Here is an 86742-nt window from a genome sequence, read left to right as displayed (position 1 = left end):
CGACACCCAGACCCTGGCCGACGCCTCGATCATGGACCTGATCTCCGCCGGGCAGGCCACCTCCACCGAGGACTGACCTGATGAAACTAGGCTTGCAGCTGGGCTACTGGGGCGCACAGCCCCCGCAGGGCGTCGGTGAGCTCGTCGCCGCGGCGGAGGACGCCGGCTTCGACGCGATCTTCACCGCGGAGGCCTGGGGCAGCGACGCCTTCACGCCGCTCGCCTGGTGGGGCCGGGAGACCTCGCGGGTCCGGCTCGGCACCTCGATCGTCCAGATGTCCGGCCGTACGCCGACCTCGATCGCCATGCACGCGCTGACCCTCGACCACCTCACCGGTGGCCGGGTCATCCTCGGGATGGGCGTCAGCGGCCCGCAGGTCGTCGAGGGCTGGTACGGCCAGCCGTTCGAGAAGCCGCTCGCGCGCACCCGCGAGGTCGTCTCGATCATCCGCAAGGTGCTGGCCCGCGAGGCGCCGGTCACCAACGACGGACCGCACCACCCGCTGCCCTACCGCGGTCCCGGCTCGGTCGGGCTGGGCAAGCCGCTGAAGCCGATCGTGCACCCGCTGCGTGCCGACCTGCCGATCTGGCTCGGGGCCGAGGGGCCGAAGAATGTCGCCCAGACCGCGGAGATCGCCGACGGCTGGATCCCGATCTTCTACACGCCCAGGAGTGCCGGGATGTACCAGCCGTGGCTCGACGAGGGCTTCGCGCGACCCGGCGCCCGTCGTACCCGCGCCGACTTCGAGATCGCGGCCACGTGTCACCTGCACGTGGTGGCCGACGCGAAGGGGAGGGCCGAGGTGTTCGATCGCATTCGCCCCACCATCGCGCTCTACATGGGCGGCATGGGTGCCAAGGAGCAGAACTTCCATGTTCAGGTGTTCACGCGGATGGGCTACGGCGAGCTCGCCCGAGAGGTGCAGGACCGCTTCCTTGCGGGCAGGCAGGATGCCGCCATCGGCCTCATCCCGGACGAGCTCATCGACGACATGCACATCATCGGCACGCCCGACGAGGTGCGGGCCAAGGCTCTGGAATGGGAGGCCTCGGGTGTGACGACATTGATGCTCAGCCTCCGGGATCCCGCCGCGATCCACGAGGCAGGCCGCATCCTCGGGAATGAGGCCGACGACACCAGCGGTCAGACGTCCGTCACCCGGAGCCCGGCGTGAGCGCCGTAGCGCTTGTTGACGGCGATCAGGTTCGCCGTCATGGCCTCGACCTGATGAGCGTTGCGGAGGCGACCGCCGAAGATCCCACGCACGCCAGGAAGCAGCGAGCACAACTCGATGACCACGTCGACCGCATGGTCGTCGTCGCCCACGACGAGCACGTCCGTGTCCAGGCTCGTCACCTCCGGACTCTCCAGCAGAGTCGCGCTCAGGTGGTGAAAGGCGCCCACCACCTTGCTGTCCGGGAGGATCGCCTGAGCCTGTTCTGCGGCAGAGCCTTCCAGAACCGGCAGCGCGAGCGGCCCTCTCTTGTCGAAGCCAAGGGGGTTCACACAATCGATGACGATCTTCCGTGCCAGCTCCTGGCGGAGGTCGGACAGGAAGCGCGCATGGCCTTCCCACGGCACGGCCACGACGACCAGGTCGGCGGCTGCAGCCGCGGCACGGTTGTCGATACCGACGACTGCGAGTCGATCCGCACGCATTTCCTTGGCCATTGCCTCGGCGCGCGCTGCGTCCCGACTACCGAGCACGACCTTCGTGCCCGCCTCGGCGAAGCGCCGGGCCAGCCCGCGGCCTTGGGGCCCGGTCCCGCCGAGGATGGCGAGGGTGGCGGATGGCGGCGTCAATTCCATGGCAGCTCTCCTGTTCTCGGCGTCCGGCAGCGGACGCCCTCGATGCGCATCAATACGTCGTCGTGGCTGGAGCCATCGCGTGTGATGGAGCGGTACCGCGGAAGATGCACCGCCCCACGATCCCCGGCCGGGCGCAGCTCGAAGTCATGCCCGACGCGCCCGGCCGGTTCCATCACACCCAGATAGTGGGGATCGTCGTCAGATCCGGCGGAACAGTGCGGCGAGAGCCTGACCCCCACCGATGCACATGGTCACGATGCCCAGCTCGAGGTCGCGGCGGACGAGGTCGCGAGCAACGCGCAGCGACAGGATCGCGCCCGTCGCGCCGACGGGGTGGCCCAGCGCGATCGCGCCGCCGTACGGATTCACCTGCTCGGGCGAGAGGCCGGTGTCGCGGACCACCGCAACGGCCTGGGAGGCGAAGGCCTCGTTGAGCTCGACGATCCCGACGTCGCCCGGCGTCGTACCGGTCTTCTCGAAGAGGGACTGCAGAGCGAGTACCGGGGCATAGCCCATCAGCTCGGGCTCCATCGCGGCCGTCGCCACCGCCTCGAGCGCGACCAGGGGACGCAGCCCGCGCTCGACTGCCGCCGACTCCCGGGCGAGCACGACCGCTGCGGCACCGTCGTTGATGCCGGACGCATTGCCGGCCGTGACGGTGCCGTCCTTCTGGAACGCCGGCCGGAGCCCTGCGAGCATTTCCACCGTCGTCGCCGGCTTCGGGTGCTCGTCCTCGGTCACCGTGAACGGCTTCCTGCCGCCGACGTCAACCGGGACGATCTCCTCGGCGAAGACCGCCTTCGCCTCGGGCGTCGCGGCCCGGCGCTGCGACTCGGCAGCGAACTCGTCCTGTTCAGCGCGGGAGACGCCGTACTTCTCGGCGACCTTCTCCGCGGTCACGCCCATGTGGATGCCGTGGAAGGGATCGGTCAGCATCATCACGGTCCCGTCGACCAGCGACCGGTCGCCGAGCCTGTAGCCGCTGCGCGCCCCGAAGTCGTAGAACGGCATGCGGGTCATCGACTCGTCACCGCCGGCGAGGGTGATGTCGAGGCCGTTCCAGCGCATCTCCATCGCGGCCGACCAGATCGCCTGGAGGCCCGACCCGCACAGCCGGTTGACCGTGTACGCCGGCACGTTGGTCGGCAGCCCAGCGGTGATCGCGACTCGGCGGGCGTTGTAGGCGTCAGGCCCGACCTGGCCGATGCAGCCCATCACGACCTCCTGGACGTCGGCAGCGCCGACCCCTGAGCGCTCGAGCGCCGCGCGGGTCGCGACGGCACCCAGCTCGAAGCCGGGCACGTCCTTGAACACGCCTCCGAAGCTGCCGATCGGGGTTCGCGCTCCGTCGACCAGGACGATCCTGTCGTCTGCCATGTCCTTCTCCTTCTCGTCAGCGCATCCGCCACACGGGCGGGCGCTTCTCACGGAAGGCAGCGACGCCCTCCTTGATGTCCTCTGTCGTGAACGCCAGCGCGAGCTGCGACTGCAGGGCCGAGAGCGCGTCCGGCAGGGCCATGTCCCGTGTCGCGTCGATCGCGTCCTTGCCGAGCCGCATCAGCAGCGGAGACTTGTCCGCGAGCCGGCGGGCCCAGTCGCGCACGGTCGCGTCGAAATCGTCGGCAGGCACGACCACATTGACGATGTCGAGGCGCTCGGCCTCTCGCGCGTCGATCGACTCCCCGAGCATCATCAGCTGGTTGGCCCGCATCCGCGGAACGTTGCGGTAGATGAGCGCGGAGATCATGAAGGGGAAGACGCCGACATTGATCTCGGGGCAGCCGAAGCGGACGCCCTCCCGCGCAATCACCAGGTCGCACGCGAGCGCCAGCCCGAAGGACCCCGCGAGGACGTCGCCACCGGCGGCGCAGACGACCGGCTTGCCGAGGCTCCCGATCAGGGCGTAGAGCCGGGGGAACCGATCGAGACCGGCGTACTTCTCGATCGTGGGCGCATCGCTCGCGAACGCCTTGAGGTCGCCGCCCGCGGAGAAGATGCGGTCGTGCGAACTGCCGAGAACGACGACGCGGACGTCGTTCGCCCCGCCCGCTCGGACGAGTGCCTCCATGAGCTCGTCGAGCAGCGCGTCGCTCAGGGCATTGCGCGTCTCCGGCGAATCCAGGGTGACGAAGGCGATGCCGTCCTCGACGGCGTAGCGGACCAGGCTCACGGTTGACCTCTCAGATCTCGAGGACGACCTTGCCGAAACCGGCGCCCGACTCGAGGTACGAGTGGGCGTCGGCGGCGCGATCGAGGGGGAACGACCGGTCGATGACCGGCGGGGGTACGTCGTGCTGTGCCATCAGGCGCAGCAGACCGGCGAAGTCGGCCGGACTGCCCATGGTGGTGCCGAGGAGGTCGTACTGGCCGAAGTAGAAGGGACGGACGTCGAGCTGCGCCCGTTCTGACCGGTTCGCGCCGAGCACGACCAGCCGGCCGCCCGGGCGCAGCGCGCGAATCGCCTCCGGCCAGCTGCCGACTGCGTCGAGCACCACGTCGAAGCCCCGCCCGCCGGCCAGCTCGCGAGCAGCCTCGGGCCAGGAGCCGGCCGCATCGCCGTCGTACCGGACACCGTCGGCGGCACCGAGCGCCCGGGCCTGCGCGATCTTGGCGTCGGCCGAGGAGGTGACCACGACCCGCGCCCCGACGGCAGCGCCGAGCATGACCGCCGTGGTCGCGACGCCACCGCCGGCGCCCAGCACCAGCAGCGACTCTCCGGCCCGCAGTCGCGCACGCGTGAACAGGGCGCGGTATGTCGTCAGGCCGACCAACGGCAGGGCTGCGGCCTCGAGCCACGACAGCCCGCAAGGCTTGGGCGCGACACATTCGACGGGCACGGCGACCCGCTCGGCGTACGTGCCCGGGCGTCGGTCGCCGAGGATCTCCCAACGCTCGCCGGGAGCGGACTCGTCGTCACCCCAGAACAGCGACGGCAGGATGACCACCTCCTCGCCGGTGGCGAGGTCGATCCCGGCGCCGTCGGCGCCCGGGGTGTGCGGCAACGGCGAGGCGTACTTGCCCTGGCGGACGAGGACGTCGTGCCAGTTCAGGGCCGCGGCCCGCAGCTCGACGACCGTCCAGCCGGGCCGCGCCTCCGGATCGGGACGCTCGCCGAGCTGGAGTACCTGGGGAGCGCCGACGACGTCCTGGACGACGGCCTTCACGAGACCGGCGTCAGCGAGCGCAGGCGCGTGCGGACCTGACCTGACAGCTCGATCGCTTCCTCGGGCGAAGCCGCCACAGGGATGAGGGTGATCGTGCGGGCCCCCGCCTCGACGTACGACGCAACGAAGTCCGCGACGTCGTCCGGTGTGCCCGCGGCGCTGATGTGCTGGAACTTCTCGGGCGGCAGGTTGTAGAGCCCAGACATCTGCGCGCCCAGTGCGGCCCGGGCCTGCGCGCCATCGGCACCGAGCCCGACCCAGATGTTCAGGCCGGCGAAGGCCGGACCGGTGCGGCCGATCTCCGCGAACCCGTCGACGATCTGCTGGTGGGTCTGGCCGTACCGGCGCGCGGAGCACCACATGCCGAGCCAGCCGTCGCCGTGCTCCACTGTCCGCCGGATCGCGACGTCGCCACCACCGCCGATGACGATCGGGACCCGCGGCTCGAGCGCCGGCAGGATGCGGGTGCCCTGGAACTGGTAGAACTCGCCGTCGTGGTCGACGACCTCGCCAGAGGCGAGGCGGCGCAGCACCGCCAGGGTCTCGTCCACACGGCGGCCGCGGGTGGAGGGATCGACACCCATGTTGGCGACTTCGGTGCGATCCTCGCCCGCGACGCCGATCCCGAGGGTCAGCCGCCCGGGCGCGATCTGGCCGAGGGTGGCGAGCTGGCGTGCGGTGGCCAGCGGGTGGCGAAGGCCCACGAGGTACACGCCCATCAGCACCTTGAGGGTGTCGCTGGTCGCCAGCGCCGCGGTGGCCGCGACGAAGCCGTCGAAGCCCTTGCCCCCGTGGAAGCTGATGTGGTCGCCGACCGTCAGGTGGTCGAGCCCGGCCGCCTCCATCGCCCCCAGGAGGGCCCGCCGCTGTGTCGGGCCGGCATCGAGGAAGTCGTCGTTGAGCGCAATGCCCACCTGGATGTCAATGGTCACCTGACGATGCTGCGTCATCGGCCGACCCCCTGACAAACTATTGGACTGACCATTAGTGGAGAGTTCTCCAATGCCGCCGCGGGCGACATGACGGTCCCGCGTCGCAGGGTGGGGCGAACCCGGACTCACGGCCTTCCGGTCGTCGCGACCTTGGCCGCGATGTCGGCGCGGAGCAGGTGCTTCTGCACCTTGCCGGTCGCCGTCATCGGCAGCGCCGTCGTGATCTCGAGGCGCTCCGGCAGCTTCTGCGTCGCCACGTCGTGCTCGCGCAGGAACGCAGTCACGTCGTCGAGCGCCAGCGTCGCGTCGGCGTCAGCCGGTACGACGTACACACACACCTTCTCGCCGAGGCGCTCGTCGGGCATGCCGACCACGGCGACGTTGGCGATCGCAGGGTGGGCGAGCAGGTGCTCCTCGAGCTCACGGGCGCTGATGTTCATGCCGCCGCGGATCACGATGTCCTTGAGTCGGCCGGTCACGCGGACGAAGCCGTCGGCGTCCATCCGCCCGAGGTCGCCGGACCGCGAGAAGCCGTCCGGCGTGAACAGCGCCGCGGTCTCCTCGTCGTTGCGGAAGTACTCGAGCATGTGACTCGGGCCGCGGTAGGCGATGTCGCCCTCCTCGCCGCGCTCCACCTCGTTGCCGTCGGAGTCGACGACATGGACCTCCGCGCCGTCGAGCGCCGAGCCGTCGGAGCTGGCCGAGCGTGCCGGGTCGTCGGCGACCGTGCACATCGTGGTCAGGAAGTTCTCCGAGCGGCCGTAGAGCGACAAGGTCTGGCAGCCGGCGAAGAGCTCGCGCGACTTCTCGACGACCGAGCCCGGGATCGGCGATCCGGCACACACCCACAGCCGCAGGCTGGAGGCGTCATGCTTGGCCGGGTCGTAGGCGCCCATCAGCATCTGCAGGAACGGGGTGGCCGTGACCGCGGCCGTGCAGCCGTGCTCCTCGATGATCCGCAGGCCCTCAGCGGGGTCCCACGCCTCCATCAGGTAGGACTTCGCACCCGCGAGCAGCGGCAGCAGCACACTGGTCACGAGGCCCGTGCTGTGCGTGATCGGCGACGGGCCGAACTGCACGTCGGCCGACGTGTAGTCGAGGCTCTTGGCGATGGCCGCGGCGCTCGCCCGGATCGTGTTGAAGGTGTGGAAGCAGCCCTTGGGGCGCGAGGTGGTGCCCGAGGTGTAGACGATGAGGAAGCCATCGTCGGGCGAGGAGTCGGGGCCGATCTCGGCCTCGAGGCCCTCGATGTCGCCGTCGACGAACAGGGCCTCGAGCGCGGAGCCGGCACCGTCGGCGCGAGCCACGTAGACGTCGCGGAGAGCGGGCAGGTCGCCGCGGAGACCGGCGAACATCCTGGCGTGGTCGAAGCCACGGAACTCCCCGCACGTCACGGCGAGGACGGCACCCGAGTGCTCGATCACGTAACGGACCTCGTCCCCGCGGTAGATCGGCATGATCGGCACGAGGATCGCGCCGAGGCGCGACGCCGCTGCGGCAACGAGCGGAAACTCGACCCAGTTGGGCAGCTGGACCGCGATCCGCTCTCCTCGCCGGAGGCCGGCGCGGTGCAGTCCCGCAGCCAGCCGCAGCGTACGGTCGGCGAACTCCGCATAGGTGAGCTCGGTCGAGACGTCCACGAGGAACGGGGCATCCGGCGTCGCCGAGGCCTGGCGGGCCGCCAGGCTGTAGAAGCTCGCGTCCTGCCAATAGCCCTGACTGTAGAACGAGGCGACCTGTTCCTCGGAGTACCTGTCCCTGACTGTCTTCAGCTGCTGCTCCACCGTCTCGACCCCTTGTCCCTGGATGCGATCCACATCACACCAAGATTAGAATGGTCAGTCCTTTATAGCAAGCGGTCCAATAGGGAGACCTCCATCGCGGAGATCCCGCTCGCATTGCGTCGCCGCCGGGCGGGCACGACAGTGGGCGCGTGACCACACGAGGCATCACCGTTCTGGCCGGCGGACTCAACGAGACTGTCGAGATCACCAAGGCAGCCGACCGCGCCGGCTTCGACGGAGCATGGTCCGGCGAGTTCCTCAACCGCTCGGCCGTCGTCTCCGTCGCCGCCATGGCCGCGGCAACCGAGCGCATCGGCGTCGGTACCGCGATCGCCTACGCCGTGGGCCGCTCGCCCCTGGTGCTGGCGAACGACGCGCGCTTCCTGGACGAGTTGAGCAATGGCCGCCTCACGCTCGGCCTCGGCACCGGTACCCGCGGCATGATGGTCGGCTGGCACGGCGTCACCGACCCCGACGGCCCGGCGAGCCGGATGGAGGAGCTGATCCCGCTCCTGCGCCGCCTGTGGCACCTGCACGAGGAGCCGGTGAAGCACGAGGGTCGCTTCTACTCCTGCGACATCACGCCGACCGCGGACATCCAGCCGCCAGTGCGGGCGACGATCCCGATCTACACCGCGGGGGTGAACGCTCGCATGATCGAGGTGGCCGGCCGCGTCTCGGACGGCCTGATCTGCCACCCCACCCTCACCGACCGCTACCTCGAGGAGATCGCGCGCCCCGCCATCGAGCAGGGCGCTGCGAAGACCGGGCGCAACGCGTCCGACGTGCACCTCAAGGGCGTCATCATCACCTCGATCCACGACGACCCCGAGGTCGCGCGGCGCGAAGCAGCGGCACAGATCGCCTTCTACGTCGCACCGAAGGCCTACGGCCCCGTGATGGAGGCCTCCGGGTTCGGCGACGAGGCAGTCGCGATCCAGGCTGCATTCCGCGCGAAGGACCACGACGCGATGGTCGCGGCCGTGTCCGACCGGATGCTCGACGAGATGGCGGCGGCGGGGACCCTCGACGAGGTGCGCGACCGGATCGCGCTGCTCGAGAAGCGCTACGACCATGCCGCTCTCTACTCCCCCAGCTTCACCATGGCGGCCGAGCGGGTCACCGAAAACACCTTCGCGATCATCGAGGCATTCGCGCGCTGACCGCGCCCGCGAGCGAACCTCAGGAAGCTTCGGAAGCCGCGTAGGTCAGGTAGATCGACTCGCCCACCATCGCGGGGCGCTCCTGGCCGCGGACCTCCACCCGCAGCGCGACCCGGTACTGCACGCCGCCGTCCTCGCGTCGTACCCCTGCGGGGATGGAGGCGCTGAGTCGGATCTCGGCGTCGACCGGGACCGGCGAGGTGAAGCGGACCTTCTCCAGGCCGTAGTTGGTGCCGCGCCCGTGGTCGGTGATCACCATCAGCTTCTTCAGCATCGACGGCACCAGGGAGAGGGTCAGGTAGCCGTGCGCGATGGTCCGGCCGAAGGGGCCGTCCGCAGCACGGTCCGGGTCGACGTGGATCCACTGGTGGTCGTCGGTGGCATCGGCGAAGGTGTCGATGCGGCCCTGCTCGAGGCGCTGCCAGGGCGACGAGCCCAGGTCGAGGTCGGCTGCCTCGGCCAGCTCGGCAACGGTGATCTCCAGGGTCATCGACTCTCCTCGTCTGGGTGGGGCTCCACGGTCGCCGAACCGACGCGGAGGGTCAAAGCAGGTGCGGGCGCCGACTGTCGCAGCCCACAGTGATCCGGGCCACGTCGCTCCCGCAGGCCACGCGGACGTCCTAGGTTGCCCGGTATGAGTGGAACCGCACTGCCGTCGTACACACAGGTCCTCGAGCTCCCCACCCTGCTCGAGGGCGAGGTGGTGGCCGACTTCATCGACGTGAACGGTCACATGAACATCCGGCACTACCTCGACGCCGGGGCCCTCGGTGCGGACATGCTCTGCCGACGGATCGGCATCGACGACGAGTACCGTGCGATCCGCCGGCTCGGTGTCTTCACCGCCGAGCACCACATCCGCTACTTCTCCGAGATGCACCTCGGGGACAAGTTCTCGGTGCACACCGTCGTCGTCGCGCGCTCTGGCAAGGCCGGGCACCTGCTGTCCTTCATCGTCGACCGGAGCAGCGAGCGGCTGGCCTGCACCGTCGAGATCGTCCTCGTCGGCGTCGGCATGGACACGCGGCGGCCCGCAGAGTTCCCCGACGACGTCGCAGCCGGGCTGGACGAGTGGATCGCCTCAGCCCGCGACCTGCCGTGGCCGCTTCCGCTGTCCGGTTCGATGGGCATCCGGCGGGACTGAGGTCAGCCGCGGAGCTTCTCCCGAAGCTCGTGCTTGCGGACCTTGCCGCCCACCGTCTCGGGAAGCGCGCCGACCACGATGACGCGCTTCGGCGTCTCGAACCCGGCGAGTCGCTCACGCGCCCAGGCGACGAGGTCGGCCTCGTCGACCTCCTGCCCTGCCGCTGGTACGACGACGGCGGTCACCAGCTCGCCCCACGTGTCGTCCGGTACGCCGACGACCGCGACCTTCTCCACCGCCGGATGCGCCGCGAGCACCGCCTCGACCCGCACGCTGGACACGTTCTCCCCGCCGGTCTTCACCACGTCCTTGAGCCGGTCGAGCATGACCTGTGAACGGTCGGGGCCGCCGACATAGGCACAGCTGTCGCCCGAGTGGAACCAGCCGTCCCGGAAGGCTTCGGCCGTCGCCTCGGCGTTGCGGTAGTAGCCCTGCGTGATCACCGGACTGCGGTAGACCGCCTCGCCCGCCTCGCCCACGGTGCCGGCCAGGCTGGTCCCGTCCGGCGCGTGGATGTCGGCCGCGAGCAGGGGAACCGGCAGCCCGACGTGGTTCACCCCGCGGTACGACTCCTCGGCTCGCTCGGGATTCGCGTCCGGCCAGAAGCGGTAGCAGCACTGCGACTCGGTCTGCCCGAAGACCTCCACCGGCTGCACCCTGCCGCCGGTCACTGCGCGCAGGCGCGGGAAGAGATCCGGCGTCAGGGCACCCCAGGAGAACAGGGCGACCGTCACCGATGTCAGGTCGATGTCGTCGGGCCGGGCCTCCGCCACCTCGACCAGCTTGCGCACCCACAAGGGGGAGCCGGCCCACACCGTCGTGATCCGCTCGCGGGTGATCGCCTCGGCCAGCGCGACGTCGTCGGGGCGGCGACCGATCACACACGTCCCGCCGTTGAGCGCCGCCGGCATCACGGTCGCGTTGTGGCCGCAGTGGTAGATGATCGGCAGGAAGGTCCCGACCACCAGGTCGGTCTCATAGGGCAGCCCGCGAGTGAAGGACATCGCGTAGGTGTAGGCGCTGAGGTACGAGTACGAGTGGGCGGTCATCGACGCCTTCGGCATCGATGTCGTTCCTGACGTGAACAAGAGCGCCCAGATGTCGTCACCATGGACGCTCACGTCGACCTCGCCGGTCGGCATCGGGGCGATCCAGTCGGCGAACCCGACGGCGGTGCCGGTCGCCATGCCCCCGATCTCGATGACGACGTCGGGCTCGAGCCCGGCCGCCGCGAACACCTCGGCGCCGCGGGGCAGCAGCGCCGCGTCCGCGACCACGAAGGAGGCGCCGACGTGCTCGACGGCTCACGCCAGCACGTCCGGGGCCAGCAGCGAGTTGACCGGTACGACGACCATGCCCGCCTTCGCGATGCCGAACATCACGAGCACGGCCTCGACCGAGTTGTCGCAGTAGAGCAGGATCCGGTCACCCGGCTGCCGGCCCGCGGCCAGCAGGGCGTGGGCCACCTGGTTGGCGGCCCGGTCGGCGGCCAGATAGGACATCCGCTCGAACTGCGGTGCCGAGAAGGCACCCTCCCAGCCGACCAACGCCACCTTGTCGGGTGTCGACCAGGTGACGCGCTCCAGCACGTCCCCGACCGACATCCGGTTCCAGCGCTGGTCCGCCCGGCGGCCGCGCAGCGTCTCCACGTCGAACTCGTGCTCCATCACTCCACCGAGTGTGCTGACGGGCCGAACCGGCCCCCAGACACCGTCGACGGGGAGGTGTGGACTTCGACAGTCAGCCGGCCGTGACGGTCGCGACGGTGGCGACCTTCCCCCCGACACGGCCGACCACGTGGGCCACCCAGAGCGTCCGGCCCGGATGCCGGTGCTCGGCCTCGAAGACGACCTCGCCGCCGAGGGCGACACCGCGCGAGTGGACGATGTGGACCGACGTCGTGCGCAGCGTGGACCCGCGGTCCACCCGCTCCCGCGTCGCAATCACCTCGGACGCCGCGAGCGAGATGCCGCCGTGCAGCATCCCCGTCGGGTTGACCAGGTCCGGTCGGGTCTCCAGCACCCAGACACCGGCCTCAGCGCGCAGGCCGAGCACTCCCTCGATGCCGTCGGCGGACGTCGGGGCCACCGCGGCGTGCGTGTCCGCCGGGGCGCCGGAGGGCCGGGGCGCGTAGCGGCCGCGCTGCCTGCAGCTCACGAGCAGCCGCCCCTTGCCGTCCCGGATGTCGCCGACTGAGTAGGAACCGGCCTGGACCGGCGTCGCGTGGCCCACGAGGTCGGTGCCTGTCGGCGGCAGGTCGCCCACGACGTCGAGCCAGATCTCGGTGCTGATCGACCACGCGTCCTGGGGCAGCGAGGCCATCAGCGCATAGCCGAGCACCTCGTCGGCCAGCACGCCCAGGGCGCCGACGGCCGGACGGCCGTCGGCACCGGCGGCCCATCGGCCCAGGGTCATGCGTCCACCGACGCCGTCCGAGCACTGCTGCAGCGCGGAGACCTGGAAGAGGTCCTCGGGCCCGCTGCCCCTGAAGCGAAGCTGATGCACCGGTCCTCCGAAGGGGGTTGTGAACGATCGTTTACACGCCTATTGTTACAAATGGTCAGGCCAAACGTCACGCGCGTCGTACGTGGCCCCACGAACACCAGAGAAGGACAGCGACCATGGACAACTTCACCGACATCACGTACGAGGTCGAGGACGGCCTCGCCTGGATCACGATCAACCGCCCGGAGCGCTTCAACGCCTTCCGCGCGCAGACCGTCGACGAGCTGGTGCTGGCCTTCAAGCGCGCCTGGGCCAGCCCCGAGGTCGGGACGATCTGCCTGACCGGAGCCGGCGACAAGGCCTTCTGTGCCGGCGGCGACCAGAAGCAGCGCATGGAGACCGGCGACTACGGCCCGTCCCAGAGCGGCCTCTTCGAGGTCGAGGCCCTGCACCGCGTGATGCGCGACGTGCCGAAGCCCGTCATCGCCGCGGTCAACGGCCTCGCGATCGGCGGCGGCCACGTCCTGCACGTCCTCGCCGACCTCACCATCGCCGCCGACACTGCCAGCTTCGGCCAGAACGGCCCCCGCGTCGGCAGCTTCGACGCCGGCCTCGGCTCGGGCTACCTCGCACGCGTCGTGGGCGAGAAGCGCGCCCGCGAGATCTGGTTCATGCTGCGCCGCCTGAGCGCCGAGGAGGCGCTGGACTGGGGCCTGGTCAACAAGGTCGTCCCGGCCGCCGACCTGAAGGACGAGGTCCGCGCCTGGGCCGACAACATGAACTCGTTCTCCCCCACGGCACTCAAGGTGCTCAAGCAGTCCTTCAACCAGGACACCGAGCACTTCGTCGCCCTCGGCCAGTCTGCGGTGACCACGCTGAAGCTCTTCGGCGAGACGCCGGAGGCCAAGGAGGGCATCACCGCGTTCAACGAGAAGCGCAAGCCGGACTTCTCGCAGTACCGCGGGAACTGAGGTCCATCGATGCAGCTGGACGCCGAGCGCCGCGAGTTCGCGAGCGCGATCGAGGCCTTCTGCCAGCGTGAGTACGGCACGTCGGCCCAGTGGGACGCGCTGACCGAGAACGACACGGTCGCCACGAGCCAGGTGGTTCTCGACAAGATGGCCGACCTCGGCTGGCTCGGCGTCTCGCTGCCGGAGGAGTACGGCGGCGGCGGTGCCGGCTTCGTCGACGAGTGCGTGTTCATCGAGGAGGCGCACCGCGGCTTGACGCCCGGCCTCCTTGCCTACACGACCGGGCTCACCGCCGCCCAGACCTACCTGAAGTGGGGCAACGAGGAGCAGAAGAAGACCATCGTCTCCAACCTGGTGTCGGGACGGACCGAGGCGATCGCCCTGTCCGAGCCCGGCACCGGCTCCGACCTGGGCGCCGTACGGACGAAGGGTGTCCGCGACGGCGACGAGTACGTCATCGACGGCCAGAAGACCTGGATCTCGGTCGCCCACATCGCCCAGCACATGCTCGTGCTGGTGCGCGAGGACGCGTCGGGCTCGAAGCACGAAGGCCTCACCCTCCTGATGGTGCCGACCGACACCCCGGGCATCGAGATGCGCGAGGTCCGCACCATGGAGGCGCGGACCTGCAACGACGTCTTCTTCACGCAGGCGCGAGTCCCCGTGTCCGCCGTGGTGGGCGAGGCCCGCCAGGGCTGGAAGCACCTGATGCGCGGCCTCAGCGTCGAGCGGATGATCATTGCCGCCTTCAGCATCGGTGCCGCACGGCGCTCGCTCGAGGACGCCATCGCCTACATGCAGCAGCGCGACGCCTTCGGCCAGCCGACCAGCACGTTCCAGGCGCTGCGCCACCGGGTCGCCGACCTCGCGACCGACATCGCGGTGACCCGCTCCTTCATCTACGACGTCGCCCAGGCGATCGACGACGGCCGCGAGGACGACCTGGCCCGCGAATCCGCGATGGCCAAGATGCGTGCAACCGAGGTCGCGAAGAACACCGCCCTCGAGGCCATGCAGCTGATGGGCGGCGCCGGATACGCCCGGGAGTACGGCATGGAGTTCCAGGTGCGCCGAGCCTTGGCCCCGCCGATCTTCGGCGGCACCAACGAGATCCAGCGCGAGATCATCGCCAAGTCGATCTTCTGACTCGACACCATCGAGAACCGAACGCCTCCCCGCTCCTGCGGGGAGGCGTTCGGCCCTCTCAGACCGCGCCCGCCAGGGCACCGTCGAGCTGACGCGCGAGGTCCTTCAGGACGTCCGCCGCCTCGCGAGCCATCCGCGGGACGAACTCCGCCACGTCGACGAGCTCGTTGATCGCCGAGGCGACCTGCCCGGTCATCACCAGGCTGTCCGTGGTGTCGCCCGTGGTCTGGGCCCGCTGCATCGACTCGATCTTCCAGCGCACCATCTCGACCGGATCGGAGGGCAGGTCCGACGCGTCGTGGGCGAGCAGCTGCTCGGACGCCGCGTTGCGCAGGCCGCGGCAGGGCCCGTAGACCCCGTCGAAGGCGACGTCGTCGCCCTCGGTCGCGTCGAGCAGGGCCTGGACGTAGGCCGGGTGCCAGTCGCTGTTGTCGCGACTGGTGATGAAGCGCGTGCCCATCGCGACGCCGTCGGCGCCCATGGCCAGGGCGGCGGCGAGCCCGCGGCCGTCGCGAGCGCCGCCGGTCAGCAGCACCGGTACGTCGACCGCCTCGGTCACGCTCGGCACGAGTACGTAGGTGTGGACCTTGGCCGCCGGGGCGTGGCCGCCCATCTCGAAGCCCGCGGCGAGCACCACGTCGACACCGGCCTCGGCCGCCTTCACCGCCTGGCGAGTGGCACCGACCTTGTGCTGGTGGACCATGCCGGCGTCCTTGATCATGCCGACGTAGTCGCCGGGGAAGCCCGCGGAGGTCGTCATCACCGTCAGCCGGCGGGCGATCTCGCTGTCCGCGCGGCGCAGGTCCAGCACCATCCGGATGTAGACATCGGTGAACGGCAGGACCTTCCCTGCCGCGTCGACACCCACCGGGATGTTCACCGCGAACGGGCGGTCCGTGAGCGCGGCGCACTCCTCGATGTGCTCGCGGAAGGTTCGCGCGCCGCTGTCGATGTCCTCGGGCATGCCCGGCATCGAGACGGTCCCCAGGCCGCCGGCGTTGGAGACGGCGGCCGCCAGTCGCGGAGTCCGGAAGGGACCGAGGCCCTCCTGCACGATCGGGTGACGGACACCGACGAGACGGGTCCAGCGGTTGCTGATCGGAGCGGCGTCTGCGCGGGCTCCGGCACTTTCCAGGGCTTCACTGTTCATGCTCGATGTTATACAGTCTAGATGTCTGAATGACTAGATCCGTCAAACCTTAGAAGAGTGGAAGCCGCCATGAACCTGCCGGAGACCGCCCGCGGCGAGGAGTCGCTCGACGCCCTGCGCTCGATCGCCCGCGACCCGCGCTCCTACGTCCGGGGCTGGAGGGAGGCGCACCCGGGCCGCCAGGTCCTCGGGGTGCTGCCGATGAACTTCCCGCGAGAGCTCGCGCACGCGGCCGGCGTGCTGCCGGTGATCGTCGCCGACGACCAGCAGCCCGTCACCGAGGGCCGCGCCTTCCTGCCCGAGTTCTACTGCGGCTTCACCCGCAACCTCGCCGACCAGGCCGCGACGGGCCGCTTCGACCTGTACGACGGGCTGTTCGTGGCCGACCACTGCATCCAGCTCCTGGGTGCCTCGGACATCGTGCGGGAGCTGCAGCCGAGCACGACGGTCTTCCTCGGCCAGCTGATCAGCTCGCTCAGCGACATCGGGGCCGAGGCGAAGATCGCCGAGATGGTGACGACGCTGCGCCGCGAGGTGGAGACGTTCGCCGACGTGCGCATCACCGAGGAGCAGCTCACCGCGAGCATCGGCTCCTTCAACCGTGATCGAGCCCTGATCCGTGAGGTCTTCGACGGCCGGGCCGCGGGCAACGCCTCGTTCAGCCCGGTCGAGCTGCAGGACATCGTCGCCTCCGCCCAGGTGATGGACCCCGACGAGCACCACCGTCTGCTGTCCGCGGTCGTCGAGGACCGCGCGCCGCGCACTCGCGACGACCGCATCCGGATCCACCTCTCCGGCCACTTGTGCCATGCACCGCGGCGCGAGCTGCTCGAGGTGCTCGAGGAGGTGGGCGCCATCGTCGTCGACGACGACCTGTGGACCGGTCGTCGCTACCTGCAGACCGATATGGACGAGTCCCTGCCCCCGTTCGAGGCCGTCGCCCGGTGGTACGCCGGCCGCAACGTCACGCTGCCGTGCCCCACCCGCGTCCAGCACGACGTCGACTGGGACCAGTGGCTCCTGGACGCCGCCCGGCGCAGCGGCGCTGAGGCCGTCGTCCACCTGATGCCGAAGTTCTGCGAGCCGCACATGCTCTATTACCCCGAGCTGCGGCGCGCCCTCGATGCTGCCGGCATCCCCCAGCTGCTCATCGAGACCGAGCACGAGGGCATTCCGCTCGAGTCGTTCCGGACCCGGCTGGAGGCGCTCGTGGAGCGCACCCACCGCACCCGTCCGGCGTACGCCTGATCCGACCACGCGAGGAGACACCATGACCATCACCATCCCCACCGCCGCCCCCACCGACCGGACGAACCGGCTCACGGCGACCCGCCACGGCAACCGCATGGTCGCGGAGTACTGGGACGACCTGTTCACCGCGCGGGAGCGGGGCAAGCAGATCGTCTGGTACAACGGCGGCGCCTTGAACCCGATCTTCCAGGCCGCTGGCCTGGCTTGGTGCCACGGCGAGGCGTTCGCCGCCCGCCTCGCCGCCCAGCAGCTGGAGGGCCCCGCCCAGCTGGCGGGCGCGGAGTACGGCTACAACGCCGAGCTCTGCTCGTACTCCCGCACCCACCTCGGCTGCGCGGTCCTGACCGTCCAGGGTGACGAGGGCGCGAACACCGGCGTGGTGGGCGCGCACGACCAGGCCGAGCTGGCCGCGCGCCTGCCCGCGCCCGACTTCTTCGTCAACAACTACGCCGGCTGCAGCACCGGCCAGCAGTGGGACGAGATCTCCTACCGGGTGTTCGACAAGGAGGTGCCGATCTTCAACATCTCCCACCCCTTCCTGTGGGGCAACAAGCCCGACGCCGGCTACCTGAAGGGCGAGGAGTGGGAGTCCGCATCGCGCTACGTCCGCGACCAGCTGGTCGACCTCATCGCGTGGCTCGAGGAGAAGTCGGGCAACGCCTTCGACTGGGACCTCCTGCGTGAGTCGATGACCCATATCAAGCGCGCCGCCGAGCTGCGCCGCGAGGGCCTCGAGCTGTGCAAGGCCAAGCCCGCCCCGGCGACGTTCTGGGACTGGATCTCGGCCATCGCCCCGATCAACTTCCTGCCGGGCAACCAGGAGCTGGTCGACTACTTCCAGTCGGTCCGCGACGAGATCCAGCACCGGATCGACCACGGCATCACCGGCATCGAGAACGAGCGCTACCGCCTCTACTTCGACGGCATCATGAACTGGAACAAGCTGGGCTTCCTCTCGCGCAAGTTCGCCGAGCACGGAGTGGCCGTGATGGCAGGGCGCTACATCACCAATGCCTTCTGGCAGGAGCCGCAGCTGATCAACACCGACGACCCGCTGCTCGGCATGGCCCAGCACTACCTGCTGTGCCCGACCAACCACGGCACGAAGACGCTCGACTACCTCACGCTGCGCGACTGCGAGGAGTACGACGTGGACGGCATCGTCTTCCACTCGACCCGCACCTGCCGTGCCTTCACCGGCCCCCAGCGCCTCCTCGCGCGCTCCGCGCAGAACAACCTCGGCATCCCGTCGATCTTCTTCGAGGGCGACGTCGCCGACGCGTCCTTCTACAAGGAGGAGATCCTGGAGAGTCGGCTCGCCGCGATGCTGGAGGCCATCGACGTCAAGCGGGCGCAGGCATCGTGACCCACGACGGCCGCTACCTCGGCGTCGACCTCGGTTCGACGACGGCGAAGGCCGTCGTGGTCGGCGGCGACGGCGCGATCGTCTCGGCGAGCACCATCGCCATGGGCGCCGTCTCCCGTGCCGGCATGCAGCGCGCGGTCGACGCCGCGCTGGCCGAGGCGGGGATCACGACCGACGACCTGCGCGGCACGGTGTCGACCGGCTACGGCCGGCGCCTGGTCCCGGGCGCCCAGCGGACGTTCACCGAGATCACCTGTCACGCGCGGGGGACGTCGGCGATGGTGCCGGGTTGCCGCCTCGTCATCGACATCGGTGGCCAGGACTCCAAGGCGATCACCGTCGACGACGACGGCCTGGTCCAGGAGTTCGCGATGAACGACCGCTGCGCCAGCGGCACCGGCCGCTTCTACGAGGTGCTCGCGACCGCGGTCGACGTCCCCCTCGAGGAGCTCGGCGCCCTGGCACTCAGCGGCAGCAACGACCTCGAGATCTCCACGATGTGCGCGACCTTCGCCGAGACCGAGATCGTCTCCCTGCTGGCCCAGGACGCACCGGTCGCGGACATCGCCTCGTCCGTCCACCGCGCGATCGCCGCACGGACGCTGGCCCTGGTCGCCCAGGTGGGGCGCCACACGCCCGTCGTCCTCACCGGCGGTGTGGCGCAGAATCCTGCCGCCGTCGCGTTTCTCGCGCGTGCACTCGACACCGAGGTCCTCGTCCCGGAGCACCCGCAGATCACCGGGGCCTACGGCGCCGCCCTCCTCGCGCGGGACGCTGACCACCGCGGTCGCACGGTCGTGGACGACGTCGCCGGGGCCGACCAGCTGTTCCCCCGCCCGAGCGAGCCGCATTCCTGCGGCACCTGCGACGGCAGCCTCACCGGCACCCACGCGATCGACTTGGGCCTGCCGGTGCGCCTGGGCGGCTGACTCGGGCCCACAGCCGCCCGACGCACCGCAGGCGGACGCCCGTCCCTCGACCGAGGGGCGGGCGTCCGCCTGTAGGGGCGAAGGTCAGACCGTGGCCCCGCGCACCTCGTCGAAGGTGAGGTCACCGGCGTCGAGCCGGTCACGCAGCACGAACTTCTGGATCTTGCCCGTCGGCGTCATGGGCAACGCCTCGATGAACGACCAGTAGGTCGGTGCCTTGTGCGGTGCGATCTGCTCGCGGACGAAGGCGGTCAGCTCAGCGACCGTGGGCCGGTCGTGGCCGGCCCGCACGCACAGGACGGCGCCCACCTGCTCGCCCCACTTCTCGTCCGGAACACCGATGACGGCTGCGGTCTCGATGGCGGGATGGTCGAGAAGGACCGCCTCGATCTCCGCCGGGTAGAGGTTCATCCCACCCCGGACGATCATGTCCTTGGCCCGGCCGGTGACGCGCAGGAACCCGCGCTCGTCCATCGCGCCGATGTCGCCCATGTGCAGCCAGCCGTCGGCGTCGATCGTCATCTCGGTCTCGCCCGGCATGTCGTAGTAACCACGCATGTTCTGGTAGCCGCGGACGCAGATCTCGCCGGGCTCACCGATCGGCAACGCCTCTCCTGTCGCCGGGTCGGCGATCTTGACCTCGAGCTGCGGCAGCGGCTGGCCCACGGTGTCGGCCTGGTCCTCGGGGGCGTCCGTCACCCGGGTCTGGCTGATCACGCCGTGGGTCTCGGTCTGGCCGAACAGGATGGTGAACTGGCAGCCCAGCTGGGAGATGGTGCGCCGGACGAGCGCCGCCGGGACCGACGCGGCACCACTGAGCACCGTCTTGAAGGAGCTGAGGTCGCGCGTCGCCGCATCGGGATGGTCGAGGAGTGCGATCAGCATCGTCGGCACCACGAGGGAGTGCGTGCCGCCGTACGTCTCGACCGCCTCGAGCAGCTGGCCCGGGTCGAAGCCGGGCAGGAGCACGAAGGTGCCACGCTTGGCCCAGGCGCCGAAGGAGGTCACTGCCCCGCCGCCGATGTGGTACATCGGCATCGCATTGACGTAGACGTCGCCGTCCTCGAACGCGGCCCGCTCGGCGACGAAGGTGGCCTCGTTGACCAGGCCCATGTGGTGCAGCATCGCGCCCTTGGGGAAGCCCGTGGTGCCCGAGGTGTACTGGACCTGGATCATCTCCTCCGGGTCGATCTCGGGCAGCGGCGCGCCCGGATCGGCGCTCTCGAGGAAGGCCGGCCAGGCGTCGAAGGAGTGCACGTCGCGCAGCTCGGGGAGCTCTCCGCGGATGCCCTCGACCATCGAGCGCATCTCGAAGCCGCGGTGGTCGTCGACGCAGAACACGGCGACCGCCCCCGACTGGCGCAGCACGAACGCCATCTCGCGGGTCCGGTACGCCGGGTTGAGCGCCACCAGCACCATCCCGGCCATCGCGACGCCGTGCTGGAGCACGATCCAGTCGGCGCTGTTCGGGGCCCACACCGCGATCCGGTCGCCGCGCCCGTAGCGCTGCAGGAGCGCACGCGCGGCTCGCTCGGCATCCGCGACGAGCTCGGCGTACGTCCAGCTGCGCCGGAGCTCCGGCTCCGCGACGCAGTCGACCAGCGCCACCCGGTCCGGCACCGTCGCGGCTGCGTGGCGCAGCACCTCGCACACGGTGACCGCGCGCACGTCGCCGGTCTCGGCCGGCCAGTGGGAGGTCTTCAGCATCGTCTGCTCCTGTGGGTTGGTCGTATCCTCGCCGGTCACCCACCTGTGACCCGCATCACCCAAAAGGTAGGACCATAATGCTCGACAATCAAGGGCACTCGGTGCCCATACTTGTAGAAATCAACAGGAGGCTCCCATGACCGTCCCGCTCGTCCGCTCGTACGCCGACTCGGCCGTCCTGATCGCCGGAGGGACCTCCGGCGTGGGGCTGGCGACAGCGCAAGCCTTTGCCGACGCGGGTGTCCGCCGAATCGCCCTGCTGGGCCGCAACGTCGAGCGCGGCGCAGCCGCCCGGCAGCAGGTGGCCGACCACTGCCCCGAGGCCCAGGTGGAGTTCCTCCCCTGCGACGCCGGGGCGCTGGACCAGGTCGTCGACGCGGTCGGCGCCGCCCATGAGCGCATGGGCGGCCTCGACGTGCTGGTGAGCTCCACGACGACGGCGTACCGCCCCGAGCTCCTGCACCGCACCGACCCGGCAGACATCGAGCGCATCCTCGTCGGCCAGGCGATCCCCCCGATGCTGCTCACCCGCACCGTGCTGCCCTACCTGCAGGAACAAGGCGGAGGCAGCATCGTGAACATCGCCTCGGACGCTGCGAAGGTGCCGACCCCCGGCGAGGCCGCGCTCGGGGCCGCGATGGCGGCGATCGTCGTCTACAGCCGGGTCGCGGCGCTGGAGGCCAAGCGCAACGGCGTCCGCGTCAACGTGCTGACCCCATCCTTGATCGCCGGAACAGCGACGGCTGCCAACGTCCTGAGCGACGGCTTCAGCAAGAAGCTCTTCGAGAAGGCGGCCGGCCAGGCGCACCTCGGCGTCGCCGAGCCGGCCGATCTCGCGGCGATGGCGGTCTTCTTGGGTGGCCCCTCGGCAGCGCGGGTGACCGGCCAGACCATCAGCGTCAACGGCGGCGTCTCGATCGCCTGACCGGCAGAGGGGTCCACCGCTCAGGCGGACTCGTCGACGATCTGCCAGAAGCGGGCGTGGGCTCTGCGGGCCCACGCCCGCCGGCGGTCCCGCAGCAGTGCGGCCGCCTCACGTCCCACCCACTCGGGGAGCAGCGCCGATGGCAGCTGCGGGTCCTTGCGCATGAACCGCTGCTGCAGGTTCAGCAGGTCGAGGTAGCTGAGCAGGATCCCGTCCGGGCCGCCGGGCTCCGGAGCGCCTGACACCTGGTCGATGAACTGCCGGTACTGGCCGGCGAGCTCGGTCAGGTCCCACGAGCGCTCGACGAGCTCGGCGTCGCTGAGACCGACCCCGGCAGTCGGTCCAGCGACCGCGACCGCGGTGTCCTGCAGGCCCAGGTCGGTGACGAGCCGCTGGAGCTCGGGCACCCGCTCGTTGTGCGGGCTGACCCACAGGCCGGGAGTCGGGTTGCCCATGCCGAGCCAGTCCAGGCCGCCGTACAGGCGCTTGCGGGTCGTCCGCTGCTGCTGCGGGACGCTCACGAACAGGAACAGCCAGCGGCCGTCCCACGGTTCGTCGGCGGCGAGGTAGGTCTCCGAGCGCCGGACGCCCTCGGCAACCAGCTCCTGGCCGTGACCGGCCAGCTGCCAGCGCACGGAGCGGCCGACGCGCTCGCGGTCCAGCCACCCGGCGGCGGCGGAGCGGGCCAGCACCTGGCGGCCCGCATGGTCCTCGATGCCGAGGCCGCCGAGGACGCGGAGCAGGGCTGTCGTCCAGGCACCCTCGGGCCGGTCCGGCAGCATCTCGCCGGCGATCGTCAGCAGCAGGGAGCGTGCGCTCGGCGGCGGCAGCAGGGGCTGCTCACCCCGCTGGCTCGGCAGTACCAGTGCATCGGCCATGGGACACATGGAATCAGCCGCGGCCACCCGGACCGCACAGGGTCCACCTCACGGCGCGGCTCGCCCGGTCCAGTCGAGCAGGGCTCCATCGCCGATCCCGGCGACGTAGGCCTCGACGTGACGCTCCATCCGCCACCGGGCCAGCGCGCGGTCGCCGGACCGCACGGCCGCCGTGATCGCCTGGTGGGCACGACAGGTCTCCACGCGCACCCGGTGGTCGACGTTGCCGACATACCCGGTCGAGTCGTAGATCAGCTCGGCCAACGCCTCCATCAAGCCGGACAGCAGCTCGTTGCCCGACTCCCTGGCCACCGTCATGTGCCAGTCGACGTTCACCCGCAGGAAGCTGCTCACTTCGCTCGCCTCGGACATCAGGCGGTCGCAGTCCTCCAACTGCCGCAACCCCGCCGGCGTACGACGGACTGCCGCCAGCCCTGCGCACGGCGGCTCGACCGTCGCCCGGGTCTGCAGCAGCGCCGCCAGGGACACGTCCGTCCCGCGCACGACCATGCGCACGGAGTCGGCGAGCAGGTGGCCGGTCGGCCGTCGTACGACGGCACCCCCTCCACGTCCGGCCCGGATCGCGAGGAAGCCGCGCACCTCGAGCACGCGGAGCGCCTCGCGCACCGAGGTCCGGCTCAACCCGGTCTGCACCACCAGGGCCCGTTCGGGCGGCAGGAGGTCGCCTTCGGCCAGCTCACCGCTGCTGATCCTCGAGGCGATGTCCTCAGCCAGCACGTCGCTCGCCTTCGGCACGTGGAGCGGGCCGAGGAAGGCAGGATCGGCTCCGGACGGAGGTGGACGATCGCCTGCGGCGCTGCTCATCCGTACCACCTCCGTCCGCGCGTCACCGGTCCTGGCCCGCGGTCAGTCGAGGCTGCAGGCCGGATTGGCCCCGGGGTTGTTCTCCGAAGCCGGGATCGCGGCCGTGGCGACCAGCTGGAGAGACCCGTCGCCTGTCTTCTCGACCGTTCCCACATACGTCGGCGCCTCGATCTGGTGGTCCTCCGCACGGAGGGTCACCTCGCCCTGGATGGAGTCGAAGGTCAGTCCCTCGAGCGCCTTCGCAACGTCACCGGGCACGATGCTGCCCGCCTCCTCGACACCGGCGAAGATCGCCTGCATGCCGAGGTAGCCGTTGCCGATGTTCTCCGTCGGCGCCTCGCCGGTCTCGGCCGTGTACGCCTCGACGAAGGCCTTGGTGCCGGGGTTGTCAGCGGTCGGGATCCAGGAGTTCGTGCCCAGCGCTCCGACCAGCCGCTCGTCCTTGAGCGCAGCGAGCGTCGTCGACGACAGGCCCGTGTTGACCAGCACCTTGTCGTACTTCTGCAGCACGCCGAACTGGAGCGCCTGCTTCAGGAAGTTGATCGCGTCACCGCCGGCGAGGGAGACGACCAGTCCGCCCTTGCCGCTCAGCTGGCTCAGGTAGCTGCCGAAGTCGGTCGTGCCGAGCGGCGAGAACAGCTTCGCCCCCAGCTTGCTCCCATCGGCATCGAGCGTCTTCTCGACTCCGGCGGTGCTCGCCTGGCCGAACGAGTAGTCGGCGGCGATGCTGTCCCACTGGGGCTCGTCCTCCTTCGTGAGCCAGTAGGCGAGGGTGTTGACGCCGGCGCTGTCGTTGGCAGTGACCCTGAAGTAGCGCGCGCTGCACGACTTGCCGGTCAGGTCGTCGCTCTGGCCCTGGGTGCCGATCATCAGGGCGTCCCAGGCCTCCAGCTTCGGCGTGACGGCCGCCATCTCGGGCGAGGACACCATGCCGATGACGAAGCGGGCGTTCTTCTCCTGCACCAGCCGCTGGGCGGCTGCGAGGGCTCCCTCGGGCGTGCCGAGGTCGTCGGCGAACTCGAGCTCGATCATGTGCCCGTCGATGCCGCCGTCGGCGTTCGCCTCGTCCGCGGCGAACTGGATGCCCTTGCGTTGCTCCTCGCCGTAGGCCGCGTAGGGCCCCGACTCCGGCGTCACGACCGCGATGCGGATCGGGCCGTCCTCGTCCTGCTGCGTGCTGTTGGCTGCTCCCCCCGAGCAACCCGAGGCCGCGATCATCAGCCCGCTGAGCGCGGTGCCGAGGAGGACTCGCTTGTTCTTCATGCTTCTTCTCCAATCAAGGTCGGCCGGGTCGGCCGTTCCAGCGGGTCAGACCCCGACGAGCTCACGCAGCGTCTCGGTCGTTGTTCCTTCGATGCGGCCCTCGGCGACCGTCTCGCCTTTGAGCAGTACGGCGTACCGGTCAGCGAGTCGGGTGACGAGGTCCAGGCGCTGCTCGATCAGCAGCATCGACGTCCCCGCGGCCTTCAGGCCCGCGAGGCAGTCCCCGAGAAGATCGATGACGACGGGGGCCAGCCCTTCGGACGGCTCGTCGAGGAGGAGGACGGTCGGGTTCGACATCAGGGCGCGGCCGATGGCGAGCATCTGCTGCTGGCCGCCGCTGAGGTGCGTGCCGAGCGACCCACGTCGCTCGTCCAGGTCGGGGAACATGGCGTAGACGGACGCGAGGTCCCACGGGCCTTTGCGGCGTGGGGCCGAGCCGACGAGGAGGTTCTCCTCGACGGTCAGCGACGAGAGGATCCATCGGCCCTGCGGCACCAGGGCCGCGCCGAGGGCGGCGGCCTCGTGCGGCCGGCGACCGCGCACCGGCTTGCCACCGACCGTGATCGCCCCGCCCCGCAGGTGGGCGATCCCGAACATCGTGTTCAGGCTGGTCGTCTTTCCCACGCCGTTCGGCCCGAGCAGTGCGAAGGACTCGCCCTCACCGACCTCGAAGTCGAGGCCGTCGAGGATGAGGGCGTCGTCGTAGTAGGCCCGGACGCCGTCGAACTTCAGCACGGCGCTCATGCCGCACCCCTGCCGAGGTAGGCCTCGACGACCCGGGGGTCGCGGCGGACCTCCTGGGGATCGCCGTCGGCGATGACCGCGCCCTGCTCGAGGACGGTCAGCCGGTCGCAGACCCGGTAGACCACCTCGAGGTGGTGCTCGACCAGGACGACCGTCATCCCCCGCTCGCGCACCAGGGCCGCGAGGTGGTCGGCGAGCGTGATGCTCTCCTCCCGCGACAGACCCGCGGCCGGCTCGTCGAGCAGGACCAGGTCGGGTGCCCCGAGGAGGGCCAGGGCGATGTCGACACGACGCTGCTCGCCGTACCCGATCTCGGAAGGCGTGAGTGCCAGGCAGGGTTCGAGGGTCAGCGCCGCCACGACCGCATCCACGTCCGGCTCCTTCACCAGTCGACCCGCGACGTCCAGCTGGTCGGCGACGGTGAGGTCGGGGTAGACGCTGATCCGCTGGAACGACCGGGCGATCCCGGCGTGCCGGCGACGCGGCGCCGCCATCCGGGTGATGTCACGGCCCCGGAAGCGGACCGTCCCGCTCGTCGGTCGCTGGCGGCCCGAGATCAGGTCGATGCAGGTGCTCTTCCCCGCCCCGTTCGGCCCGATCAGGCCGTGGATCGATCCTTCGACGACGTCGAGGGACACCTGGTTGACGGCCTTCACGCTTCCGTAGGCGAAGGACAGGTCATCGAGCTGCAGCACGGCGGCCTCCTCGGGTCGGGGTGGGGATGACGGGCACGCCGGACTCCTTCGGGCGGCGCCGGTGCAGCCATCGGCGCGCGGCTGCGTAGCCGCGCTCGACGAGCTCGACGCAGCCGCCCGGCGCCACGAGGACGACGACGATCAACACGAGACCGATGACGGCTTGGTAGTGGTTGCCACTGCCTGCGAGGTAGTTCTGCAGCAGGATGAAGAGCACCGCACCGAGGGGCGGTCCGAGGACGCTCCGTACGCCGCCGATCACCGCGACGATGAGGGCGATGCCCGACGTCGACCAGAACAGGGCCGAGAGCGAGATGAAGCTGGTCGTGACGAGGTTGAGCGTCCCCGCGACGCCGGCGACCGCACCGGACACGGTGAATGCCAGGACCCGCGGCCAGTAGGTCGCGTAGCCGGAGAAGCGCATCCGCTCCTCGTTGTCCCGGATCGACGCCAGGCGCCTTCCCCAGGTGGTCCTGCTGAGCGCCCACAACCCCGCCACGACCGCCATCAGGACGCCCCAGACCAGCGGCCACGCCTCGACCGGGTTGCCGTACATCACGACGTCCTTGCCGAGCAGTGAGCCGTCGAGCCGGACGTTGAGGCCGTCGGCACCCCGCGTGATCGAGTGCAGCTGGCCGCCGGCGACCCAGACCAGCATGCCGATCGCGAGCGTGAGCATCGCGAAGGCGATGCCGGGCACCCGGATCGTGACGAGCCCGACGACGAGGGCCGCCACGGTGCCGCAGGCGATGCCGGCCAGCAGGGTCAGCCCGATCGGCAGGTCCGCCTCCTGCGCGACGTACGACGTCGCGTAGCCCGCGATGCCGTAGAACGCCGCGTGGCCGAAGCTCAGCTGTCCGGTCTGCCGCAACAACCACCCGATGCTCAGGGCGAGGAGGCCCATCACCACGGCTTGTTGCGCGAGCTGGAGCTGGTAGAGCGAGATGACCCACGGAGCTCCGAGGCCGGCGACGGCCAGCACGGCCCACGCGGCGGCCTGCCACCGCGCCGACCGGTTGCGGTGGCGGAGCGTCCCCGCCACGGTCTGGACGTTGCTCACAGCGCGGTCCTCCTTCCGGCGATGCCCTGCGGCCGCAGGAGGAGGACCACCAGCATCAGCAGGTACGGCACGTAGGCCGCGAGGGTCGGCGCCTGAACGGTGGCGAGCGCGTTGGCGAGGCCGATCAGCAGGGCCGCGACCATGGGGCCGCCGATGCTGCCGAGGCCTCCGACCACCACGACGATGAAGGTGGTGATCAGGATCTCCGTGCCCATCGCGGGCGAGAGGGTGAGGTACGGGCCGGCCAGGACTCCGGCCAGGCCGGCGAGGCCGAAGCCCAGCGCGACGACGGTCGCACTGACCCGGTCGACGTTGATGCCCATCGCCCCCGAGGTGACCCGGTCGTCGCCGGCGGCCCGGACGAACAGCCCGGTGCGCGAGAAGCGCAGCCAGGCCATCAGGCCGGCGCACACGAGGAGCCCCATCACGATCACGAACAGCCGGTAGGTCGGGTAGGTCGCGAAACCGAGGTCCGTGCTTCCCGCCAGCACCTCCGGCGGGTCGATCGTCCGCGCCTGGGTGCCCCACACGGTCTGCACGACGTCGGCGACCACGAACGTGATCCCGAAGGTCAGCAGCACCATGTCGAGGGGACTCCGGCCGACGAGGAAGCGCAGGCCGTAGCGGTCGACCAGCAGGCCCGCGGCCGCCAGCAGGACCGGCACGGTCAGCAGCGCGACCCAGAAGGACGTCCTCTCGGAGACCGACAGGGCGACGTACGCCGCCAGCATGTAGAGGGCGCCGTGAGCGAAGTTGACGACGCCGCGGAGCCCGAAGATCAACGCCAGTCCCGAGGAAAGGACGAGGAGGAGGACGCCGAACGCGAGACCGTTCAGCACCTGGACGAACATGGAACCTCCAGTGGTGGCTGGTGAGTGGGAAGTGAGATGGGTAGGACGGACCGTCCGCGGACCGGTCGGCCCGTGGTGGCGAGGGACGGAGGGACGGAGCCCGGGCTAGCCGGCGCCACTCCCGGCAGGTGCGGCCGCGGACGGTCGAACCACCGTCACCCGGGTGGCGAACTCGAAGCCCGCGACCGCACGCCTCAGCTCGTCCTCGACGTCCGGGCGGGTCACGGTCACGTCGACGCCGAGCCGGGCACCGGACTGGTCGAGGGCGACCGTCGCCGCAGGGTCGCAGGACCGCGCGATCGCGCCGACGACGCGGGTGATGGCATCGGCACGCAGCACCGGCTTGGCGATCTTGCCGACCGGCGTCAGCGGCATCTCGTCGATCACGATCACCTCGACCGGTACGGCGGCGCGCTCGTGGACGTGCTCGCGGCAGTGGGCCAGCAGGTCCTCCGGGTCCGCTACGGCGCCGGCGCGCGCCTCGACGTAGGCCACCGGGAGCTCGCCCTTGGCGAGGTCGGGGCGACCGACCGCCGCGACCAGCTGCACCGCGGGGTGCGCGATCAGCGCGTCCTCGATCTCCTTCGGGTCGATGTTGTGGCCGCCCCGGATGATCAGGTCCTTCGACCGGCCGAACACCCAGACGTAGCCGTCCTCGTCGACCATGCCGACGTCGCCGGTGTTGGCCCAACGGGCCCCCGCCGGCACCTCGCCCGGCACGCCGGTCGGGAAGAGGTCCCGGTCGAGGGCCGCGTCGAGGTAGCCCGCGGTCGTCGTCGGGGTGGCCGTCAGCAGGACACCGCGCTCCCCAGGGGCGCAGTCGCGCAACCACCCGCCGTCGGCGTCCAGCTCGACGGCCTTGACCCGGACGAAGGGCAACGGCCGTCCGACCGAGCCGACCAGCGGCTGACGGGTGCCGTCGAAGTGGCCCGTGGTGGTGCCGTGCAGCTCGGTCATGCCCCAGTTCTCCCGGAGCCAGATGCCGAAGCGCTCGTGGAAGGCGCGGACCAGCTCCATCGGGACGGCGCTTCCGCCGCAGTGGAAGTCACGGATGACGCACCCCTCCGAGCTGCCGTCGCCGTGGAGGAGGGCCAGCGCGGTCGTCGGCGTCGCCAGCAGCGAGGTCACGCGGTAGTGCCGGGCGATGTCCCAGAAGGCGGTGACGGCCTCCCGCGAGCGGAAGCCCACCCGCGTCAGGGTCAGCAGGGTGCCGCCGAAGAGCACGGTGCGCAGCCCGAGGGAGATGGTGCCGCCGCAGTGGAAGTTGGGCATCCCGTGTGCGGTGACGCCGTCGGCCTCGTTGCCCATCAGCGCGCCGACGTTCCAGCACACCTGGAGCTGTCCGGCCTGGGACATCCGGACCAGCTTGGGAGCGCCGGTGGTGCCGCCGGTCGGCATGATGAGGGAGTCGCGCCACGGGTCGCCGTCGGGGACGAACGCGAGGCCGCCCCGGTGGACGGCGGCCCGCGCCGTGAGGTCGGACTCCGGGTCCTCGTCGTCGACGTACAGGACCTCGGCCAGGGACGGCACCAGGGCGCTTAGCGCAGCAGCACCACCCTTGGCGTCGAGGGTCTCGCGAAGGGTGACGAGCGTCGTCGCCCGCGTCTCGTTCAGGATCGCGGCCACCGGCTCGAGGTCGAGGAAGGGGTTGAGCGGGACGCCGACGCCGGCCGTCTGCGCGGCCCACAGGGCACTGAGGCCCTCGGGCACCATCGGCAGCATCAGGCCGACGGCGGACGTGCCTCCGTCGGCGACGGCACGGAAGAGGTTGGCCGTGGCCTCGATGTCGCCCACCAGCTCGCGGAAGGTGACGACCCGGTCGGGCACCAGGAAGTCCGGCGCCTCGAGCTGGATGACGGCCGGCTTGTCGGGGGCGGCCTCGGCGACGTGCCGGAGGCAGTCGAGGATCGTCGTGCCGGGCAGCAGTCCGTCGACCCCACCGGCCTCGATCGTCACCACGTCCTCCGGAGTACGGAGGCGGCGGAGCCGGACATCGGCCTCAGGCAACGGAGATCCCTCCGTTCACACTGAGCACCTGGCCGGTGATCCGGCGCGAGCGCGGCGAGGTGAGGAACAGGGCGGCCTCGGCCAGGTCCTCGGGCTCGGTCAGGCCCAGCGCTGCCTGCCTGGTGATCTTGTCGAAGATCCGCTTGCTGAACTCCTGCGCCATCGCCCGGTCGTACGACGCGGTGTTCACGATCAGCGAAGGCGTCAGCACGTTCACCCGGATGCCGTCGCGCTTGGCCTCGACGGCGAGGGTCTGCGAGAAGGTGACGATCGCGGCCATCGCCGCGCCGATGCCGGTCTCCCCCGGCGTCGGCACCTTGGCGGCGTCGCTCGCGATGTTGACGATCGCGCCCGCGCCGGCGGCACGCATGAAGGGCAGCACGGCGCGGGTCATGAGGAGCGGACCCAGGGCCTGCTCGACCAGCACGTCGCGCAGCTGCTCGATGGCGATGTCGTGCAGCAACGTCGGCTGGTACGGCGCCACCGTCGAGCACACGAGCACGTCGATCCCGCCGAGGACGCGGTGCGCGGTCGCCGCCGCCTCCAGCGCGCCCTCCGCGGTGTTGAGGTCGGCGGACACGAACTCGACCCGCGCTCCGGGCACCTCGCCCAGGACGCTCTCGACCGCCTGCTTGCCGCGGACCTCGTTGCGGCCGATGACGGCGAGGTCGGCGCACCCCGCACGGGCGTAGGCGATCGCGGTCGCCAACCCGACTCCCGAGGTGCCACCGGCGACGACCACCCGCTGGCCGCTGAACTCGCCGATCGCCGTACCTGCCTCCGCCGCCATCGTGCTCTCCCGTCCCGCAATGTTCAGAAACATCGCTGTCGTTGAATCTCGGACCTTTTGCGGACGCCATGTGATCCCAGTCACGCCGCGCCGTGGAAGGAAGGTAGTCCCAACATTCGACAAAAATCAACCCTCGATACAGATTTCTGTAAAACTTCGGCGACTGGCGAATTCTCCATCCGGAGGGCACGACGACCCGCGACCGCCTGGCCCCCGCGGTGGCAGCATGGGCAACCCGCCCCCGAGGAGCAGCCATGCCGCAGACCGACCCGTTCCCGTCCCCGATCGACGGCACCGTCCTGGCGACGTACGGATGGGGGACCGACCTCGCCGAGCCCCGGGGGGTCGTCCAGGTCGCGCACGGGATCGCCGAGCACGGCCTGCGCTACGACCGGCTGGCCCGGGCGCTCACGGCGGCCGGGTACGTCGTGCACGCGGTCGACCACCGCGGCCACGGCCGCTCGGTCACCTCCCCCGACCAGCTCGGCCACTTCGACTTCGCCGCCCTCGTGGCCGACGTCGCGGCCTACGGCTCCTCGCTCCGCGCGACGTACCCCGACCTGCCGCTCTTCCTCCTCGCCCACTCGATGGGCTCCTTCGCCGCCCAGACGGTCATCCTCGACCACTCGGAGCTGTACGACGGCGTGGTGCTGTCCGGCTCGACGGCCCTCGACGTCCTCGCGGCCGAGCTCGCCAAGGCCGAGGGACCAGTGGGGCTGGAGGCCTTCAATGCCGGCTTCGAGCACCGCACCGGCTACGAGTGGCTCTCCCGCGACGAGGCCGAGGTGGACGCCTACGTCGCGGACCCGCTCAGTGGGTTCGACCTGCCCGACGAGGCCGTGCCGCAGCTGTTCGCCGGGGCAGCGAGACTGGGCGATCCCGCCGCCCTTGCGGGGATCCGGAAGGACCTACCGGTCCTGGTGACCTCCGGGGTCGCCGACCCGATCTCGGGCGCCGGACAGCTGGTGGAGCTCCTCGGCCAGCGCTACCGGGACGCGGGCCTCACCGATGTCACGGTGACGCTCTACCCGGAGGCCCGGCACGAGATCTTCAACGAGACCAACAGGGACGAGATCACCGCCGACGTCGTCGCGTGGCTCGACGCGCACTCCTGATCGAGTCGGACGCCATCAGGCCCAGATCGGCCCGACCCGGCCACCGTCCGCTGCCAGGACCGCACCGTTCAGCAGCCGGCCACGGGGCGAGGCCAGGAAGGCGACCAGGTCGGCGACCTCAGCCGCCGACACGGCGCGACCAAGGGCGTTGCGCGACGCCGTCTCGACGTACGACGGGTCGTCCTCGTTCCGCTCGGTGAGGGTCAGCCCCGGGTGGACGCAGGAGACGGCGATGCCGGAGGCGCCGAGCTCGTCGGCGAGGTTCTTGGTCAGGGCGACGACGGAGATGTTGCGGACCGATCCGGCGATGTAGCCGGTGGAGCGGGCGTTCATGCCGCTGATGTTGACGATCGCGCCGCCGCGCTCGGCCAGGTGGGGTGCGGCGGCGCGGGCGACCCTCAGGTAGCCCAGCACCTTCACGTCGACGTTGCGGAGCAGGTCCGCCTCGTCGAGCCCGGCCAGGCCCGGCGCCTGTCCGGGCTCGGCGCGGGGTGCCGCCCCGTTGACGACGACGTCCAGGCGGCCGAGCACGTCGACGGCCGAGGCGACGGCGGCGCGAACTGCGGTGTCGTCACTCGTGTCCGCGACCACGACGGCCCGGGCGCCGGTCTCCCGGCGCGCCGCGTCGAGCGTGGCCTCGTCCCTGCCCAGCAGCACCACCTGCGCGCCCTCGCGCACCAGGGCGGTCGCAACCGCCTTGCCGATGCCGCGGCCACCGCCCGTCACCAGGGCGCCGACGCCGCCGAGTCCGAGGTCCATGGGACGAGTCAAGCAGCGAGGATCAACCGAGCGTCGGCTGGTAGGCGTACGACGACGAGCGGGTGAGCGCGAACTCGAAGATCCCCGAGCCGGGCCGCCCCTCCCAGTCGAACTCGCAGAGCCGGTCGGTCAGCGAGGAGTCCAGGGTGCGCTGGGTGACCGATCCGTCGAGCGGGTAGACGTCGCTCTCGAGGTGGTCGCGACCGAGCGGCTTGCCGTGGTGGCCGCCGTACCCGCCGCCCGCCATGTAGCCGCCACCGGCGGTCGCGTCAGTGTCGATCGGGTAGACCGCGCCGGACTCGGTGGTCACCTGAACCCGGCCGGACCGGAGGTCGAGCTGGTCGTCGAAGACCAGGGCGTGCCGTACGTCGACGATCTCGTCGAGCGAGCCGTCCTCGTGCATGACCGCGCCCTCGAGCAGGATCCGGCCGCCGTCACGCGACTCGACGAGCAGGAAGCCGACCGAGCGGTCCTCGAACTGCGCCTGGTACCAGATGTGGAGGCCCTGGCCGCCGGCCATCGTCCGGACGCCGCGGGAACGGTCGCGCTGGCTGTACCAGCGTTCGACCTTCTGCTCCTCGCCGTCGATGGCGACCGTGCCGGACACCCAGCCGGACTGGAAGAGGTGGGAGAAGGAGGTCGTCTCGCCAGAGGTGTTCGTGACGTCGATGTCGCCCCACCAGGCGGGCGTCCGCGCTTCCCAGACCAGGTCGAAGGTGAGCCCGGTCGGGTTGTCCTCGAGCGTGACCCGCCAGGTCTTGTTCGGCTCCAGGACGGCGTAGCTGAAGGGACCGCAGGTCCCCGGCGCGGTGGCGGAGAGCTCCGTCGAGTAGCGGACGTTGCGCTGCTCGGTCGCCGTCGAGAGGATCGTGAAGCCGTCGATGGTGTCGCGGACCGGGTGCAGGCCGAGGCCGAAGAGGATCGACGGCGTCGTCGCGTCCGCGCGGTGCACGTTGAACACGAACCGGTCGAAGAACCGATCCGGCAGGCCGACGGCCTCCTCGGGCCGGATGATCTCGTCGTGGAACTTCTCGTAGGAGCGGTTGCTCATGAAGGGACTCCTCAGGTTGCGGGTGCGGGAGGGGGCGGCGGCAGACCGGCCGAGCGGTGCGCGTCCTCGAGGAACGACTGCACCAGGCGCTGGTCGGCGTAGTACGGATCGCCGACCCCACGCAGGGCGCGCCGGTGGCCGTACTCGTAGAGGACGGCGAGCTTCCACAGCGCGAGCGTCGTGTACCAGGCGAGGTTGCCGAGGTCCGCGCCCGTGCGGGCGGCGTAGCGCGCCGCCAGCTCGTCACGGCTGGGGTAGCCGTCCTCCAGCAGGGCGAGACCGAACCGTTGGGTCGGGTTGTACGGCGGCGCGTCCGGCACCGACGACAGGAAGTAGCCCAGGTCGAACAACGGGTCGCCGAGCGTCGCCAGCTCCCAGTCGAGGACGGCCTCGACCGCGCCCGGTCGCTCGGCGGAGAGCACCACGTTGCCGATGCGGAAGTCGTTGTGGACGATGGTCGCGCCGGACTCGGCCGGCACGTTCGCCTGCAGCCACTCGTCGACCGCCGCGAACTGCGGCGGCGGGTTGCCGTCGGCGTCGGCGACCAGGCGTGCCATCCGCGCCCGGTGCCGCCCGTTGAAGCCCTCCGGCCGGCCCAGGTCGGCCAGTCCGGCCGCGGCCCAGTCGACGGCGTGCAGGTCGGCCAGGGTGTCGACGAGCGTCTCGCCGATGGAGCGACGGATGCCTGGCGTGTCCAGTGGCGCCGGCGTCGATGTCGTCACCACCGGACCGGCGGCGAAGCTCATGACGTAGAAGTGCACGTCGATCACCTCGCCCGCCTCGGCCGTCGCGAGCAGCCGCGCCACCGGCACGTCGGTGTCGCCGAGGGCGCCGACGAGGCGCGCCTCGCGCAGCATGTCGTGGGCGCCCGGAGGAGTGGGCGGAGGCGGCGGACGACGGACGACGACCTGGCGGCCCTCGGCGTCGCTCACCAGGAAGGTCAGGTTGGAGTGGCCGTCCCCGATCGGCTTGGTGACGACCTCGCCGGAGGTGATGCCGTGCGCCTCGAGGAAGCCGGCGAGCCGGCTCCGCTGCTCGGGGTCCCAGTCCCAGTCACTCATCGGCGGTCACTGCCCGGTGAAGCGCGGCTCGCGCTTCTCCTTGAACGCCGCGAGCGCCTCCGGCATGTCCTCGGTGCGCGTCATCAACGCCTGGCCGCGGTTCTCGAGCTCGAGCGCGGCGGCATAGGAGGTGATCTCCAGGTTGCGCTGGATGGCACGCTTCGACATGCGCACGCCGGCCGGGGAGTTCCGAGAGATCTGCTGGGCCATCTCGACCGCCGCGTCGAACAGCTCGTCGGTCGGGACGACGCGGTTGACGAGGCCGATCCGCTCAGCCTCCTCGGCACCCACGATCCGCGCGGTGTAGCCGATGTCGGCCGCCTTCGCCGGCCCGACCAGTCGGGTCAGGTGGTACGACGTGCCGAGCTCTCCGACCGAGAGTCCGACCTTGACGAAGGCGGCGCTGAACTTGGCCGCCGGGTCACAGAGCCGGATGTCCGCGGCGAGCGCGAGCGCCAGGCCGCCGCCGGTGGCCGGGCCGTGGATCGCGGCGATCACCGGAAAGGGTAGGAAGTGGATGCCCTGGATGCCGCCCGTGGCGGTCTCCTGGAACTTGAGGAACTCGCGCACGCCCATCTCGGTGATCCGGTGGATCTCGTCGAGGTCGAAGCCGGCGCAGAACGCCCGGGTGCCGGCACCGGTGACGATCAGCGCGCGCAGGGGCGCGTCACGCAGCGCGAATGCGGCCTCGCCGTACTCGCTGAACATCCTGATCGTCTGGCTGTTCATCCGCTCGGGACGGTTGATCCGCAGCACGCCGATGTCGCCCGGCAGCACCTCGAACGTGAGCTCCTGGAGCTCGGGGAAGTCGATCTGCACGGCAGTGCTCTCCTCGGTCACGGTCATCGTGGTCACTCCCCCTTGAAGACGGGTCGGCGCTTCTCCTTGAAGGCGGCCAGCGCCTCGGGCATGTCGGTGCTGCGGGTCAGCAGCGCCTGCCCGCGGTTCTCCAGCTCGATCGCGGCCGCGTAGGAACCGACCTCCATGTTGGCGTGCAGGGCTCGCTTCGAGAGCTGGACGCCACCCGGGCTGTTCTCGACGATCCGTCCGGCCAGAGCCAGTGCGTCGTCCATGAGGGCGCCCGGGGCCGAGACCGCGTTGACCAGCCCGATCCGGGCCGCCTCCTCCGCGTGCACCATGCGCCCGGTGAAGCAGACGTCGCTGGCAACCGCAGGACCGACCAGGCGGGTGAGCAGCCAGGACGTGCCCAGGTCGCCGGCCGTGAGGCCGATCCGCACGAACGCCGCGTTGAACTTCGCCTCGGGAGCGGCCAGCCGGATGTCGGCCTGAAGCGCGAGGGCGAGTCCACCGCCGGCAGCGGCACCGTTGACGACCGCGACGACGGGCACCCGCACGGAGCGGACCGCCATCAGCGCGCGGGCAGCGCGCTCCTGCTGGTTGAGCATCCCGATCGCGCCGAGGTCGGAGAGGTGGTCGGCGTCGGCGAGGTCGTAGCCAGCGCAGAACGCCGCCCCGGCCCCGGTCATCACGATGACCCGGAGGTCGTCCTCCTGGTCGAGGTCGAGCGCGGCCCGCTCCAGCTCGGCGAACATCTGGTTCGTCATCGCGTTGTAGCGGTCGGGGCGATCGAGGGTGAGCACCACGATGCCCGGTGACACCTGCTCGAGGGTCAACGTCTCGTAGGTGCGGTCGAGGCTCTTCATCGGGCCTGGCTGCCTTTCTCTGGGTTCTCGGAAGCGGTCGGGTCTGCCGGATCGACCTGGGCGATCGCTCCGGCCGCCTCCCACGCTTCGATGCGGTCGGCCGCGACTCCCCACGCGGCCAGCGCGAGGCGGGTGTGCTCGCCGGGCGCCGGCGGCGGTCCGTCGACGGAGGCGGGGCTGCGGCTGAACCGCGGCTGCGGCGCGGGCTGGGTGACGCCGGCGACGTCGACGAAGGTCCCGCGCGCCACGTTGTGCGAGTCCTTCCATGCCTCCTCGACCTCGAGGACGGGAGACACGCAGGCACGGCCGGCTGCCCGGGTGACCCATTCGTCACGGGTTCGCGTCCGTACGACGTCAGCGAAGACCTTCTTGGTCTGCGGCCACTGCGAGCGGTCGTTCTGCTCGGGCAGCGTCGCCGGGTCGATCTCCAGGATCTCCAGCAGGTCGGCGTAGAAGTGCGGCTCCATCGCCCCGACCGCGAGCCAGCGACCGTCGGCCGTCTCGTAGGCGTCGTAGAAGGGCGCACCGGAGTCGACGATGTTGGTGCCGCGCTCGGTGTCCCACGTCCCGTTGCTGACGAAGCCGTGGAAGGCCGCGGCGAGCAGCGCCGAGCCGTCCACCATCGCGGCATCCACCACCTGGCCCCGGCCCGTGCGCTGGGCCTCCCAGACCGCGGCGAGCAGGCCGAGCGCGAGGATCATCCCTCCCCCGCCGAAGTCACCGGCGAGGCTCAACGGCGGGGTCGGCGGCTGGCCGCGCCGACCGACGAGGGCCAGCAGGCCGCTCTGTGCGACGTAGTTGATGTCGTGGCCGACGGCCTGGGCGAGCGGCCCGTCCTGGCCGTAGCCGGTCATCCGGCCGTAGACCAGCCGCGAGTTCACCGCGTGGCAAGCCTCCGGGCCGATGCCGAGCCGCTCGGTGACACCGGGCCGGAAGCCCTCGAGCAGGACGTCGGCCCCCGCCACCAGGTCGAGCACCACCTCGGCCCCCTGCGGGTGCTTGAGATCGACCGCGACCGAACGCCGGCCGCGGTGCATCACCTCGGTCCGGAAGTCGGTGTTGGGCCCGACGAGCGCCGCGCCACTGGTCCGGTCGACCCGGACCACGTCCGCGCCCAGGTCCGCCAGCAGCATCGCGCAGAACGGCCCGGGGCCGATGCTGCCGATCTCCACGACCTTCAACCCCACGAGCGGTCCCGTGAGGGCGCGGTCAGCCGTCGTCGACGTCATGCCACCACCTCCGAGGGCCACCGTAGCCATGCTTTGAATGGTCAGACCATAACATGGTTCCGGCCCCGCTGGAGGCTTCTCCAGTGGGGCCGGGCCGAGGTTGATCAACGGCACTCAGAGCGCGATCAGCTCCTGGACCGCACGGTCCCCGAGCCGCTCGACAGGTCCGTCCCCGACCAGCCGGCCCTTGCGCAACGCCAGGTAGCGGTCGGCGACCTTCTGGATCATCCCGATGTGCTGCTCGACGAGCAGCAGTGCCGTCCCCCTGGACCGGATCTCCTTGAGCGCCTCGACGATCGCGTCGATGATCACCGGAGCGAGGCCCTCGGTGGGCTCGTCCAGCATCAGCAGCGAAGGTCCCGCCATCAGCGCCCGCGCGATGGCGAGCATCTGCTGCTCGCCGCCGGACAGCGAGGTGCCGGGACGCTTGCGACCGCGCGCAAGGTTGGGGAACAGCTCGTACAGGTCCTCGACGCTCCACGTTGTCGGCCTGCCCGACGCCCGGCCGAGCACGATGTTCTCCTCGACCGTCAGGTTGCTGAAGATGCGCTTGCCCTGCGGGACGAGGGACACGCCCCGCGCGGTCGGCAGGTGGGCCTTGCGGCCGACCGGCGCACCCTCGACGAGGATCTCGCCGGAGACGGCCGGGACGCCATAGACGGACATCAGTGTGGTCGTCTTGCCCGCACCGTTGCGGCCGACCAGGCCGACGGTCTCACCGGGCGCGATCGAGAAGGACAGGTCTTGCAGGATCACCGAGCCGTTGTACCCGGCCGTGACACCGCGGAACTCGAGGACGGGCGTGGTGCTCATGCGGCACTCCCCAGGTAGGCACGGATGACGTTCTCGTCGGCACGGACCTCGGCAGGCGAGCCCGTGGCGATGACCTTGCCGAGGTCGAGCACGGTGATGACGTCGCAGGTGCGGAAGACGCCATCGACGTCGTGCTCGACCAGCAGGGCGGCGACGCGGCGCTCCTTGCAGAGGTCACGGACGTGCTGGAGCATGCGCACCGACTCGTCGTGGACCAGGCCGGCGCACGGTTCGTCGAGCAGCACGACCTTCGGTCGGCCGATCAGCGCAATGGCCAGGTCGACGGACCGCTGCGTGCCGTACGCGATCTCCGAGCAGACCCGGTCGCGGACCGGCTCCAGGCCGAGGGTGCCGACGATCTCGTCGAGGTCGGGCTCGTCGTTGCGGCGCGCGATCATCTCGAGCTGGTCGCCGACGGTCATCGAGCCGAAGACGCTGGTGCGCTGGAACGAGCGTGCCAGCCCGTGGTGGCGCCGCCACCGGACCGACCGCCGGGTGATCTCCGAGCCCTCGAAGTTCACCGTTCCCGAGGAGGGCCGCTTGCGTCCGGAGAGTGCGTCGATGAAGGTCGACTTCCCCGCACCATTGGGTCCGATGACGCCGTGGACGACGCCCGGCTCCAGAGAGATGTCGACACCGTCGAGCGCCACGTGGGCGCCGTACCGGACCGTGAGTCCCCGTCCTTCGAAGATGCTCATCGGCGTCCCTTCCTGATGCGGTGGTAGAGCTTCTGGAAGGCCCCCGTGATCCCGCCGGGCAGGAACACCAGGACCACGATCAGCGCCAGGCCCGTGAAGAGGTGGAGGTTGCCACCGAAGTTGAAGTTGGCCTGGGCGTAGACGAAGAGGAAGGTGCCCACGACTGGCCCGACCAGCAGCCCGAAGCCTCCGATCAGTGCGGCGATCAGCGAGTCACCCGCCTTCGCGAAACCGAGGATGTCGGGCGAGACGTAGCCCGCGTTGATCGCGAAGAGTGCGCCGCCCAGCGAAGCGACGGCCCCCGAGAGGACGAAGGCGAGCAGCCGCGGCACGAAGGTGTCGTAGCCCGAGAAGCGCATCCGCTCCTCGTTCTCGCGGATGCCCTCGAGCGTGGTGCCGAAGCGCGAGCGCCCGACCAGCCACAGCGCCGTCGCCGACACGGTGAGCGCGATCCAGGCGAAGGGCCAGAACAGACCCGGGTTCATCACGTCGGCCTGGGTCAGGCCGAGGAAGGTCATGTCCCGGTCGTACGACAACAGCTTGCCGTCGTGCGCACCCGTCAGGGGGCGGGCCGAGGTCTGCACGCTGAGGGAGTACAACGCCTGCGAGAGCGCGAGGGTCAGCATCAGGAAGCCGAACCCCGAGGCACGGACGACGAGCAGACCCATGACGAGGGCGATGACGGTCCCGGCGACGACGCCGAAGCCGACGGCCATCGTCGGTGTCCAGCCCCAGTTCGATGTCGCGATGCCGACGCCGTACGCCGCCGCGCCGAAGAACGCTCCGTGTCCGAGGCTGATGATGCCGAGATGGCGGGCCAGGAACCCGATGCCGATCGCCATCAGGCTGAGGATGGTCGCGTCGACGACGAGGCTCATCCGGTAGGTGTCGGTGATGACGTAGGGAACGGCCAGGCCGGCGAGCAGCACGCCGATCGCGACACCGATCCCGATCAGCGTCCCGCGAGCCCGGCCGCGCTGCACCGGAGCCTCGACCATGGTCGCCGTGACGTCGTCGGCAGGTGCGGTGGTCGTCATGAGACCCTCTTTCCGGCGAGCCCCGTGGGCCGCCACAGCAGGACGATGGTCAGCGCGAGGTAGGGCACGACCACGGCGAAGCTCGGCGACCACACGGTGCTGACCGTCTGGATGACGCCGAGGCCCATGCCGGCGACCATCGCGCCACCGATGCTCCCGATCCCCCCGACCACGACGATGATCAACACGGTGATGAGGAAGGCGTTCCCCATCCCCGGGTCGAGCGCGACGTACGGCGCGGCGAGCGCGCCGGCGAGGCCGGCCAGCGCGGCGCCGACGGCCACCACGACCAGGCTGACGCGGTCGACGTTGATGCCCATGATCGCCGCGGTCTCGATGTCCTGGCTCGCAGCCCGGATGTGCAGGCCGACCTCGGTGCTGCGCAGCCAGAGGACCAGCGCCGCAGCCAGGGCCACCGCGATCACGATGATCGCGAGCCGATAGCTGGGGTACTCCACTCCCAGCAGGGACGTCGTCCCCTGGAGGAACTCGGGCGGGCTGACGCGCAGCGTGCGCTCGCCCCAGATCAGCACCACGAGGCGCTCGGCGATGAGGGCCAGCCCGAAGGTGATCAGGCCGAGCTCGATGTGCGAACGGTGCTGGAGCGGCCGGAAGAAGGCGAGCTCCAGGATCACGCCCAGCACGGCCAGGACCAGGGGCACGACGAGCAGCGCCAGCCAGAATCCGGCGCGGTCCGACACGGAGTACGCGATGTAGGCGCCCGACATGTAGAGCGCACCGTGGGCGAAGTTCGCCACACCCCGCAGCCCGTAGATCATCGCCAGTCCGGAGCTGAGCACCATGAGGAGCGACCCGAGGGCCACCCCGTTGAGCAGCTGTGCTGCGTTCACGTCCTTCTCCTCGCTACGCCGGGATGCCGGCACGGGCGCCCGAGGCCCGTGCCGGCATCGGCCGGATCAGAACTTGCAGGCCGAGTCGGGCTCGGGCGTGGTGACGTCGGGCGTCGTGTTGGACAGCACGTCGAAGGCCAGTCCGCCGTCGCCCTTGACGACCTGCCCGAGGTAGGAGTCGCGGAGCACCTGGTTGTCCTCCGCACGGACAGTCACCTCGCCGACGATGCTGTCGAGGCTCAGGCCGTGGACCGCTTCGGCGACCTTGGCAGGGTCCGACGACCCGGCCTTCTCGATGGCCGCGAAGAGGGTCTCGGCAGCGAGGTAGTTGTCGGCGGGGACGTAGTACGGCGCGCTGCCGTGGTCGGCGGTGTAGGCCTCGACGAACTCCTTGTTGAGCTCGTTGTCGCCTGCCTCGTCGTAGCCGACGTTGTTGTAGTAGCCCTCGATGGTGTCGCCCAGCGTCTCGAACAGCGGCTCGGAGACCATGTTGAACCCGAGGACGGTCTTCAGCTGGCTGTCGAGGTTGAACTGGTCGGCCTGCTGGACGAAGGCGACGCCGTCGGCGCCGTACTCGACCGCGAAGACCGCGTCGGCGCCGCTGCCCTTGATCTTGGTGATGTATGAGCCGAAGTCGGTCGTGTTGAGCGGCGCGAACTGCTCGAGCACGATCTTCTTGCCCGCCTTCTCCGCGGCCGCCTTGAACTTCTCGGCCGCGCTGTGCCCGGTCGCGTAGTCGACGGCCTGGATCGCCCACTTGTCCCCCTCGAGGTCGGCGAGCGAGCTGGCCAGCGCGTTGATGTCCATGCTGCTCGTCTGGACCACGTGCACCGCGTACGGCGAGCACTGCTCCCCCACCAGCGCGTCGTCCTTACCGAGTGCGTTGAACGACATGGCGCCGAGGCCCTCGAGCTGGGCGTTCAGGGCGGCGTGCTCGGGCGAGGTCATGACCGCTCCGATGAACTGGGCACCGTCCTGCGTGACGGCCTCCTTGGCGACCCGCAGCGTGGTCGCCGGGTCGGCGTCGGTGGACTTGACGACCAGCTCCACCTTGCGGCCGTCGATGCCGCCGTTCTCGTTGAGGAGGCGAACGGCGGTCTTCCAGCCGTTCACGGCATCGGTGCCGAACTGCGCCAACGCTCCGCTGGTCGGCGGGATCAGCGCGACCTTGATCGGACCGTCCTCACCGTCGCCACCCGAGCTGTCACTGGCCGCGCCACAGGCCGCCACGGTCATTGCCAGCGCGGCGGCACTCGTTGCCGCCAGCAGTCGTCGCTTCATGCGAAAGATCCCCTCGGGTCCGGGAACACCGTCGATCGGTGTGTCTCACGTCACGCAAGTATGGTCCGATAGTTAGATCGATTCGACCCTACTTGGAGGGGTTTTGATCTATCCCCAAAGGGATAGTGACGCCCGTCACTGGGTCATCCGGGGGCGACGTTCTCCGGAACCCGGTCCTGGACGGCGGCGCGGCGCTCGGATCCGATGATCAGGACCACGGCGCCGATCACGGCGCCGCCGCCGATCAAGACGCCCACGCCGATCGGCTCGGCGAGCACCAGCCAGCCGAGGAAGACCGCCACCACCGGGTTCACGTAGGCGTGGGTCGCCGTCAAGGAGAGCGGCACGTTCGCCAGCAGCCACGCGAAGGCCAGGAAGGCCATGACCGAGCACGCCACGACCAGCCAGCCCAGCGCCAGCCACCCCCGGAGGGAGTAGTCGAAGCTGAGCTGCTCCCCCGTCGCGAACGCCAGTGTCGTGGACGTACCGGCCGCGACGAGCTGCTGGTACGCCGCGACCGTGACGATGTCATCGGGAACGGTCAGCCGGCCCTGCAGGAACGAACCGAGAGTCCAGCTGATGCTCGCCGCCAGGCAGAAGAGCGCGGCGACGAGGGGGACGGCCTCCCCCGTGCTCTGGCCGAGGCCGACCAGGGCGACCAGCCCGGCGAATCCGATGCCGACCCCCACCAGGGTTGCTCCCGGAGGGCGGTCGCCGGTCGCCAGCCGGATCAGGACGGCCCAGGCCGGCACGGTGGCGACGATCAGTGCCGCCACCCCCGAGGGCAGCCCGCCGACCTGGGCCAGCGCCTGGAAGCCGTTGCCCAGCCCCAGGAGCAGCACGCCCGTGATCAGCAGACCGAGCGCCTCGGCACGGGTCACCCGGAGCACCGACCAGCCGCTGCGAGCGGCCGCGATGCCGGCCAGGACCAGCCCGGCGACGACGTAGCGCTGGGCCATCGCCTGGAACGGATCGACCTCCTCGACCACCAACCGGATCGCGAGGTAGACCGAGCCCCAGAGCAGCCACACGGCCGCCATGCAGAGCACCAGCCGGGACCGGCCCGCGCCCCGCGCCGGCTCGGCCCCGCCGACCGGTGTCACGCGAAGTCGGGCGCGCGCTTCGCCACGAACGCGGCGATGCCTTCCGCGGCCTCGCCGTTCTCGAACAGGCCCTGTTCCTGCGCACGCTCGTAGGCGATGCCCTCCGCGAGCGGCATCGCGAAGGCGGCATCGACGGTCCGTACGACCGCCAGCTGCGCCGGCAGCGACGATGGCACCAGCTCGCCGGCGAGCTCGAGGGCGGCCTTCAGGACGTCTCCATCGGTGAGTCGTTCGACCAGCCCGATCCGCAGCGCCTCGTCGGCCTCCACCTGCCGGGCCGTGAGCATGATGTCGAGCGCCCGACCACGCCCGACGAGCTGGGTCAGCCGCTGCGTACCCCCCGCGCCGGGGATCAGGCCGAGCTTGACCTCGGGGAGACCGAGCTTGGCGCGCGGGCCCGCGACGCGGAGCGTGCAGGCCATGGCGAGTTCCAGGCCGCCGCCGAGCGCAAGGCCGTCGATCGCGGCGATCGAGAGCCACTGCGACGCGGCCAAACGGTCGTTGACGGCGCGCATCTTGTCGCCGTACGCCAGGAAGGAGTCCGCGTCGATCGTCGACATGTGCTTGATGTCGGCGCCTGCGGCGAAGAATCCGTCCCGCGCCGAGGTGATGACCATGACCTTCACGTCGCCTGCCTGCTCGGCGGCATCGATCGCCGCGTGCAGGCCGTCCAGGATCGGGATGCCGAGCGCGTTGGCCGGCGGCCGGTCCATGGTCACGACGACCACGCCTGGCGACTCGTTGGCCCAGGTGACGACAGGGGTCTCAGACATGGTTCCTTCTCGGGGTTCTCGGTGGTACACGGTCAGGGACGACGGGGGAAGCGGGCGAAGTCGGGGGTGCGACGGGCCTTGAAGGATTCGCGCCCCTCCTGGGCCTCCTCGGTGCCGTAGAAGAGCAGGTTGGCGTCGTGCGCCAGCTGCTGGATCCCGGCGTAGCCGTCCTCGTGGGCGTGGAAGCTCAGCTTCGACATGCGCAGCGCACGGGGCGAGAGCTCGAGCATCTCCCGGCACCAGCGGACGGTCTCCCGCTCCAGGTCGGCGAGGGGGACGACGGTGTTGACCAGCCCCATCTCGAGGGCCTGGCGGGCGTCGTACTGGCGGCAGAGGAACCAGATCTCCTTGGCCTTCTTCGGCCCGACCAGGTCCGAGAGGATGCTCGACCCGTACCCGCCGTCGAAGGAACCGACCTTCGGACCCACCTGCCCGAAGACCGCGTTGTCGGCAGCGATCGTCAGGTCGCACACGAGGTGCAGGACGTGCCCCCCGCCGATCGCGTAGCCGGCCACCATCGCGACGATCGGCTTGGGGCAGCGGCGCATCGCGACGTGCAGGTCGGTCACGTGGAAGCGGCCGGTCGCGTTGGCGTCGAGCTGGTAGCCGCTGTCGCCCCGTACCCGCTGGTCGCCGCCCGAGCAGAACGCCTTGTCCCCCGCACCGGTCAGGATGATCGCGCCGACGGACTCGTCCTCGCGCGCCGCCATGAGGGCGCGGTCGACCTCGACGAGCGTCTGGGGCCGGAACGCGTTGTGGACCTCGGGGCGGTTGATCGTGATCTTGGCGATCCCGTCCCTCGAGGTCTCGTAGACGATGTCGTCGTACTGACCGCCGGGGGTCCAGTCGATGCTCGGTGTGCTGCCATCCATCGGCACTTCTCTCCTTTCGGCGCATACGTCGTGCGGGTTCACGGGCCGGGGACCGGCGCCGCCCCGACGCGAGGGTGCCGACCCCCATCGGCTGATCTCGCGAGCGGCGGCGCCGGGACCGCGGGCGCCGGGGTCAGCAGCGCCGCGATCGTTCCCCGTAGGGCCTTGTCGTGTCCGTCAGGCCATCGTGAGGCCGCCGCTGACGGACAGCGTCTGGCCGGTGACGAAGCCGGCACCGTCGGAGGCGAAGAAGGAGACGGCCGGGCCCACGTCCTCGGGCGTGCCGAGCCGCTTCATCGGAACGGCACTGGTCATGCCGGCGATCACCTTCTCGGCGTCGCCGCCGCCCGCACCGTCGGCGAACTTGCGCAGGGCCGGCGTGTCCGTCGGGCCGGGACAGACCGTGTTGGCGGTGACGCCCTTGCGGGCGACCTCGCGGGCCAGGGTCTTGGTGAAGGCGATGATGCCGCCCTTGGCGCCCGAGTACACCGCCTCCATCGACGAGCCGACGCGACCGGCGTCGGAGCCGATGTTGATGACGCGGCCGAAGCCGCGCTCCATCATGCCGGGCACGACCGCGTGGATGACGCGCAGCGCACCCTTGTAGTTGATGTCCAGGATCTTGTCCCAGAACTCCTCACTGGTGTTCACGAACGGCATGAAGTCGTCCCAGCCGGCGTTGTTCACGATGACCTCGATCGGACCGAGCTCGGCCTCGACGGCCGCGACAGCGGCATTCACGGACTCGGTCGAGGTCACGTCGACCTGCACGGCGATGGCCTCACCGCCCGCGGCGCTGATCTCCTTCGCCGTCTCCTCGGCCACCGCCAGGTTGAGGTCGGCGACGGCGACGCGGAAGCCGTCGCGGCCGAGCGTGGTGGCGATGCCCTTGCCGATGCCCTGGGCACCGCCGGTGACCAGTGCGACGCGGTTGCTCATTCTTCTTCTCCTTGAGTGGTGGGTCAGACGGCCGGGGACCAGATGACCGGTCCGGCGACGATCGAGTGGCTGGTGAGCTTGCGACCGAGGGTGCTCTGGGCATCGCGGGCCGCCTCGATGAGGCGGTCGAGGTCGAGACCGGTGTCGACACCCATCTCGTGGAACATCGACACCAGGTCCTCCGTGGCGATGTTGCCGGTCGAGCCCGCCGGGACCGGGCAGCCGCCCAGCTCGCCGAAGCTGGACTCGAAGCTGCGGCACCCGGCCTCGAGGGCGGCATACGCGTTGGCGAGGCCCTGGCCGCGGGTGTTGTGGAAGTGCGCGGTGATCTCGACGCCGGGCAGTCGCTCGACGGCGGCAGCGAAGAAGCGCGAGGCGTACGCCGGGTTGCACATGCCGGTCGTGTCGCCGAAGCCGAGCTCGGTGGCACCGGACTCCGCGAACTGCTCAGCCAGGTCGAGCACGCGGTCCATCGGGACCGCGCCCTCGAACGGACAGCCGAAGGACGTGGCGATGACGGCGCTGTAGCTGACGCCCTCTGCCACGATCCGCTTGCCCATGCCACGGACGTCGTCCATCGTCTCCTGGACGCTGCGATTGATGTTGCGCTTGTTGTGGGTCTCGCTGGCACTGACGAACAGTGCGATCTCCTCGAAGAGGTCGCGATGGGCCAGCGCGTTGTCCAGTCCCTTGCTGTTGGGGACCAGGACCATGCGCGACACGTCGTCGGGGACGTCGATGCCCTGGAGCACGGCCACTCCGTCGGACAGCTGCGGGATGACGTCGGGCCGTACGAAGCTGGCCACCTCGATGCGCTTCACCCCGGCCCGGCCGAGGGCGTTGATGAGTCGGATCTTGTCGTCGGTCGCGATGGTCTCGGGCTCGTTCTGGAACCCGTCGCGCGGCCCGACCTCGCGGATGTGGACGGTCCGGGTCTCATCCTGGGTGCTGTTCGGGAAGGTCGCGGTGGTCATCGGTTCTCCTGCTCTGCGAGGCTTCGTTGGAGGTCTTCACGGTGTTCGGGGGCGGCCACCTCGATCAGTCGCAACGCCCGCTCGGCGACCGTGCAGCCGGTCAGCATGGCGACACCGTGCTCGGTGACGACGGCGTCCACGTCGACGCGGGCGGTCGTGACGACGCCGCTGGCGAGGGTCGGGACGATGGTCGAGTGGGAGCGCTCCCCCGAACCGACGGTCGAGCGCAGCGCGATGATCGAGCGGGACCCGGTCAGCGACGCCGCCCTGCTGAAGTCGACCTGGCCGCCGACGGCGCCGATGTGGACGCCGCGGGCGAGCTCGGCCCCGACCTGGCCGAGCAGGTCGACCTCGATCGCCGAGTTGATCGACACCAGCGAGCGCAGGTCCGACAGCACCGCAGGCGCGTGGGTGTAGCTGGCCGCGCGGAACTCGATGGGGTGCTCGGCGATTCGCCGGTAGCCGTCCGCACTGCACAGCGCGGCTCCCGTCACCACCACCCCCGGGTCGATCTCCTTGCGCGCGCCGGTGATGACGCCCTTCTCGACCAGCGTGAGCACGCCGTCGGTGATCATCCCGCTGTGCAGGCCGAGGTCGGCGTGACCGGCCAGTGCGTCGAGGACGGCCGCCGGGAGCGCCCCGACGCCGATCTGGATGGTCGAGCCGTCCTCGACGATGCTGGCCACGTTGGCAGCGATGGCCCGGTCGACGGCGTCGGCCGGCTTGGACGGCGCCTCGCGCAACGGGCGATCGGTCTCGACCACCGCGGCGAAGGCCGACAGCGGGAGACGCGGTCCGCCCGCCGTCGCCGGCATCTGGTGGTTGATCTCGGCGATGAGGGTGCGCGTGTGCCGGAGTGCGTCGGCGACGTACTCGACCCCGGTGCCGAGCGTGACAGTGCCATCGGGGCCGGGCGCCGAGACCTGGACGAGCCCGACGTCGTTCGGCAGCTGTCCGGTGGCGAACATCCGCGGGATCGCGGAGTAGTGGCACGGGACCACGTCGAGCCGACCGTGCCGGCTGAGGCTGCGGAGCTGCCCGAGGCCGCCGTAGGACACCACCGTGAGCTTCTCGGGCAGGTCGCCCGACAGCCGCTCGTTCCACGTGAGACCGGAGAAGGCACGGATGGGACCGACCCGGTCGACGGCGTCGAGGACCTGGTTGACGAGGGGCTCGGGCTCGGCGCTGCCCTGCCCCCACCACACCCCGTCCCCGGGGTTCAGGAAGTCCGCGACGTCGAACATGGCGTCCTCAGACCCGCTGCACGAGGGTCGCCGTGCCGAGGCCGCCGCCGCAGCACATCGTCACGAGGCCGATCTCCACGTCGCGGCGCTCCATCTCGGCGAGCAGGGTCGCGAACAGGCGCGAGCCCGAGGCACCGACCGGGTGGCCGAGCGCGATGGCGCCGCCGTTGACGTTGACCCGGTCCATGTCGGGCTTGAGCTCGCGCTCCCACGCGAGGGCGACCGAGCTGAACGCCTCGTTGACCTCGAACAGGTCGATGTCGTCGATCGTCATGCCGTTGCGCTCGAGCAGCCTGCGGGTGGCCGGGATCGGACCGGTCAGCATGATCAGCGGGTCGACTCCGACCGTCGTCTGGTCGAGCACGCGGGCGCGCTTCGCGAGCCCGTGCCGCGCGACCGCGTCGTCCGAGGCCAGGAGCACGCCGGCAGCACCGTCGGTCAGCGGCGAGGACGACCCGGCGGTGACCGCTCCGGTCTCGGGACGGAAGATCGTCTTGAGGTCGGCCAGGCTCTCCAGGCTGGTACCCGGGCGGACGCTCTGGTCGCTGGTGCGGACCTCGCCGTCGATCTCCATCGGGATGATCTCGCGCTGGAACCGACCGGCCTCGATGGCCGCGGCGGCGAGCGCGTGGGAGCGCACGGCGAACTCATCCATCTCCCGCCGGGTGATCCCCCACTGATCGGCGATCCGCTCGGCGCTCTCGCCCATGGTCGGGAAGTCGTAGAGCTCCTTGAGCTCGGCGGGCCAGGCGGCGCCGTACAGTGCCTCGATCTTCACGACGGCGTCCATGGGGACGTGACCCATGTTCTCGACGCCGCCGGCGAGGACGAGGTCGTGGGTGCCGGAGGCGATCAGCGCCGCCGCCATCTCGACGGCGGTCTGGGCCGAACCGCACCGGCGGTCGAGGACCGTCGCCGGGACCTCGGCCGGGTAGCCCGCCTGAAGCCACGCGTTGCGTGCGACATTGCGGGACTGCTCGCCGAAGGGCGCCGTACAGCCGACGACGAGGTCCTCGACGTCGGCGGGAGCGACACCGGTGGCCTCGAGCAAGGCCGTGTAGACGGCGCCGAGCATGGCGTTGGGGTGCTGGTCGCGGAACCAGCCGCGCTCGGGGTGGGCCTTGCCCATCGGCGTGCGGAGGGCCTCGACGATCCAGGCGTCGCGTCCGGTCAGCGCCACGTCAGATCACCGTCCCGCCGTCGACGGCCAGGACCTGGCCGGTGATGTACGACGCCGCGTCGGAGGCGAAGAACACGAAGGTGCCCGCGATCTCCTCCGGGTCGGCCCAGCGGCCGAGGGGGATCCGGGCGAGGGTCATCTCGGCGAGCTTCTCGTTGCTGCGGATGTTCTCGGTCATGGTGGTCGCGGCCAGCGGCGCGACGGCGTTGACCGTGATGCTCTTGCGGGCGAGCTCCTTGGCCAGCGACTTGGTGACGCCGATGATCCCGGACTTCGCAGCGCTGTAGTTGACCTGACCGATGGTGCCGACAAGGCCCGCGGCCGACGTGACGTTGATGATCCGGCCGGTGCCGTCGGTGGCGAGGAAGGGCAGCGCGGCCTGGCTGACGGTGAAGGTGCCGCCGAGGTGGACGCCCACGACGAAGTCGAAGGCGTCCTTGTCCATCTTGGCGAACATGGCCGGCGCGATCGCACCCGCGTTGTTCACGAGCACGTGCAGCGTGCCGCCGGCGAGGTTCGCCGCCTGCTCGGCCGCGGCCGCGGCCGCCTCGGCATCGCGGACGTCGAGCGCCGCCGACTCCGCGCGACCCCCCGCCGCGACGATCTCGTCGGCGACCCGGGCGGCCGAGTCCTTGTCGAGGTCGGTGACCATCACGGCGGCACCGGCCCGGGCGTAGGCCTGGGCGACCGCCGCGCCGATGCCGTTGCCGGCACCCGTGAGGAGGGCGGACCGGCCGGTCAGGTCGAAGGGAGTGGTCATCAGTAGCTCCTGGGAAGTCCGAGCACGTGCTCGCCGAGGTAGTTGAGCACCATCTCCTGCGAGAGCGGGGCGATCCGGGTCAGGCGGGCCTCGCGGAAGTAGCGCGCCACGTGGTACTCCTCGGAGTACCCCATCCCGCCGTGCGTCTGCAGTGCCCGGTCGGCAGCCTGGAAGCCGGCATCGGCGCACAGGTACTTCGCCATGTTGGCCTCGCGAGCGCACGGCAGGCCGTTGTCGTAGGCCCACGTCGCCTTGCGCAGCACCAGTTCCGCGGCGTCGAGGCGCGCGAGCGAGTCGGCGAGGGGGAACTGCAGGCCCTGGTTCATCCCGATCGGACGGCCGAAGACCTCACGCTCGCTGGCGTAGCGGACGCCGCGGCGCAGCGCAGCTCGGCCGATGCCCAGCGCCTCGGCTGCCACCAGCATGCGCTCGGGGTTGAGCCCGTCGAGGATGTACTTGAAGCCCTGTCCCTCCTCGCCGATGCGGTGCTCCTCCGGGATCCGGAGGTCGTCGATGAAGAGCTCGTTGGACGTGATCGCGTTGCGTCCCATCTTCTTGATGGGGCGGATGTCGACGTGCGCCCGGTCGAGGTCGGTGAGGAAGAGGGTGAGCCCCTCGGTCTTCTTCGGGGAGTCCTCGAACTTCGCGGTCCGGGTCAGGAGGAGGATCTTCTCGGACTCGACGGCCTTGGAGATCCAGACCTTGCGGCCGTTGACGACGTAGTCGGAGCCGTCGCGCTTGGCGAAGGTCGTGATGCGCGTGGTGTCCAGGCCGGCACCCGGCTCGGTGACCCCGAAGCAGACGTGGAGGTCGCCGTTGACGATGCGCGGCAGGTTCTCCTTCTTCATCTCCTCGGACCCGTGCACGATCACCGGGTGCATCCCGAAGATCGACAGGTGCATCGAGCTCGCGCCGTTCATGCCCGCGCCGGACGCGGCGACCTCCTCCAGGAGGATCGAGGCCTCGGTGATCCCGAAGCCATGGCCGCCGTACTCCTCGGGCGTGGTGATGCCGAGCCAGCCGCCCTCCGCGAACGCGTTGTAGAACTCGGTCGGGAACTCGTGGTCCGCGTCCTTGTCCATCCAGTACTGGTCGTCGAACCGGGCAGCGAGCTCGGCGACCGCTTTGCGGATCGTCTGCTGGTCCTCGGTGAGTTCGAAATCCACGGTCGGTTCCGTCCTGATCGGGGTGGGTCCGAGAGATGCTCGGAGCAAGAATGGATCGACTATAACAAATGGTACGACCAATAACTAGACCAAGTCGAGGCGCTCGGCGATCCGCTCGTTCCACGCCGGCGCGGCCCCGAAGAGCTGTTCATCCAGGCGGGCGCGCTTGAAGTACAGGTGGAGGTCGTGCTCCCACGTGTAGCCGATCGCACCGTGCATCGTCAGCGCGCTGTCGGCCGCTCGCCCGGCCGCCGCGGTGACCTGGGACTTGACCGCGGCAGCATGCAGGGCCCGCTCGTCGTCGAGGCCGGCCACCGACGCCGCGGCGAAGTAGACGCCGGAGCGGCCCGCCTCGACGTCGACGAGGATCGTGGCGGCGGCATGCTTCACCGCCTGGAAGGACCCGATCGGTACACCGAACTGGTGCCGCTGGCCGCTGTACTCCACCGCGAGCTCGAGCATCCGCTCCATCGCACCCAACGCGTCGGCGGCGACCAGGACACCCGCGACGTCGGCGATCCGGGCCAGCACGGCGGCAGGGTCCACGTCGAGCCGCTCACCCGCGACACCGTCCAGACGGACGTCGGCGACGGACCGCGACCGGTCGAGCAGGCGCCGTGGCGTCAGGGTCACCCCGTCCGCAGACGCGTCCACGACGTGGAGACCGAGACCGTCGGGGCCGTTGGCGGGGACGACCAGCAACAAGGCCCGGTCGGCGCCCAGCACCCTCGGCACCTCGCCGTGCAGCCGGTTGTCGGCGCCGACGGTGAGCGTGGTCGCGGCGTCGGGCTGCGCCTCGGCGGCCACGGCCAGCGCCGCATGTCCGCCCCCGAGAGCGGTCTTGACGAGGTCCGCACGCCCCTCGATCGCGGGGACGGCCAGCATGGTGGCCAGCCAGGCCGAGCTCGGCGCAGCGGCGCGGGCCAGCTCCTCGGCGGTGATCGCCAGCTCGACGAGGCCTCCGCCCTGGCCGCCGATCTCCTCGGCGACGCCGACTCCGGCCATCCCGTCGCCGAGGAACCTCTCCTCGAAGGGCGTCGGATCCGTCGTACCACCGTCGGCGCCGAGCCACCCCCGGACCTGCTCGGATCCGGCGACATCGGCCAGCCAACCGCGCAGGGCCTCGCGGTAGGCCTCCTGCTCCTCAGAGAACTTCCACTGCATGGCGCTGCCTCTCCACTGTGAGTTGGTCCAGTCGGTGGCGCGCGTGATCACCGCGGCAAGATGTTCCGACTGTTAGTTTGGGTATGACCAAAGGGGCGGACTGATCCGCGAAGGAACGGGAAGACATGACTGACTCCACGGGCGCGGCGACCACCTCGGGCAGCATCCGGCACCCCGTCCAGCTGACGCCGATGCAGGTGCCGAAGGCCTCGGACGTGCTGGCCGACGACCTGCGCGAGCGGATCCTGCGCGGCGAGTTCCCCGAGGGCACCGCCCTTCCGCCCGAGCGCGAGCTCGTGGCGCAGACCCGGATGAGCCGCACCACCGTCCGCGAGGCGCTGCGCATCCTCGAGGTGCAGGGGCTGGTGCAGATCCGCACCGGGCGCGCGGGCGGAGCCTTCGTGCAGCGCCCGGGCGAGGAGTCGATCGCGAGCACGGTCAGCCTGCTCATCCGTGGCCGCCAGGTCCGCATGGCCGCACTGCTCGAGACCCGGGAGGCCGTCGAGCCCGCGTGCGCCCAGCTCGCGGCGAAGTACCGGACGGACGCCGACCTCGAGGCGCTCGACCGGGCCAACGACGCGATCGCAGCGGAGGGGTCCCTGGCCGAGTTCCTGCAGGCCAACGTCGACTGGCACGTCGCCGTCGCGGTGGCGTCGCACAACGAGCTGCTCACCGGCTTCATGGGCGCCTTGTCGCGGGCCATCTACGCCTCCACCGACAACCAGGGCTTCATCGACGCGACCGTGCGGCAGACGACCGTGCGCGCCCACCGGAGCATCACCGAGGCCATCCGCAAGCGCGACGCCGCGGCCGCCGTACGACGGATGTCGCGGCACGTCCACGAGTACGCCTCCGCCGTGCTCGAGGTGGAGGAGCGCACCGAGATCGACGTCCCGGGCGACTGAGCCCGCGACGCCGACAGCAGCCGGGAAGGCGCCTGCGAGCTCATCGCAGGTCCTTCACAAGCTCCCGGATCTCGTCGACGGCCTGCGGGTTCTCGGCGCCGGAGAGGTCACCGGGGTCCTTGTCCAGCACGGCGGCGCGGATCGCACGCCGCAGGATCTTGGCCGAGCGGGTCTTGGGCAGGCGCTCGACCCGCACCACCTGGCTCGGCGCGAAGGGCTTGCCGACGCCGTCGGCGACCAGCGTCCGGACCCGCCCTGCGACCACGGTCTCCTCGGCCGCGTCCTCGCGGGCGACGTAGAACACCCAGACGGCCTCGCCCTTGGTCGCGTCGGGGATCCCCACGACAGCCGACTCGGCGACGTCGGCGTCGACCGCGACGACCGACTCGATCTCGGCGGGCGCGACCCGCTTGCCAGCAACGTTCATGACGTCGTCGGAGCGACCGAGGATGAACCAGTCGCCCCGGTCGTCCACCAGCGCGAAGTCGCCGTGGCGCCAGAGTCCGTCGAAGGTCGACCAGTAGGCCTCGTGGTAGCGCGCCCCCTCGGCGTCGTCGTTCCAGATGCCGCGGGTCATCGACGGCCACGGCTGACGGCACACCAGCTCGCCGATCTCGCCGCGCACCGGCTCGGCCCTGTCATCGACGACATCGACGTCCATGCCCAGCGCCGGACCGCCGAGGGAGCAACTGCGGATCTCCTCGACGGGGTAGGGGCAGAGGAAGGAGCCGCCGACCTCGGTGCCGCCGGAGAAGTTGATGATCGGCACCCGGCTGCCGAAGACGTCGCGGGCCAGCCACTCGTAGGACTCCGGATCCCACGGCTCGCCGGTCGAGCCGAGCACCCGCACGCTGCTCAGGTCGTTGACGGGCAGGTCGCCTGCCGCCCGGAGCGTGCGGATGAGGGTCGGGCTGACGCCGAGCATCGAGACGCCGTGACGCTCGACGAGCTGCCAGAGCCGGCCCGTGTCCGGCACGTCGGGCGAGCCCTCGTAGAGGAGCAGGGTGCCGCCGGTGCCGTGGGTGCCGAAGATCGACAACGGACCCATGATCCAGCCCATGTCGGTGATCCAGCAGAAGGTCCGGCCGGGCGCCATCTCGAAGCCGTAGGCGACCTCGGAGGCCGTCTTCGTCACGAAGCCGGCGTGGGTGTGGACGGCGCCCTTCGGCTTGCCCGTCGTGCCGGAGGTGTAGGCCAGCAACAGCACGTCGGAGGCGTCCGTCTGCTCCACCACCGGGTCCGGCTCGTGCGCGAGCAGGTCGCCCCACGCGACCTCGCGCTCCTCGAGGGTCACCTGGTCGCCGAGGTTCTCGACGACCACGACCGTCTCGACGCTGGGGCAGTCCGCCAGCGCCGTACGGAGGGCGGGGAGCATCGTCGCCCGTTTGCGGCGGCGGATCGTGCCGTCGGCCGTGATGACCGCCTTCGCCTCGGCGTCCTGCACGCGACTGGCGATCGCCGGCGCCGCGAAGCCGGAGAACAGCGGGATGAGCATGGCCCCGAGGCTCGCGACGGCGTAGGTCGCCACCACGGCCTCGGGCGTCATTGGGAGGTAGATCGCGACGGCATCACCCTTCGTGATGCCGCGCGTCCGCAAACCGGCGCGCACCCGCGCGACCCGGTCGGCGAGCTCGGCGTACGTCAGTCGCGTGACGGTGCCGTCCTCGGCCTCGTGGACGACGGCGATCGCGTTGGGCGTCCGCTCGACCCACGCACCCAGGCACGCGTCCGTCGCATTGAGTCCGCCGCCGACGAACCACTCGGGCCACTTCACGCCGCGGCTCTGGTCGAGGACCGCCGAGTAGGGCCGGTGGAACGGGATCAGCAGATCCTCGACCACGGCCTCCCAGAACGTGCCGATGTCCGCGACGGACCGCGCACGGAGCTCGTCGACCGACTCGACGTCGAAGGTGCGCATCAGACGAGCGATGTTCGAGTTCGCCAGATAGTCGGCATCCGGCTGCCAGACATATGTCATGGGGGTCGCTCCTTCGGTCAGGCCCGCGGCATGCCGAGGATGCGCTCGGCCGCGATGTTGCGCTGGATGTAGGTCGAGCCCCCGGCGATCGCCGTGCCGCGACTCTGGTTGGCGAGGCGGAGCCACGCTCGGGTCGCTGCCAGCTCGTCGTCGTCCTCGTCGAGGTCGAACTGCCCGCCGAGCGGGGCGAGCGAGAGCCGGAAGTCGGCCAGGTCCTCGACGAGGGGGCAGAAGTAGAGCTTGCCGATCGAGGTCACCGGTCCCGGCGGCGCACCGGCTGCCGCGCCGGTGATGACGCGCTGGCTGATGGTCTTGTGGATCAGCGCGCGTGCCCACAGGTCCGCGACCTTCTGGCGGACCATCGGGTCCGCACCCAGCGGATGGCCCGCCGCGTCGGTCATCCCACGGACGTCCGAGACGATGTCGGCGACGGCCTTCGTCGTGTTGACACGACCGGTGGCGATGGCGACGCGCTCGAACGCCAGCGTGCCCATGGTGACCTTCCAGCCACCGTCGACGTCACCGACCACACAGTCGTCGGGGACGAAGACGTCGTCGAGGAAGACCTCGTTGAACTCGGCTTCGCCCAGCATGTGCTGCAGCGGCCGGACCGTCACGCCCTCGCTGTCCATCGGCAGCAGGAAGAAGGTGATGCCCTTGTGGCGCGCCTTGTCCGGATCGTTGCCCCCGGTTCGCGCGAGCAGGATCGCGTGCGCTGCGATCTGGGCGCGACTGGTCCAGATCTTCTGACCGGTCACCCGCCAGCCGCCGTCGACCTTGACGGCCTTGGTTCGCAGGCTCGCGAGGTCGGAGCCGGCACCGGGCTCGGAGAAGAGCTGGCACCAGATCTCCTCACCGGTGAGGATCGGCTGGAGGAGACGCTCCTTCTGCACCTCCGTCCCGAAGTGCGCGATCGTCGGCCCGCAGAAGTCCTCGCCGATGATGTTCAGCCGCTCCGGCGCGACGGCCAGGTCGCACTCCTCGCCGAAGATGGCCCGCATCCGCTCATCGAGGCCTTGGCCGCCATACGCGACGGGCCAGGTGAGGCCGGCCAGCCCGGCGTCGTACAGCATCCGCTGCCACTGCTGCCAGAACGGGACCTTGTCCTCCAGGCCCGCCGGCTCCGGCCACGGCAACTGCGGCAGGCTCTCCGCCAGCCATGCTCGGACCCGGGTCCGGAACGCCGCCTCCTCGGGAGCGTCGACGAGCTCCATCAGGCCACCCCCGCCCGCTCCAGCTTGTCCGCGATGTCGGCCCGGAGCACATGCTTCTGGACCTTCCCGGTCGCGGTCATGGGCAGCTCGGCAACGACCTCCAGCCGCTCCGGCACCTTCTGGATCGCCATGCCCTGTCCGATCAGGAACTCGCGGACGACCTCCAGGGTGAGCCCGGCGTGGCCCTCGCGCAGAACCACGTAGCAGCACACGCGCTCACCCAGCTTGCGGTCAGGCATGCCGACCAGCGCCACCGCCGCGACGGCAGGGTGCGTGGTCAGCGCGTCCTCGACCTGGCGGACGCTGATGTTCATCCCGCCGCGGATCACGATGTCCTTGGTCCGACCGGTGACGCGGACGTAGCCGTCCTCGTCCATCCGCCCGAGGTCGCCCGACAGGTGGAAGCCGTCAGCGGTGTAGCCGGCCGCGGTCTGCTCAGGCTGGCCGATGTACTCCAGGCAGTTCATCGCGCCGCGGTAGGCGATGTCGCCCTCCTCGCCGCGCGGCACCTCGTTGCCGCTCTCGTCGACGATCCGCACCTCCTGCAGCGGAAGCGCCTTGCCGTCCGAGGTGACGGAGCGCTCGGGGTCGTCGTCGATGGTGCACATCGTGGTGGTGATGTTCTCGGTGCGGCCGTAGAGGCTGAGGACCGCCATCCCCGGGAGGGCGGCGCGGGCGGTCTCGACGAAGCTGCCCGGGATCGGCGCCCCGGCCGAGGTCCAGAAGCGCATGGTGCTGGCGTCGTGGACCTCGGGGTCGTGGACGTCGAGCACCATCTGGAGGAAGGTCGTCGCGCTCACGCAGGCGGTGCACCCGAACTTCCGGATCCGCTCGAGGCCCTCCTTGGGCTCCCACTGCTCCATCAGGTGCGACGCAGCGCCGTGGACGAGCGGCAGCAGGTAGCTCGTGACCAGGCCGGTCGTGTGGGTCACCGGCGACGGTCCGAACTGCACGTCCTCCTCGGTGTAGGCCCAGCCACGTCCGAGCAGGCGGGCACCGCAGGCCATGGTGTTGAAGGTGTGGAGGCAGCCCTTGGGGCGCGAGGTCGTGCCCGAGCTGAAGACGATGACGAAGGGCTCGTCCGGGCCGACCCCGGCGCCGATCTCGGCGTCCGCGGCATCGACCTCGAGCTCGACCGGGACGTCGTCGTACGCGACGGCACCGACAGGCAGCGCGCCGTCGGGGCGCAGCACGATGACGGTCTCCAGCGTGGCGCTCGACGCGGCGAGCTCCGTGAACATCCGGGCGTGGTCGAACTTGCGATAGGTCAGCGCCGTGAAGGCGGCCTTGGCGCCGGCCGTCTCGACGATGAAGCCGACCTCGTCGTCGCGATAGATCGGCATGACCGGCACGATCACGGCACCGATCCGGGCGACGGCTGCCGCGATGACGAAGAACTCGGTCCAGCTCGGCATCTGCACCACGACCCGGTCGCCGGGGCCGATCCCGCGGCGCCGCAGGCCGACGGCCAGCGCCCGCGCGCGGTCCCGCAGCTCGGCGTAGGTGACGGCGGTGGTGGCGTCGGTGCCGAACACCTTCCCCGGTCGTACGGCGGCCTGCGCCTCGACGATCCCGAACAGCGTGTCCTGCGTCCAGAGGCCCTGGTCGTAGTAGCGCGCGATCTCGTCGTCGCTGTAGCGGTCGTGCACCGTGGCCAGCGCCATGGCAGCTCCTCGGGTGATCTGGTTCGGAGGCTCGACGACGTGACAACCGTCGCTCGATACTGGTCCCGAGATTACAATGGTCAGACCGAATAGGCAACGGGCTCGCGATGCGCCGCGATCAGTCCTCGCGGGCGCCGATCGTGAGGCGGAGGTACTGCGAGATCGCCTCCGCGCGATTCTCGACGCGGAGCTTGCGCAGGATCTGCTTGACATGGGACTTCACCGTGCCGGTGGCGATCACCAGCCGCTGGGCGATCCGGTCGTTGGTCGCACCGGTCGCCATCAGCGCCAGCACCTCCAGCTCGCGGCCCGTCAGCACCTCCTCGAGGAAAGTGGAGCGCTCGTCCTGGACGACCGGCCGGACCGGGCGGCTGACGCCCACCGCGGTCGCCTCGCCACGCGTGACGAGGTCGATCGTGCTGGTCGCGAGCTCGTCCAGTACCTGCTCGACGCTCCGCATCGCGTCCATGACCTGGGCGCGCTGCTCGCGGAGCCGGTCGAGCAGCACGGCCCGCTCGAAGATCTGGGCGAACCCGATGGCGAAGAACCACAGGATGTCGCGGTCGAGGTCGACCATCTCGGCGCCGCCGTTGTCGGCGTGGAGCAGTCCGATGACCCGCTCGCCGGCGAGGATGGGTGCGGCGACGTACGACGCCAGGCCGGACGCCCGCGCCATCGGCTTGTAGACCCGGGGATCGTCCGACGCGCGGACCACGATCGCGGGTTCGCGGTCGCGCACCAGCTCGCTCTCGAGGAGCATGTCCGAGAGCTGGATCGTCGGCACGGCACGGATCCAGTCGCGGAACGCCAGCTCGTCGGGTCCGATGTGGCCGGCCCAGCTGCGCCACGGCCGCCAGGACTCGTCGTCGACCCTCGACAGCATCACGCGGTCGAAGCCGCCCGCGACGCCCGCCGAGGCGCAGACCGTCTCGAGCAGCTCGTCCTGGTCGGTCACCCCGCGCAGCCGGCTCAGCTCGCGGTCGAGCTGGTCGAGCCGACGCAGTCGCTCGTGCCCCAGGTGGTCGTGGATGGCGAACCGAACGGTGTGTATCTCGTGCAGGACCTGACTCACGTCAGCCACCTCCTTGGGCCTGGCGACCCGATCCGGATCGACGAGGCACTCGCGCATGATGCCGCCGAGGATGGCCAGCTGCCCGTCGAGCGTGCGCAGCTCGGTGGACGGCGGGTGGGCCACCTCGTCGGCGTAGTCGTCGTGGTCGAGCACGGCGAGCTCCCAGAGCAAGCCGACCGCGCTCGCGTGGGCGGCCCTCCCCCGCTCGACCAGGGCAGCCCGTCGCCGGGCCGATGCAGCGCTACCGGACTCCATGGAACCCACCTGCCTCATCGCGACCCTGAAGGCGGCTCGCGACTGCGTGAACGATCGTTCCGTCCGATGGTAGCCTGCCGTGGTGCCGCGTGACCGACGGATCCTCGATGCCGCGGCCGTGGCATTCCACGAGAAGGGCTTCCACGGCGTCGGCATGGACGAGCTCGGCGTCCGCGCCGGCCTCAGCGGACCGTCGCTCTACCGGTACTTCGCCGGCAAGGACGAGATCCTCGCCCGGCTCCTTGACGAGGCGATGGACGAGCTCCTGGCCGCCACGCGGCCGGTCGACCCGGATCCCGTCGCCGACCTGGAGCGCGCCCTGCGCCACCACGTCGGGTTCGCCCTCGCCAACCGGCCGCTGGTGACGCTCTACCAGCGCGAGGTCCGCTCGCTCGTCGAGCCGTGGGCCACCGCCTTCACCCGACGCCGGCGGCAGTACACGCGAGCCTGGGAGAAGCTCGTCTCCCAGGCCCGGCCCGACCTCGACGACGCCACCCGCGACGCGACGACCCAGGGCTGCCTCGGCCTGGTGTTCTCCGTGGCGAGCTGGCCCGATCGCACGCTGACGACGCCCGGCGTCGCCGACGTGATCATGGAGCTCGCCCTGCACGGTCTGTCCCGGGCGGGTTCAGCGACCTGAGCCGAAGTTCCACATGCCGGCCGCGATCCGGCGGTACTGCAGCTCGTCGGAGCCCTCGGTGATGCGGTAGCGACGGTGGTGCCGGTAGATGTGCTCGAACGGGTAGTGACGGCTGTATCCCACGCCCCCGTGGACCTGCATCGCCCGGTCGGCCGCGTCGCAGGCGAGCCGGTTGCCACGGACGTTGACCATCGAGACCTTGTCGCTGACGGCAGTCTTGCCGTGGACGTCCATCTCCCACGCCACCTTCATGATGGTGTTGCGCAGGAGCTCCGCCTCGGTCTGCAGCTCGACGAGCTGCCACTGCACGCCCTGGTAGTCCCGCATTGCCTTCCCGAACAGATGCCGCTCCTCGGTGTAGGCGACCGCCTGGTCGATGCAGAACTGGGCCGCGCCGAGTGAGCTGGCCGCCTGCCGGATCCGGTTCTCGTGCACGAAGAGCTGCGCGCAGTCGAGACCGCGCCCCTCCTCGCCGACCATCGCCGCCCCGGGGACGCGGACCCCGTTGAGGCGCACCTCTGCGTGGTCGGTCGGCATGTTGAAGGTCCACCAGTAGAACGGCACCTCGAAGCCCGGGGCGTTCGTCGGCACCAGGAAGGCCGAGATCCCCTCGGCCTTGCCGTCCTCGCCGCTCGTCCGGGCGAATACGAGGTCGACCTCCGACACGTCGACCACGCTGTTCCAGCGCTTGGCGCCGGTGATGACCCAGTCGTTACCGTCGCGCACGGCACGGGTCTCGAGCCAGGTCGCATCGCTGCCGTGGTTCGGCTCGGTCAGGCCGAACGCCATCTCCATGTCGCCGGCGACCAGGCGGTCGAGGTACTGCTCCTTCTGCTCCGGGGTCCCGTACTCGTGCAGGACCAGCGCGAGCGGCAGGTTGGCGACCATCGACGCCTCGTGGCTGAGCTCGGCGTGCAGGCCCGGGCCGCGGTGCGCGAGGTGCTCGCGGATCAGGGCCATCGCGACGTTCGAGCCGTCCTGGCCGCCGAGCGCCTTCGGCAGCGGGTAGCGGTAGAAGCCCGCCTGGTCGGCGAGCACCCGTGCCTCGTGCATGATCTCGCGCCAGCGGCGGGTGGGGATTCCGCCGCGGTCGACGTCGGTGCGGCTGAACTCGCGCCGGTGATCGAAGTACTCGGGGTTGGCCTCCTCGATCGGCTTGATCCTGGTGTCGATGAAGTCGTCGAGATCGGCGAGGAACGTCGTGACGTCCTCCGGGATCGACCAGTCCATGTCGCCCTCCTGGGTGGGGCCCGCGTACGGGCGTCGGCGGTGCCGCTGCTGGTGCGGTCACCGGATGCGACGACGCTAGGTGCGCGGACCCGCGCCGTCCGGATGGTCGCGAGCAGCAGGCTGTGGAGATCTCCAGCCCCTCTCCGCAGGTGGATCGCGGGGGCCGTCGGCACCGGTGACGATGCGGACATGAGAATCCTCAACAGCGTGGACGAGCTGCGGGCCCTCGTGGGCGAGCGCCTCGGCACCAGCTCGTGGCATGCCATCACCCAGGAGCGCATCCAGGCGTTCGCGGACGCCACCGAGGACTGGGAGCGGATCCACGTCGACCCGGACCGTGCAACCGCGAGCCCCTTCGGCGTGACCATCGCGCACGGCCTCTTCACGCTGTCCCTCGGGCCGAAGTTCCAGTACGAGATCTTCGAGATGAACGGGCACTCGCTGGCCCTCAACTACGGCTACGAGAAGGTCCGCTGGATCTCTCCCGTGAAGGTCGGGTCCCGACTCCGGATGACCCAGGACCTGATCGCCGCCGAGCCGCTCGAGGGCGGCTCCAAGTTCCGCACCCGCCAGACCTTCGAGATCGAGGGACAGGACAAGCCCGCCTGCGTGGCCGAGTCCCTCTTCGCCTACTTCGACTGAGGAGAACCACCATGCGCGCTGTCGTCGTCGAGACCCTCGACGGTCCCCGTTCCGCCGTCGTCAAGGACATCCCCGCGCCGGTCGGCGCCCACCCCCGCGCCGGCGGCCGACGCGTGCTGGTGGACGTCCACGCCGTCGGGCTGTCCTTCATCGACCCGCTCCAGACCTGGGGGCGCTACCAGGGCGGGGTCCCGGCGCCGTACGTGTGCGGGTCGGAGGTGTCCGGCATCGTCGCCGAAGCACCCGAGGACTCCTGGCTCGAGGTCGGCGACCGGATCTCCGGCATCGTCTGGCAGGGAGCCATGGCCGAGCAGGCGCTCGCCATCGACGACTTCGTCGTCCGCATCCCCGACTCGATGTCGTACGCCGAGGGCGCGGGCATCTACATGAACTACGCCACCGCCTGGTACGCCCTCGACCGCGCAGGGGCCCAGCCGGGCGAGACCGTGCTGGTCACCGGCGCAGCCGGAGGTGTGGGCACGTGCGTGCTCGATCTGGGCCCGGCCTTCGGCGTCTCCACCATCGCCCTGGTCTCGAGCGACGCGAAGGCCGAGATGGCGCGCGCGGCGGGCGCCACCCACGTCGGACGGACCGACGGGGACTGGCTCGCCGAGGTCCGTGAGCTCACGGACGGCCGTGGCGTCGAGGTCTTCGTCGACATGGTCGGCGGCGACCAGTTCCTCGACACGGTGCGCTCGCTGCGCATCGGCGGCCGCGGCGTCATCGTGGGCTTCGCCGGTGGCTCGATTCCCGAGCTGAGGATGAACCGGCTGCTCCTGCGCAACCTCACCCTCACCGGCATCACGATGGACGTGATGGAGACCGAGCACCCCGGCACCCTCGCCCGCGTACGACGCGGTGTCCAGGAGCTGCTCGACGCGGGCCGCCTCACGCCGGCGATCGGCGCCACCTACCCCCTGGACCGGGCGGCCGACGCCCTCGCCGCGCTCGACGAGCGGACCGCGGTCGGCAAGGTCGTGGTCGAGGTCCGCTGACGGGACCGGTCGGCGGCTCAGCCGCGGTCGAGCGCGGCGTGTCCCGCTGCGAGCACCTCGCCCAGGTGCCGATCCGCCGCCACCAGCTTCGGGTCCGGAGCCGCAAGCTTGCGTTCACGCTTCCAGATCACGGCGATCGTCGAGGCCGTCTTGTAATAGCAGACGGCGAGGAACCACTCGAGGTCCGCCGCGGTCGCCTCCAGCTCGTGCTCCCCGGCCCCCAAGGCGCGGCGGCGCTCTGCGTACGCCTGCCACACCTGCTCCCGGGTCGGCAGCTGCCCGCCTGCCCGAAGGTCGGCGTCGGGACGGCGCTCGTGGAAGACATGGGCGGGCTCGAGGTGCATCAGGAGCCAGGCCAGGTCGGACCGCGGGTCGCCGACCGACCAGATCTCCCAGTCGATGACTGCGGCGAGGCGCGGGCCGTCGAACAGCATGTTGGCCAACCGGTAGTCCCCGTGCAGCAGGCGTGACGCGATGCCGGTCGGGATCCGCTCCGCCAGCCGGGCGGCAAGCTTCTCGTGGCCCGGGGCGATGTCGGCGTCGACCGTGTCGAACAGCCGCTGCCAGCGCTCCAGCTCGGCGCCGACGGCCGACGCCGGCTCGCCCCCGAGGCCGAGCCGCTCCGGTGTCACGGACTGGAGTGTGGCGAGGACCCGGGCCGCGACCAGCACCCGCTCCGCGACGACCTCCGGCTCCGGCGGCACGGCAGTGACGTCGAGCAGCGGCTCGTAGGACTCACCCGGACACAATGACATCGCGAACAGGGGCGGCACCTCCGGCGGGGTTCCCTGGTCCTCGAACAGCACGTCGGGCACGGGGAACTCGGCCAGGCGGCCGAGCGCACGCAGCACCTTCGCCTGGCGCAGGACGTCGCGGTTGCGGACCGGTGCGAGGCCGGCCGGTGCGACCTTGAGCACCACCGGCTGGTCCGCGCGGTCGCCGACGAGGGTCGAGGCGTAGGTCAGGCTCGACACCCCGCCCTCGAGCCGGCGCAGCCCGCGCAGCTCCACGTCCGGCGTTCGGTGCCGGGCAGCGGCGGTGGCGCGGTCGAGCAGTCCGTCGAGGTCGTTGGTCTCCACGGATCCACTCTGGGTCGCGGCGACCTCGCGGACAACGACCCCACCCCGGCCTGGTGGAGAGGCCCACAGCCACCCACCGGCGTACGGTCGAACGCGGGCCGGGCACGGAACAGACTCCGACCATGACTGATGCGGAGAACCCCTTCACGAGCGACGCCTGGCGCGACCGGTTCCGGCTCGACGGCAAGGTCGCGGTCGTCACCGGAGCCTCCAGCGGGCTCGGCGTCGCCATCGCCCAGGGCATGGCCGCCGCCGGCGCCGACGTCGCGATCGGCGCGCGCCGTCTCGCGATGCTCGACGAGACCCGTGCCCTCGTCGAGGGGCTCGGGCGACGCTGCATCGCCGTGGAGACCGACGTGACCTCGGTCGAGCACTGTGACCGCCTCGTCGCTGCAGCCGTCGACGAGCTCGGCGGCTGCGACGTCCTCGTCAACAACGCCGGCATCGGCGGCGACTACAACGCCGCGACCGAGGACCCGCCCGAGCACTTCCGCTCGGTGGTGGACGTCAACCTGTTCGGCTCGTACTGGATGGCCCAGGCCGCCGGTCGGGTGATGCCGCCGGGCAGCTCCGTCGTCAACATCTCCAGCGTGATGGCGGTGACCACGGCGAAGATGCCCGCCGCCGGCTACAGCGCCGCCAAGGCCGGCGTTCTCGGGATGACCCGCGACCTCGCGGCCCAGTGGGGCCCGCGCGGCATCCGGGTGAACGCGATCCTGCCGGGCGTCTTCCTCACCGAAGCCACCGCCAACTACAGCCCCCGCTACCAGCAGGCGATCATCGACGCACGGGTCCCGGCGGGGCGTCTCGGCGAGCCGGTCGAGATCGCGAGCACCGCCGTCTACCTGGCGTCGGACGCATCGTCGTACGTCACCGGTGTCGGCGTACCGGTCGACGGCGGCGTGCTGCTGCTCTGACCCCGGGAGGTCGCGGCCGTCAGCCGGCCGCGACCTCGATGACCACCTTGCCGTGCGCCTCTCGACGGTCGAGGATGCCCAGCGCGTCGGTGGCGCCGGCGAGCGGCAGACGATGCCCGACGTAGGGCCGGACCCGACCCTCGGCCGCGGCCGCCTCGAGACCGTCGACCAGCTCGGGGGCGTAACCAGGGAAGCGCTGCTCCCACGGGTCCAGGGCCACCCCGATCACGCTGAGGTTGCGCAGCAGCAGGCGGTTGACCTTGACCTCCGGGATCGAGCCCTCGGCGAAGCCGACGACCATCAGCCGACCGCCGACGTCCAGCGCCCGCAAGGAGTCAGTGAACCGGTCGCCTCCGACGGTGTCCACCACGACGTCGACGCCGTTGTCGGTGGCCTCCCGCGCCTGTCGGGCCCACTCCCCTCCGGTCAGCAGGACGACGTCGGCACCGCAGCTGCGGGCGACATCACCCTTGCCTTCGGACGAGACCACTGCGATCGACGGCTTCGCGCGGCCGCGCAGCAGGTCCAGCGCGGCCGAACCGACGCCTCCCGCCGCACCGTGCACGAGCACCGACTGCCCATCGTGGAACCCCGCACGGTCCAGCGTGAACCAGGCCGTCGCGTAGTTGAGGAAGTACGCCGCCCCATCGGCCCACGACATCGCCTCCGGGATCCGCACGGTGTAGCGCGGAATCCCCAGCACCCGCTCCGCGGCCGCGCCCCACACGCTGAGTCCGGCCACCCGGTCACCCGGTCGGAACCGGGAGCCCGCGGGCGCCTCGAGCACCCTGCCGGCGTACTCGCCACCGGTGACGTAGGGCGCCGGTGTGCCGTGCTGGTAGGCGCCGCGGCTCTGCAAGAGGTCGGGGAAGGCGACGGCCGCCGCCCGCACCTCGACCAGCAGCCGCTCGCAGTCGGCCCACGGGTGGGCCCCCTCCGGCTCCGGCAGGTCCTCGCGCAGGACGACCGCACCCGGGCCCGTCGTCTCCGGGACGACGAGGCCGCGCATCAGCTCCGGACCACCGACGCGGTCACCGAGCGGGTGTTCAGCTCGTCGCCACCATCGACCGTCAGCAGCTGGCCGGTGACCATGCCCGACGTCTCGCTCGCGAAGAAGGCGACGCCGTTCGCGATGTCGTCGGGGTCGACGAAGCCGTTGGGCAGGCTGTCCAGCCACGCGTCCTTGATCGGTTCGGGCATGCCGAGGATGCCGGATGAGGCAGTCATCCCCGGCAGGACGCAGTTGGCGGTCACGCCGTTGCGGACGTTCTCCGCAGCCACGGTCTTGACCATGCCGATCAGGCCGGCCTTCGAGGTCGCGTAGGACACCTGGGCGGGCATGCCCTGCGTGCCGGAGGTGCTGGAGATGACGACGATTCGTCCGTAGCCGCGCTCGCGCATTCCGGTCAGGCACTGCTGCAGGACCCGGAAGGTGCCCGTCAGGTTGATGTCGAGGTCGAGCTGCCACTTCTCCATCGAGAACGTGTGCGCGGCGCCGAAGAGCGTGGTGATCGCCGCGTTCGCGACGTAGACGTCGATCTCACCGAAGTCGGGGAGCTCGTCGCGAGCGATGTCGACCTGCCACGTGCATCCGGGCTCCCGGTCGAGGGTCACGACCTCGAAGCCATCGGCGGTCAGGCGTCGTACGATCGCCTGCCCGATGCCGCCCTCACGGCCCGCCCCGGTCACCAGTGCTCGACGCTTCATGCAGTGTCCTTCCCTTGATCGGTCTCGTCGGCGAAGCCGTGGCGCTCGTCGAACGCCGGGATCGCCGGATGTCCCTCCAACCGCAGCACGAGCAGTGCCGTCTGCGCGGAGAGCTGGTCGTTGGCGTCGGAGGCGACGTCGAGGCCGGTCAGGTCGTGGACCTTGGCCATTCGCAGTCGCACCGTGTTCTCGTGGATGCCGAGCCGGGCCGCGGACTCCCGCACGCTCCGGCCGGTGTCGAAGAAGCACTGGAGGGTGCGCAGCAGGTCGGCAGTACCCGGGCCACCGTCCAGCAGGGCGCCGACGACGTCCTGGACGTAGCGACGGACGGCGCCCAGGTCCCCGTTCGCGACGAAGAGCCGCGCGGGCCCGAGGTCGTCGACGGCAATGACCCGCTCCGACGTGCGCGCGAAGCGGTCGACACAGAGGACGACTTCGCGCGTCTCGCGGTAGGCGCGCTGCAGGGCCGACGGCCGGGTGACCCCGGAGACACCGACGGTCGCCAGCGGCTGGCCGACCGCGGCGAGCAGGCGGCGCATGGCCTGCTTGACCCGGTGCACCACGGCGACGTGCGCCTCGCCCTCCGGCGCCTCGATCAGCAGGATCAGGCCCTCGCGCCCGCGGGTCGCGAGAACCTCGACTCCGAGGTCGACCGCGACGAGCGCCGAGAGCGCCTCCTCGTCGCGCAGCTCGTCACAGGGCGGCGCTCCCACGGGATCGGAGACATAGACCAGAACCCGGTCGGCGTCCGCCTGCACGCCGAGATACTCGGCGGCATCCGTGATGTCGTCGTCACGCGTGTGCCCACGCACCAGCTGGCGAGCCAGGGTCGCGCGGGCGTTCCAGGACGCCCGGGCCACGCGACGCTGTACGGCGTACTCGCTCGCCAGGTGGAAGGCGGCACGTCCGACCAGCGCCGAGTCCTCCCGTGTGAAGCGGCCGGAGACCTCGGCCATCACCAGCCAGGCGAACAGGCAGTCATCACGGCGCACCGGCATCAGCAGGTGCCGTCGTACGACGCCCCGGGCCGGTTGCGCCGAGACCAGCAACGGCTGCGCGCCCGACAGGTCCGCTGGGCCGTGGTTTGCCAACAGCTCGTCGACCTCGGGGGGACGGAAGTCTGAACCGCGCGCCTGCGCAGATCGGGAGACGACCCGCCGCTGGGGATCGATGAGCCAGATCGGGTTGGTCGTCAGCTCCGCGACAGCGGTGACGAGCCCGCTGATGCCGCCGCCGGCGGCCGACACCGCGGAGAGACGGAGCTCCACCGCGTAGCGGCGGTTGAGCTCGTCGAACCGCTGACGCGGATCGGCTGCGGGTGTGGTCGGAGCAGCCATGGAATCTCCCTCTCGGCGCGCGAGATGACGGTCACATTGCTCCGAGATTAGAATGGTATGACCGTTTAAGCAAGCGTGGCGCCTCACCCGTCACGCCTCCAGCATCGCGGCACGGAAGGCATCGATCTCTTCGGCCGGCACCCCACCCTCGAGCAGCCAGGCCTCCGCACCACCGCGCTCGTCGAGCCAGGTCAGCAGGCCGCGGATGTGCTCCGGCCGCGGCATCTGGTCGTCGACACTGCTGTCGGCCAGCATCGCGGCGTACACGTCCATCCGCAGGAGACGAGTGATGACCGGCTCGACGCTCGTCGCCGAGAGCAGGTAGTCCTCGACGATGTCCTCCTCCGCCACCCCCAGCAGCGACAGCAGCAGCGCTGCGACGACCCCCGTGCGGTCCTTGCCCGCAGCGCAATGGAACAGGACGGGGTGGTTCTCGGGACGCATCGCCTCCCGCACCGCACCCACCACCGTCTCGGGCCGCCGGGTGAGGTACGCCGTGTATCGCGCGTGCCACGAGTCCTCGAGCCCCGCGGTCAACGGCCACCGCTGGTACGTCACCCCCAGCGCCTCCCCGTCCACGCGCTCGATCGCCGCTTCGGTTCCCCGCCGCAGATCGACCACCGTGGCGATCCCCAAGGCGACCACAGCTCTCGCATCCGAGCTCAAGAACGTCGGATAGTCGCTGCGGAACACCCGGCCCGTCCTGAGCCGGCGGCCGTCCCGGGCCACGAGGCCACCGAGGTCGCGGACGTTGTGCGATCCGTCGACGACATGCACACGCTTCCCGGCAGCTTCGGAGGCGGCAGGCTCGAACGTCATGGGCTCAGCGTGGCTCCAGAGTTCTACGCCGACGAACAGTCGCCGAGATCGCACTGTCGACTCCCACAGCAAGAGCTGAACGGACTAACGCCGCTGCTCGAACCGATCGACGCGCTTAGCCCGGCGCGTCCCCCTCGATCGATCGCGATCGTCCAAGTGCCACACAGACCCGTGAATCACCTGTACCGACGCATGCGCGTGAGCGCGTCGGGCGAAGCCCGACACGTTGTCGATGGGCGCGGTGAGTCAGGCGACGGGGTCGAGCTGCACGGTGTGGCCGAGCCGTTCCAGCTGCGCGACGAGCCGGCGGGCATGCGCTTGGTCGTTGCGACGGGCGAGCCAGTCAGCGCCGAGGTCCTGATAGGGCTCGTCCTTGGTCAGCATGTGCCAGGCCGACACCAGGATCGAGTGCGCGACCGCAACCTGTGCGCGGCCCGTGCCGCGTCGCTTCGCGATCCGCGCGTGCTGGGCCGAGAGGTAGTTGGACTGGTGCATCCGCGCCACCGAACCGGCGGCCTCGACGAGCATCGCGGTGAGCCACTTGTTCCCGTGCCGCTTGCTCGTCGGGGTCCGCTTGCCTGCCGACTCGTGGATTCCCGGAGCGACACCGGCCCACGCCGCCAAGTGCGCAGCGCTGGGGAACCGTGACATGTCCGCGCCGGTCTCCGCGACGATGACCTGGGCGACCTTCTCCCCAACGCCGGGGATGGTCTGCAGCAGGTCGATCTCGTGCTGCCACGGCACGCACTTCGCGGCGATCACCGCGTCGAGATCGCTCAACGACCGCTCGACCAGATCGAGCCGGCCAAGGATCGCGCGCGCCATCTGTGCGTGGTGGTCATCGAAGTTGCCCTCCAACGCCTGGGCCAGGTCCGGGATCTTCTTCCGCATTCGCCCCTTCGCCATCTCCGCCAGCACCAGCGGGTCACGCTCCCCGTCGATCATCGCCGCGAGCATCGCGCGCGCCGACACCGTGGTCAGCGACGAGGCGACGGAGGAGAGCTTGATCGAGGCGTCCTCCAACATCATCTCCAAGCGGATCGCCTCACGAGTCCGATCACCCATCAACTGCACCCGGTACCGCGTCAGCATCCGCAACTGGCGTATCGCCGGCGGCGGCACCATCGACGGCCGCAGCAGCCCGTGCTCAAGCAGCTGGGCGATCCACTCCGCGTCACGCACGTCGGTCTTGCGACCGGGCACGGCCTTCATGTGGGCGGCGTTGAGCAGCCAGACCTTCATCACGTCCTCGAGGCAGTAGAACGGCGCTTTCCAGTACGTCGAGGTCGACTCGATCGCCGCGATCGTGACGCCCTCGCTCAGCAGCCAGTCCCGCATCACGCGCAGCGACCCCGTCGTGGTCTTGAACGTGCGCGTCTCGCTGCGCCGACCCCGACGCGCCCCGGGCGTCCGGACGCACACCGACACCGACGCCTTGCCGACATCCAGGCCGGCGACCCGGTCGAACAACACTTCCATCACGAGCCCTCCTCATCGGACCGGCCGCGGCCGTCGCGGCCGACGACACCCGGAGGGCTCTCTGCCAGGACACAGACCCACGTGCTCGCAGCAACAATCCACCGACTCCCGAGAGCCCCGCGCCATACACCTCTACGGGCTCACCCGCACCAGTGTGTGCCGACGTCGCCGAGCGCCATTCCCGATTCTCATCCCCCGCTACGTTCGGCCGAAGGCCGAAGTGCCATACACCTCTTGCATCTGCGGCAGAGTTTCGTCCGTCATAAACGCCCTGCGGGGCCGCAGCGCCGCCGGGAAGGCTCTACCTCTTGCTGCCCGTCCCCCGCCCAAAGCTGGGGCCGAGGCTCTGAGAATGGTTGCCTCCCGGCGGCGTCCCCCCGGGTCGGCGGTGACGCCCGATAGAGGCATGAAGGACCACCAGCAGCACGGTTGTTCAGCAGATGCTTGCGCGTCGCCGACCCAGCGGACCCCAGGCACACCGCTAGCGAAAGGCACCGCTCTTGTACGCCGGCATCGACACTCACAAGGACACCCTCGCGGTCGCCGTGACCGACCCGACGGGACTGCTCGTTGCTTCCCATCAGTTCCCGAACACCACCTCCGGCTTCACCGAACTGACCCGCCTCCTCACCGAGCATCAGGTCCAGCGGGTCGGCATCGAAGGCTCCGGCGCCTACGGTCGCGCCGTCGCGGTACACCTCGCCCTCGAGCACCCCGACGAGCAACTCAGCCTGGTCGAAGTGCCCACCCTGATGACCTCCCGGGAACGACGAAGCAAGCCCGGACAAGGCAAGACCGACCCCGTCGAGGCCCTCGCGATCGCCCGAATCACTGCCCGCGAACCAGCACTGCCGCCGGTGCGACTCACCGTCGGTCCGGCCGCGGACATGCGCGCTCTGCTCGACTACCGCGACGAGCTGATCGCCGAACGCACCGCCCTGGCGAACCGTGTCCACGCCGAGCTCGCGGGCCTGCTGCCCGGCTACCAGCACCAGATCGGCTCCCTGACGACCAAGGCCCGCATTGAACGCGCCACCGAGCTACTGGCCCAGATCGCAGGCCACGGCGCCGTCCGTGCCGAGCTCGCCCGTCGACGTCTGGAGCGGATCGTGGCCATCGACACCGAAGCCAACCAGATCCGCAAGACCATCAGCGACCTGGTCGAGGACACCGGAACAACGCTGACCGAGGAGTACGGGATCGGGCCGCTGATCGCGGCTCGTTTCATCGCCGAAGTCGTCGACGTGCGCCGCTACCCCAGCCGCGACACCTTCGCCGCCGCCAACGGCACCGCCCCGATCCCAGCCTCGTCAGGGCGCACGGTGCGACACCGGTTCAATCCCGGCGGGAACCGTCAACTCAACCGGGCGCTCTACACGATCGCGATCACCCAGATCCGTGCCGACACCGAAGGCCGCCGCTACTACGAAGCCAAACGAGCCCAGGGCAAGACCCGACGCGAAGCACTGCGCTGCCTCAAGCGACGTCTCTCCGACGTCGTCTACCGCCGCATGCGCACCGACACCGCCAAGTTGAACAACGTGGACCAATGGGCATCGGCGGGCCTCAACGGGCAACAACGGGAGCCGCTGGCGGTGGATGCGGGCGACGCAAACGAGGCACGACTGACGGCCTAACAGCCAGCGGCGTGACAGGACTTCCAGCCCCGATCCTGCTCTTCGCTGAGGCGTTCGCTCCGCATCCACCTGCACTCGAGGCTACTCCGGAAACACCCCTCGCAGAACGCTGGACATAGAGGCCCATTCTCGGCGCGGAAACGTCCGGCGTAAGGCTTGGCAGCGTCCGAAGCTGCAGCGTCCCCCTCTCCTCGAGGAAGTTCACGTCGCGTCCGTGATCGCTCGAACAGCTGACAGTGCCTTAGGAGACCAGGAGGGGTGCAACCAGCACCCCCGGGATCACGACGGGCACGCGATGAGCAACAACAAGCATCTCCCGGAACAAGCAGCCCTGTGGGACGAACCCACACCAGACTCGACGCCGACACGCGGACGGACAGGACGACGCCGCATGACCGCTCCCCCGTCCCAGCCGACCGCTCTCGCGGAACCCCAACACCCCTCCGGCGGCGAGCGCCTCTGGACCGCCGCCGACGTGGCCGCGTACCTCGGCGTACCCGTCAAGACCGTCTACTCCTGGCGCAGTCGAGGACGCGGCCCCAAGGGATTCCGCATCGGCAAGCACCTCCGCTGGCGGGTGGTTACGGTCTTCGAATGGTCGCTGGATCAGGAGCGGAACCAGTGATCATCGAGAAGGCCTGCCCCCGATGCGGCCGACCGTTCTTCGTCTCCGATCGGCCGAAGGCCGGCCGCCCGCGGCGGTGGTGCAGCAGTGCCTGCCGGAGGCTTGCATCCGAGGAACGTCGAGCTGCTCAAGCGGGCCACACAGCGATCACCTATGTCACCGAACCGGTGAGCATCGAGCGACACGTCAGCGCCGTTCTCGACTCCCCCAGTGCCTGCCGACGCGTCCTTCGAGAACTCAACGACCGCAGTGCTCGGGGCGAGCTCGTGGACGCGAAGTGGAGCTCGGTCGCGGACGAAATCGCTCGCCTCCGTCGACCGAACACGGGGAGCCGCTGGGTTCGTTGAACAATCTGCCGGACGTTTCGTCGGGTGAGGCTGGCTGCGCACAGCCACCCTCAGGCACGCTCTGCTTCCCGAAGTTCGGCTGCCTTGAAAGCGGTCGTGCGGTACGCCGTCAGTTGCTCGAGCAGTTCCTTGGCTGCGTCCGAAGGTACTGGCGGCCCGTCGAGTTTGCGGAGCCAGTCGACCAGCCTGCGACCATCCACGAACTGCACCCCGTCCATCTCTCGGCCGTCCTTCACCATCTCCCGCGCTGCTCCCCACAGCACCACGGCCGCCTCAACGTTCACCGGTTGCGCGCGTGCCCGATGCTTCGCTCCGCGCTCTGACTTGAGCATGGATCTCGCGAGTCCCTGTGCCCTGATGGCTGCCTTCTTCGCGGAAGCGGTCATCTCCGCAACCGCGTCCGCGTCGATCGAGCTGCGCCACTTGGAGTCCAACACGAGGATGCCACCCGAGCGCGTGACCACCACGTGGTCGAGGTCGCCACCCTGCAGCGTGATGCTGTCGACCCACCCCCAGACGAGCCGCCGCCGCTTCGCCTTCTGCAGCTCCGATCGCGTGTTGTCCTCGCCCCATGCCCCCCTGAGCTGCCAGATCGCGGTGGCCTCGTGCGCCATGAACGCCGAGTTGACGAGGTGCAGAGCAGCAGCGACAAGGCAGGCATGGAGGAGACCGATGACGTACCACCGGACGGGCAGGTCGCTGGTTGCCAGGGGCACTGAGATCATTGCCGCCGCGAGGACGAATCCCACCAGGAGAAACGCAACGATGCCGACGTTGCGGCGCAGCCATCGGCGCCGCAGCCTCTTCAGTTCTCGTCGCGGGAACGGCTGGAACGAGCGCATCGGACCTCCTCGACCTTCGCACCATGGAAGCCGATGCGCCGGCCGTTCGTCCGGCGAATCGGTCAGTACGGCGGTGCTCGATGCCGCCGTTCGGCCGCTCCGGCGGCCGCTCGGTGCTCAGCACACAGCACCTCGACCACCCGACAGATCTCGCTCCTATCGCCAGGTTCCCCGCAGACCTCACAGGTCCTGCTCGCCGCTTCAGAGGCCGAGCGGACGATCGCAGTGAAACGATGAGCAAGTTCGGGTGACGACGGCTCGGCATCGAAGACGAGCTCGCCAACGGTGCGGGCGATCGCGAAGAGGTGGTAGCCCGGATCGAGGGCCGCCAGCGCCCGATCGAGCTCGTCGACGAGCCCAAGCCAGCCTTCGCCACACCGCACCGCATGCCCGGTGGTCGCCATGCGTGCCACCAGTCGCGTAGGAGACGAGCCGGCCTCAAGCTTCACGCTTTCTTCCATAAATGGAAGATACGCCGAAGCGTCTAATCAGACGTCGCTATCCACAGGCCCAAATCGAGCATCCTCGCGCCGTATGTTTGGCCGGTGCCGAAGCCTCCCTCGACCATTCCCCGGGACCTTCTCGAGGAACCCGCAATGTTCGGCCGGTCCGGCGATGTCACTTGGATCCAACCGACGACGCCTGCGGCGTACGCGAGCGCACGGGCGGCCGAGCTGCAGCACCATTTTGTAGTCGAGGCGACCGATCGCCTGCGGCAGCTCGGGCGTTCGAAGTCTTGGCTGGAAGAGCGCTCCGGGATCGCACCGGGACGCCTCAGCAAGTTGCTGCGCGGGTACGCGCAGCTCACCTTGAGGGACGTAGCAGCCATCGAAGGGATCCTCGGCCCCATGTTGACCGAGCTCGACTTCTCTCCGTTCGAAGTTCGAGACTCGAGCCTGCACGCGCGCTATCAGCACGGGCCCTAGCGGCGGCTGACACACGATCACGACGTGGGAATCTTGCGAGTCCAGCAGTCTGGCGAGCAGGCCGACGTCATCGGCGATCATCGTTACGACCGCGGTATCAACGCTCGGCCTTGACGGAGGAGTCCCATCGCCGGCGCCGGGAGAGCCCCTGATTGGTCTCCATGTGAGCGTCGGAGCCACAAGGCAAACTGTGCCCGTGCCTCAACGGAAGCAGCTCCCTGACCTGTCGCCGGAGCAGGTGGTCGCGGTGCAGGACGCCCTGCTTGCCAACGCGGATCGGCTGCTCAATGCGGCCCTCACGGTGCTCGAACTTGGAAGCTTCGGGCTTGCTCGGTCTCTCGCAATCCTCGGCATGGAGGAGTCCGGGAAGGCCATTGCTATCCACGAGCGACGGGTCGAGATGGCCTACGCCCCCGAGGGCGTGCCGTTTGTGACGAAGAAGTTGACTCAGTTGTGGGCCAGCCACCCGAAGAAGCTTCGGCTTGTCCACAGCTTCCTGGTAAACGAGCCGTACTGGTTCGACACCTTCGAGCCCGACCACGACAAGACCGCTGCTTATCTGGGGACGATCGAACGATGGACCGAGAGGCACAACACCCTGAAACAGCAGGGCTTCTACGTCGACCTTGATGACAGCGGCGATGCGCTCGCCCCGCAAGACATCGCCGAGGAGGAGTCGCTGTCAGACGTCATCCGGCACGTTCACCAGATTGGCTGGCAGCTACGGCTCGGCGAGCACATTGAGGCGAAGCAGCAGGCCCAGTGGGCGGAGGAGGTTCCGCCTGCCACCGAAGAAGAGTTGGAGGAGACACGCAAGCTGTTTGCCGGCGTGGAGCCCGAGGTCTTGGAGGCCATCCTCGACGTGCAGCGCCGCGGCAAGGAGGGCCGTGAGTTGCACAACGACGCCTATCGACTGCACCTACCCGGGCCCGACAGCAACCCGTTCGAGAACATCGGCAAGCCGGGCTACGAGGCCGAGACGCGAGAACTGATCTGGTTGTCGGAGGGGCTCGACGAGCGCGAGGAGCAGCAGGACCGGTCGAAGCCTTAGGGCCGGGCAGCGTCGAAAAGTTCCGAAGTTGCTGCAGCGAGAACCTGGGCTGTACCAGTGCCGAAAGCGCCGCCGCGATCACCTGAGCACGGTTCTCGCTCGCGTGCAGCATCGACTTGCTGCACCAGCGGCGGTACGACGCAGGTGAGTCCGTATCGCACTCACCGACGACTCGGCTGTCCGCGCTTCGCGAGGAGCTCCGACCATGCACCCTTCAGACTTGCCGGCGTGCTCGTCCCTCAGGGCCGCAGTGGGCCCGCTACCTCCGGTCTCGTCGTAGGGTCTGAGTCATGGCGGTGCCCGACGATGATCTGTTTGAGTTCGACGGTGATCGCAACATGCCCGACACCGTCGAGGACTTGTTGACGGCCGCGGCCGAGCAGGAGATCGAGCGATTCGCTATGCACGAACTCGGGCGGTGTCACGAGTTGGAGGGGCTGTGCCAACTGTGCAGGCACCAACGTTGGGCGTCATCGTGACGGCCGGATTCTGACAATTCTCCTTAGCAACGCCAGGACCCTGATGCGAGCGCGTGGGCGGCGAAGTGACGCACTCCCGAAAAGATGTCCGCAGCAACATTCCCGCCGAACACAACAGGCTAACCCCGGTGTTCGATGACCTCGTCAAGTCGACCTAGCCGGTCGCGGCGCCACAAAATGCCGGAGGCATCTCTGAAGCTGATATCGACGACGAGGTACGACGGATCGTATGTCCCATAGTCAGGATAGTCCTGACCGTCGCCAAGCGTGGGAACGCCCACAATCATCACGGCCGTCTCGTCCTCGGCTACCCACCGGATTGGCCTTGGCTCCGCCGATGGAGGTAGGACCGCAAGATCCTCGCCGCCTAGGTATCGCGTCTTCTCCTCGGTGGCTCCACCAGTCGGGGAGAGTACAACGCTGAAGTCGACGTGAACGTTCGTGACTGGTACTTCAGACGCGTTTCGCAGCATTGCTATCGCGCCAGAAATACCCTCCTCAGCGATGGGCGGACCGCTTTGCTGTTGTTGCCAGTTCGGAACGAACTTGTCGGGCCAAGCCGCGACGAGGGCGGCCTGCGCTCTCCTCCGCTCTCGCAGGAGCTCGCCGTCCCTAACCTGTTCAATCCCTAGCGCCCCGGCCGCGTAGTTGGCCGCAAGCATGGCGGCTCCGAAGGCGGCGACCGTCGCGGAGGCTGCCACCCAGTCGGCCATGGAACCTGCGTCGGCGTCGAGAACGAGACCGATCCCAACAGCGATTCCGACGACGACTAGTAGCCCGCCCGCCACGACTCCAAACGCGGTTCTTTGGGTCACGACTCCAATCCTCTCATTCGCCGGGGCCGCGCTCGTGGTCCCAGCCCGGCCCTCGTCGGCGAGCCACCCCTGGCACGTCAGGCGGCAAGAGACCTGTCCCACAAGTTGGGTCTGCGCAGCGGATGTACCAACATCGCTCGCGGCCGTGTGGACCACGTCGGGGTGTCCCCGATTTTTGCAGCTGGCCCGTCCGGATCGGCTGCTTGTTCCGTTTCCCCAAGCCGGGGCGTCAGCTGCGCCGGCAGCGCTAAGACGCAACTGCGATGTCGTACTGGATTCCGTCGCGCTCCAGGATGGCTGTGAGTTGATCTCTTCGACTGGGCGGCACCACGAGCACAGCCAATCGCCGTGCTCTGCTTACGCCGACGTAGAGGACCCGCCTCGCTTCTGTGTTTTCTCCTCGTTCCCAGTCGTCCAAGACATGGCCACCGTTCACGGCTTGAGGCGGGAGGGCATAGATGACGGCATCGAACTCCTCGCCCTTGACCGCGTGTACGTGGGTCCATCTGATCGCCGAGATTTCGGGGATCAAGACCGTCTCGTTCCGAGACGTCCACGCCAGCCAGGTGTCTTCCCGCGGCTTTGCCAGCCGTCGTCCAACGTTATTGGTCAGAGGGAGTTGAGATGTGGCGGCTCCTTCGGTGATGATCTCGCGGATCGACTCGGCGCATACCTCTCTACTTGTCCAGCTTGGTGCGGCAGAGACGAGGTTGCTTGCGAGGATCCGCAGCGCGGCGCTAGCGATCCCGAGCATCTCCAGTTGCTCTTCTCGTGTGGCTGGGGCCTGATCGTTGGGCCAGGAAAAGAGTTCGATCACGACCTTCTCGATCCGAGTGATGGCATTGTGGCGTGTGCGTGAGTCGGCGCCACTTCGAAGTTCGGCGACGGCGGCCAAGATCTTCGTGATGGCCGCGTCTCCTTTGAGTTCCCTTGTTCGGGCCCTCGCCAACGCACGAGCATCCTTCTTCTTGTGAGCGAGGAAGCGGGTGGCCTCGGCGGAAATGCGGTGCTTGGCCAGGACGCGCGCTGCCGCTGCGCCAGCCGGTGGTCCTGACCCGACGATCACTTGAATCGCCGGACACGATGTGTCGTCTGGATCGTGGGATTCGATGCTGATAGCGGACGCCTGCCGAATGCTTGTCACCAGTGCGCAGATCGCAGGAGAGGAGCGATAGCAGGTGCTGAGGTAAGCGATCTGGGCTGGGTCCAGTTTGCTCACATAGTGCTTGTAGTTGTCGACGTTGGTCTGGCGAAACTCGTAGATCGCCTGATCGGGGTCAGCGACCGTGATGACATGGATTCCACTACCTGACAGCAGGTGGAGCAGTCCGTGCTCGAGGTCGTCGCAGTCTTGGAACTCGTCGACGATCACTTCTGTGAATCGCCTTCCAAGTGTGGCCAGTAGGCCGAGATCGGAGTTTGTCAGGGCTCGTATCGCGAGCCTTCTTGCCGCGGTTGTGTCGTAGATCCGGCTCTGGTGGAGAGCACGGATTCGATCGGTGCCCTTCGTGCGGATCTGCTGGCGGGTCCAGTCCGTGACGTTTGGGTTTGTCCAGAATCTACGTTCGTCGTGGTTGAGGTTTGCCTCGTCAAGTTCGGACAGGGCGCCGTTCCAGAGGGACCAGTTGGAAAGTCGAAGCCCCGAACCAGATCCTTGTCGAACGATGCGAAGGTGGTCGGGTAGGTCATCCCACGAACTGAGGTAGCGAGGAGCCGTTCGCGTCGTTCGCAGAACTGCAGGGGTTACGACGTATCGATGAAAGAAGCCGTCGAACGTACCGACAAAGTTCGGGCTGTCTAGCAGCTCTGGGTCATCAAGGCAGCGGCTTCGTGCCACGTTGACTGCGGCGTTGGTAAACGACAAGAGTGCCACTCCACCGTGCGGGCCTGAGCGGGCGCGAAACCTAGCAACCATTGCCTTGGTCTTCCCGGCGCCTGGCCCAGCCTCGATGTGACGGATGCCGGGGCAACCCGCGTTCTGCTGCTCCTCGCTCAGCGGGGGACTGTCGACGACGTCGGTCGTCACCGCGGTTCGTCCTCGATATCGGATGCAGCCTTAGTAGCGGAGTCCACGCCTCCTCGGGCCGGCTCGTCCTGGCGGATGATCGCGGCAATCGCGTTGCTGATGTAGGTGGGGATGACGAAGTCTTGCTGGCTCGTGAGAGGAGTGATTGCCTCGGCAACTAGGTGTGCGAAGTCTCCCTTGGAGATGTCGAGGCGCGGGAAATCGTCGTCGGTCTGCGCCGCGGTCGGGCCAGCCGTCTGCTCGAGGTCTCGAGGAGGTTCGTGGCAGCCGACATCCTCTGCGGCGGCTTCTTGGCCGACGCCCGCAGAGCCGGCTGCCACGTCGTCTTTCGCCTTCCTGCCCTTCTTCTTCCGGATCGCTTCTGCGAAGAAGACGGCGCGGTCGCTCCTCACCATGTCGTGCGCGGCGCCCGAAACCCGCTCCCAGTTGGCGGTCGACCTGGGATGAAGTTCCAAGAACGCGGCCTTGAGGATCTCTTCGTTGGCCTCTTCGGAGAACAACTCGGCTTCAAGGGTCGTGTCCCCGACGAAAACCCGTAGCCGCCCGTCCGCGATCGCTTCTGGATAACTAGCTTCATAGGCCTCTCGTCGGGCACCGCCGGCGCCGTTGTCGCCATCAGTGATCACGACAACCTGATCGACGCGCGGGTGGGGGCCAGCGAGCAGTAGATGCAGAAAGGGGTCAAAGTCGACGCCTTCTACGCTGATGAGACTTGCACTTCGAAACGTCCGCTTCCGGGCAGCGGCCAGCGTCCGTGTCGCTTCGTCTGAATCGGCCGGAGGTTCCATCTGAAGCCTGGCAAGCGCAGGAATGAGCACCATCTCCGCGGTTCCCTCCACCAAGATCACGTGGCGAGCGAACAGCAGCCCTGCCCGAGTCGCGTTGAGGTACCGATCAAGCTTGCGTATCGCACCATCGGTCAGCTTGAGAGAAGACAGCGCGGTGGTCTGGGTTCGCCAGCGCACGTCGTCGCCCGCTTCGCAACTGAGCGCGGAGGCCGCCATCTGGTCAGCAGCGTGGTCGGACGGTGTCTGGCTGGGTGCGTCAGCGATTGGGGCTGAGGACGATGTCGTCACGGAGGTTCGGGCAACGACGACGATATTCCTGATCGATACAGCGCTCGCCAAGTTGGGCGAATGGCTGGTCACCACTACTTGCACGCGACCGGTGGGTGCGAGACCGACGTTGTCGGAGCCACTGCTGGCGGCTTGGTCCCGCAGGAAATCCAGCAGGACCAGCTGCAGTTGAGGGTGCAGATGAGCCTCGGGTTCCTCGACCAGGAGGAGCGTCAAGTCGCTGTCTCGAGCATTGACGAGCTCTAGCACGATCATGGCTATATAGAGCAGGTTCGCGTAGCCCAATCCTGTCGCCGCTATGTCGCCGACAGGAACTCCAGCCTCGGCGAGTTGAAGGTGCAGGAGCCGCGCGATTCGACGCAACTCCACCTGACGACGGTTGAGCTCGAGCAGATGCTCCCGGTTCGGCGGCGTGGTCTGACCGAAATACTGCTGAATCGTGGCTCGCGTGTCTTCCGCGACCCGGTGCTCGGCGATGGTCTGCAGCGCAGCGTTGGCGGTCTCCACGAACGAATCGTGAAGCTCTTGATCGCCTCCGAGCAGGATCTTGATGACATCGTGCAACTGGTTGCCTTCGCCACCGTCGATGTCCCGAACAGCGTCGCGCAGCGGCGGCAGGTACACGTGACTGATCCGCCGGCGGTTGGTGGGCTCAGCGTCCTCGACCCGAACGTCCCCGACAGTCCAGGAAAGGACATTGCGGCGGGGAACGCGAGGGTCTGTCGCGAACGACGCTCGGTAAATTAGGTCGCCATGCTCATCGACGATTTGCGCTAGATAGATCGCTGACTCGGCGTCGCTCAGGTCGCTATATCGAGCCTCGACCTCGACAGCATGGCCTAGTGGAACGTCGTGAGTAAGGTCGCGACTCGCGTCAAACCACGCGCTTTGGCGCCCGTTCGCTGCTGGCGTGGATAGGCGCAGGGCATCGATCAAGGCGCTCTTTCCGGAAGCGTTCTCGCCAACGAGGACCGTCAGTGCCGGATCGAGGCTGAGCGCGCTGTCTTCGCACGAACGAAAGTTTCGTAGGTTCAATGTCCCAAGATGCACCAGAAGTCCTCAGCGAACGGGCGTGTACCGGTTACCGCACCGGAAGATATCGGTAGCCGACCACTGTCGTGGAGAAACAGGCCGATCAGCGCGAGTGCTCGTTTAGGGCAAGCAGCCTCCCAGAGGGTGTCGACTAGGCCAATTCGGCCGAGGTAGGCGCCCATTCTGGACGGAAAGCCCGCGGCGCATCGGCAGCCGTCACGGCCCCTTTCACGCACTCCGAACGAGCACGGGTCTGCGCTGCGCCCTCGTTTGATCCCTAGCGGCGCCGAGCATTGCAGGAGATTCACCGCCGACATCTGATCGCACGAGCACCCATCGCTCCCTTAGGTGACTGTCAGAAGTCTCGGGCGGCCGTCGCCGCTCTCAGAGCCGGAGGTGACCAGATGGAAACGGTGGAGGAGATCCTCACCAGCAGTGAGGTGGCGCGGTGGATCCGGGTGTCGGAGTCGACGCTGTGCCGGTGGCGGCAGCGAGGGATGGGTCCACGGGTGACGTGGATGACGTCGACCTGTCCCCGGTACCGCCGCAGCGACGTCGAGCAGTGGCTCGCGCGGGCGTCATGACCATCAGCCGGCAGCGGTCATGATCGAGAAGACCTCGGGCGGTCGGTTCCGGGCTCGGTTGAAGAGCGGGCGGCAGTTCGTTGCGAGCCGTACGTTCGACACCAAGCGGGAGGCGAGCGACTGGCTGGCGCGGGAGAAGGCAGCGCTCGACGGCGGTATCGATCCGCGGGCTGGGCGCCGGCCGGTCCGAACGCTGCTCGAGGAGTGGTTGGTCGTCCGGGAGTTCACGGTCGCGGCGAAGACGTACCGCAGCGACCAGGCCCTGCAGCGGTTGGTGCCGACGAGCATGCAGGCGATGCAGGTTGGGGCGGTCTCCGAGCGGGAGATCGCGCGGTCGTTCGAGACGTTGATCCAGCGGGGGCTCAGTGAGCGCTCGGTGGTGCGGTACCGCGCCAGCCTGTCGACGTTTTTCGCGTGGTGCGTGCGGGAGAAGGCAGTCGTGCGCAATCCAGTGACCGCGACGAAGGTGCCCCGGTCCTCGGAGGAGCCGACTGAGATGCGGCCGTGGACCGAGGCCGAGCTCGAGGCCACCTACGATCGTTGGAAGGCACGCGACCCGCACCTGGCCGACGTCCTGCTGGTGCTCGGGTGGACCGGGATGCGGTGGGGGGAGGCGCGCTCCGTGCTGGTCGAGGACGTGGTCGACGTACCCACGCCCGGGTTGCTGGTGCGGCGCTCGCAGACCGAGGGCGGCGCGGTCAAGGCCACCAAGGGCCGCCGCGGTCGTCGGGTGCCGGTGGCCGATCGCATCCTGCCGATCGTGCAACGCATGGCCGAGGGCAAAGAGCCGACCGACCTCTTGATCACCACCGGCGGCGGCGCGCAGCTGCACCGCACCGCGGTGCTGCGCACGGTGAAGTGGGACCAGACCGCGGGCGGCCGGCGGATCCACGACCTGCGCCACACCGCTGCCTGCCTCTGGTTGGCCCGCGGGGTGGACCCCGGCACCGTGCAGGCGTGGATGGGGCACGAGTCGATCGCGACCACGAACCGCTACCTGCACTTCCTCGGCACCTCGGCGGACCAAGCCGGACTGGATCGGCTGAACGACCCCACCCGTGGGCCCGCCCCGAGAGCCGAGCTCGAGACAGAGGCGTCTAACCGCCTCGGCCGGAGCACCCGGGAGGCGCTCCGCGGCTCCCCCACGGGCCGGGGGTACGCCGGGGGTAAGCGAGACGGCCCGATCCGGTGAATCCCGTCCGTGGAAGCCCAGGCGCGACAGATCCGAAAAGGCGAGAACCGGCAGGTCAGAGGCGACCTGCCGGTTCAAGCTGCTGTGGTGGAGGTGAGGGGATTCGAACCCCTGACCTTCTCATTGCGAACGAGACGCGCTACCAACTGCGCCACACCCCCAAGCGAGGGGAAACGTTAGCACCACGCCCCGAGCGCAGCCGAATCCGGATCCCCTCTCCGGCGTCAGCCGGTCACTGCTGCTCGTACGGAGCCTGCGAAGGAGCGGCGTCCTGGTCGTCGCCGTACGACGTCTCGCCGGCCGACTCGCCGTCGACGTCGTCGCCCGAGACGACCTCGGGCTGCTCGCCGTAGCCGGAGGTCGGGGGCTCGGCGTCCTGGTCGCCGTCGGTGGTGCCGGCAAAGGCGTCGGCCTGGTCGGGGTTGCGGTCCTCGTCGGCGGTGCCGGGCGGGCGCGGCATCTCGTCGCCGTGCGGTCCCTGGTCGACGTCCGAGCTCCCCCGCGGCTTGGCGGGGTCGTGCCACGTCGTCGACTGGCCCTGGGAGGACAACGCCTGCTCGCCGTCGTCGCCGATCTCGCCGGGGTCGCTGAACTGGGTGTCCGGTGAGACGGCGGTGCTGGAGTCGCCGTACTCGAGCTCCTCGCGCTGCGCCTGCTCCTCGTCGGCCTGGCCGACGGGCTCGCCGCCGTACGCGCGCTGGTCGTCAGCGTCCTGCGCCTGCTGTGCGCCGCTGCTGTCCTGCGTCATGCGGATCAACTCCCAAGCTCGGGCGGCCGGGTGGATCCCGGCCGCAGCCGCGAGGGGCCGGTGCGTGACGCGGCCTCGCGGACCCAGGAGTTACCCGGACACCCGTCCGGGAGACGGGTGGTGCGAGCGGATCGGGTCAGGAGCCGGAGGCGCGGCGCTCGTCGGCCGCGGCGTCCGCGTCGGCCTGCGCGCGCTGGGCGTCGGCCTCGCGGGCGAGCTGGGAGTCGGCCTCGTTGCGCCCGGAGCTCCACACGCCGGTGGAGTCGAGGTCGATGGTGCGGACCGTGCGACCGGCCGGCGCCTTGGCGACGTACGTCGGCAGCGGGACCGGCACCGGCGTCCACCCGTCGACGACCGGCTCCTCCTCGAGCAGGGCGGCGGTGACGGCCGGGATCTCGTCGGTGTTGTCGTCGGCGTCGAGCTCGCCGAGGACCTCGGCCGGCTCGTCGGCGACCTCGTCGGTCTCGGCGTCCTCGGCGGCGATCGCCTCGTCGGCGAGGGTACGACGGCGCCGGCGGTTCGCGGCCGCGCGGGCAGCCCGCTCGCGACGGACCATCAGCCGGCAGGCGACCAGCCAGGCCACCAGCAGGGCCACGGGGGCCGCGATCCAGGCCAGGCCGATGACCTTGCCGATGCCGAGGCCGGCGACGACCAGGTTGAGCAGGAGCAGGACGTTGAAGACCCGGCGCCGGCGCTCGGCCGCACGACGGGCGGCGAGGCGGCGGGCGAGGGCCGGACGCGGGGCACGCGGCGCAGGGGTGGGCGCCGCGGGCTCCTCGTCGTGCGCGACCTCCGGCTCGGCCGGGGCTGCGGGCTCCTCGACGGACTCCTCCACGCGCGCGGTGGACGGCTTGCGGCCGGCCGGGACGAGCTCGGCCGCGGAGGCCGAGACGGCCTCGCGCCGGGCGAGCACCCGCAGCCGGTCGGAGAAGCCGTCGACGGAGCGGTTGGCGGAGTCCTCCTCGTGGTACTTGAGCGCCTTCGGCACGAGGTAGACCGCCCAGGCCACCGCCAGTGCGACGAAGATCAGCGCGCTCAGGTCCACACCGAGAGGTTAGGAGCGTTAACTCAAAGTGGGGCGCATGTCCATCGGTGTGTCACAGATTGATTGGTGTGACGGATGTGATTCGGCGTCACCGGGCGGGGATCACGAGGATCCGGCCTCCGGGGACTCCAGCCGGACCAGCACCCCGCGCGGCGCCTCCTCACGGGTCACCGCGAAGATCCGGTGGTCGCGCCACTCGCCGTCGATGTGCAGGAACAGCGGCGCGTAGCCGATCTCGCGGATGCCGAGCTTCTCCACGACCCGCAGCGAGTTGGTGTTCTCGGGGCGGATGCAGATCTCGATCCGGTGCAGGCCCGCGGTGAAGAAGCTGTGGTCGATCACCATCGCGACCGCGCGCGGGATGACGCCGCGGCCGGCGAACTCCTGGTCGATCCAGTAGCCCACCGACGCGAACTGCGCGGACCCGCGCACGATGTTGTTGACGCTCACCTGGCCGGCGAACCGGCCGTCGACCTCCACCACGAACGGGAAGGTCGTGCCCTGCCGGGCCGAGCGCCGCAGCCGCTTCACCAGCGCCCGGAAGGTCATCGGCCGTGCATCCGCACCCGGCGGCGCCGTCGCGTCCCAGCGGGCCAGCCACAGGGCGTTGCGGCGGCGGGCCGAGCGCCACGCCTTCGCGTCGCGCCTGCTGATCGGCCGCAGCCGGACGACGGGGTGGGTGCCCGAGATCAGCTCGTTGGGCCAGGCCCGGCCGGGCACGCCCACGACCATCCGCTCGCGCGGCCCCTCCTTCGCCCCGCTCGCCGCACCGGTGCTCAATGGTCGCTCCCCACGACCTGCTCGACCGCGTGCACCAGCACCGGCTCGAGCACGGCGAGCGCGTCCTTCACTCCCCCGCGTGAGCCGGGCAGGTTGACGACGAGGGCGTTGCCGGCGACGCCCGCCAGCCCGCGCGAGAGTACGGCGGTCGGCACGCCCTTCGCGACACCCGCGGCCCGGATCGCCTCGGCCAGGCCGGGCACCTCCCGGTCGAGCAGCGGCCGGGTCACCTCGGGCGTGCGGTCGGTCGGGGTGAGCCCGGTGCCGCCCGTCGTGAGCACCACCCGGGCGCCGCCGTCGACGGCTGCCGCGATCGCGAGGCCGACCGGCTCGCCGTCCGGGCACACCACCGGCTCACCGACGGAGAAGCCCCACGACCGCAGGGCCTCCACGATCAGCGGGCCGGTCGTGTCGTCGTACACGCCGGCGGCGGCGCGGTTGGACGCAACGACGACGACGGCGGGGAGACCGCTCATCGGGCCCAGTCCCCGGACTTGCCCCCCGACTTGGACTCCACCCGCACGTCGGTGATCACGGCGCCCTTGTCGACGGCCTTGACCATGTCGACGACGGTGAGCGCGGCGACCGACACGGCGGTGAGCGCCTCCATCTCGACGCCGGTGCGGTCGGTGGTCTTCACCGTCGCCTCGATCTCGACGGCGTCGTCGGCGACCGACAGGTCGACCTTGACGCCGGACACGGCGAGCGGGTGGCACAGCGGGATCAGCGCCGGCGTCTGCTTGGCGCCCATGATCCCGGCGATCCGGGCGACGGCCAGCGCATCGCCCTTGGGCACGCCCTCGCCCCGGAGCAGCGCGACCACCTCGGGCGAGACGAGCACCCGGCCGGACGCACGGGCCACCCGGGTCG

The 86742-nt window shown here is 69.9% G+C and carries 83 protein-coding genes, 1 tRNA gene and 1 pseudogene (1 of these 85 only partly in view); 21 read left to right on the top strand and 64 right to left on the bottom strand.

All coding sequences use genetic code 11. The annotated features are described in order from the left end of the window. Nucleotides 1-80: 80 nt before the first annotated feature. Nucleotides 81-1175, top strand: coding sequence for an LLM class F420-dependent oxidoreductase (locus tag AC2YHB_RS02075; RefSeq protein ID WP_487353383.1), 1095 nt, complete (start codon nucleotides 81-83; stop codon nucleotides 1173-1175). On the opposite strand, the gene npdG is transcribed toward AC2YHB_RS02075, so the two are convergent. The 6 genes from npdG to AC2YHB_RS02045 form a co-directional block, all read right to left on the bottom strand. Next, on the bottom strand, nucleotides 1145-1810 hold the full coding sequence (npdG, locus tag AC2YHB_RS02070; RefSeq protein ID WP_487353382.1) for an NADPH-dependent F420 reductase: 666 nt from the start codon (nucleotides 1808-1810) through the stop codon (nucleotides 1145-1147). The genes AC2YHB_RS02075 and npdG overlap by 31 nt on opposite strands. A gap of 198 nt (nucleotides 1811-2008) precedes the next feature. Beyond that, a complete protein-coding gene (locus tag AC2YHB_RS02065; RefSeq protein WP_487353381.1) occupies nucleotides 2009-3187 on the bottom strand; it encodes a thiolase family protein in 1179 nt (392 codons plus the stop codon). Nucleotides 3188-3203: 16 nt separating this feature from the next. Beyond that, nucleotides 3204-3980, bottom strand: a complete 777-nt coding sequence (locus AC2YHB_RS02060; protein ID WP_487353380.1) for an enoyl-CoA hydratase/isomerase family protein — start codon at nucleotides 3978-3980, stop codon at nucleotides 3204-3206. A 10-nt stretch (nucleotides 3981-3990) separates the two neighbouring features. Beyond that, nucleotides 3991-4974 (bottom strand): zinc-binding dehydrogenase, encoded by a 984-nt coding sequence (locus tag AC2YHB_RS02055; protein ID WP_487353379.1) that lies wholly within the window; start codon nucleotides 4972-4974, stop codon nucleotides 3991-3993. Next, nucleotides 4971-5906, bottom strand: coding sequence for an LLM class flavin-dependent oxidoreductase (locus AC2YHB_RS02050; RefSeq protein WP_487353378.1), 936 nt, complete (start codon nucleotides 5904-5906; stop codon nucleotides 4971-4973). Before AC2YHB_RS02050 ends, AC2YHB_RS02055 begins: the two co-directional genes overlap by 4 nt. Before the next feature lie 125 nt (nucleotides 5907-6031). Next, nucleotides 6032-7690: an AMP-binding protein gene (locus AC2YHB_RS02045; protein WP_487353377.1), complete on the bottom strand. Its 1659-nt coding sequence runs from the start codon at nucleotides 7688-7690 to the stop codon at nucleotides 6032-6034. A 149-nt stretch (nucleotides 7691-7839) separates the two neighbouring features. Between AC2YHB_RS02045 and AC2YHB_RS02040 the strand changes: the two genes are divergently transcribed. After that, nucleotides 7840-8853, top strand: coding sequence for an LLM class flavin-dependent oxidoreductase (locus AC2YHB_RS02040; protein ID WP_487353376.1), 1014 nt, complete (start codon nucleotides 7840-7842; stop codon nucleotides 8851-8853). 19 nt (nucleotides 8854-8872) lie between these two features. Here the strand turns inward: AC2YHB_RS02040 and AC2YHB_RS02035 are convergent, their stop codons facing one another. Further along, nucleotides 8873-9343, bottom strand: coding sequence for a MaoC family dehydratase (locus tag AC2YHB_RS02035; protein ID WP_487353375.1), 471 nt, complete (start codon nucleotides 9341-9343; stop codon nucleotides 8873-8875). 144 nt (nucleotides 9344-9487) lie between these two features. On the opposite strand from AC2YHB_RS02035, the gene AC2YHB_RS02030 reads away from it, so the two are divergent. Then, nucleotides 9488-9997 carry a thioesterase family protein gene (locus AC2YHB_RS02030; protein ID WP_487353374.1) on the top strand — a complete coding sequence of 170 codons (510 nt, stop codon included), beginning with the start codon at nucleotides 9488-9490 and terminating at the stop codon, nucleotides 9995-9997. A gap of 2 nt (nucleotides 9998-9999) precedes the next feature. Here AC2YHB_RS02030 and AC2YHB_RS02025 read toward each other — a convergent pair whose 3' ends face one another. The 3 genes and pseudogenes from AC2YHB_RS02025 to AC2YHB_RS02015 form a co-directional block, all read right to left on the bottom strand. After that, complete coding sequence (locus AC2YHB_RS02025) at nucleotides 10000-10323, bottom strand: AMP-binding enzyme (protein ID WP_487353385.1); 324 nt, start codon at nucleotides 10321-10323, stop codon at nucleotides 10000-10002. A 108-nt stretch (nucleotides 10324-10431) separates the two neighbouring features. Further along, nucleotides 10432-11601, bottom strand: a pseudogene (locus tag AC2YHB_RS02020) (AMP-binding protein); the annotation flags it as partial. 136 nt (nucleotides 11602-11737) lie between these two features. Next, entirely contained in the window at nucleotides 11738-12502 is a 765-nt protein-coding gene (locus AC2YHB_RS02015) for a PaaI family thioesterase (RefSeq protein WP_487353373.1), read from the bottom strand. 116 nt (nucleotides 12503-12618) lie between these two features. Between AC2YHB_RS02015 and AC2YHB_RS02010 the strand changes: the two genes are divergently transcribed. Then, nucleotides 12619-13413 carry an enoyl-CoA hydratase-related protein gene (locus AC2YHB_RS02010; protein ID WP_487353372.1) on the top strand — a complete coding sequence of 265 codons (795 nt, stop codon included), beginning with the start codon at nucleotides 12619-12621 and terminating at the stop codon, nucleotides 13411-13413. A 9-nt stretch (nucleotides 13414-13422) separates the two neighbouring features. Further along, on the top strand, nucleotides 13423-14559 hold the full coding sequence (locus AC2YHB_RS02005) for an acyl-CoA dehydrogenase family protein (protein WP_487353371.1): 1137 nt from the start codon (nucleotides 13423-13425) through the stop codon (nucleotides 14557-14559). A gap of 58 nt (nucleotides 14560-14617) precedes the next feature. Here the strand turns inward: AC2YHB_RS02005 and AC2YHB_RS02000 are convergent, their stop codons facing one another. Further along, a complete protein-coding gene (locus AC2YHB_RS02000) occupies nucleotides 14618-15709 on the bottom strand; it encodes an NAD(P)H-dependent flavin oxidoreductase (RefSeq protein WP_487353370.1) in 1092 nt (363 codons plus the stop codon). Between the two features lie 69 nt (nucleotides 15710-15778). Here AC2YHB_RS02000 and AC2YHB_RS01995 point away from each other — a divergent pair, with 69 nt between their 5' ends. Genes AC2YHB_RS01995 through AC2YHB_RS01985 form a run of 3 tightly spaced genes read left to right on the top strand, consistent with a single transcriptional unit; the run spans nucleotide 15779 to nucleotide 19255 of the window. After that, a complete protein-coding gene (locus AC2YHB_RS01995) occupies nucleotides 15779-16957 on the top strand; it encodes a 2-hydroxyacyl-CoA dehydratase subunit D (RefSeq protein WP_487353369.1) in 1179 nt (392 codons plus the stop codon). Nucleotides 16958-16979: 22 nt separating this feature from the next. Next, nucleotides 16980-18326, top strand: coding sequence for a 2-hydroxyacyl-CoA dehydratase subunit D (locus tag AC2YHB_RS01990; protein ID WP_487353368.1), 1347 nt, complete (start codon nucleotides 16980-16982; stop codon nucleotides 18324-18326). After that, nucleotides 18323-19255 (top strand): acyl-CoA dehydratase activase, encoded by a 933-nt coding sequence (locus AC2YHB_RS01985; RefSeq protein ID WP_487353367.1) that lies wholly within the window; start codon nucleotides 18323-18325, stop codon nucleotides 19253-19255. The genes AC2YHB_RS01990 and AC2YHB_RS01985 overlap by 4 nt, the downstream gene beginning before the upstream one ends. An 84-nt stretch (nucleotides 19256-19339) precedes the next feature. On the opposite strand, the gene AC2YHB_RS01980 is transcribed toward AC2YHB_RS01985, so the two are convergent. Beyond that, nucleotides 19340-20962, bottom strand: coding sequence for an AMP-binding protein (locus tag AC2YHB_RS01980; RefSeq protein WP_487353366.1), 1623 nt, complete (start codon nucleotides 20960-20962; stop codon nucleotides 19340-19342). A gap of 136 nt (nucleotides 20963-21098) precedes the next feature. Here AC2YHB_RS01980 and AC2YHB_RS01975 point away from each other — a divergent pair, with 136 nt between their 5' ends. Then, nucleotides 21099-21887 carry an SDR family NAD(P)-dependent oxidoreductase gene (locus tag AC2YHB_RS01975; RefSeq protein ID WP_487353365.1) on the top strand — a complete coding sequence of 263 codons (789 nt, stop codon included), beginning with the start codon at nucleotides 21099-21101 and terminating at the stop codon, nucleotides 21885-21887. Nucleotides 21888-21907: 20 nt separating this feature from the next. On the opposite strand, the gene AC2YHB_RS01970 is transcribed toward AC2YHB_RS01975, so the two are convergent. From AC2YHB_RS01970 to AC2YHB_RS01930, 9 genes are all read right to left on the bottom strand, one after another. After that, nucleotides 21908-22765 carry a PaaX family transcriptional regulator gene (locus tag AC2YHB_RS01970; protein ID WP_487353364.1) on the bottom strand — a complete coding sequence of 286 codons (858 nt, stop codon included), beginning with the start codon at nucleotides 22763-22765 and terminating at the stop codon, nucleotides 21908-21910. 48 nt (nucleotides 22766-22813) lie between these two features. After that, nucleotides 22814-23590 (bottom strand): FadR/GntR family transcriptional regulator, encoded by a 777-nt coding sequence (locus AC2YHB_RS01965; RefSeq protein WP_487353363.1) that lies wholly within the window; start codon nucleotides 23588-23590, stop codon nucleotides 22814-22816. 42 nt (nucleotides 23591-23632) lie between these two features. Beyond that, nucleotides 23633-24853 carry an ABC transporter substrate-binding protein gene (locus tag AC2YHB_RS01960; RefSeq protein WP_487353362.1) on the bottom strand — a complete coding sequence of 407 codons (1221 nt, stop codon included), beginning with the start codon at nucleotides 24851-24853 and terminating at the stop codon, nucleotides 23633-23635. Nucleotides 24854-24898: 45 nt separating this feature from the next. After that, nucleotides 24899-25597 carry an ABC transporter ATP-binding protein gene (locus AC2YHB_RS01955; RefSeq protein WP_487353361.1) on the bottom strand — a complete coding sequence of 233 codons (699 nt, stop codon included), beginning with the start codon at nucleotides 25595-25597 and terminating at the stop codon, nucleotides 24899-24901. Further along, nucleotides 25594-26292 carry an ABC transporter ATP-binding protein gene (locus AC2YHB_RS01950; protein ID WP_487353360.1) on the bottom strand — a complete coding sequence of 233 codons (699 nt, stop codon included), beginning with the start codon at nucleotides 26290-26292 and terminating at the stop codon, nucleotides 25594-25596. The genes AC2YHB_RS01955 and AC2YHB_RS01950 overlap by 4 nt, the downstream gene beginning before the upstream one ends. Next, nucleotides 26276-27352 carry a branched-chain amino acid ABC transporter permease gene (locus tag AC2YHB_RS01945; protein WP_487353359.1) on the bottom strand — a complete coding sequence of 359 codons (1077 nt, stop codon included), beginning with the start codon at nucleotides 27350-27352 and terminating at the stop codon, nucleotides 26276-26278. Before AC2YHB_RS01945 ends, AC2YHB_RS01950 begins: the two co-directional genes overlap by 17 nt. After that, nucleotides 27349-28203 carry a branched-chain amino acid ABC transporter permease gene (locus AC2YHB_RS01940; protein ID WP_487353358.1) on the bottom strand — a complete coding sequence of 285 codons (855 nt, stop codon included), beginning with the start codon at nucleotides 28201-28203 and terminating at the stop codon, nucleotides 27349-27351. Before AC2YHB_RS01940 ends, AC2YHB_RS01945 begins: the two co-directional genes overlap by 4 nt. Before the next feature lie 105 nt (nucleotides 28204-28308). Further along, nucleotides 28309-30210, bottom strand: coding sequence for an AMP-binding protein (locus AC2YHB_RS01935; RefSeq protein WP_487353357.1), 1902 nt, complete (start codon nucleotides 30208-30210; stop codon nucleotides 28309-28311). Further along, the gene (locus AC2YHB_RS01930) at nucleotides 30203-31000 is read right to left on the bottom strand and encodes an SDR family NAD(P)-dependent oxidoreductase (RefSeq protein WP_487353356.1); all 798 of its coding nucleotides are present in this window, start codon (nucleotides 30998-31000) and stop codon (nucleotides 30203-30205) included. The genes AC2YHB_RS01935 and AC2YHB_RS01930 overlap by 8 nt, the downstream gene beginning before the upstream one ends. Nucleotides 31001-31254: 254 nt before the next feature. Between AC2YHB_RS01930 and AC2YHB_RS01925 the strand changes: the two genes are divergently transcribed. Continuing rightward, nucleotides 31255-32115: an alpha/beta fold hydrolase gene (locus tag AC2YHB_RS01925; RefSeq protein WP_487353355.1), complete on the top strand. Its 861-nt coding sequence runs from the start codon at nucleotides 31255-31257 to the stop codon at nucleotides 32113-32115. A gap of 15 nt (nucleotides 32116-32130) precedes the next feature. Here the strand turns inward: AC2YHB_RS01925 and AC2YHB_RS01920 are convergent, their stop codons facing one another. The 21 genes from AC2YHB_RS01920 to AC2YHB_RS01820 all read right to left on the bottom strand — a co-directional run bounded on the left by AC2YHB_RS01920 (nucleotide 32131) and on the right by AC2YHB_RS01820 (nucleotide 52734). Then, nucleotides 32131-32874 (bottom strand): SDR family NAD(P)-dependent oxidoreductase, encoded by a 744-nt coding sequence (locus tag AC2YHB_RS01920; protein ID WP_487353354.1) that lies wholly within the window; start codon nucleotides 32872-32874, stop codon nucleotides 32131-32133. A 22-nt stretch (nucleotides 32875-32896) separates the two neighbouring features. After that, nucleotides 32897-33925, bottom strand: coding sequence for an Rv3169 family protein (locus AC2YHB_RS01915; protein WP_487353353.1), 1029 nt, complete (start codon nucleotides 33923-33925; stop codon nucleotides 32897-32899). Between the two features lie 11 nt (nucleotides 33926-33936). After that, complete coding sequence (locus tag AC2YHB_RS01910) at nucleotides 33937-34986, bottom strand: phosphotransferase family protein (RefSeq protein ID WP_487353352.1); 1050 nt, start codon at nucleotides 34984-34986, stop codon at nucleotides 33937-33939. A 6-nt stretch (nucleotides 34987-34992) separates the two neighbouring features. Beyond that, the gene (locus AC2YHB_RS01905; protein ID WP_487353384.1) at nucleotides 34993-35832 is read right to left on the bottom strand and encodes an enoyl-CoA hydratase/isomerase family protein; all 840 of its coding nucleotides are present in this window, start codon (nucleotides 35830-35832) and stop codon (nucleotides 34993-34995) included. A gap of 5 nt (nucleotides 35833-35837) precedes the next feature. Beyond that, nucleotides 35838-36650: an enoyl-CoA hydratase/isomerase family protein gene (locus AC2YHB_RS01900; protein ID WP_487353351.1), complete on the bottom strand. Its 813-nt coding sequence runs from the start codon at nucleotides 36648-36650 to the stop codon at nucleotides 35838-35840. After that, on the bottom strand, nucleotides 36647-37879 hold the full coding sequence (locus tag AC2YHB_RS01895; RefSeq protein ID WP_487353350.1) for a CaiB/BaiF CoA transferase family protein: 1233 nt from the start codon (nucleotides 37877-37879) through the stop codon (nucleotides 36647-36649). Before AC2YHB_RS01895 ends, AC2YHB_RS01900 begins: the two co-directional genes overlap by 4 nt. Before the next feature lie 114 nt (nucleotides 37880-37993). Beyond that, nucleotides 37994-38692 (bottom strand): ABC transporter ATP-binding protein, encoded by a 699-nt coding sequence (locus AC2YHB_RS01890; protein ID WP_487353349.1) that lies wholly within the window; start codon nucleotides 38690-38692, stop codon nucleotides 37994-37996. Then, the gene (locus AC2YHB_RS01885) at nucleotides 38689-39390 is read right to left on the bottom strand and encodes an ABC transporter ATP-binding protein (RefSeq protein ID WP_487353348.1); all 702 of its coding nucleotides are present in this window, start codon (nucleotides 39388-39390) and stop codon (nucleotides 38689-38691) included. Before AC2YHB_RS01885 ends, AC2YHB_RS01890 begins: the two co-directional genes overlap by 4 nt. Next, nucleotides 39387-40427 (bottom strand): branched-chain amino acid ABC transporter permease, encoded by a 1041-nt coding sequence (locus AC2YHB_RS01880; protein WP_487353347.1) that lies wholly within the window; start codon nucleotides 40425-40427, stop codon nucleotides 39387-39389. The genes AC2YHB_RS01885 and AC2YHB_RS01880 overlap by 4 nt, the downstream gene beginning before the upstream one ends. Further along, nucleotides 40424-41278, bottom strand: a complete 855-nt coding sequence (locus AC2YHB_RS01875; protein WP_487353346.1) for a branched-chain amino acid ABC transporter permease — start codon at nucleotides 41276-41278, stop codon at nucleotides 40424-40426. Before AC2YHB_RS01875 ends, AC2YHB_RS01880 begins: the two co-directional genes overlap by 4 nt. 66 nt (nucleotides 41279-41344) lie before the next feature. Beyond that, the gene (locus AC2YHB_RS01870) at nucleotides 41345-42559 is read right to left on the bottom strand and encodes an ABC transporter substrate-binding protein (protein WP_487353345.1); all 1215 of its coding nucleotides are present in this window, start codon (nucleotides 42557-42559) and stop codon (nucleotides 41345-41347) included. Nucleotides 42560-42702: 143 nt separating this feature from the next. Next, complete coding sequence (locus AC2YHB_RS01865; protein WP_487353344.1) at nucleotides 42703-43662, bottom strand: EamA family transporter; 960 nt, start codon at nucleotides 43660-43662, stop codon at nucleotides 42703-42705. Then, nucleotides 43659-44435, bottom strand: coding sequence for an enoyl-CoA hydratase/isomerase family protein (locus tag AC2YHB_RS01860; RefSeq protein WP_487353343.1), 777 nt, complete (start codon nucleotides 44433-44435; stop codon nucleotides 43659-43661). The genes AC2YHB_RS01865 and AC2YHB_RS01860 overlap by 4 nt, the downstream gene beginning before the upstream one ends. 32 nt (nucleotides 44436-44467) lie before the next feature. Further along, the gene (gene menB, locus AC2YHB_RS01855; protein ID WP_487353342.1) at nucleotides 44468-45307 is read right to left on the bottom strand and encodes a 1,4-dihydroxy-2-naphthoyl-CoA synthase; all 840 of its coding nucleotides are present in this window, start codon (nucleotides 45305-45307) and stop codon (nucleotides 44468-44470) included. A 177-nt stretch (nucleotides 45308-45484) separates the two neighbouring features. Further along, complete coding sequence (locus AC2YHB_RS01850; RefSeq protein WP_487353341.1) at nucleotides 45485-46246, bottom strand: SDR family NAD(P)-dependent oxidoreductase; 762 nt, start codon at nucleotides 46244-46246, stop codon at nucleotides 45485-45487. Between the two features lie 23 nt (nucleotides 46247-46269). Then, nucleotides 46270-47220, bottom strand: coding sequence for a hydroxymethylglutaryl-CoA lyase (locus AC2YHB_RS01845; RefSeq protein WP_487353340.1), 951 nt, complete (start codon nucleotides 47218-47220; stop codon nucleotides 46270-46272). Further along, on the bottom strand, nucleotides 47217-48464 hold the full coding sequence (locus tag AC2YHB_RS01840; protein WP_487353339.1) for an acetyl-CoA hydrolase/transferase family protein: 1248 nt from the start codon (nucleotides 48462-48464) through the stop codon (nucleotides 47217-47219). Before AC2YHB_RS01840 ends, AC2YHB_RS01845 begins: the two co-directional genes overlap by 4 nt. 7 nt (nucleotides 48465-48471) lie before the next feature. Next, nucleotides 48472-49644 carry a thiolase family protein gene (locus AC2YHB_RS01835; RefSeq protein ID WP_487353338.1) on the bottom strand — a complete coding sequence of 391 codons (1173 nt, stop codon included), beginning with the start codon at nucleotides 49642-49644 and terminating at the stop codon, nucleotides 48472-48474. 1 nt (nucleotide 49645) lies between these two features. Next, entirely contained in the window at nucleotides 49646-50404 is a 759-nt protein-coding gene (locus tag AC2YHB_RS01830; RefSeq protein WP_487353337.1) for an SDR family NAD(P)-dependent oxidoreductase, read from the bottom strand. Beyond that, nucleotides 50404-51570, bottom strand: coding sequence for an acyl-CoA dehydrogenase family protein (locus AC2YHB_RS01825; RefSeq protein WP_487353336.1), 1167 nt, complete (start codon nucleotides 51568-51570; stop codon nucleotides 50404-50406). Before AC2YHB_RS01825 ends, AC2YHB_RS01830 begins: the two co-directional genes overlap by 1 nt. A gap of 84 nt (nucleotides 51571-51654) precedes the next feature. Beyond that, a complete protein-coding gene (locus tag AC2YHB_RS01820; RefSeq protein WP_487353335.1) occupies nucleotides 51655-52734 on the bottom strand; it encodes an acyl-CoA dehydrogenase family protein in 1080 nt (359 codons plus the stop codon). 125 nt (nucleotides 52735-52859) lie between these two features. Here AC2YHB_RS01820 and AC2YHB_RS01815 point away from each other — a divergent pair, with 125 nt between their 5' ends. After that, on the top strand, nucleotides 52860-53639 hold the full coding sequence (locus tag AC2YHB_RS01815) for a FadR/GntR family transcriptional regulator (protein ID WP_487353334.1): 780 nt from the start codon (nucleotides 52860-52862) through the stop codon (nucleotides 53637-53639). A gap of 40 nt (nucleotides 53640-53679) precedes the next feature. Here AC2YHB_RS01815 and AC2YHB_RS01810 read toward each other — a convergent pair whose 3' ends face one another. The 4 genes from AC2YHB_RS01810 to AC2YHB_RS01795 form a co-directional block, all read right to left on the bottom strand. Further along, nucleotides 53680-55617 (bottom strand): AMP-binding protein, encoded by a 1938-nt coding sequence (locus AC2YHB_RS01810; protein ID WP_487353333.1) that lies wholly within the window; start codon nucleotides 55615-55617, stop codon nucleotides 53680-53682. Nucleotides 55618-55634: 17 nt separating this feature from the next. Beyond that, nucleotides 55635-56831 carry an acyl-CoA dehydrogenase family protein gene (locus AC2YHB_RS01805; RefSeq protein ID WP_487353332.1) on the bottom strand — a complete coding sequence of 399 codons (1197 nt, stop codon included), beginning with the start codon at nucleotides 56829-56831 and terminating at the stop codon, nucleotides 55635-55637. Next, nucleotides 56831-58495, bottom strand: coding sequence for an AMP-binding protein (locus AC2YHB_RS01800; RefSeq protein ID WP_487353331.1), 1665 nt, complete (start codon nucleotides 58493-58495; stop codon nucleotides 56831-56833). The genes AC2YHB_RS01805 and AC2YHB_RS01800 overlap by 1 nt, the downstream gene beginning before the upstream one ends. A gap of 118 nt (nucleotides 58496-58613) precedes the next feature. Continuing rightward, the gene (locus tag AC2YHB_RS01795) at nucleotides 58614-59822 is read right to left on the bottom strand and encodes a LuxR C-terminal-related transcriptional regulator (RefSeq protein WP_487353330.1); all 1209 of its coding nucleotides are present in this window, start codon (nucleotides 59820-59822) and stop codon (nucleotides 58614-58616) included. 82 nt (nucleotides 59823-59904) lie between these two features. On the opposite strand from AC2YHB_RS01795, the gene AC2YHB_RS01790 reads away from it, so the two are divergent. Then, nucleotides 59905-60462, top strand: a complete 558-nt coding sequence (locus tag AC2YHB_RS01790; protein WP_487353329.1) for a TetR/AcrR family transcriptional regulator — start codon at nucleotides 59905-59907, stop codon at nucleotides 60460-60462. On the opposite strand, the gene AC2YHB_RS01785 is transcribed toward AC2YHB_RS01790, so the two are convergent. Beyond that, nucleotides 60451-61692, bottom strand: a complete 1242-nt coding sequence (locus tag AC2YHB_RS01785) for an acyl-CoA dehydrogenase family protein (protein WP_487353328.1) — start codon at nucleotides 61690-61692, stop codon at nucleotides 60451-60453. The genes AC2YHB_RS01790 and AC2YHB_RS01785 overlap by 12 nt on opposite strands. 189 nt (nucleotides 61693-61881) lie before the next feature. Here AC2YHB_RS01785 and AC2YHB_RS01780 point away from each other — a divergent pair, with 189 nt between their 5' ends. Both AC2YHB_RS01780 and AC2YHB_RS01775 read left to right on the top strand, forming a co-directional pair. Next, complete coding sequence (locus AC2YHB_RS01780) at nucleotides 61882-62334, top strand: MaoC family dehydratase (protein ID WP_487353327.1); 453 nt, start codon at nucleotides 61882-61884, stop codon at nucleotides 62332-62334. 11 nt (nucleotides 62335-62345) lie between these two features. After that, nucleotides 62346-63329 carry an NADPH:quinone oxidoreductase family protein gene (locus AC2YHB_RS01775; protein WP_487353326.1) on the top strand — a complete coding sequence of 328 codons (984 nt, stop codon included), beginning with the start codon at nucleotides 62346-62348 and terminating at the stop codon, nucleotides 63327-63329. 17 nt (nucleotides 63330-63346) lie between these two features. On the opposite strand, the gene AC2YHB_RS01770 is transcribed toward AC2YHB_RS01775, so the two are convergent. Next, complete coding sequence (locus AC2YHB_RS01770; RefSeq protein WP_487353325.1) at nucleotides 63347-64408, bottom strand: phosphotransferase family protein; 1062 nt, start codon at nucleotides 64406-64408, stop codon at nucleotides 63347-63349. A gap of 122 nt (nucleotides 64409-64530) precedes the next feature. Between AC2YHB_RS01770 and AC2YHB_RS01765 the strand changes: the two genes are divergently transcribed. Continuing rightward, nucleotides 64531-65325 carry an SDR family NAD(P)-dependent oxidoreductase gene (locus AC2YHB_RS01765; RefSeq protein WP_487353324.1) on the top strand — a complete coding sequence of 265 codons (795 nt, stop codon included), beginning with the start codon at nucleotides 64531-64533 and terminating at the stop codon, nucleotides 65323-65325. Nucleotides 65326-65344: 19 nt separating this feature from the next. On the opposite strand, the gene AC2YHB_RS01760 is transcribed toward AC2YHB_RS01765, so the two are convergent. The 5 genes from AC2YHB_RS01760 to AC2YHB_RS01740 all read right to left on the bottom strand — a co-directional run bounded on the left by AC2YHB_RS01760 (nucleotide 65345) and on the right by AC2YHB_RS01740 (nucleotide 70667). Beyond that, complete coding sequence (locus AC2YHB_RS01760; RefSeq protein ID WP_487353323.1) at nucleotides 65345-66334, bottom strand: zinc-binding dehydrogenase; 990 nt, start codon at nucleotides 66332-66334, stop codon at nucleotides 65345-65347. After that, nucleotides 66334-67032, bottom strand: coding sequence for an SDR family oxidoreductase (locus AC2YHB_RS01755; RefSeq protein WP_487353322.1), 699 nt, complete (start codon nucleotides 67030-67032; stop codon nucleotides 66334-66336). Before AC2YHB_RS01755 ends, AC2YHB_RS01760 begins: the two co-directional genes overlap by 1 nt. Continuing rightward, a complete protein-coding gene (locus AC2YHB_RS01750; protein WP_487353321.1) occupies nucleotides 67029-68369 on the bottom strand; it encodes a PucR family transcriptional regulator in 1341 nt (446 codons plus the stop codon). Before AC2YHB_RS01750 ends, AC2YHB_RS01755 begins: the two co-directional genes overlap by 4 nt. Nucleotides 68370-68459: 90 nt before the next feature. After that, nucleotides 68460-69188, bottom strand: a complete 729-nt coding sequence (locus AC2YHB_RS01745) for a tyrosine-protein phosphatase (RefSeq protein ID WP_487353320.1) — start codon at nucleotides 69186-69188, stop codon at nucleotides 68460-68462. A gap of 246 nt (nucleotides 69189-69434) precedes the next feature. Continuing rightward, nucleotides 69435-70667: an IS110 family RNA-guided transposase gene (locus tag AC2YHB_RS01740; RefSeq protein ID WP_487353319.1), complete on the bottom strand. Its 1233-nt coding sequence runs from the start codon at nucleotides 70665-70667 to the stop codon at nucleotides 69435-69437. Between the two features lie 500 nt (nucleotides 70668-71167). Here AC2YHB_RS01740 and AC2YHB_RS01735 point away from each other — a divergent pair, with 500 nt between their 5' ends. Both AC2YHB_RS01735 and AC2YHB_RS01730 read left to right on the top strand, forming a co-directional pair. Continuing rightward, entirely contained in the window at nucleotides 71168-72304 is a 1137-nt protein-coding gene (locus tag AC2YHB_RS01735; RefSeq protein WP_487353318.1) for an IS110 family RNA-guided transposase, read from the top strand. Between the two features lie 295 nt (nucleotides 72305-72599). After that, nucleotides 72600-72929, top strand: a complete 330-nt coding sequence (locus tag AC2YHB_RS01730) for a helix-turn-helix transcriptional regulator (protein ID WP_487353317.1) — start codon at nucleotides 72600-72602, stop codon at nucleotides 72927-72929. A gap of 397 nt (nucleotides 72930-73326) precedes the next feature. Here AC2YHB_RS01730 and AC2YHB_RS01725 read toward each other — a convergent pair whose 3' ends face one another. Further along, on the bottom strand, nucleotides 73327-74118 hold the full coding sequence (locus AC2YHB_RS01725; protein ID WP_487353316.1) for a nuclease-related domain-containing protein: 792 nt from the start codon (nucleotides 74116-74118) through the stop codon (nucleotides 73327-73329). Nucleotides 74119-74180: 62 nt separating this feature from the next. Beyond that, nucleotides 74181-74579 (bottom strand): hypothetical protein, encoded by a 399-nt coding sequence (locus AC2YHB_RS01720; protein ID WP_487353315.1) that lies wholly within the window; start codon nucleotides 74577-74579, stop codon nucleotides 74181-74183. Nucleotides 74580-74663: 84 nt separating this feature from the next. On the opposite strand from AC2YHB_RS01720, the gene AC2YHB_RS01715 reads away from it, so the two are divergent. From AC2YHB_RS01715 to AC2YHB_RS01705, 3 genes are all read left to right on the top strand, one after another. After that, complete coding sequence (locus AC2YHB_RS01715; protein ID WP_487353314.1) at nucleotides 74664-75044, top strand: helix-turn-helix domain-containing protein; 381 nt, start codon at nucleotides 74664-74666, stop codon at nucleotides 75042-75044. 196 nt (nucleotides 75045-75240) lie between these two features. Further along, a complete protein-coding gene (locus AC2YHB_RS01710) occupies nucleotides 75241-76095 on the top strand; it encodes an AbiV family abortive infection protein (protein WP_487353313.1) in 855 nt (284 codons plus the stop codon). A 290-nt stretch (nucleotides 76096-76385) separates the two neighbouring features. Next, complete coding sequence (locus tag AC2YHB_RS01705) at nucleotides 76386-76574, top strand: hypothetical protein (protein ID WP_487353312.1); 189 nt, start codon at nucleotides 76386-76388, stop codon at nucleotides 76572-76574. Nucleotides 76575-76693: 119 nt separating this feature from the next. Here AC2YHB_RS01705 and AC2YHB_RS01700 read toward each other — a convergent pair whose 3' ends face one another. From AC2YHB_RS01700 to AC2YHB_RS01690, 3 genes are all read right to left on the bottom strand, one after another. Continuing rightward, a complete protein-coding gene (locus AC2YHB_RS01700) occupies nucleotides 76694-77389 on the bottom strand; it encodes a hypothetical protein (protein ID WP_487353311.1) in 696 nt (231 codons plus the stop codon). A 247-nt stretch (nucleotides 77390-77636) separates the two neighbouring features. Continuing rightward, nucleotides 77637-79415, bottom strand: coding sequence for a UvrD-helicase domain-containing protein (locus AC2YHB_RS01695; protein WP_487353310.1), 1779 nt, complete (start codon nucleotides 79413-79415; stop codon nucleotides 77637-77639). Further along, nucleotides 79412-81541: an ATP-dependent nuclease gene (locus AC2YHB_RS01690; RefSeq protein ID WP_487353309.1), complete on the bottom strand. Its 2130-nt coding sequence runs from the start codon at nucleotides 81539-81541 to the stop codon at nucleotides 79412-79414. The genes AC2YHB_RS01695 and AC2YHB_RS01690 overlap by 4 nt, the downstream gene beginning before the upstream one ends. Nucleotides 81542-82126: 585 nt before the next feature. Between AC2YHB_RS01690 and AC2YHB_RS01685 the strand changes: the two genes are divergently transcribed. After that, nucleotides 82127-83299: a tyrosine-type recombinase/integrase gene (locus tag AC2YHB_RS01685; RefSeq protein ID WP_487353308.1), complete on the top strand. Its 1173-nt coding sequence runs from the start codon at nucleotides 82127-82129 to the stop codon at nucleotides 83297-83299. A gap of 85 nt (nucleotides 83300-83384) precedes the next feature. Here the strand turns inward: AC2YHB_RS01685 and AC2YHB_RS01680 are convergent. The 6 genes from AC2YHB_RS01680 to moaC form a co-directional block, all read right to left on the bottom strand. Next, a tRNA-Ala gene (locus AC2YHB_RS01680) sits at nucleotides 83385-83460 on the bottom strand. 71 nt (nucleotides 83461-83531) lie between these two features. Continuing rightward, on the bottom strand, nucleotides 83532-84047 hold the full coding sequence (locus tag AC2YHB_RS01675; RefSeq protein WP_179649394.1) for a hypothetical protein: 516 nt from the start codon (nucleotides 84045-84047) through the stop codon (nucleotides 83532-83534). A gap of 136 nt (nucleotides 84048-84183) precedes the next feature. Next, entirely contained in the window at nucleotides 84184-85092 is a 909-nt protein-coding gene (sepX, locus tag AC2YHB_RS01670; protein ID WP_179649393.1) for a divisome protein SepX/GlpR, read from the bottom strand. Nucleotides 85093-85194: 102 nt separating this feature from the next. Then, nucleotides 85195-85872 carry a GNAT family N-acetyltransferase gene (locus AC2YHB_RS01665; RefSeq protein WP_242530499.1) on the bottom strand — a complete coding sequence of 226 codons (678 nt, stop codon included), beginning with the start codon at nucleotides 85870-85872 and terminating at the stop codon, nucleotides 85195-85197. Further along, nucleotides 85869-86348 carry a MogA/MoaB family molybdenum cofactor biosynthesis protein gene (locus AC2YHB_RS01660; RefSeq protein ID WP_036550441.1) on the bottom strand — a complete coding sequence of 160 codons (480 nt, stop codon included), beginning with the start codon at nucleotides 86346-86348 and terminating at the stop codon, nucleotides 85869-85871. Before AC2YHB_RS01660 ends, AC2YHB_RS01665 begins: the two co-directional genes overlap by 4 nt. Beyond that, nucleotides 86345-86742, bottom strand: partial view of a cyclic pyranopterin monophosphate synthase MoaC gene (gene moaC / locus AC2YHB_RS01655; protein ID WP_036550439.1) — the 3' portion only. 73 nt of this gene lie beyond the right edge of the window; 398 of the gene's 471 nt are visible here — the last part of the coding sequence; the start codon falls outside the window, past its right edge; its stop codon occupies nucleotides 86345-86347. The genes AC2YHB_RS01660 and moaC overlap by 4 nt, the downstream gene beginning before the upstream one ends.

The organism is Nocardioides sp. SRI_004, assembly GCF_057586415.1.
The sequence above is the reverse complement of the archived record's forward strand: the minus strand, read 5'-3'. Positions and strand labels throughout refer to the sequence as shown.

Bases quoted from the DNA above. Each gene is read 5' to 3' on its own strand.
- AC2YHB_RS02075 (WP_487353383.1), top strand. From the start codon at position 81: ATGAAACTAGGCTTGCAGCTGGGCTACTGGGGCGCACAGCCCCCGCAG.
- npdG (WP_487353382.1), bottom strand. From the start codon at position 1,810: ATGGAATTGACGCCGCCATCCGCCACCCTCGCCATCCTCGGCGGGACC.
- AC2YHB_RS02065 (WP_487353381.1), bottom strand. From the start codon at position 3,187: ATGGCAGACGACAGGATCGTCCTGGTCGACGGAGCGCGAACCCCGATC.
- AC2YHB_RS02035 (WP_487353375.1), bottom strand. From the start codon at position 9,343: ATGACCCTGGAGATCACCGTTGCCGAGCTGGCCGAGGCAGCCGACCTC.
- AC2YHB_RS02030 (WP_487353374.1), top strand. From the start codon at position 9,488: ATGAGTGGAACCGCACTGCCGTCGTACACACAGGTCCTCGAGCTCCCC.
- AC2YHB_RS02025 (WP_487353385.1), bottom strand. From the start codon at position 10,323: ATGCTCGACCGGCTCAAGGACGTGGTGAAGACCGGCGGGGAGAACGTG.
- AC2YHB_RS02010 (WP_487353372.1), top strand. From the start codon at position 12,619: ATGGACAACTTCACCGACATCACGTACGAGGTCGAGGACGGCCTCGCC.
- AC2YHB_RS02005 (WP_487353371.1), top strand. From the start codon at position 13,423: ATGCAGCTGGACGCCGAGCGCCGCGAGTTCGCGAGCGCGATCGAGGCC.
- AC2YHB_RS02000 (WP_487353370.1), bottom strand. From the start codon at position 15,709: ATGAACAGTGAAGCCCTGGAAAGTGCCGGAGCCCGCGCAGACGCCGCT.
- AC2YHB_RS01995 (WP_487353369.1), top strand. From the start codon at position 15,779: ATGAACCTGCCGGAGACCGCCCGCGGCGAGGAGTCGCTCGACGCCCTG.
- AC2YHB_RS01990 (WP_487353368.1), top strand. From the start codon at position 16,980: ATGACCATCACCATCCCCACCGCCGCCCCCACCGACCGGACGAACCGG.
- AC2YHB_RS01980 (WP_487353366.1), bottom strand. From the start codon at position 20,962: ATGCTGAAGACCTCCCACTGGCCGGCCGAGACCGGCGACGTGCGCGCG.
- AC2YHB_RS01975 (WP_487353365.1), top strand. From the start codon at position 21,099: ATGACCGTCCCGCTCGTCCGCTCGTACGCCGACTCGGCCGTCCTGATC.
- AC2YHB_RS01970 (WP_487353364.1), bottom strand. From the start codon at position 22,765: ATGGCCGATGCACTGGTACTGCCGAGCCAGCGGGGTGAGCAGCCCCTG.
- AC2YHB_RS01965 (WP_487353363.1), bottom strand. From the start codon at position 23,590: ATGAGCAGCGCCGCAGGCGATCGTCCACCTCCGTCCGGAGCCGATCCT.
- AC2YHB_RS01960 (WP_487353362.1), bottom strand. From the start codon at position 24,853: ATGAAGAACAAGCGAGTCCTCCTCGGCACCGCGCTCAGCGGGCTGATG.
- AC2YHB_RS01955 (WP_487353361.1), bottom strand. From the start codon at position 25,597: ATGAGCGCCGTGCTGAAGTTCGACGGCGTCCGGGCCTACTACGACGAC.
- AC2YHB_RS01940 (WP_487353358.1), bottom strand. From the start codon at position 28,203: ATGTTCGTCCAGGTGCTGAACGGTCTCGCGTTCGGCGTCCTCCTCCTC.
- AC2YHB_RS01930 (WP_487353356.1), bottom strand. From the start codon at position 31,000: ATGGCGGCGGAGGCAGGTACGGCGATCGGCGAGTTCAGCGGCCAGCGG.
- AC2YHB_RS01925 (WP_487353355.1), top strand. From the start codon at position 31,255: ATGCCGCAGACCGACCCGTTCCCGTCCCCGATCGACGGCACCGTCCTG.
- AC2YHB_RS01920 (WP_487353354.1), bottom strand. From the start codon at position 32,874: ATGGACCTCGGACTCGGCGGCGTCGGCGCCCTGGTGACGGGCGGTGGC.
- AC2YHB_RS01915 (WP_487353353.1), bottom strand. From the start codon at position 33,925: ATGAGCAACCGCTCCTACGAGAAGTTCCACGACGAGATCATCCGGCCC.
- AC2YHB_RS01910 (WP_487353352.1), bottom strand. From the start codon at position 34,986: ATGAGTGACTGGGACTGGGACCCCGAGCAGCGGAGCCGGCTCGCCGGC.
- AC2YHB_RS01905 (WP_487353384.1), bottom strand. From the start codon at position 35,832: ATGACCGTGACCGAGGAGAGCACTGCCGTGCAGATCGACTTCCCCGAG.
- AC2YHB_RS01900 (WP_487353351.1), bottom strand. From the start codon at position 36,650: ATGAAGAGCCTCGACCGCACCTACGAGACGTTGACCCTCGAGCAGGTG.
- AC2YHB_RS01895 (WP_487353350.1), bottom strand. From the start codon at position 37,879: ATGACGTCGACGACGGCTGACCGCGCCCTCACGGGACCGCTCGTGGGG.
- AC2YHB_RS01890 (WP_487353349.1), bottom strand. From the start codon at position 38,692: ATGAGCACCACGCCCGTCCTCGAGTTCCGCGGTGTCACGGCCGGGTAC.
- AC2YHB_RS01885 (WP_487353348.1), bottom strand. From the start codon at position 39,390: ATGAGCATCTTCGAAGGACGGGGACTCACGGTCCGGTACGGCGCCCAC.
- AC2YHB_RS01880 (WP_487353347.1), bottom strand. From the start codon at position 40,427: ATGACGACCACCGCACCTGCCGACGACGTCACGGCGACCATGGTCGAG.
- AC2YHB_RS01870 (WP_487353345.1), bottom strand. From the start codon at position 42,559: ATGAAGCGACGACTGCTGGCGGCAACGAGTGCCGCCGCGCTGGCAATG.
- AC2YHB_RS01860 (WP_487353343.1), bottom strand. From the start codon at position 44,435: ATGTCTGAGACCCCTGTCGTCACCTGGGCCAACGAGTCGCCAGGCGTG.
- menB (WP_487353342.1), bottom strand. From the start codon at position 45,307: ATGGATGGCAGCACACCGAGCATCGACTGGACCCCCGGCGGTCAGTAC.
- AC2YHB_RS01850 (WP_487353341.1), bottom strand. From the start codon at position 46,246: ATGAGCAACCGCGTCGCACTGGTCACCGGCGGTGCCCAGGGCATCGGC.
- AC2YHB_RS01845 (WP_487353340.1), bottom strand. From the start codon at position 47,220: ATGACCACCGCGACCTTCCCGAACAGCACCCAGGATGAGACCCGGACC.
- AC2YHB_RS01840 (WP_487353339.1), bottom strand. From the start codon at position 48,464: ATGTTCGACGTCGCGGACTTCCTGAACCCCGGGGACGGGGTGTGGTGG.
- AC2YHB_RS01830 (WP_487353337.1), bottom strand. From the start codon at position 50,404: ATGACCACTCCCTTCGACCTGACCGGCCGGTCCGCCCTCCTCACGGGT.
- AC2YHB_RS01820 (WP_487353335.1), bottom strand. From the start codon at position 52,734: ATGCAGTGGAAGTTCTCTGAGGAGCAGGAGGCCTACCGCGAGGCCCTG.
- AC2YHB_RS01815 (WP_487353334.1), top strand. From the start codon at position 52,860: ATGACTGACTCCACGGGCGCGGCGACCACCTCGGGCAGCATCCGGCAC.
- AC2YHB_RS01810 (WP_487353333.1), bottom strand. From the start codon at position 55,617: ATGACATATGTCTGGCAGCCGGATGCCGACTATCTGGCGAACTCGAAC.
- AC2YHB_RS01805 (WP_487353332.1), bottom strand. From the start codon at position 56,831: ATGGAGCTCGTCGACGCTCCCGAGGAGGCGGCGTTCCGGACCCGGGTC.
- AC2YHB_RS01800 (WP_487353331.1), bottom strand. From the start codon at position 58,495: ATGGCGCTGGCCACGGTGCACGACCGCTACAGCGACGACGAGATCGCG.
- AC2YHB_RS01795 (WP_487353330.1), bottom strand. From the start codon at position 59,822: ATGGAGTCCGGTAGCGCTGCATCGGCCCGGCGACGGGCTGCCCTGGTC.
- AC2YHB_RS01785 (WP_487353328.1), bottom strand. From the start codon at position 61,692: ATGGACTGGTCGATCCCGGAGGACGTCACGACGTTCCTCGCCGATCTC.
- AC2YHB_RS01780 (WP_487353327.1), top strand. From the start codon at position 61,882: ATGAGAATCCTCAACAGCGTGGACGAGCTGCGGGCCCTCGTGGGCGAG.
- AC2YHB_RS01775 (WP_487353326.1), top strand. From the start codon at position 62,346: ATGCGCGCTGTCGTCGTCGAGACCCTCGACGGTCCCCGTTCCGCCGTC.
- AC2YHB_RS01765 (WP_487353324.1), top strand. From the start codon at position 64,531: ATGACTGATGCGGAGAACCCCTTCACGAGCGACGCCTGGCGCGACCGG.
- AC2YHB_RS01760 (WP_487353323.1), bottom strand. From the start codon at position 66,334: ATGCGCGGCCTCGTCGTCCCGGAGACGACGGGCCCGGGTGCGGTCGTC.
- AC2YHB_RS01755 (WP_487353322.1), bottom strand. From the start codon at position 67,032: ATGAAGCGTCGAGCACTGGTGACCGGGGCGGGCCGTGAGGGCGGCATC.
- AC2YHB_RS01750 (WP_487353321.1), bottom strand. From the start codon at position 68,369: ATGGCTGCTCCGACCACACCCGCAGCCGATCCGCGTCAGCGGTTCGAC.
- AC2YHB_RS01745 (WP_487353320.1), bottom strand. From the start codon at position 69,188: ATGACGTTCGAGCCTGCCGCCTCCGAAGCTGCCGGGAAGCGTGTGCAT.
- AC2YHB_RS01740 (WP_487353319.1), bottom strand. From the start codon at position 70,667: ATGGAAGTGTTGTTCGACCGGGTCGCCGGCCTGGATGTCGGCAAGGCG.
- AC2YHB_RS01730 (WP_487353317.1), top strand. From the start codon at position 72,600: ATGAGCAACAACAAGCATCTCCCGGAACAAGCAGCCCTGTGGGACGAA.
- AC2YHB_RS01725 (WP_487353316.1), bottom strand. From the start codon at position 74,118: ATGCGCTCGTTCCAGCCGTTCCCGCGACGAGAACTGAAGAGGCTGCGG.
- AC2YHB_RS01720 (WP_487353315.1), bottom strand. From the start codon at position 74,579: ATGGAAGAAAGCGTGAAGCTTGAGGCCGGCTCGTCTCCTACGCGACTG.
- AC2YHB_RS01705 (WP_487353312.1), top strand. From the start codon at position 76,386: ATGGCGGTGCCCGACGATGATCTGTTTGAGTTCGACGGTGATCGCAAC.
- AC2YHB_RS01685 (WP_487353308.1), top strand. From the start codon at position 82,127: ATGATCGAGAAGACCTCGGGCGGTCGGTTCCGGGCTCGGTTGAAGAGC.
- AC2YHB_RS01675 (WP_179649394.1), bottom strand. From the start codon at position 84,047: ATGACGCAGGACAGCAGCGGCGCACAGCAGGCGCAGGACGCTGACGAC.
- AC2YHB_RS01660 (WP_036550441.1), bottom strand. From the start codon at position 86,348: ATGAGCGGTCTCCCCGCCGTCGTCGTCGTTGCGTCCAACCGCGCCGCC.